We start from the raw sequence: 95,988 nt of genomic DNA on the forward strand, positions 1-95,988 counted from the left end.
GAAAACGCAAAGACGCAGCTCTAGTTCAACGTGCCTTCGCAACCATTAATCGGCCATTAGAGCATGTAAAACTATTTCATACAGATCGCGGATCTGAGTTCAAAAACGTAGCCATTGATGAACTATTAAGTGAATATGAGATTGAACGTTCATTGAGTCATAAAGGAAACCCTTATGATAATGCGGTGGCAGAAGCGACATTTAAGATTTTAAAAACAGAACTAATCAATGGAGAGCATTTCCACTCCCTTAACCACCTAGAACTTGAACTTTTCGATTATATCAATTGGTACAATAATATCCGTTCGCACAGTGCACTGGGGTATTTAAGTCCAGTAAGCTATCGAAACGTAGCCCTTAAAAAGATTGTTTGATTTAGTGTTGACATACCAACACACCCTTTTGAGGCCGTCAACACCACTCCCTCTCCCATTCACTACCGCAACCATCAAAAATGAGCCACACTCCGCACTCGCGATCATCACCATTATCACTACAAAAAAGAAAAGGCCGATAATCGGCCTTTTCTCATCTCTTAGCTCATCACTCTTTGGTTAATAGCTTGCATAGCTGTGATAAGTGAAAGTTTATAAACATCAGCAGCGTTACACCCGCGTGATAAGTCATTTACTGGTTTGTTTAGACCTTGCAAGATCGGTCCAATTGCGTCATATCCGCCAAGGCGTTGAGCGATTTTGTATCCAAGGTTTCCTGATTCTAAGCTTGGGAAAATGAACACATTCGCTTGACCTTGAAGCGGTGAATCTGGTGCTTTTTTCTGAGCAACAGCAGGAACAAACGCTGCGTCGAATTGGAATTCACCGTCAATGACTAAATCTGGTCTTGTTTTTTGAGCGAGTTTCGTTGCTTCTGAAACTTTTTTCGTCTCAATTGATGATGCCGATCCTTTTGTTGAGAAGCTTAGCATCGCTACTTTTGGATCTAAGCCGAATACTTTTGCCGTTTCAGCTGTTGCAATCGCAATTTCAGCTAGCTCTTCACTATTTGGTGCAATGTTAATTGCGCAGTCACCGAATACAAATTTTTGATTTTCTTTAACCATGACGAATACACCTGAAGTTCGCTTAATTCCTGGTTGAGTTTTAATGATTTGCAGTGCAGGACGTACCGTATCTCCTGTTGAGTGCGCCGCACCACTTACTAGTCCGTCCGCTTTTTCAAGGTAAACAAGCATTGTACCAAAGTAGTTCACATCAAGAAGAAGCTTTCGAGCAGATTCTTCTGTTTCTTTTCCTTTTCTACGCTCAACAAATGCTGAAACCATTTCATCCATTCCTGCATACGTATGAGGATCTAAAATCGTTACATTTCCTAATTCAATTTTATGCTCAGCCGCTTTTGCACGAACTTCCGCTTCGTTTCCAATTAAAATTGGTTGAACAACTTTATCTTTAGCCAAATTCGCCGCTGCTTCCAATACTCGCTCATCTGTACCCTCAGGTAGAACAATCGTTGGATTGTGCCTTTCGACTTGTGCTTTTATTTCCGAAAAAAGATTACTCAAAATAGATTCCCCCTAAGTCTTCTGCTACCTTTTATTATATGCTAAGGATACTCCTCTTGTATGCAAAAAGGAACCATATTTGTCAAGTTCACTAAAGTGTTAATTTTTCTAAAAATCACTATGTTTTCGCTTACATACTTATTACATTAGCATTTTTCGTCTTTTCTAACATTACTTATAGGATAGCCAAAGGATTCCTCTGTTATGTGTCGAACTGATATTACCAGTAAGTGAACGACCATTCATTTTTAGATAGGGGGAACGATTTTGACTAAACATATTGCCGTATTGTACAAAGTGGAAAATCAGATTGCTACTATTACCATGAATCGTCCTGAAGTAAAAAACGCCTTAAGCAAAGCTATGCTTAATGAACTTTATCAATCATTTGAAAACGCTCAAAATGATGATTTGGTAAAAGTCATTGTTCTTCAGGGGTCTCAAAATGCTTTTTCTGCCGGAGCTGATCTAAAAAGCATTCCGTTAGAGGAACTTGAAACATTTGATTATGGGACCTTTTTAGAGGAACAATACAACCGTCTCATTCGCCTCATTGTCTCTACGGAGAAACCCGTTCTTGCTTATATAAATGGCATCGCCGTTGGAGCAGGTTTAAGCCTTGCTTTAGCTTGCGATTATCGCATAGCGACAGAGGATGCCAAAATGGGGCTTGGGTTCCTGAAAATTGGCCTTGTTCCTGATGCGGGAGCCTCCTATTTCCTGCCTCGTCTTGTTGGGCTTTCAAATTCGATGGAACTTGCGCTAGGGACGATCATTTCTGCTGAGAAAGCCGAACGCATGAACTTGATCAATCAGATCGGTGATCCTGCCCCCTTCATTACGTCTTTAACCCATTTACCTCCAACTGCATTTTCACTTATGAAGCAAAACTTTCGTCAAAGTTTTGAACATAACTTAGATGATATGTTGCAAATGGAAGTAAACGCTCAACGACAAGCAGGAGAAACAAAAGAGCATAAGGCCGCTATTTTACAATTTTTAAAAAAGTAGTAACAAATTAGACACTTCTCATTCGTAAGAGGAGCTCCGTTCATGGCTTCAGCGTTTTAAATATGGTATAGTATCGTTGATTACATATTTGAAACGAGTTCTGAACAAAAAAGGAGTTGTTTTACATGAGTGAAGCTGCAATTACGTTAGATGGTTGGTATTGCCTACATGATTTCCGTACAATCAATTGGCCTGCTTGGAAAACCATCTCAACTGAAGAACGCGAGCAAATTTTAGCTGAATTCCACTCCATGATCGATAAGTGGGAGCAAACCGAAGCAAATGAGCAAGGAAGCCATGCTCTTTACTCGATTGTTGGTCAAAAAGCAGATTTTATGCTAATGATTTTGCGTCCAACGATGGAAGAATTAAATGAAATTGAAACCATTTTTAATAAAAGTCGTCTTGCTGAGTTTACGATTCCGACGTATTCTTACGTCTCTGTCGTTGAATTGAGCAATTATATGGCTGGGGAAAGCGACGAGGATCCTTATCAAAATCCACATGTGCGTTCACGTCTTTACCCTCAACTACCAAAAGCCAATCATGTTTGCTTTTACCCAATGGACAAGCGCCGTGATGGTGATGATAACTGGTACATGCTTCCAATGGAAGATCGTCGTTCCCTTATGCGCAGCCACGGCATGATCGGGCGTAGCTATGCTGGCAAAGTGAAGCAAGTTATTACCGGATCTGTTGGTTTTGACGATTGGGAATGGGGCGTTACATTGTTTACGGACGATGTTCTTCAATTTAAAAAGCTTGTTTATGAAATGCGCTTTGACGAAGTGTCGGCACGCTACGGTGAATTCGGATCGTTCTATGTCGGAAATATCCTCAACCCTAGTCACTTATCTAGATTTTTCCACATATAATTGTAAAATGACCACATCTATTTGTAGATGTGGTTTTTTCATTATTGACACCTTTCATGATGGCAGAGATATAAGGATACCAAACCGCAAGCGAACCCTTCACAAAAAAAACATATGCATACGCCCCTTTTATGAGTCATATAGTGAAGTAACTGCACCGCCTACGGCAAATCATCCTTTTTTACTTTGGATGCAGTTTTCAATTCATATCTCTTACTTACATCTAAGAAAGGTCAACTTTGATAGGAGGTGAAGAGATGGCTGTTATTAATGTCAACTCAAGTGATATCGATATGCTCGCTAGATTGATGCGAGCAGAGGCAGAAGGCGAAGGAGAACTTGGAATGCTGATGGCCGGAAATGTGATGGTGAATCGTACTAGAGTTCGTTGTATGGACTTTGGAAATGTTAATACGATTCCTCATATGGCTTTCCAATCTCCAGGTGGGTTTGAGGCTGTTCAAAAAAGTTATTTTTACCAACATGCACGGGAAAAAGATCGGCGTTTGGCACGCCGTGTTATTAATGGTGAGAGGTTTCATCCGGCTGAATTCTCTTTATGGTTTTTCCGGCCAGAAGGGTCATGTCCAGCACAATGGTGGGGGCAATGGAACACAGGTCGATATAAACTGCACTGCTTTTATCAGCCATTGCCAGCGGACTGTCAGGAAGTATTTGGTACGTTTTAATTAAAACTAAAAGGGGCGATCAATCGTGTATCAACAACCATGGTATCCACAACAGCAAGGAACAACAGGATTTGGTCAACAGCAAGGATTCCCTCAACATCAACATCAACAACAACAGCAACCACCAACTGCTCAACCAACAGGCCAACTGCCTTACCAATCAGCTCAACAATATCAATTTCAACACGTTCCCGGGATCACGCAGCAGCCACAGCCATTTCCTGGAATGACTCCACAGCAATTCTTTGCCCAACAAGAAGGTATGCTTCCACTTGAGCAATCGTTTATTGAGAACATTCTTCGCTTAAATCGTGGGAAAGCCGCTACATTTTACATGACATTTGAAAACAATCCAGAGTGGAATGCGAGAGTATTTAGAGGAATTGTAGAAGAAGCTGGTCGTGACCACATTGTTGTCGGTGACTTTGAAGACCAAACTCATTACTTACTGCTCATGGTGAACCTTGATTACGTAGAATTTGATGAACCAATTGAGTATGATTATCCATTTGGGCAAGTTGCACCTCCTCTTGCAACATATTCGCCACGTCCAAACGGCTCATAACATAACATAATAGAAAAAGGGCAACTCCTCGTGAGTTGCCCTTCAGTTCATTATAATCCTCTTAGGACAGCTAAACCTAACAACACCCATCCAACAATAAAAGCGAGCCCACCAATCGGGGTAATCGCGCCAAGCTTGGTGACTCCCGTTAAAGCCATCGCATATAAACTTCCGGAGAACAGCACAATTCCTATCAGAAAACTCCATCCAGCTCCATTTAACCCCGGAAGAGGAAACTTTAAGGCAATAACTCCAACAGCAAGAATAGCGAGTCCATGAATCATATGATATTGCACACCTGTTTGATAATTTTTCATCATGCGCTCAGTTAACCTTGGCTCTAGTCCATGTGCTCCAAACGCACCAATTGCAACGGAAAGGCCCATCACAACGCTACCTATTAAAAGAAACAATTTTGCCAATGTTCTTCGACTCCTTTTCTTAACGAACTCATGCAAATTTTACCACAAACATACCCGAAAACCGACTGAGACGTTTCTTTGTTACCTTTTCCATCGTCTTACGTGAAATCTCCTTTGTGTTTCTATACAATAAATAAAAAAGGAGGATGATCCTATGAGCAAAGTCAACGTTCGTCCATATAAAATGACTGATTTCGAATCGCTATTAGATGTTCAAAAAGAAGCATTTCCCCCTCCATTCCCTGAGGATTTATGGTGGAATCGTGAGCAAATTGAAGCCCATGTCACAACATTTCCAGAAGGTGCCCTGCTTGCCGAAATAGATGGTGTTGTTGTGGGCTCTGCCACTTCACTGCTTATCGCTTTTGACGGAAAACCTCATACATGGGAAGAAGTTGCCGATGATGGCTACATCCGCAAAAGCCATAATCCAAATGGCGATAGCTTGTACGGAATTGATTTGTGCGTTAGACCAAGTTACCGCGGCAAAGGGATTGCAGGTGCTCTGTATGAAGCCAGAAAAGATACGGTCCGCCAGTTAGGGTTGAAACGATTTATTGCAGGATGTCGCATCCCTAACTATCATGAACATGCCGACCGACTTGATGCAGAAAGTTATGTAAAGGCTGTTGAAAAAGGCGAGATCAAAGACTTGGTCCTAACTTTTATGTTAAAACAAGGCCTTCACCCCCTTCAAGTTATGCCAAACTATCTTGAAGATGACGAATCACTAGATTATGCTGTGTTAGTCGAATGGAGAAACGACCAGCTTTAGAAATCAAGAATGTTGCGGTCTTTCTCCTCTATTTCTCCTCCATTATGGACGAGAGGCTTTGCGTACGTTGCCGCTTGCGGTTGCGGTGTCGCATAATTTTGCTGGATGACGGGCTGTTGTGGTGCTTGCTTTTGAATCGGTGTCGGAGCAGTCCCTTTCAGTAACTGACAGTACGCTTCGATCACGGCTGTCGCTTCTCGCACAGCAGCCTGATCTCCTTCTGAAATGGCTCTTCGTAGTTTTGACGTTTGTCCTTCTATATGGTCGCAAATTTGATTTGCTGGAATATTCATCGTCTTCGCCTCACTTTAATTTTTTGTAGTTGAGTATATGCTTTACTCTCTCTAAGTGCAGACACGTTGTCCCCTGTTCTTCTTCCGCGCTGTGGGCCTTTGCGGACACCACAGCCGCTATTCTTCAAAAGATGTCCTTTTCACGGTGGTTCCGGACTCAGAAGACCTTATTGCGGGGGTTTCATGTGATTTCACCTATTTATTAGCTCAATAGCGAACCCTGCGTCCTTTTCTTTTACTCATCTGCTTATTTCGTAAAAATAGCGAATCTACAGTCCTTTTAAGTCTTTTAGTGGACTACAGGGACTCTATTTTCCTTTAAAAGTGTTCTTTTCACGGTAGTTCCGGACTCAGAAGACCTTATTGTAGGGGGCTTCATGTGTTATTACCTAAAAATTAACCGAATAGCGAACCCTGTGTCCTTTTCCTGCTCTCATTCGCTTATTTCATTCAAATAGCGAATCTACAGTCCACTTGTCCCAATGAAAAAACATCATCCTTCTTGTTCGCCTTTTTCACCTTATTACCTGCCAACATCCTGCACTGGCTCCACTCCCCGTGCGCCTTTTTGAGAAACCCACTCAAAAAGCCTTGAAACCTTTACGGGGGCTCCGCTCAGCGCTTCGAAGGAATGCAAAAGGAAGTTCGCCTTTTTCATTCCTTCTCATTCTAGCATAGTGCTTCCCCTAACAAAAAGAAGGAGCTGACCAAGTTCCTAGTCAGTTCCTTCTTTTTGTTCACGCGAAGCAAAAATTGCTTTGACGCCTGCGATATTTACTCCTTGCTGAATAAGGGATTTAATTTCTTGGAATTTCTCGATGTCATCTAATGAAAACATTCGTTGATTTCCTTCGTTTCTCGATGGTTTGATCAGCCCTTGTTCTTCATAATAACGAATTTGTCGGGCAGACAAGTTCGTCATCTCCATTACTACACGGATGGGAAAACATGCTTGCCGTCTTTGAATATCTGACTTCACTCGCTCCCCTCCTCCTTCGTTACCATTCTATGATTGTGTCATACGACCTTTTGCTAAATACGTGTAGACATCTCGTAATGTGTCAAAGCCTTTCTCTTTCGCAAGGCGAATGTTTTTTTGCCACAACTGTGCGGTAATCAGCGCATCTTCCAATGCGTGATGCCTTTTTTGTACTGGAATGTCGTAATAAGCACAGCACTCATCTAACGTTACTAAACTTTCTGGAACAACAATTTTGGTTAAAAAAGAAGTATCAATAATTCGATGCTGAAATGTGGTTCGTAGCGTTTGCCATGTAGCATGAGACATAAATTTTTTCTCATGTGATGCATGGTGTGCAACCAAGGTGGAATGTCCGATGAAAGAATAAAAGTCGGACAACACGTCAAGTAATGGCGGAGAATCATTCAACTCTTCTTCTGTTAGCCCTGTTAATTCCAAAATCTCTGAAGAGGGCACTTTGGAGCATTGAACAGTTGAATAAAACGTTTCTTCTTCGAGTATCTCTGACCCTTTCATTTTTACTGCTCCGATCGAAAGGATGCCGTCACCTTTATCAGGGTAAAACCCACTCGTCTCCAAATCGAAAATAATAAATGAAAGATCCGTAATGGGGCGATCAAGAACATCCTCTTGCTTTAATTGCCGCTGGATTTGACGCAAATGAGAAAGCCTAGCTGCATCAGATTGCTGTTGCAAGGATGTATAAACATTTGGACTTAACCGATTAGATAACTGCTTTACTAGCTGCACCATATTATTAATCATGTATATTCACCCTTTTAACAGCCTTTCTATAGTCTGATAAAGTCTATGCCCTTCTCTTACCCATTCTTTTATTTGCTTTCGCTCTTCCTTGCTTAAATTCTCAATGGAGAGGTGGTGAATGTTTTCGTAATGCTCAATCTCTTTTTGCCAAGTCACTCGCTTCTCTAATAATTGTTCAAACGACTTTTGTGATTGCTTAAGATGTTCGTTCGTTACCTGTTCAAACCTATGAACAGTTGAGCTTGATAGAATATGTTGTTGAACAGCAAGTAACCTTAACCCATTTACATACGGAAAAAGAACAATTTGTTTAAAATCAAATTTCCCCTTATGAACACCTTTTGTTTCAACAAGAAGTTGATTAAACAACCCTATTCCTTTTTTTAACCTACCTGTATTCTCTGTTAACCTTACTAACATTCTAGGATTGTTGCTCACAACTTGAAAAAACGTCTGTTTCAATTGGTCAACTAATTCCGTTTTTCCATAGACAGCTCTAGCATCAATAAAAGTTAATGAGTACCTAAGAGTTTCCCATTTATCTTCATGTAACCATTGTTTTAGTTGGTTCTTCCATTTTTCACTAGAGCAACACCACTTCGGATTCGATGCCATCACATTTCCTTCACAACGCTTATATCCTACTTTTTCTAAAGCATGAACGATCTCTTTACCAAGGTGAAGAAAATACAACTCATCCTCTTCATTGGTGCTCTCATACACGAGCCCATGATCTTGATCACTCCAAAAAGACTGTTCAAGTCTGCCTCCACTTCCCATCAAAAAGAAAGCAAAGTGAGCAGGCGGTTCGCCCCACTCACTTCCTGTCTTATTTAGAGCGAGACACACCGCTTTTTTTATGATCTGTTCATGCTGATCTTGAAGTGAGGCCGAGGTATGCTCCTGTTTATGAATGGTATTTATTCGTTCCTCATAGAGAGATCGAAGGCTCTTATCCCATTCGCTATCACTGAAGGCAGAATAACTCTTTGCCCCTGACATTCTTAAGCCCCTGTCTTTTCGTTTCCAGGCATGCTTTCAGGATAACCGTAGCTTCCATGTTCACTAAGATCAAGACCAACAATTTCTTCTTCCTCAGATACACGTAAGCCGCCACATACTGCTTTTGTTACTAATAATAAGATGTAAGAAGCGATAAATGCGAACGCACCACACGCTACAACACTTAATACTTGAACACCAAGTTGGCTAAGTCCGCCACCGTAGAACAAACCAGCTGTACCACCGTTCATAGCTGCAAGCTCAGGAGTTGCGAAGAAACCAGTTGAAACGGTTCCCCAAACACCGGCTACACCGTGAACAGATAATGCGAAGATTGGATCATCAATACGAGCTTTGTCAAAGAATTTCATGGAGAAGAATACGATTAGTCCACCAACAATCCCGATTACAACCGCTGCCCAAGGAGCAACGAATGCACAAGATGCCGTAATGGCAACTAACCCTGCTAATGCGCCGTTTAACATCGTTGGTACATCTGATTTTCCTGTCATAGCCCAAGCGATAAATAATGCTGCTACTGCACCAGCAGCTGCTGCTAATTGAGTATTAAGAGCCACATAGCCAAAGAATGCATCTGCAACTTCTAACGTACTACCTGCGTTAAATCCAAACCAACCTACCCATAGAATTAAAACACCTAATGCTGTATAAACTTGGTTGTGACCAGCTAAGTCATTCGCTGAACCATCTTTGTTGTATTTACCAAGACGAGGCTTTAATAAAATCGTAGCTGCTAGTGCTGCCATTGCCCCCGTTAAGTGAACTACTGTAGAACCTGCAAAGTCTTGCTTACCTAAGTCAGCTAACCATCCGTCACCCCAAATCCAGTGTGCAACGATTGGATAAACAAATGCTGAGAATAGTACTGCGAAAACGATGTATGCTGATAATTTTGCACGTTCTGCAAATCCACCAAAAGCGATTGTTAATGCGATTGCTGCGAACATTACTTGGAAGAAGAAATCAACCGATCCAACTAACCCTTCCTCAGCTGTTGAGAAATCTCCAAAGAAGAAATCAGACATTCCAATAAATGCATTTCCTTCTCCGTAAGCAAACCCCCAACCTACAGCCCAGTAAACGAGTGATGCGATCCCGACTGTGAAAATCGTTTTACCGGCAATGTGACCCGCGTTTTTCATACGCGTTGACCCTGCCTCCAAAAGTATAAATCCACCTTGCATGAAAAGAACTAAGACTGCGCAAATCATAACCCATAAATTATCCATAAGTGCTAATTCAGTCATTTCTTTTACCCCCTTCATAATGTGTACACGTTAGCGTTAGAGAAGCTAACATCTGTTGTTAGTTCTAATTATACGTACGAAATATTCTGAATCTACTCTCTTGTCAGATATCCTTACATTGTTTTAAATCAAGCCATTTCACGTGAAAGCCCTTACTATAGCAATGCTAATAGCGTTACAAGCCAATTTAAAAACACCAAATAACCTACACTCTTTTTTGTGTAGGTTAGCCGTTTTTATATACGTTGCATGTAAGATCTTACAAAATTACAAGTCCCAAACAATCTCATCATGACCATTTTCCTTTAATACAAGATTGATTTTTGAAAATGGTCTACTTCCGAAAAAGCCTTTACGCGCAGAAAAAGGGCTTGGATGGGCAGATTCAATGATGCTATGTGCAGGATTGGTGATCATGTCTTTTTTTGCTTGAGCATGTCTGCCCCATAAAACAAACACAACAGGCTCTTCTCTTTCGTTTAATGCTTGTATGACAGCATCGGTAAAAAGCTCCCACCCCTGTCCTTTATGAGAAGCCGCTTCGCCTTCCCGTACCGTTAAGACCGTATTTAGTAATAGCACCCCTTGTTTGGCCCAAGAGAGTAATGATCCATGTGAAGGAATATTACAACCAAGATCTGATTGCAACTCTTTATAAATATTTTTTAACGAAGGCGGTATTTTCTCTGCTGATGTAACCGAAAAGCTCAGTCCGTGTGCTTGGTTGGGACCGTGGTATGGATCTTGTCCTATAATGACGACTTTTGTTTTTGTATACGGGGTATATTCGAAGGCTCGAAACAAATCCTCCTGCGGTGGATAGACCGTATTCTGTTGATATTCCATATTTAAAAAGTGCTCAAGTTTTAGAAAATACTCTTTTTCTAACTCCGCACCGATTACTTCTTTCCAATCATTTGTCATTGCTCTCATATTCTAGTCCTCCTTGCCACTCTCTAGTGTAGCACATCCACCTAATACAGATGATCTTATCGAACTCATAAAAAAACTCACCTCCACACAAAGTGAAGGCGAGAATCCCTTTTATTTTTTCGTCGTATCTTCTTTCAAACCAAGGATCCATGTAGCGACAAATGCTCCAGCTGTCGCAATAAGCATTCCTACTAAATAGTTGATAATGTTCGCTGTCCCAAACGGAGCAGCAATCGCAATCATCGGAATACCCGTTAAACCATAAGCATTCACAAACACATTCATGAACACAACGTATGCTCCACCTAGTGCACCACCAATGGCGGCACCGATGAATGGACGCATGAAGCGCAAGTTCACCCCAAAGATAACAGGCTCTGTAATACCAAGGAAAGCAGAGAATGATGCTGGTAACGCAATTTCTTTCACTTTTTTATTCTTTGTAAGGAAGAATACCGCAAGACCGGCACCACCTTGAGCTACATTCGCCATCGCCCATATTGGTAGTAAGAAGTTAAAACCTAAGTCAGCAATCAGTGCTGCCTCAATCGCATGGAAACTATGATGCACCCCTGTAATAACAATCGTTGAATACAATCCACCGAAAATCAAACCAGCAAAAATACCAGCTGTATTATAGATGTAATCAAGACTCCACGTTAGTCCATTTCCTACCCATGTACCAAGTGGACCAACAAATAGCATCGCAATAAATCCTGTTAAAATGACAGTTACAAACGGAACAACAAGTAAGTCAATCGCATTTGGTACGACTTTACGTAAGCCTTTTTCAATTTTACTCATAATATAAACGACAAGTAAAATTGGAATAACCGTACCTTGGTATCCAAGTAACTCAACATTCATTCCAAAAAAGACAATCGACTCTGGTACCGCGTCGGTTAACGTCCAAGGATTTAACAATACAGGATGTGTCATAATTCCACCAAGAACGGCACCTAGGTATGGATTCGCGCCAAACTCTTTTGCTGCACTAAAACCAATTAAGATTGGCAGAATAATAAAGGCAGCACTTGAAAACATATCTAGAAACAAAATCCACGGACTATCTGGTGCTACCCATTCGAACGCCGTCATCATTCCGAGTAGTCCCATTAACAAACCACTTGCTACAATGGCTGGGATGATCGGGACGAAAATATTCGATAGCGTCCGCGCTAGTCGAGCGAGTGGATTCATTTTCTTTTTAGCTGCTGCACTGTGATCCACTTGCTTTTCTCCGCCGTCCGTATCCTTAGCACCAACCCCTGTTATATTGGCAAATTCCCCATATACTTTATTAACAAGACCCGTTCCAAAGATAACTTGAAACTGCCCTGATGCACTAAACACTCCTTTTACTCCATCGAGATCTTCAATCGCTGCCTTATTTGGTTTATCATCATCTTGTAAAACGATTCGCAAGCGAGTTGCACAATGAGTCGCGCTTACAACATTCTCTTTGCCGCCTAAAAGTTCAACTAGTTCACTAGCTACTTTTTTTGTATCCATGATGTATATGTCCCCCATTTCTAAGCTGTTTTTAATATGGTCCATGTTGGAAAGTTACAAAAAAACAATAAAAAAGACCTAAAATGGGCTCAAAGTACATACGTAACAACACATACGTATGGCGTTTGTCCATTTTAGGTCTTGCCTGCTTGATCAGTAACAATCCCACATATTCTATTGATTCCGCTTTCAGTTTACAACTTTCATAAAGGAACGTCAATTATTTTTTCTTTTTTTTAATTAGTAAAGATTCCCTTCACGATACGAACCAATAATCTTGGGGCATAGATGATGAGTTCAATACAGAAGCCAATTACATCCGGCAGCCATAAATGTTTATCATCTTGCTTTTTCTTTTTTTGGCTCATGATTCTTCCGACCTTTCTCGTTTGAAATCTAGCTCAAACTGCAAGTTCATTGGTTCGTCAGCGAGATCTTGTATTGGATTAGTCGATGTTACTGCTACTGTATCATCGACCTCTTCAAATGTGATATTATCGATCCACACTGTACCCGAGCCACAAAGAAGTAAACCAATACTAATAATTGATCCTTCCGTCGGTATATCAAGTACAATTTCATATTGGTTCCAATTCGTTGTTCCTTTGATTGCTCGTGATTCCATATTATCAAAGGCTAGTATCTCATCCGCTTCCCCATCTACTCGCATCCAAAGTCCTGCCCACTGCTCTACATGGTCTGATTTGACAAAAGCGGCAAATCGCATTCTTTTTTCACGGTATTTCTTCGCCTTAAACATTTGCATCATCGTACCAAATCCACTGATTTGATCTTTCTTTGAGCGAATCACTCCTGATGCTCTTCCACCATGAGCAACCTTCACATCGATGCCCATCTCATAATCAAAGGGGTTTGATCCACTTGGCAGCCACCCTTTTGGCATCACGTTTTCCATTGGAATAGCCTCCTTTTCGAAAATGAAATTTCTAGTAAAACGCCGATATTTAGCTGGACTAATTTGAAACAATTGCTTAAATGCTCTAGTGAACGATTCCTGTGATGAAAAATGGTATGTAATAGCGATAGTGATAATTTTTTCGTCCGTCATCACTAGGTCGCACGCAGCATGAGTGAGACGACGTCGTCTTATATATTCCGCTATCGAGATACCTGTTACAGATTGAAAGATGCGATGGAAATGGAAAGGAGAATAACCGACATAATCAGCAATTCCATCAGGTGAAATATCTTCTATCAAACGTTCTTCCATGTAAGAAATGGACTGTTGAACTACTTCTACATAGCGATCTCTCATTCCATCTGCTCCTTTCTTCTTTATGATAGCATAGAAAATTTATCCATTTTTGATATTATTTGCGGTACTACTTGAGAATTAATGCACAAAAAGGTTTACCCCAAAAGGTTGTAACCTTTTGAGATAAACCATAAAAGCACATGCTAACGTGTCCCTTTATCTATTAGATGATCTCTTCTCCCTTTATTTTATCTTCCAAGCTTGAAGCTTTACTCTCTCAGTCCCTTCTGCTCCTGCTGCAAAAGAGATTCCTTTTTCTTCTACGTTAGGATAAAAGCGTGCTGTAAACACTTCTTCTCCGTCATTAATAAATACTTCAATCGATGAGATATCTAAGAAAATGCGGATATTGTTTAGTTGAGAGATGTGACAGAATCGCTCTTCAACCGTTTGATGATCAACATAACTAATTCGATCAAGCTTAAACAACTTATCAGTAGGATTGTATACGAGATTCACATCATTCCGAATATGAACTGCAATCGGACTCGTTACGGTATCTAACGTCTCCAGATAGATTTCAAGTGCATCGCCTTCAATCCCTTGAAATGCTTGTGCCTTTTCGTTAAGCTCGACTACCTCATACGTTACTTCGTCTTTACGTAACTCTTTTAATTCTTCTACTGGTCGTTGATAGAGCTTGCCATTTACTAGTTTTAGTTCTCTAGGTAACGTCATCGCATGAATCCATTTATGTTCAATCGTTGGGTGATCCTCTTCTCGTTCTTCCGGCATACCGAGCCAGCCAATCATAATGCGGCGGCCTTTTTCATCGACCGTCGTCTGTGGTGCATAAAATTCAAAGCCACGATCCAGCTCTATAAAGTCACCATGATTATATTCAACTGAATCATAATCCAACGTACCTACAACATAGCCAGCTTGATAGAGATTTTGATAATAAATTCCACTTGGTTCTAACCCTTGAGGAGAAAAGACGAGCACATCTTGTCCATCTAATTCAAACAAATCTGGGCATTCCCACATATAACCGAATTCTCGGAAAGGACCGATATGCGCTCCTGCAAATGCTCCTAAATGCTCCCAGTTTGTTAAGTCCGTTGAACGAAACAGTACCGCTTTTCCCTTGAGGTCTTTACTCTGTGCTCCGATCACTAAATAAAAGTGGTCCTTGTGTTTCCATACTTTCGGATCACGAAAATGTGGTGTATACCCTTCTGGTAAGTTGATGACCACTCCTTCTTTCGTAAACTTATAGCCATCTTTAGAAGTTGCCATCACTTGGTATGTCTCACGGTTGTTATTTTCATCTTTTACATTACCTGTGTAAAATAAGTAAAGCGTTCCATCATGTTCAATGGCACTTCCTGAATAACAACCATTTTTATCAAACCAATCACTTGGAGCTAACGCAATATCATGGTGCTCCCATGTCACAAGATCCTTTGTTGTGTAATGACCCCAAAACTTCGCACCATGACCTGTGTTAAATGGATTCCATTGATAAAATAAATGGTATACCCCATCAACTTGAATAAATCCATTCGGATCGTTTAAAAGCCCTACAGGAGGCATTACATGATAACGTAAGCGATAGGGGTCGGCTTCAACCGTATGTTTATGTTTTTCTACCTCAGCGTAAGCTTGTTGTCGTAATGTTTGATCAAGATCTGCCATTTCTCCTAGCTCCTTTTTTCTTTTTTCGTTAAGCAATCGTACCGTACCTCTTATTGTTTGGCAAATAGTCTTACTTTTTCACTAACAGTACAAGGTCTTTTGTTGTTTCTGTAATGCTTCTTCTAGTGAACCTATGGTTAGATACTCGGTTGAAGAGAGGGTAAAATCAGCTCTTACTAAAGAAGGTTCCCTGCCTACACCTACTGAAAACATTTCCGTTTGTAAAATCGCCGATAGTCCCGCTTCTCCATCTTCTATCGCCACACACTCAGAAGGATCCACTCCTGCTATCTCCGCTGCTTTCAAAAAGATTTCTGGATCTGGTTTCCCTCTTTTTAATGTTGTAACATCAACGACTCCAGCAAAGTAAGAAAGAAGGTCAAGTTTTGATAATACGAGTGAGGCGTTTTGACTTGCTGAGGCCACAACCATCGTGACTCCCAGCTTTTTTACATTTTCAATAAAGGCTGAAATGCCAGGCTGCGCATCGTCTGGGGTCATGTTTTGAAGCAACTGTATGTAATGGGCATTTTTCTTATCACAAACCCGCTCAAATTCTTCCTCTGACAACACAACCTCAGCTTTATCAATGATGGCTTGAACCGTCACTCGTCTGCTTAATCCTTGCAATTGCTGATTCCATTGCCGGTTAAAAGGGACATCAAACTGATTAGCCACCTCTTTATTCACTTCATAGTGTAAAGGTACGGTATTGGATATCACACCATCCATGTCAAAAATCACTGCTTTCATTTGTTTCATTCTGATTCCCCTTTTTATTTAGTAAAACGAAAAGTTTTCATAGGCTTTTTCTGTTAATTTGTGTAAAATAAAGCTACATAAATGGAGAGGAAGTAGAGATATGCAGCAATCAGAGCATCAAATAGGTGTATTTGCGGCGGTTGGGGCTTATTTAATTTGGGGCGTACTTCCTTTGTATTGGAAGCTTTTAGAACCCGTTTCAGCTGGTGAAGTACTTGCTCACCGAATTGTTTGGTCATTAGTGATTATGATGCTTATTTTAACTGTAAAAAGACAATTGCATTCGAGTTGGAAAGAGCTTGTCCATATATTTACTCATTACCGAACAGCGTTAGGAATTATTTTAGCATCTTGTGTGATTACATTAAACTGGTTTGTTTTTATTTGGGCTGTCAATAGTGATCGAGTGATCGAAGCAAGTTTAGGTTATTATATTAATCCATTAATTAACGTCTTGTTAGCGGCCATTTTCTTAAAAGAACGTTTTACACGCTGGCAATCTCTTTCCGTTGGATTGGCTTTCGTCGGAGTGGCCACTATGACGTTTTTCTACGGAGTCGTTCCATGGGCGGCGCTATTTCTTGCATTCAGCTTTGCTATTTATGGCTTGATTAAAAAGATGGTCAATGCAGGCGCCATGGTCGGGTTAACGATTGAGACGTTATTGATGACACCTTTTGCCTTACTCTTTCTCGCTTGGTTGTACAATCAACCAACGTACAACCAGGCATTTGTTTCATGGCAAAACGAAACAACTTGGCTGTTAATAGGTGCAGGAGCTGTAACGGCGATCCCACTGCTTTTATTTGCCATTGGTGCACGTCGAATTTCATTTTCATTAATTGGGTTTCTTCAATATTTGGCTCCGACCATTATGCTGATGATTGGGATCTTTTTATACAATGAGCCATTCTCTCAGATTCAATTTCTAGCCTTTTCTTTTATTTGGCTTGGGTTGTTTATCTTCACCACATCAAAGACAGTGATCTTCCAAAAAATCACCAAGAGGCTTTTCAAAAAGAAAATGGAGCATGAACCAAAAGCATCGTAATGCAAAAAGCAGTTGAGAGTACTCTCAACTGCTTTTCTCTATGTGTAACCTATTAGAATTTGTTTTGGTAAGCCTTAACTTCCCAATCTGTTACCGCTAAACGGTAGTCATCACACTCAGCACGTTTTAATGCTACGTACTCATTAAATGCATGCTCACCGAAAGTTTGTTTCCCAATTTCACCAGACTCGAAACGCTCAAGAGCAGATTCTAAGCTAGTAGGTAGGTTTTCGATGCCACGAGCTTCTAACTCTTCTTTGCTCATATGGAAGATATCAGCATTTGTAGCAGGAGATACTGTTAAGTCACGATCTACTCCGTCTAACCCAGCAGCTGCAATAACTGCAAATGCAAAGTATGGGTTAGCTGATGGATCTGGACAACGGATTTCTACACGAGTACCTGCGCCACGAGTTGCAGGGATACGGATTAGTGCAGAGCGGTTAGATGCTGACCATGCAATGTAACAAGGAGCTTCATATCCAGGTACTAAACGCTTATAAGAGTTTACTAATGGATTTGTTACCGCAACGAAATCCTTCACATTATCCATTAAACCAGCGATGAACTGATATGCTTTTTCAGATAGTCCAAGTTCGTTAGACTCATCATAGAATGCATTTTCTTGTTTCTCATCATCGAATAATGAGATGTTCACGTGCATTCCACTTCCATTTTCACCAGCTAGTGGTTTTGGCATGAATGTCGCATGGTAACCAAATTGTTGAGCAACTGTCTTAACAACCCACTTGTACGTTGTCGCTGCATCTGCTGAACCTAGGGCATCTGCATATTTAAAGTTGATCTCGTGTTGACCAATCGCAACTTCGTGGTGAGAAGCTTCAATTGTGAAGTTCATCATTTTCAAAGCTTTATAGATTTCAAGACGTACTTTTTCACCTAAATCTTTTGGAGATGGCTCGAAGTATCCGCCTTTGTCTTGTGTATCTAATGTCGGTTGACCATCTTCGTCTGTTTTGAATAAGAAGAACTCAAGCTCTGGTCCAACACTAATTGAATATCCTTGATCTTTTGCACGCTTAACTGTTTTCTTTAAAACGTTACGCGGGTCGCCAGCAAAGTCAGATCCATCAGGCTTTTTTACGCTACAAATGAAGCGAGCTTCTGAGTAGCCTTCTTGCTCCGTCCAAGGTAGGACAGCAAATGTAGTTAAGTCAGGATCTAAGTAAAGATCAGATTCGTTAATTGGTGTAAATCCAGCAATAGATGAACCGTCAAACATCACTTTTCCATCGATTACTTGGTCTATTTGTTCAGCTGTAACTGTAACATGTTTAAGTGTTCCCTCAATGTCGACAAATTGTACGTGAAGAAGTTCAACATTCTTTTTCTCGATTGTTTCCTTAATAGTAGCAACTAAGCTTTCCCTTGTTGGTGTAGATACTGCCATCTTTAAACACTTCCTTTTCATGTAATGATATGTGACATCCACTTGTTATGTTTTACTTTATGATGTTACGGGCTTTTTCGCAATGGGTATGTCAGATAATCTCACATAGTTTATGAGAGTGCAAAATCTAGCAAATTCCTTAAAGGGTGCATAACAAAAGCAATGAAAAGGCTTACTTATATATTGAATTTTCTTATAATTTTTTATCTCTTTTTTCTATATTTTAAGACTTTTGACGCAAGACTAAAAAAAGAAGCAAGAGATTTCTCTCAAGCCGAATTAAAAGCTAAGGGGGTATACAATAATATATTGTGATGTAAGTCTTCTTTACTATAACAATGACATGAGTCTTGGACAATATTTCTAAAGAATACTTAATGAGAATCTAATCAATTTTACAATTCATTCACATTACTATCGTATTTATTCTTTAATCAAAACAACCTCAAAAAAAGCTGACTCTTGTTTAGAGTCAGCTTTTTAAAATTAAGCATTTTTCGCTTTTCTTTGTCCGCCACTGCGTCCACCTTGACGACGAGATCCGCGATCATCTTTGCCACGGAATTGTCCTCTACGGCGGTCATCACGTTCACGACGGCCTCCGCCTCCGCGATAAGGTTTTCCGCCACCACTTCCACCGCCATGACGTTTTTTCACACGTAATGGTGCTTCGCCTGTTAAACGAATTGGTGTTGTATCTGGCTCTTTTGTCAGAAGCTTCAAAGCAGCTGCAAGAGCAGATGTTGCATCTGATTCTTGTAGTAGATCTTTCGCAGCTTTGCGATAGCTATCTGCATCGCCACTAGCAATTAGAGAACGTAATTGTTCAACTGCCAAGTCTTGCTGCCCTTTAATTGCTTGCTCAAATGTAGGCTTTTGAACTTTGTTCATTTTCTTCTTCGTGATTTGCTCAATGGTGCGAACATGGTCCATCTCACGAGGAGTGGCAAATGTTACAGCTAATCCTGATTTCCCTGCACGACCTGTACGTCCAATACGGTGAACATAGCTTTCAGGATCTTGCGGAAGATCAAAGTTATAAACGTGAGTAACACCACTAATATCTAATCCACGTGCAGCGACATCAGTTGCTACTAAAACGTCGATTAACCCACCTTTAAACTTACGAAGAACACTATCACGTTTTGCTTGGTTTAAGTCACCGTGAATTCCTTCTGCACGGTATCCACGTTTGATTAATGCTTCTGATAGCTCATCAACACGACGTTTTGTACGACCGAATACGATAGCAAGTTCTGGAGATTGGATGTCCATGAAGCGACTTAGAACATCAAACTTCTCTTTTTCATGAACTTCTACATATTGTTGCTCGATGTTTTCCATCGTGACTTCTTTTGCCTTTACCGCAATTAATTGTGGGTTAGACATGAATTGCTGAGCTAGTTTTTCAATTCGTTTTGGCATAGTCGCTGAGAATAAAAGAGTTTGACGTTCTGTCGGTACTTCTTTTAAGATCGTCTCAATGTCTTCCACAAAGCCCATATTTAGCATTTCATCGGCTTCATCTAGGACAACCATGTTGACTTCGTTTAAACGAATCGTCTTTCTTCTCATATGGTCCATTAAGCGACCAGGTGTTGCTACTACAACGTGTGGCTTGCGTTTCAAATCAGTGATTTGTTTACGCATGTCCTGGCCACCATACACGACAACCGTACGAACGCCTTTATGCTTACCAAATGTAACGAGGGACTCTGCGACTTGATTCGCAAGCTCTCGTGTAGGGGCAAGGATAAGTGCTTGAACATGTGCTTCTTCAACATTAATACGGTTAATTAGCGGAATACCGAATGCACCTGTTTTTCCTGTGCCCGTTTGCGCTTGCCCAATAATGTCTTTTCCTTCTAATGCAGTAGGAATGGTTTCAGTTTGAATTGGTGTTGCTTCTTCAAATCCCATTTCTGTTACTGCTCGAACCACTTTCGGGTCCAAGTTAAAATCATAAAATGTTGTCAAATATATAATCCCCTTTTTCTGGTGAAACTCACCATGTTACTTAATTTTAAACATCCTTCAATATTAACATGCCCAGACCAACAATACAATATGTATTTTTTTCGGGGTCAGACCCCTCTGCAGTCCGGCACCGCGGTGAACATCTACAGAGGGGTCTGACCCCCCGCTAGTTCCCTCACTAGCTAGTTTATTCGATATACTCTTGCTTCATACGCGTTGAGCTTTGTTTTGGACCTGCCTTTTCCTCCACTTACTAGGAGAAGTTCTGCTTGATCAGCTTCTGTTAATAACGGGAGCTCAAATGTCGTTTTGCTGTCGAACATATTGACGATAATTAAGAATTGTTCATGATCAAGCGTGCGTGTATAGGCATAGACTTGGTCATGGTCATCTAAAACCAAATCATATGCTCCATATATAAGAGCTTCATGCGACTTTCTTAATTTGATCATCGATTTATAATGAGACAGAATTGATCCTTTTTCTTTTTGCTGCCTCTCGACATTAATTCTTTTGTAATTCGGATTCACACCTAACCATGTCTGTTCTGCAGATGAGAAACCAGCTTGTTTTTTTCGATTCCATTGCATAGGTGTTCTTGAATTATCACGCCCTTGCTGCCAGACAACATTCATCACGTCTTCATGACTGTTGCCCTGTTCCATCTGAATCCGATAATAATTTTTCATACTAACATCATCGTATTCATCAATAGTATCGAATCGAACGTTCGTCATGCCAATTTCTTGTCCTTGATAAATAAAGGGAGTACCTTGCATAAAGAAAAACATCGTCGCTAACGCCTTGGCACTTTCCTTCCAATAATCATGATCATCTCCCCATGTAGAAACACTTCGCGGTTGGTCGTGATTTTCTAGAAACATCGCATTCCATCCTCGTCCTTCTAACCCTTTTTGCCACTTTGTTAACGTCTCTTTTAAAGCAGGTAAATCAAGATGTCCTCCCGTTTCTTTGCCCCACAAACTAAGATGCTCAAATTGAAACACCATATTAAAAGCACCATTTTCTTCCCCAACCCATAAATCGGACTGATCGACACTCACACCGTTTGCTTCTCCGACGGTCATCACATCATATTGTTCCAGGGTTTCATGTTTCATCTCTTGAAGAAAATCATGGATTCCTTCACGATTCATATGCCCTTCAAACGAAGGAACAACATCTAGCCCATACGGATTGGGCAAATCAGGAAGGCCCTCTATTTTCTTTATATGGGAAATGGCATCAACTCTAAATCCATCGACCCCTTTGTCCATCCACCAGTTCATCATGTTATAAAGAGCATGACGAACGTCTTTGTTTTCCCAGTTCAAATCTGGTTGTTTCGTTGAAAAGAGATGCATATAATATTGCTCTGTCAACTCATCATATTCCCAGGCTGGTCCACTAAAAATGGATTCCCAATTATTAGGCTCACTTCCATCCGGCTTTGGGTCACGCCAAATATACCAGTCTCGTTTCGGGTTATCTCGTGAGGACCTTGACTCAACAAACCATGGATGTTCATCTGACGTATGATTAATAACTAAATCAATAATCAGTTTCATCCCTCGATGATGAACTTCTCTTAGCAATTGATCAAAGTCATCCATTGTCCCGAATTCATCCATAATATCTTGATAATCACTAATGTCATAGCCATTATCGTCATTAGGTGATCTGTACATCGGACAAATCCATATAACATCGATGCCTAAATCGCGAACATAATCCAGCTTCTGAATAACACCTTGAAGATCGCCAATCCCGTCTCCGTTGGAATCCATGAAACTCCTTGGATAAATTTGATACGCAACTGCTTCTTTCCACCATTTTCGGTTCATCCTGTCACCCCTCTGTGATTTTATTTGCTCATGTTCATGATTTCATTCGACTCATACACGTTAATGTCACGCTTTGAAGGAGTGAGTGCTGCATGAATCATTGCCTCAGCTACGGTCTCACCAGAAATAGCTCCATATTTGGCCCACTTTCCCCGTAAGATAGGCTTCGCTAGTTTCGCCCCCCATTCTCCCATCTTCTCTCCTACTCGTATTTCACTCCTTTGACCGAGTAATAAAGATGGACGAAAAATATGTATGTGGGAATAGGCTAGTTTCATGACTTCTTTTTCCATCTCTCCTTTTACTCGACTATAAAAAAAGGAGGAACGGCTGCTTGCCCCAATTGAAGAAATAACTAAAAATTGGGTAGCACCCTTGGCTAGCGCTTCCTTTGCAAATTGCAGCGGGAACTCATAATCCACTTGTTTGAATGCTTCTTTCGTTTTTGCCTTTTTCATCGTTGTCCCTATGCAACAAAATACATCGTCAACAACCGGGAAATCGTCTGAACTTACGTGCTCGAATAGGCGTACGTGTACGATGATCTTTTCATCGTGATACTCTACTTCTTTTCGAACAAACACATAAATTCGTTTGTATTCATTTCGTTCTATTAGCTTTGATACAAGAGAACGCCCAATTAACCCCGTTGCCCCAATAACTAGTGCTGTTTTTTGATTCATGTTCATACCTCCTAAAAACCCCCATACATGAAACTCCCTCAAATGGAGATAATATGAAAGGAAATTCCAATATCGGAGGGATACATATGTCAGATGAATATACTTTATCCGATTCTTCCATGCCTAATCAACCAGAACCTTACTGGCGCGACTCTGTTGATCTACCTTCCTTTCCTTCTCTTGAAAAAGATGAAGAAGTGGATGTTGCCATTGTAGGCGGAGGAATATCGGGGCTAACAACAGCTTATCTTCTTTCAAGAGAAGGAGTAAAAGTTGGATTACTAGAAGCGGATGTTTTATTAAACGGAACAACAGGTCACACCACAGCAAAAATAACAGCGCAACATGGTGCCATTTACAACGAATTTATTTCGCATTTAGGCGAAGAAAAAACTCGACTTTATTATGAAGCAGCAAAGGACGCCCTCCAATTTATTCAAAATCTCGTTAATGAAGAACAAATTGATTGTGATTTTTCAAATGAAGATGCTTATTTATATACAACCATGAATCGTGGCGTAAAAAAGTTAGAAAAGGAAAACGATGCATATCAAAAGCTTGGCATTGAAGGCGGGTTAGTTGACTCCATACCATTAAACCTCCCTGTTAAATCTGCTCTCGTCATGAAAAACCAAGCTCAGTTTCACCCATTAAAATATCTTTCTTTTCTCGTAAACAAGATTAAAGAAAATGGCGGAAAGATTTTTGAGAATACGGTAGCCGTCGATATTAAGCAACAACCGAAACCTGTCATCATGACCAGAAACGGTCCAAAGCTAAAGGCAAATAACGTAGTCGTTGCGTCTCACTTTCCTTTTTATGATGGCGGAGGACTTTACTTCTCACGTATGTATGTAGAACGTTCGTATGTATTAGCTGCAAAGGTGAAAGGTGAATGTCCTGATGGGATGTACTTAAGTGTAGATTCTCCTTCTCGTTCGCTACGTTACACGATGAGAGATGGGGAGAAACTTGCGATTATCGGTGGCGAAGAGCACAAAACGGGTCAAGGTGTGAATACGCAGTATCATTATGAAGCACTTGAGCAGTATGGGATGGAGCTATTTTCTGACATCGACATTCAGTATCGCTGGTCCGCACAAGATATGGTCACGTTAGATAAACTGCCCTACATCGGGAAGATCTCTAGAACTCATCCGAATATCTTCGTTGCAACCGGTTATCGCAAATGGGGCATGACTAACGGAACGATGGCAGGACTTCTATTAAGCGACTTAATTTTGAAGCGCAAAAACCGATACGAAGTGCTTTACAGACCTTCTCGTTTCATTGCCGATCCAAGTGTAAAGAAATTTATCACTCATAACGCCGATGTAGCCAAGCAACTACTTCAAGGAAAGTTTGACAAAAGCGAACTTCACCCTGATGATGTCAAGAACGATGAATCTGCCGTTGTAACCGTAAACGGCAAACGCGCAGGCGCCTATCGAGACAAAGAAGGACACTTACACGTAGTCGACACTACGTGTACGCACATGGGATGCGAAGTTCATTGGAACCACGGAGACCGCACATGGGATTGTCCATGCCACGGATCACGTTACTCCTATGAAGGAGACGTCATCGAAGGCCCTGCCAAAAAACCACTAACCAAAATCGAGGGGTCAGACCCCTCTTTATCACAGTAAAGCAAAAAGAACCAGCCCGTGCCTTGTGCACTTAGCTGGTTCTTCGTTTTGTCTTGTCTTATTTACTTTGGTTGTTCCACGTGTAACTCGATAATATGTCCATCAGGATCGCAACAGAAAATTTGAGCAAAGCCACTTTTGCTATGTGGTTTTTCAACAATTGTCACTTCATGTTTCCTCAACCATTCCACCGTCTTGTCATAATCGTCCACACGTAAGGCAAAATGAAGACCTCTTGAGCTAATTACTTGCTTAGCCTCAAGTGGCAACGTTTTATCGAGAATAAGGTGAAGCTGTCCCTCCCCTATTTGATACCACGCACCTTCAAAGTCAAAGGCAGGACGGTTGGTTTCTTTTAGTCCAAGAACCTCTCCATAAAACCATTTTGACCTCTTCAAATCAGCTACCGGTAAACTTACATGATGAAGAAACTCTGCTTTCATGTCGCATTCCCCCATTGAAAATATCTATATTCAACTACTTATCTAAGTTCAACTTCGCCAAAGCATCCGCTAACGCATTGTTCGAAAACTCTTCTTGTTTGTTTTGCTTTTTCATATAATTGTTCACTTCACGTTTTGATACTTTCTTGTTTTGATTATTTTTTCTACGTTCTTGGAACGTCGAAAGCTTTTCACGATGGCCACAAGCACATGCAAATGTTTGCCCTTCTCCTTCTCCCCAAAGCTCTAACTTCTTCTTACATTTCGGACAGCGGGCATTCGTCGTTTTTGAAATGTTTTTCTTATAGCCGCATGCCGGGTCCTGACAAACCCGTCTTTTTCCATGCTTAGATTTCACTTCAAGAAGCATTTTTCCGCAATCAGGACAAGGGCTCCCGGTTACATTATCATGTTTAAATTTCTTCTCACTTTGCTTAATCTCACGTACAATTTCGGTTGCATATTGCTTCATATCGGCAACAAATACAGACTTTTCAAGCTTGCCTTTTGCAATTTGTTCTAGTTTTTGCTCCCACTCAGCCGTCAATGCCGGTGATTGCAATTCAGCAGGTACGAGCTCAAGCAACTGCTTTCCTTTGCCAGTCACATGCAAATATTTATCGCGTTTTTCAACCAGGTGGGTATTTAATAGCTTTTCAATAATATCCGCACGCGTGGCTACCGTTCCAATTCCACCTGTCTTACCCAATGTTTGCGCTAATTCTTTGTTATGATTTTCTAAGTACGCAGTCGGCTTCTCCATCGCCGAAAGCAATGTGCCTTCGGTTAGTCTCTCTGGTGGTTTCGTTTGCCCTGAGAAGACATCGATATTTCGAATCGCCATCTGATTCCCTTTTTCAAGCTTCGGTAAGGTGTTGTCACCATCTTCCTCTTCAGAAAAAGAGGCATCTTCGTTATACACCACTTTCCATCCTGCACTAGTCATTCTCTTCCCTTTTGCTGTGAATTGTTCTGAACTAACAGTTGCGCTAACCGTTGTTTGTTCAAATTCATGTACGGGGAAAAAGGCAGCTAAAAAGCGACGAACAATTAAGCGGTATAATTTTGCCTCTTTGTCACTCAGTGCATTCGGTCCAGGAGATTGCTCTGTTGGAATAATCGCATGATGATCAGACACTTGTTGATCATTAATACACGCTAAACTTTTGTCTATCTTAACCCCTTTTAACTGAGAAACGAGCTTTCGAAACGGCTGAACATCACACGCCTTTATGCGATCGGCTAACGTGTCAACCATATCCGATGACAAGTAACTCGAATCGGTTCTCGGATACGTAATTACTTTGTGCTGCTCATACAACCTCTGAATCGTCGACAGAGTTTCCTTAGCTGAATACCCGTACCTTTTATTAGCTTCACGTTGTAATTCCGTTAAATCATAAAGCTTTGGAGCAGGTACTTTTTTGGTTGATGCTTGAATATCGGTTACCGTAACTTGTTTATTTTCAAGTGATTCCCGGATGGTCTCTGCTTGTTTTTCATCAAAAATTCGACGTTCTTTTGTTTTTGAATCAACCCAGTGCAATGTCATCTCGTTTTCTGTTTTAATCGATATTTGCTTAAAAGGAACAGGCTTAAACGTTTGAATATCTTTCTCCCTTTTCGCAATCATCGCAAGTGTTGGTGTTTGAACTCGTCCACATGATAGCTGAGCATTAAATTTCGTCGTTAATGCTCTCGTTCCATTCATCCCCACATACCAATCCGCTTCTGAACGAGCAACGGCTGAATGATAGAGGCCTTCAAATTCTTTCGCACTCTTTAACTTTCCGAATCCTTCTTTAATGGCCCGGTCCGTAACAGAGGAAATCCACAATCTCTTTAACGGCTTATCAACATGGGCTTTTTCAAGAATCCACCTTGCTACTAACTCTCCTTCTCGTCCAGCATCGGTTGCAATGATGACATCCTTGACATCTTTCCGTTGAAGCTGCGCTTTTACAGCGTGAAATTGTTTGCTTGTTTGCTTCATAACAACCAATTGCAAACGCTTTGGAAGCATCGGCAAATCTTCCAAATTCCACGTTTTGTATTTCTCACCATAACTCTCAGGCTCCGCTAATGTCACTAAATGACCCAATGCCCACGTGACAATATATTTATCTCCTTCTAAAAAACCATTTCCTTTTTTTCCACAGTTTAGAACTCTGGCTATATCACGAGCAACAGATGGCTTTTCTGCTAAGACAACTGACTTTTGCATCGAAACATCCTTTCCACTTTCTGATTCTTACATGATAGCATCGAAAAACAAAAAAAGATATGACACCTCCCTGTCATATCTCATTGCCCTACTAGCTTCGTCTTCCACCTTGAATGGACTCCAACTCCATCCCAAATTCGTTCACTTTTTGCTTCGCGTCTTTTCATATCTGGCTCTTCCAATAGCAAATAAAAATTCTTAGTAGGCAAAAAGCCGAGTTGGTGTTTTCTCGATAATCTATCTAAATGAATGCGCATACTATCCATTTTTTTCGATTCATTCTCACTTGATTCAGAAAAGTTATAAATGACACTTGCAACAGGTAAACGTTTCACGTGAAACATTTCTGTTACTCGCAAGTAAAAATCCCAATCCCAATAGTGCTTCATCTCTTTATCAAAATATCCTATTTTTTCATGAATTGCTTTACGGTAGAGGCAACCCGAAGGAACAAAAGTCGAGAAAACCTTCATATCGACTGCGTTATCATGATAAGCAAAAAGTCTCCGTCCAACCGGAACCCTTCTATTTTCTTCTATTATATAGTCAACAATTTCTACATCCGAATGAACAAGATCAACCTTTTCCACAGCATGAATCATTCTTTGTATATGCGTGGGTACAATCCAATCATCGTCATCGATTAGCATCACAAACTCCCCTCTTGCATGCTCAACACCTGTATTACGGGCATGAACATGTAGCTCATTTGTAGGCAAATCTATTACCTTACATGGAAGCTCAGGATAAAGCTGCACGACCTCATCAACCGATTGCCCAGCATCATTTACAATGATCACTTCAAAATCTTGAAATGTTTGCTGGCACAAAGACTCAAGCAGTTCTGCTAATTCTAGTAACCGATTATAGGTTGGGATAATAATAGAAACGATTGGACATGTATTCAACTGTTCACCACCTTATTTTGTTTTAGTAATGTTATAGCATAACTGTAAAATGTTGTATAGAACGTAATGAGTTTTTTCTATTTTTATACAAAAGAGGACATTCCCTGAAGGTATGATTTGACCTTGTAGGAATGTCCCTTTTGTTATTTTACTTTAACAAAGACTACCTTCAAATAATCCCCTTCTCGATAAGACTTTGATGTTCGAAAGTCATCAGGTAAAGAATACTCTTCTACAATTTCATAAGAAGACTTCTCCTTTTTGAAAGCATCCTTGATAAAACCATGAAACTTCTCCATTGAAAATGTACTGCAGTTCGTCGAAGCGACAATGACGCCATTCTTTCTCGTAATAGCGATCGCTTCTTGAAGCAACCCTGTATAGTCTTTTGCTGCACTAAATGTATGTTTTTTAGAACGCGCAAAACTTGGAGGATCTAAGATCACCACATCAAACGATTTTTCCTTCTTCTTAGCAAACTTAAAATATTGAAATACATCCATAACGATAATGTCCTGCGCTTCATAATCAATGCTGTTAACACTAAATTGTTCGATTGTCTTTGCTAGACTTCGTTTTGCTAAATCTACACTCGTCGTATGCTTTGCCCCCCCAAGTGCGGCTGCAACAGAAAATGCACCCGTATACGAAAACGTGTTAAGAACATTTTTCCCTTTTGCATATGTATCTCGTATTTTTTTACGTACATCACGTTGATCAAGGAACACCCCTACCATCGGGCCATCATTTAAATAAATAGCAACATTCATCCCGTTTTCTTTCACAAGCAACGGGAACTCACCACGCTCTCCCATAACAAAATCGTCATCTTCTACATATTGACCTTTCCCAGCAAAACGTTTTTTCTCATAGACACCTTTAAATGAAACAACTTCCTTTAACGCTTCATATATATCACGTCGAAAGTGATAGATTCCTTCGCTATACCATGTGCAAACATAATAACCATCATAATAATCAATTGTTAAGCCACCCACTCCATCGCCTTCTCCGTTAAAAACACGAAACGTAGTTGTTTCCGCGTCTTGGTAGAAAGACCTTCTTCGATTGATGGCCGCTTGTAGACGATTCACAAAAAAGAGTCGATCAATTGACTCCGATTGATTATTCGTCAATATCCACCCTATGCCTTTATTTTGTTTTCCATAATACCCTTTTCCAATAAAAACTCCTGCCTCATCTGTAACGGATAAAATGGACCCTTCTTCCATTTCTATATTCGTTAAAACGGCTGCTTTTTCAATTAATGGAAATCCTTTTTTCATTTTCTCAGCTGTTTGCTTTTTCACCTTAATCGTTGTTACATCTGCCACACTTATCATCCATTCTTCCTTGAATTTCAACCGTTACGTTGAACCTTTTTCCATCATGGTCACTTTTCATCAAATCATTTCACCTTATTTAGAAAACGTTACACTAAAAAACGAACCTAGGCAAACCCAAAACCACTGAGAAATTTCTCGAAAGCAACTCAGAAGCCGCAACGGTCTCACACTTTTCACACCTGCTAATTAGAACGCGCTCATTGCTAGAAGGACACTGAGCAAGTGAAAAATCAACCTTTTTCAGTACCCTCCAGAAACCCCTGGGTCAGTTTTCAGTTTTAAGTAAATTCCATTGTTCCTTTGCTTGCTTTGCTACTTTTCCCATCACTTCATTTGGTACCGGCTTTCCAAATAAGTACCCTTGTAGTTCATCACAAGATGCCCGTAACAACATTAGAGCCTGCTCCTTTGTTTCTACTCCTTCTGCTGTTACCTTTACTCCTAATTTTTTTGCTAAAGTTAAAATCGACGTAATAATGTGAAATTCTTTAGTGCCGCACTGTAAATTTTGAACGAACGCTTTATCTATTTTAATTTTATCCACTGGTAACAATCGTAAGTAATTAAACGAGGCATGTCTCATTCCAAAATCATCAATCGCCACTTTAAAGCCAGATCTCCTTAACGACCTTAGTTTTTCAATTAACACTTGCTCATCTTCTAACAACGTATGCTCTGTTAACTCTAATTCGATTAAACTCGGATCAATATGAAAATTCATGCACGTTGTTAACAGCATCTTTTCTAATTCTTTCGATTCAAATGTTTTTGTTGACAAATTAATAGAAACTCGGATTGCTTCTTCTTTTTGTTTAGACATGTGTTCACAAACCTTTTCAATGACCCACGCATCAATTTCCTGAATGAACCCACTTTCTTCAGCAGCAATAATAAAAGCATCTGGAGGTACAGGACCTAGTTTTGAACTAAACCAGCGAAGTAACGCCTCATAATGAATAGTTCCTGTACAAGTATTTATAATTGGTTGGAAATACACAACAAACTCGTTATTTTTAATCGCATTTTTCAATTCACGCTCTATACTAGGTTTTGCTTTCATCATTTCCGTTTGTCGGTTTAAATCAAACACTTTAATGGAATTTCCCTTTTCTTGTTTCGCTTGGAGCATAGCATGATAGGCTTCATTTATTACATGACCTTCAGAATGAACTCCTATTTCAGGCGTCGTCACCCCAATTGATGTCTCCATCGTTACTTCACAGTCATTTACATAAAAAGGGGTAGAAATGGTTTGTTGCACCTCTTTTAGCCAAGCAATTGTATCTTGTTGCACGGGGCATACCCAAATGAGTTCATCACCTATGACACGAGCTAATTCCACATCTTGTTCTGGTAGTGCATGTAAAATTCGTTTAGCCAGTTCGGAAATGACGATACTTTGGTCAAACTCTTTTGGATAAGGACCTTGATTGGAAGCTTGTCCAAGCTTGATATAACAGACAACGACCGGATTCTGTATCCTTTGTAACTTTTCTTTTAATTTATGAACAAACACCTGATAACTTGGTAAGCCGGTCACGATATCAACAATGGATTCTTGAGGAGATATGATCCTTTCTGTGTAACTAATAAAATAACGTAACTCCCCTTTTTCCTGGATAACAGGAATAATTACTAGCTTGGCAATCTCTTCAACTAATTTCATATTTAATTTATCTTGCACAACAACGGGATTTCTTGTTCGCCATGCTTGATCATATAAATTTCCTAAATGAGCAGATATGTAATCCGGATATACATCTTTCAATGTCTTTCCAACAAAGTTCTCATCAAGGGAGGCCAGCTCTTTCGCCTCAGAACTTATGTAACGATAAATAAATTGGCCATTTTCCCGTTCCATTAAAAAGACCACTCCGTACATATGTTCAAATGTTCGTACCATACTCATTATCGGAACGACACTTTTGTTAGTTACCAATACGAAACCCTCCCTTCTACTATTTGCTGCATTTTTTAAAAACTTGAAAGACTGTTCATTATTCCTATTTTATTTGAACTTTATGAAAAAAGAAAACCAGCGGTGGCTTCGCTCACCGCTTCGGCTAAGTCCCAAAAGGAAGGGCACCTTCTTCCCCTGTTACGTGCGAACATGGGCGGTGGCTCCGCTCGTCGTGCGCCTTTTTGAGAAGTTCGCTCAAAATGGCTTAAACCATTACGACGGCTTCGCTCACCGCTTCGGCTAGTTCCAAAAGGAAGGGCACCTTCTTCCCCTGTTACGTGCGAACACGGGCGGTGGCTCCGCTCGTCGTGCGCCTTTTTGAGAAGTTCACTCAAAATGGCTTAAACCATTACGACGGCTTCGCTCACCGCTTCGGCTAGTTCCCCAAAGGAAGGGCACCTTTGGGGAACTAGCCTCCTAAATACATTCCTCCGTTTACGTGGAGGATTTGGCCGGTTACGTAGGTGGAGTCGTTTGAGGCTAAATAGACGAAGCTTGGTGCGCATTCAAATGGTTGGCCTGCGCGTTTCATCGGTGTGTCGGTTCCAAATATTTTCACTTCTTCTTTTGGAAATGTTGCTGGGATAAGTGGTGTCCAGATCGGGCCAGGAGCGACAGCATTTACCCTTATTCCTTTATCGGCTAATGAAAGAGCTAACGACCGTGTAAACGTAGTAATGGCCCCTTTCGTTGCCGAATAATCAATTAAGGTTTCATGTCCTTTGAAAGAAGTAACAGATGTATTATTAATAATGGAATCCCCTGCTTGCAAATATGGAAGTACGGCTTTTGACATAAAGAAAAATGGATAGACATTCGTTTCAAAAGTCGTCATTAGTTGTTCTTTTGTTATGTCTAAAATGGACTTTTGAACAAATTGAACAGCATGATTATTAATCAAAATGTCAATTCTGTTAAACTTGTCAATCGTTTGCTTCACCACTTCCGTTGAAGCTGCTTCTTCTCGTAAATCAATTGCAATTGATAAGCAATCTCGACCAATCTCCTCTATACGCCGTTTTGTTGCCTCCGCATCTTTATGTTCATTTAAATAGATCATCACAATATCTGCGCCTTCTTTAGCAAAAGCAATGGCTGTCGCTCGACCAATCCCGCTGTCTCCCCCTGTAATAATAGCTACTTTATCTTGTAACTTTCCCGATCCTACATAGTGAGGATTTTCTGCGATAGGATTAGGAATCATTGGGTACTCCAACCCGGGTTGTTGTTCTTGCTCTTGAGGTGGAAAAGTAATCGGTTGCTCTTCGCATTTCGTTTCTTTATCATAATAAGGATATACTGGATACAAGTTAAAAAACCCCCTCATCCATTTTTGCCATAGCCATATAGCCTATTCAATCAGAAGTCTTAACGTGTTTGTTTTATCGTCAAGAAATCACAACCCATATGTAACTAAGACTTGCTATAATAAAAGTTATATGTGAAAGTACACAAGCCTTTTAACGGGAGATGATCTTCATGAGTTCTATACTTAAACTCTTTCGAACTGTTAGTTACATTGAAGGACTTTCTTTTATCCTTCTTCTCGGGATTGCTATGCCATTGAAGTATATGTTTGATATGCCTATGATGGTCACTGTTACTGGATGGATTCACGGTATTTTATTTATGCTATATTTTGTCGTATTAGCGATTGTTATGTTTACAGAAAGATGGACATTTAAAAAAGGGATTTTAGCCTCCATTGCTTCTGTTATTCCATTTGGCCCATTTATTTTTGACGCAAAGCTGATAAAAGAACAACCTATGACAAAAAGCTTCTAAACAAAGAGGAATCTCAGGAGGAATGACCCTTCTAGAGGCTCCTTTTTTTTACATATATATAAGAAAAGATAAAAAGATACATAATTCTCCCAAAACCCCTTTATTAAATGAGTCATTCGTATTATACTCAAGTTAGTTCTTTAAAAAGAACAAAACTGATTCGTTTGTACTTAATATAGTTCTAGTTACAGAAGGGGTTGAAGGATGTGAACAAGCAATCAGATCTATTAGACGAAGAATGGGTAAAATTGCTTCAAGAAGCGAAAGATCTCGGTTTTACATGTGACGAAGTGAAAGACTATTTGCAAACGCACATAGATCATACCAAATTAGAATAGCCCAAATTTTCATCTTCTTTCCAAACTAAATCTATTACTTTTTATGACTATTACGTAATAAAACCGGTACTTTTAGACTAGTCTTATTCTATTTGTGTACTGTAGATTTTAGGCATGTTTTGGCGAAATTCATCGTCCTCTGTAACGAATGGAATGGATCAAAAGCTGTATCCTTTGTACAACAAGCTTTCAGAATTTTTCAATAAATGAACTTACCTATTCATGGTTTATGACTTTCAACATGACTGAAGTAACTAATGAAAAACACTTTATCCATGTAATATAGAGAAAAGGTTCTTAGTATCGAACATGTCAATCTTCTACTTGCCTTAACGGAACTAATATGAGAGGGGTTTGAATGGATGAATTCGAAAGAGGTTATCATTCTTGATAAAGAATGGGTTCAGTTAGTAAAAGAGGCCCAAACGATCGGTTTATCATTAGAGGAAGTAAGAGCTTTTTTACACCAACAAGAGGGAAAACTAGTCAAAAAGTAGTTCTATTTACAGAACACACTCTGCGCTGTTATAATTATACTATTACATAGGCAGAGAGGAAAGATACGTATGATTGGTGAACGCGTCAAAAAGTATCGTCTTGAAAAGGGTTATTCGTTATCCGAATTAGCAGAAAAAGCTGGAGTAGCTAAATCTTACTTGAGCTCTATCGAGAGAAACATCCAATCAAACCCTTCTATTCAATTCTTAGAAAAAGTCTCCTTTGTACTAGGGGTTACAGTAGAACATCTATTAAATGAAGATCAAAAAAGCGACGACGTTTCATTAGACAGTGCTTGGGTCGAATTAGTAAGAGAAGCGATGGATTCTGGCATTACAAAAGAGCAATTTAAAGAATATTTAGAGTTCAATAAATGGAGAAATACACAAAAATAGAACAACATAGGTGACTTTATTTTAGCTTTCTCATGCTATTACGTGTTGTAGGCCTACATAAATAGAGTCACCTTAGGACTATTTTTTTGAAATTTCGTTTACAGACTCTATTAGCTCTAAAAATTCAATCCCCAGTGCAACTGATATTTTCTCCAATACAGCGATGCTAGGATTTTTTTGCATACCTCTTTCAATATAACTAATATACGATTTGGACACTCCTGATAAAGTAGCTAGTTGATTTAAGGTCATTCCTCTTTCTTCCCTTAATAACCTTATATTCTTTCCATTCATCCTCATATCTCCTTGTTTGCTTTATTTGCATTTTTGTTTCCTCCCCCCAACACGGTTTGAAGTTCAGAAAAGTACGTAATTGCGCTTGGCTCATTCTCCATAATGTAGTCAAATTGATAATGATGACTGTTACTATGTACATTGCTAACAGACTTCAAGATGAGTCCAAAAAGTTGAATTTCATTATCTGATATTTTTGTGTCTATTTGGTAAATGACAGACTCTGACAAGGGGAACTTTAACTGACTTACAAACACAATTGACTTTGTCTTAATTTCTAAAAGGACAATGGTAGACAGTTTGGAATTTACAATGTTTCCGTTTACTTGGTGAATAGAAATCTTTCCTAACAATGGCTGCTCATAAATAATAGAGTTTTTCATTGCTTCCTCCTACTCGTTGTTCTCCAATAAGAACATTATACTCTTATATATCGATAAGGTAAATAGTTTTGTTCTTTATAGAGAATATTAATTGTCTAAAATCCCCCTTTTAACACAAAAAAACTGACTTGGTTTTCTCCAACTCAGCTACAACGTAACGCTTCCTTTATGGCTGTAATTTACTTAAATAAATAATCGCTTTTGATCGATCTTTTACTCCTAATTTACTATAAATCTCACTTATATAATTTTTGACTGTACCTTCACTAATAAATAGCTTCTCTGCTATTTTTTTGTTTGCTAATCCTTTTGCTAGTAGATTCGCTACTTCTCGTTCTCTTTCTGAGAAACGGATTCCGTCTTTTTTTAATAGTTCGACAATGCGGTTCGTTTCATGTGACATATTGTATTCAGAAAGAAGGGCCGCAACCCTTTTTCCAATCACTTGAGGAAAAATCATTAAATCATGTAAAACGACTTCCCGTATTGACACAATTAATTGGTCATAGTTCATATCTTTCAGTAGAAATCCATCTGCTCCGTTTGCTAATGAATCAATCACATATTGATCTTCTGAAAATGTCGTTAAAATAAGGACCTTCACTTTAGGAAGTTTCTTCTTTAGCTCAGTTAAACTAGCTATCCCTCCTAATACTGGCATTTGTACATCCATTAATATCATATCTGGTTGAAACGTAACAGCCTTCTCTACAGCTTCCAACCCGTTTTCAGCTGTCGCAACGACATGCATATCTTCTTCTAAATCAATGATCGTTTTGATCCCTTCTCTCATCAACGTTTGGTCATCTACTATTAAAACCTTGATTTCATCCATAACAAGCCTCCCTATATATAGTAGAAGATACAAACTCAAACAACTGTATGTAAAGTTATTTCATAACAACTTTACTTCCTTGAAACAAAACGGTTACCAGATAACCAAAAACGCCATGGATACTCTCTCGCTTCTCCACTATTATCGATCCCTATTCTAGGTCCACTTTCAATCTGAGAAGGAGTGAATCCTTCAACAATATATAAAGGAGGTTCATAGCAAGGAAGTCCATAATCGAGGTTTGTAATCCCAAGAGCTTTTGTTAACTTTCCAGGACCATTACTTAATTCTACTTCTTTCTTATCTTTTCCTCTTCTAGAATACATTAAATTGATTCCTTCAACAGGCTCAATGGCACGAATTAATACCGCCTCTGGCTTTTCCAATTCTCCACTTACGATATTAACTAAGCAGTGCGTGTGCATCACATACGTATAAATATACCCAGGCGGTCCAAACATCACTTCCGTTCGCTTCGTCCTACGATTACCAAAACTATGAGCCGCGCGATCTTCAGGTCCTTTATATGCCTCTGTTTCCACAATCCATCCTGAAGCAATCCCCTCATCCGTCTCTTTTATGATCTTCTTCCCTATTAGAGCTTGTGCCAATTCAAGAGTTGGTTGTTGAAAAAACTCAGGCTTCAGTCGCTCATCACCCACTCGATTCACCTCACTACTAATTTTCTTTTTTACAAACCTAGGCTACAGAAAAAGCGTCCCACTTTTTCTGTAGCCTTTTATTGTTTAGCTGGCTTAAACGTATGATCGATCACTATCATGAAATTTTAAGCGGACAGACGGTTCGCTATTTTCCAATTTAACACCTTTTGAAGCTCTATCCGGACCCTACGTTCGCTATTTCGATAAAATCGTGTCAAAATACGTGCGATCTTACTAAATAGAGGATCGCCTGTCCACTTCAAAGACGGAATGATCATTTTTGTGACAGATAGCGTATTCTCTGTCCACTTCATTTCCTTATACGTATTTTAGCTACTCTTTATCTTTCCCTTTTGGAATGAATTTGAAAATTTCCTTCGTTTCAATGCTATCGATCAATCGGTTAATCCAATGATAATATTCTAGCGCATGCTCTAACTTCTCTTTATCAATGCGTGCTTCGGCTTTCAATTCTTCAGAAGTAGTTTGATCTTCAATTAGCTCATTAATTTCATCTAACGACTTTCGAAGAGAACTTATATTTAATGATACACCCATTCTCCATTTCACCGAAAACAAATCAGAGAACGTTTCGTACCAATCATCTATCGATTGATATAAGTCTTTGCGCACCCCTTTTTTCCATACCTTTTCCACCATTTTCAGCTCTTGTAATTGCCTGACAGATGTACTCATGCTTGTTTTGCTCATGCCAAGTTCATCCTTCATACAATCTAACGTCATCGGTGTTTCACTAAAATAAAGCAACCCATATAACCGACCTACAGATGGAGTAATTCCATAAAGGTTCATATTCTGCGCCATTGAATCAATAAAACGAGCCCTCGCCCGTTCTAGTTGTTCTTTCTCACCCATTCCATCACTTCCCCGTGACTGTTCTTTTTTTATATAGACTACCATATTGAATTCAAAAGTTGAAATTGGCAATTGCTAGGTAATTGGAGGATTAGAGAGCAATTGTAAGAATACGCTTCGGATAGTTCGTACAGTTTTAACTGTACGAACTTAACGTGGTGTTTTTGACCTATTATGCCCTTTGTGTAATGAGTTCATCCATTTATATAATTAAGAGGTGCTTAAGGAAGAGGTGGAAAAATGAATGAGAAAACAGTAAAAATAAACGTGGATAACGTAACGAAAATCTTCGGTAAAAATGTGAAACAGGCATTGAACCAACTCCAGACTGGAAAATCCAAAACGGAAATTCTGAAAAATACGGGTTGTACAGTTGGAGTCAACCAAGCAAGTTTCCAAGTTCATTCTGGTGAGATTTTTGTCATTATGGGACTTTCCGGAAGTGGTAAGTCAACACTTGTCCGTTTGTTAAACCGACTCATTGACCCGACAAGTGGAAAAGTAGAAATTGATGGCGAAGATGTTGTCAAAATGTCAAGTGAGCAACTTCGTGAAGTAAGACGAAAAAAAATCAGTATGGTTTTTCAAAAGTTTGCTTTGTTTCCTCACTACACGGTTCTTGAAAACACGGAATATGGATTAGAAATTCAAGGTGTACCAAAAGAAGAACGAAACAAGAAAGCACTCGAATCTCTTGAACTAGTTGGCTTAAAAGGCTATGAAGATCAATACCCAAGCCAATTAAGTGGAGGAATGCAACAACGTGTGGGTCTTGCTCGTGCCTTAGCGAACAATCCCGATATTCTTCTGATGGATGAAGCATTTAGTGCGCTAGATCCACTTATTCGAAAAGATATGCAAGATGAGCTACTTGATCTACAATCTTCCGTCGAAAAAACGATCGTGTTCATTACTCATGATCTAGATGAAGCTTTACGAATTGGTGACCGAATTGCGTTAATGAAAGATGGAAATATCGTTCAAATTGGAACACCTGAAGAAATTTTAATGAACCCATCGAATCAATATGTTGAAAAATTCGTAGAAGATGTAGATTTATCAAAAGTTCTTACTGCTGAACATGTGATGAAGCGAGCGGAAGCCATTCAAGTAGAGAAAGGCCCTCTCGTTGCCTTAAAGCTAATGAAGGAATTAGGGATCTCCTCTATCTATGTTGTTGACAAACAGAAGAAATTACTTGGTGCTATCTCAGCTAGTGAAGCAAAACAAGCAGCAGATGGCAACCAAACACTAGCAGACGCCATGACAACCGACGTTACAACGGTAAAACCGGAGACATTCTTAACTGATTTATTCGAAAAAGTTTCTCATGCAACGGTGCCTGTTGCCGTCACGGATGATAACAAGCGCCTGAAAGGCGTCCTTGTCAAAGGTGCTGTTATTGGCGCTCTTGCAGGAGACGAAGAATATATTAATAGCTTAACAATGAATTCTGCTAGGGAGGTGAAGTAACATGGAAGATTTTATCCCTAGATTACCGTTAGCTGATATTATTGATAGCTTTGTTTCGTGGCTTACTAGCAATTTAAGCGGATTATTTCAATTTATTAGTGTTATTTTACGAGGGGTAGTAGATGGAATTGAATGGGTATTACTATTACCTCCACCTATTCTATTAATCTTACTTGTTGCATTGCTAGCATGGAAGACTAGCAGATGGAGAATGGCTATATTCACAGTCGCGGGGCTTTTACTCATATGGAACCTTGGATACTGGGATCAGATGATTCAGACGGTTGCCCTCGTTCTCACGGCTGTCTTCGTTACAATAGTGATTGGAATTCCCATTGGGATTTGGGCATCTCAAAATATGGTTGTTAGGCAGATTGTTACACCGATTTTAGACCTTATGCAAACGATGCCTGCATTCGTTTATTTAATCCCAGCTATCTTTTTCTTTAATATTGGAGTTGTTCCTGGAGTCTTTGCATCTGTTATTTTTGCGATGCCACCGACAATCAGGTTAACGATCTTAGGTATTCAACAAGTACCTTCTGATCTGATAGAGGCAACAAACGCGTTTGGTTCGACTACGAAACAACGTTTACTAAAAGTTCAATTGCCTATTGCCATGCCAACCATCATGGCAGGCATTAACCAAAGCATCATGTTAGCTCTTTCTATGGTTGTTATTGCTGCCATGGTAGGTGCACCTGGGCTTGGAACCGAAGTGTATCGTGCTGTTACACAAATTCAAACTGGAGTTGGTTTTGAAGCTGGTTTGGCTATTGTAATCATTGCGATTATCCTAGATCGAATCACTCAAAATATAGGAAACAAAAAACAAGGGGGAACACAGTAATGTTAAAGAAATTGTTAGGTTTAACAACTGCATCTGTTTTAGCTTTAGGGCTGGCAGCATGTGGAGGAGAAGAGGCTTCAAACGAGGCACCTGTTGATGACGTAGAAGGAACAGAAGAAGCACCAGCAGAAGAAACCGCTACACATGTCGGAGAAGATGTAGACTTCACGATCGTAGGAATCGATCCTGGAGCTGGTCTTATGAACATTACGATTAACCGAGTTTTACCTGAATATGGTCTTGAAGATGACTGGACAGTAGTAGAAAGCTCTGGTGCAGCAATGGCTGCTTCATTAGCAAGTGCCTATGAAAACGAGGAGCCAATCATCGTAACTGGTTGGAGCCCACACTGGAAGTTTTCTGATTTCGATCTTAAATACTTAGAAGATCCACAAAACCTTTATGGTGGAGCGGAAGACGTTCACACTATTGCTCGTCTTGGTTTAGATGAAGACCATCCAACTGCGCACCAAGTATTGGATGCATTCAATTGGGAGCCTGAGCACATTGAATATGTGATGGCACTTATTAATGAAGGTGCAAACCCAGCGGACGCTGCAGAGCAATTTGTAGATGAGTACTCAGATTTAGTAGCAACATGGACAGAAGGCGTTAACTCTGTTGAAGGTGACGACCTTACATTGCTTTATGTTGCTTGGGATGATGTGATTGCAAGCACAAATGTAGCAGCTACCGTTTTAGAAACAGTTGGTTATGATGTAACGTTAACTCAAGTAGACGCAGGTCCAATGTGGGCTGGTGTTGCTTCAGGTAGTGGCGATGCTGCTGTAGGCGCTTGGTTACCAACTACACATGCTGATTACTATGAGCAGTATGAAGGTGACTTTGAAGATCTAGGTTCAAACCTTCACGGAACAGCACTTGGATTAGTAGTTCCAGCTTATATGGACATTGATTCCATTGAAGATCTAGCAGTAGAATAAAAATGAAGAAAAGGATGGTTCTATTTGAACCATCCTTTTTCCTATTAAGCTTCCGTTGATATTTGAAACGTCACACCAAATTTATCAATGACAATTCCGTATGCTGGACTCCAAAATGTTTCTTGAAGCGGCATTGTCACTTGCCCGCCTTCTTTCAACGCCTCATAAAACTCTTTTGCTTGTTCCTTTGTATCAGCCATTATACAAATGGTTACATGGTTGCCCTTTTCATGAGGTGTACCTGGAAATGTATCTGACAGCATCATGTCCGTTTCTCCAACTTTAATCATGGCGTGAGAAACACGATTTTTTGCCTCTTCTGGCAAAGGATAGTCTGGGTTGGCCGGCATTTCGCCAAAAGTCTGAACCCCAAATACACTTGCCTTTAATGCTTTTTCATAAAACTCGACAGCTTCTTTTGCATTGCCGTCCATTACTAAATACGGAAGTAAACGAGTCATTTGCTAGTCTCCTTTCTTTGTTCCAAGACAAAGACCTGTTTTATTATTTAATAATTAAGTCACCATCATACGAAGTGATAATTTTATATAGATCTGGACGGCGGTCGCGGAAGATCCCCCACTCAATACGTTGAATATCTAATGCATCCAGATCAAATTCAGCCACCAGCACCGCTTCTTCTGTTCGGCCAGCTTCAGCCACTTTGTTTCCTTGAGGCCCAGCAATAAAGGAAGAACCATAGAACGTAATTTTCGAGTCTTCATCTTCTTCAACCCCAATACGATTAGAAGCAACAACCGGAACTAAATTTGAAGCAGCATGTCCCAGCATACACGTTTGCCAGTGATCTTTTGAATCAATTCCCTCATCTTGAGGCTCTGAACCGATCGCCGTTGGATAAAATAAAATTTCCGCTCCCATTAAAGCCATACAGCGAGCTGCTTCTGGGTACCATTGATCCCAGCAAACTCCTACTCCAATCTTACCATAGCGTGTTTCCCACACTTTAAAACCTGTATCCCCTGGATTAAAGTAGAACTTTTCCTCATAACCAGGTCCATCAGGAATATGACTTTTGCGATAAACACCAAGCACTTCTCCGTCTGCATCAATAACAGCTAACGAATTGTAACGAGCATTGTTCTTTTTTTCATAAAAGCTAATAGGCAATACCACTTCAAGCTCTTTTGCGATTTCTTTAAAATGAGCAATTGCTTTGTTTTTCTCTACTTCTGTTGCATAAATATAATAGTCCGATTTTTCTTTTTGGCAAAAGTAAGGTGTTTCAAATAGTTCTTGAATTTGAATAATTTGAGCTCCTTGACTTGCTGCTTCTCGTACAAGCTTTTCAGCATTTTTAATGTTGTCCTCTACTCCACCAGAACAACCCATTTGCGTTGCTGCTACTTTTACTTTTCTCAATTGAATTCACCTCTTCTTCTAGTTTCCGACAGCCGGCATCTGCTGAGTCGTACAGTGAACATTGCCACCTTCTTTAATAATGGCCATTCCATCAATGGTTCGTATTTTCCGATCAGGGAACGTCTTTTGCAATACATCTATTGCTTTTTGGTCTGCTTCTTTAGCTGCACCGCCAAACACAGGCAAAATGATTCCACCATTTACAAAATAAAAATTTAAATAACTAAGCGTTAATCTGCTATCTTCAAAGTGAGAAGCTGGAGGCTGTTCAATCTCAATGATTTCGAGTTTTCTCCCCTTTGCATCCGTCGCTTGACGCAAAATGGCCAAGTTTTCTTGCGTAATTTCATAGTTGTCATCACTTGGATCATGACACACTTGAATGATCACCTTGCCTGGCTCAGCAAAGCATGCCACATTATCCACATGTCCATCTGTCTCATCGCCACTTAAGCCTTTATTTAACCAAATCACCGTTTCAATATTTAAATAGTCTTTTACATATTGTTCTACCTGCTCTTTTGATAAATCAGGATTTCGATTTGGGTTCAGTAGACATTCTTCTGTTGTGAGCAACGTTCCTTCTCCATCTACATGAAAGGAACCGCCTTCCATAACAATTTGTGCATCAAAACGCTTAACATTAAATTGTTCTAATAACTTTGGTGCGACGTCGTTATCTAACGTCCAAGGAGAATACTTTTCGCCCCACGCATTAAAGATCCAATTAATCCCGGCAATTTCTCCTTCTTCATTTTTCACAAACGTTGGACCATTGTCACGGAACCACGCATCATTATGCTCAATAGACAGAAATCCCACTCTCTCATCTACAAAAATCGCTTTTAACTTCTCTATATCATCCGGATTAGCCACAATGGATACCGGTTCAAATTCAGCAATTGCACGAACGAGCTCAACATAACCATCCCAAACTTGCTCATAATCATCAGGAAACACCATTGAATCTTGAACAGGCCAAGAAATGAATGTACGCTGATGGGTTGTCCACTCTGCAGGCATTTTATAATTTAGTTCTCTTGGATACATCGTTTCCATCACTCTTTTTATAGTTATTTTTTGAAACATCGTATTACAAATCATATAACAAAATGCTGATGTTCTCAAATTGTGAATACCTAAAAATAAAGCCAACTTTTACAAGTGCGTAAAAAAGCAAAAAAAGTCGCTATGAATGATGGAATTATAAAAAGTGTTTCTTAGAAAAATAAAAAGACATTCTTCAATAAAATGTCTTTTCATTCTTTAAAGCTCATTTTTTTATAATATGTTTCACATGAAACATATTTAGATCGGCCTTTCCATTATAGTCGATACAGCTTTAAACCCCAATTGATCATACAGTTTCTTTGCATGATTCCCTGCAAATACATTAAGCTGTACTTTTTTATAGTTCTTCTGTTTAAAATAGGAGATCGCATTTGTCATTAGTGTATGTCCACAACCTTTTTTTCGATAAGATGGCAAGACAAATAATTCTAAGATCATCCCAATCGGATCCGGCTCAACAGGTGAGTTCGTTTCACCCACCAAAATCCAACCACATATTCTATGATGATCAAAAAGTGCTAAATATTCAGCTTTATGGAAGTAAATCATTTCTTCGTTCATCACAAGGCTATTCCCATTCATATAACCTAACGTAGCTTCTTGCTGAACAATCGGTGCATAACTTTTGATAAATCGAAGTTCCTCCCCTGTAACCCTACGAACAATCACCCTTATCCCTCCCCCATCAAACCTCATACTGTATACTATATTCATGACTATTCAAATTGTTATTGATCCTGCTTACTAGGATGGTTCGTAATTGAAATATATGTATATCATGATATGCTTGAAATAGAAGAATAATAGAGGGTGGTGTTTATGAGAAACTGGGTGTCATCAGCAGAAAAAAGTAATTTTTTAAAATGGTTTATCGATCAGCACCAACTCAAACATAAAGATGCGAGAATGTTGCTTGAGTACATATGCAAAAATCATCATATCCTTGAAAACCTCACTTTTACTGAATCCGTTCCTTCAAAAGGAAGAACGTTTATCATCTCAAGTATGCATTCTGATAAACCGGGCTTTATTTATTATTACAATAAACGAAAAACAGAAGATGTTTCAAAAGCCCTTGGAGATCTTATGAGTAACCCTTCTGATAAAGTGTTTTTGAAGCTGCATTTTTACGGAAAACAATCCAATCACAGATATCTTCAACTCGTTGAATCACAAATCAATTCCTTTGTCCAACATAAGCAGTTTAAAGAATATGAAAAAGAAACAAACATCATTTTAGAAAAAGCGCTTCTCGACCAAGAGATAGAAAAAGTGAGAAACCAAATCGACGAAGCTTTGGACCAAGGTGACAAACCACTTTTCAACCAATTAGTGGAGAGATTACAAGAATTGAAGAGTATGCAGTAGTTTCTCTTGTCGACCATTGCAATGTTTCACGTGAAACTTATATTGCTTATAAAAGAAGAAAACATTCGCTTTATTAAGGATGTTTTCTTCTTTTATTTTTTTCGCAAATGGTTCTCACATAAATGAGGCATAATACAGGTGAATTTTCAAACTTAAATGAAAAGAGGCACAACAATGGAAACACATGATAATCAAGGTTTTTCACATGATGAATTTAAACTAAACAAAACTGGTTTTGACCCAATGATGCCAGGTCACCAATCTAATCATAGTGGTGATATGGTGTTACGACAAGAGCCAAGAACAGCAAGACAGGAAGGTTCCGGAATCTCTTTGCCCTATGAAACAAGGTTAGAAATGGGACTAATGCTTGATGAGCACTTATGTGCGTTAAATGTTGCTCTACATCAGTATACAAAGCATCATTGGTTAACTGAAGGGGCCGAATCGTTTGGAAGCCTTCATCATATTCTCGATGAACATATTGAAGTTACTCAAAAACATATTGACGATGTTGGAGAACGCGTTGCTCGATTAGGAGTCGTTCCTACCGCACACCCTGTCACTCAACATGAGATTTCCTATATTAAGCACGAGGTTGAAGGAAGATATACGATGCGCGACTACTTACGTAATGACCTTGAGCATGAAATTAAAATTCAAGGTATGTTAAGAAAAACGATCAATCGTGCTCATAGCTTGAATGATTTCGGAACGGTTCAAGTTCTTGAAGAAGTCTTATTAAAACGTGAAGATTTAGGCTACCACTTATGGAGCTTACTAGAGGATGATACACTCGTTCGAGGAATGACGCATCTGTTAGACGGCAATCAAGACATTGCTAGTAATAGGCCGTTAAACAACAACTTAAAACAATAATTGCTTCGTCCCTAAGGGGTAATTCAAACCTTAGGGACTCCTCTTTCTTACTTACATAACAAAAGAAAAAAAGAGACCTCCTTGAATGTTTTCTCAACTCTTCAAATGGGTAAAAAACATTCAAGGAGTGTTCCACATGTCTGCCTATATATTAGGAGTTCTATTTATTATCATTCACTTGTTTGCAAATGAATGTATTCCAGCGAACAAAATTAGGCGAAGAAAATGGCTTTCCTTTTCTGGTGGATTAGCTGTTTCGTACGTGTTTGTCTATGTTCTCCCCTCCCTTCATAGAGAGCAGCAATTAATTGAATTATATAGTGACAATCTTACGATGGAGTCTGAGCTTTATTTTATTGGCTTACTCGGCTTGCTTCTTTTTTATGGGATCCAAAAAACTTTTCACAACCAAAGCAAAAGTCACGTTCCACTTCTTTGGTTGCAAATCGTTTTTTTCACGATTTATAATTTATTAATTGTTTATATTGTTATGGCTTCAGATGTATCTGGAATTCAAGCTGTCTTTTATGGCATTGCCATCGGACTTCATTTCGTGGCTGTCGCCCATGACCTTTGGAGGGAAAATCCCGAACAATATAACCGAGTCGGAAGATATGTGATTGCATCAGGAATTATTTTAGGTTGGATTTTAGGTGTATATGTGACGTTGTCTTCTTTTGCACAAGCGTTAATTTTTGCTTTTGTATCCGGAGCTATGGTGTTAAATGTATTGAAAAATGAGCTCCCGCACGAAAGACAAGCCCACTTCCCCACCTTTGCTTTTGGCGTTGTTTTTTATACAACGATGACTATTGCTCTAAAATTCTTTTTTGAATGGTAAGAAACGCCCAAATACCTGCATGTTTTTGGCGTTTCTTATTTTGATTGAAAATCCTTAGGTGACAGAGTGTACTTTCGTTTGAATTGTTGAACAAATGCAGACATACTTTGATAGCCTACTTGCATCGCTACGTCTGTAATCGTCATCGATTGATTGCGCAGGAGGAGTGCTGCTTGTTCCATTCGAATCATCGTTAAACGTTCCATTGGAGACATTTGGACATATTTTTTATATAGTCGGTTCAAATGGGACTCACTCACGTTCGCGACATCTGTTATATTTTTTATGCGTATTGGTTTATGATAATGTTCTAATAAATAGCTTTCTACTTTTCGAATCGATTCAGGATAATAATACATATCTAATATGTACGAGATTTTTGAAAGCATATGTTCATTTGGGAAAACATCATACATGATTTCACATAGTGTTAAGTGAATGCGATAATCATCATTATTCAAATAATTGGAAAGTACGTTCTTAAGTTGTGCTTCAATCTCGTTTGTCCACTTTGCTTGCATAATGCAAACTCTCGTAGGCGTTTCGAGCTTCTCCGGTGAAAAGTTTCGGTATTGTCTAAGCAAATCAACAAAGTACTCAACAATTTTTTTCGTGAGTGGAAACACAAGGTGGGTACTCCCCTTTTTCATTTCTAGTTGAACCGTCACACCTTTGGGATAAAAAAGATACTCTCCATGCGGCAATGTACGAAATTCATCATCTCCAATTTGATAATCTAGTTCCCCACTTAACACAAACAAAATGCCCGGTTCGTCACTAAAAAAAGTATGCTCCTCTACTGATTCAGAAGAATGAAACTGAACTAAATGAGAGCTTTGTTTCATATAAGTCTTCTTCACTTTATCTATGATTTCTACAAGCTCATTTGACCTCATGTTCATCCCCACCTTTTTTAGTATAGTTTCCATGATATATAAGTTTATTTTTTTATTCAATAAAGATTGGGTCGTTAATCCATTAAAATTCGGCTTCATACGTAGACTAGACAACAAAAAGCACAGTAGATTAACAACCCACTGTGCTTTTTAACTATATTAAAGTGGCAGAAGCAATACTTCTTCACGCTGACCAAGGTCAGAAATCATGTTATGCCACGCTTCAGGTTTATTTGATAAAATAGCATAATACGTAGAAATAAACTCACTAATAAAACTAGCCTGTAATGAGTTCACATTTTTAAAAGGCAAGAAACAAAGATCTAACTCCTGCACCGCTTCCCCTTCATTCGTCCATGCTGGGTGAACATACGGAAAGTCTAAGCGTTTGTATCCAAGGTGTGATAACACTTCACGTCTTACGTATGGGTCCATTACTTTGATTCCGCCAAATGAATGATCCTTTGCTCGATATGGATCATAAATTTCAGCGAACATTCCGAGTAGATCAAGATTATGTTCAGCTGCTAATTGTTGTAAGTCCTCTTCTCGCTTTTTGGCAATAAAGGGTCCAATTCCAAGTCCTTCTCTAGCAATTATCGTAAAATCGGTCATTGCGACTTGAAGCTCTTTGTTATAGCGGTATTCTGTTACCCCGACAACTTCCCCTTCGTGAACAGCAGCAAACACACGAATCGTTGGATCTTGTAAAGGCTCTGCCCACAAATCAAATTCTAGTACTTCCTCTGCCGGAAATACTTCTTGCATCAACTTGTGTAACTTTGAAAAAAGTGGATCATGAGTACTTGTTATACGAACGTATTCCATAAACTTCCCCTTTTCTTTATGAAAATTAAACAACCGTTTTTGTAACGAGCTCCAATCGATTAACACCTAAGTCAGGATACAAATCAAAACGACGATCTCTCCATGTCGTAACCGATCCTTTTTCACGAACTTTATACAACAGCTCTAAATCAAGATCTGACGTAATGATCATATCGTTGTTAATATCGCCTTCTGTCATAATTCCATTTTGTGGGAAAGGAATGTCGTTAGGCGTAATGACGGCTGCTTGACCATAATTCGCTCTCATAAAATCAACCGTTGGCAAAGAGCCAATCGTACCCGTTGTCACGACATACACTTGATTTTCTATCGTTCTTGCATGACAGGTGTAGCGAACACGATGAAAACCGTGGCGATCATCCGTACAAGATGGACAAAAAATCACATCTGCTCCCATACCTCGAACAATTCGAACGACTTCTGGAAATTCAATATCATAACAAGTTAGTAAGGCAATCTTCCCTTTCGGTGTATCGAATACTTGTATCGATTCTCCTGGAGTTAACTGCCACTCCTCTACTTCTGTAGGAGTTAAATGTAATTTCGCTTGTTCCCCAATTCGACCATCAGGGTAAAACAGATGAGCGACATTATAAAGTTTTCCTTCTCTTCGAATAACATGTGTACCACCAATAATGTACATTCCTGTCTCGATCGCTAGAGACGTAAAAAGAGAATAATATTGCTCTGTATAATCTGGTAAATCGTTTATAGTTTGAACTCCTTTAAGAGTTGGAATCGATAATAATTGTGTTGTTAAAAATTCTGGAAAGAGAATGAATTCTGTTTCATACTCCGCCGCATTTTTTACATAATGAGTTACTTGTTCGGCAAACTCATCAAAACTAGAAATAGAATGAAGATGATATTGAACAGCTGATACGCGCAGTCTCATCTGTATACCCCCTTACGAAAATTGATGAATACGAGATGAATCGTACCACAAAATCCAGCTCAACCTATACGTAATTCACGCAAAAAAAGATGCAATTCAACCATTTTTATGTTTTATCTTTTTCTAAAAGTGGTACTCAACAAATAGAACACATTAAAGGAGGAATTCATTATCCTATACAAAACAACGTCGGTAGAATCTTGTATCGTTCAAGCAACTGATGGTGAGTTAGGAAAAGTGAAAGATATGTATGTTGATAGCGAAAATTGGGCCATTCGTTATTTAGAAATTGATACGTTAAAATGGCTGCCAGGAAAAAAAGTATTGGTATCCCCGATATCTTTTGATTCTGTGGATTTACTAGAAAAGAGAATCTCTATTTTTGCGACAAAAGAACAAATTAAAAATAGTCCTTCCGTTGATGAACCAATCACGAGAAAAGTGGAAGGTGAGTTGTTTAACTATTATGGGTGGTCACCGTATTGGATCGGAAGTGGTCTTTGGGGAGATTGGTTTAGTCCGAACCAAATTCCTTTAGAAAGTACCTCTATCGAAGGGATGGGCCCAAGTGATGATGAAGATCACTCTTATTTAAGAAGCATGAATGAAATGAAAGGGAAAATAAATGGCTATATGGTAACAGCCAAAGATGGGCAAATAGGAAAAGTAATCGACTTTATTTTAGATGATGAATCTTGGGCTATCGACTCCCTTGTGATTGATACAGGTGACTTGTTACCAGGAAAGAAAGTCGTTGTTTCTCCAGAAGCCATCGATTCGGTCAATCGACTTTCACAAGAGATTTATCTTAATGAAAAGAAAGAAGAAATTTTAACGAAATCAAAGCGGTCTTTAAGTGGCCGTATTGATGATATTGGAAAACGAAACACGGGTTAATGATAAAAGAAAAATATAGCGATTATGCATAACAAATAGCACCGCATTTGCGGTGCTATTTGTGTCCCTTAACATAAATGCTATTTTCGCATACTTTGTTGTTTTTATGGGGTACGTGTTCTCTCCTCATGTCCATTCCATTGCGCTCCAGGTTTCGAGACCACTGAAAAAGATCTTTTTAGCAAATTCGGGGAAGTGCAATGGCTTCACACGTTGCGCGCCTGCTATGAGAAACCCACTCATAGCAGGCTTAAAAGAAGGCAACGGCTCCGCTCATTGCTTAAGGCCACTAAAAAAGGCGAAAAACGTACCTTTTTCAGTGGCCTCCTTGCTTTCCGCGGGGAGGAAGCCAAGCCCCCACGACGTTCCGTCTGTGGTGTCTTGCCTTTCCCTCTTTTTCCCGCAGGAGTCAAGTACCTTCCGCTCCATTTCACTATAGCTGTACTTTAGGGGAAACATATTGGAAATCAATATAGGAACTTTACTGATTAATATCATAGACCATTGTTATCAACCTGTATTGACTAACCCAGCAGCTACGCCACTAATTGTTAGCAACACTTCTGTTAGTAACTCTTCAGAACGTTCTTCTGACTCGCGCATTTTTTGAATTAAATCTACTTGCAAGAAGTTAAGTGGGTCTACGTATGGATTACGTCTATGAACAGATTCTTGAATCGTTGGTGTTTGATCAAGCAGTTCTTTGTTTCCTGTAATCCGAAGAAGGATCTCCTTCGTATATTGATATTCTTCTGAAATATTACTAAAGATCCGTTCGCCAATCGCTTTATCTTCCACAAGGTTAAGGTATTCTTTTGCTGCAACTAAGTCCGCTTTCATTAACGCCATTTGTAAGTTGTTAATCGTCGCTTGGAAAAATGGCCATTTTTTATACATCTCTTGTAGCAATGCCAAGTTTTCTTCCTTTTTTGCGACGAACGATTGCAAACCAGAACCAGCTGCGTACCAAGCTGGAATCATTTGTCTTGATTGCGTCCAAGCAAAAACCCAAGGAATGGCACGTAAATCTTCAAAACGTTGACTCCCTTTTCGTTTCATTGGACGCGAACCAATGTTTAACGCACCAAGCTCATTTAACGGTGTAGCTTGTGTAAAGTATGTTAAGAAGTCTTTATCTTCAAATACAAGCGATTGATATTTCTTTAAGGAGACTTTTGAAATTTCCTCCATCGCCTCTTCCCATGTTTTATCACGAGAATGACCTTGAAGTGGGTTCTTCAACGCTCTTGTTGTCCCCTCAAGCAAAGCAGAAGTTGCCTGTTCAAGATTACGGTAAGCAATGTCTTCTAAAAGATAACGAGAAGATAGTACTTCTCCTTGCTCCGTAATTTTCACGCCATCACCTAATGTTTCAGATGGCTGCGAAAGAATGCTTCGGTTAAGCGGACCACCACCACGACCTAATGAGCCCCCGCGCCCATGGAAAAACTTCAAGCGGATATCAAAGTCTTTCGCCATATTATGAATTTCTTGTTGTGCTTTAAAAAGTTTCCAGTTGGCTGTTAACGTTCCTCCATCTTTACTTCCGTCTGAATATCCTAACATGATTTCTTGGTGGTTGCCGCGCTCTTTAATATGATTACGGTACACATCCATTTCAAACAATGTCTTCATGATTTTCGGACCTGCCACTAAGTCATCAATGGTCTCAAGAAGAGGAGCCACATGCATATGGCTTTCTACTTTCCCATCAACATGTAGACGATAAATGCCTGCTTCTTTTGCCAAAACAAGCACTTCAAGAAGATCACTTGGTGACTGGGTCATACTAACAAGATACACTTCAATGGAACGACGACCAAACTCTTTATGCGCTTGTTTAATCATCTTAAACACTTTGAATATTTCTTGTGTTTCTTGTGTATAGTCTTCTTCAAGAAGCAAAAGAGGTCTTGGTTCACTTAATACTTGTTTTAAGACTTCAATCTTTTCTTCTTCTGGCAAAGACGAATAATCGTCGGAAATTCCAACCACTTTTAAAATTTCAGCCACTGCTGCTTCATGTTCACCGCTATGATTACGAATATCAAGCGTTGCTAAGTGGAACCCGAATAGTTCTGCTTGGCGAATCAATTTGCGAATCGTTTTTAACTTGCGATTAGATGGCTGATGCTTTTCTGCACTTACCTTCACTAAGTTCAAATCTTGTAAAAACTGCTCTGCATTTTGATAACCTACTTCTGATTCACCGACTTGACGTAGACGCTTTAAAATAACAGCGAATTTACGACGGTAAATTTCAGATTTAATTGGCCACTCTTCTCCAGATTCCATATAATTTCGTTCATCTTCTTCTACTGACTGAATTAATGTGTCACTTAAATCCACACGGGTTGTCGTTTGACTAAAACGCTTCATTAATTCAATAATGGATTCCTCGTATTTTTTCAAAGCAACTTGACGTTGTAATTGTAACGTTTCCCATGTTACTTCAGGCGTAACATTTGGATTTCCATCACGATCTCCGCCAATCCAAGAGCCGAAGTGTAAGAAGTTTGGAACCTTCCACGTATGTTCAGGAAAATGTTGATCCAACTGGGCTTCTAATTCCTGATGAATGTCCGGCAATGTATCAAACAATGTTTCATTAAAATAATATAATCCATTCTTTACTTCATCTAGTACGGTTGGCTTCCGCTGACGTAGTTCATCAGTTTGCCACAATGCTGTTACTTCATTAAATAAACTATCTTCAAGTGTTCTTCTTTCTTTCTTTGTAAGCAAAGGATTATCAAATTCTTGTAAAATAGTAAAAATTCTTTTTTGGATTTCAAGTACAGTCCGTTTTGTTGCTTCAGTCGGATGTGCAGTAATGATTAATTCAATTGATAAATCATTTAACACTTTTTGAATGATATCATCAGAAAATTGACTATCTTTAATCGACAACACGGCACTTTCAAGAGATACAGGTTGTACTACCCCATCTTCTTGAAGTTGGTATTGACGTCTACGACGAATTCGGTGATTTTGCTCTGCAATATTAATTAAATGAAAGTAGATTGAGAAGGCACGAATGACCTGCTGACGTACAGGTGGTTGTAGTGTATTAATCTCGTCTTTCAGCTTCTTATAATCTTCTTCATTATAGTTTTTCCTTAAATTCTTGGTCATCTCTCGTATCGTTTCTACTTTGTTAAATAGCGAGATACCTCCATGATGAACAAGAATCTCTCCTAAAATGTTCCCAAGTTTCTTTACATCATTTCGTAAAAGAGAGTTATTGTCTGCTACATTAATCATTTCTTATCCCCCTATTTAAATCTAAGATGCACAACTAGAACCTATTATATCACAACAACTAGGGACCCCTTAAGTCCCACAAGGTCATTATATGTCCCCTTAAAGTGCATACTATCTATTTTAACAGAAAACGCTGATAATAACTATTTTTTTCTGATAATTTCGTATTTTGAGAGCCTCTTCATTATCATATCTAGTCCGATTTTTTAAGGTTTTTTACAAAATCTTCTTTTCCTTTACGTTTTGTTTACACGATGAAAAATGGAAAGATCATTGGTCTAGTTTTTTCGTCCTTCTTCCTTTTTTTCAAATGATGTCTCCTGACTGTTATCTATTACTTTCCAACTACTTTTTTATTTTTCCAGTTTGGAATGAAGAATATGAACCAAACTTTCCTACCAAAAATACCCTTCTTACAAAATACTTACAGTTCGTTTATATCTCCTACATACTTTCTTGTTACTTTTTTTATAGACCTTACTTCTAGACAACTTCTTCAAATAAAAAGTGGAGGTACGAACATGAATTCTAATAATGGTGGCATGAACAGACGAGAATTTTTAAAAGTAGGTGGAATGGGAACATTAGCGCTGACTCTTGGGACTACAGGTGTTTTCTCATTAGGCAACTCCCCTGCCAGCGCAGCTGTAGCTAATCCGACTAGTGGGTTTGGTGGCTATGGGCCTCTTGTTGCAGACCCAAATGGAATAGTTGATTTGCCAAAAGGGTTTCAATACAAAATCATTTCTAAAACAGGTGACAAAATGACAAATGGAGATTTAATTCCTGGCGTTTTGGATGGAATGGCTGCTTTTAAAGGTCCGAAAAATACAACCGTGTTAGTCCGTAATCATGAAATTAGTACAAACCATCAATATCCGGTAAATGGGAAAAACCCATGGAGCAAAGGTGCAGCCGGCGGAACGACAGCACTTGTTGTAAGTCCAAATCGTGAAGTCATTGACGAATATGTAACAAATTCAGGAAACATCCGTAATTGTGCCGGTGGCCCTTCAACTTGGGGCACATGGTTAACTTGTGAAGAAACACGTAATATGGGCCATGGTTTCGTCTTTGAGGTAGACCCACTTGATCCAGAAAATGATCGGTCAAAAACACCGATTAGAGACATGGGCTATTTTTCACATGAGGCATGTGCCGTCGATCCTGCAACAGGAATCTGGTATTTAACAGAAGATGATAACCCTAGTTTCCTATATCGTTTTACCCCACACGATCGTAGCCAAAAGCTCGGCTCCTTGCAAAAAGGAGGAATTCTTGAAGCTGCTGCATTTGATGAACTTCCCTCTAATCAAGCTAGTCAGTTCTCAAGTGGACAAAAAATGGGAGTCGTTTGGAAAGAAGTGAATCCTGAGCGAGCGAAGGAAGATGCTGCTGAACTAGGTTGTATTCGCTTTAGTCGATTAGAAGGTGCTTGGTTTTCAGAAGGTGCTTTCTGGTTTGACGATACAAACGCTGGAGAAACTCGTCATGGACGTGTCTACCGCTATTTCCCAGCTACAAATACATTGGAACTTTTCTATGAGTCATCAAGTTCAAATGATTTACGTGCTCCTGACAATATTACAATCACACCATGGGGAGATCTTTGGATTGCAGAAGATGGTTCAGGCCCTGACCGGATCATCGGACTTACTCCAGAAGGAGAAGTCTATCCATTTGCTTATAATCGCCTAAATGGAGAAGAGTTTGCAGGTCCTGTCTTCTCACCAGATGGCAATACGCTGTATGTTAACATCCAAAATCCCGGCCTCACATTAGCCATTTGGGGACCTTTTGCAAGAAGAAATGCAGCTCGCAAGCGTGCAATGAATCATGCAGCGCCTCCTGCAGGTTTTGCTCCAATAGTTTCGGACAAGCTCACTGCTTTTGCACAAGAGCAAGGGATTTCCACACTAGAAGCAGCTGCCCTTGATCGTCATGGTTTTACCATCTAATTTTACTGGAGGTGTTTTCTTTTGTTATCAGGCATTGGTATACCAGGTTTAATTCTTATTTTGGTTATTGCTCTTATTATTTTTGGTCCTTCCAAGCTCCCTGAAATTGGTCGGGCATTTGGTAGTACGTTAAAGGAGTTTAAAAAAGCGACTCATGAACTTGTGAATCATGAAGATGAGCAAAAAACGAGTCCAGAAGACCGACACAAGCTTCATACTGTTGAGCGAACCGAGAGCAAGACAGGAATGTAACAACGTGAAAGATGTAGGCTTCTAATTGCTTACATCTTTCCTCTTTCCTTCGAAAGGAGCTTAACCTATGCAAAAAACAGATACGCAATTTACCGAGCATTTAGGAGAACTTCGAAAAAGGTTGATCGCCACGATCTTATTTTTCCTACTTGCGTTCATCACATCATTTTTGTTTGTTACGGATATTTATCAATTTCTTGTACGTGATTTAGACGGGCAGCTTGCCTTACTAGGACCTGGAGATATTCTTTCTATCTATATGTTACTTGCTGGTGTTTGTGCGATTGCTCTATCCATTCCATTTGCCGCTTATCACATCTGGAAGTTTGTAAAACCAGCTCTAACAACGGATGAGCAAAAGTTAACGCTCGGGTTTATTCCTGGTCTCTTCTTCTTGTTTCTCGTTGGAATTGCATTTGGCTATTTTGTCTTATTTCCGATCGTTCTCACGTTTTTAACAAGCTTAGCTGGCGAAGAATTTCAAATGTTTTTCACTGCTCAAAAGTACTTCACGTTTCTGCTTCATTTAACCTTGCCTTTTGGCATTTTGTTTGAAATGCCTGCGGTTATTATGTTTTTAACGAAACTAGGGATTCTTCACCCCGATCAACTTATCAAAGGGAGAAAAGTGGCCTATTTTCTATTAGTGATAACGTCTGTCCTTATTACTCCACCTGATTTTATTTCAGATATATTGGTTATCTTTCCTTTGCTTCTTTTGTATGAAGCAAGCATTACATTAAGTAAATTAATGGCACGCAAATCATCGCTACATACTACCCTTTCCAATTAGGAGGAGGAAATCAAAATGGTTATTTCATGCCCAATAAACAAAACAAAGGAAAACGAGGCAACTGAAGAATCTCAAGTAAAACCACCTTGTAAAGCATGTCATACTTGTCAGTTCAAACAGTTGAGAAACAGCGTTCAAACTAACAAAGAGGCTACCTACTCTTAGATATTTTTCTTTAGAGAAAACTTTGCATATAAAAACATGCTGTATCGCACATTACTATACAGAAGGAGGCGATACAAATGAAAAATAACGTTTCTAGTTTACAAAGTCAAAATCAAATTTTCCAAGCCCAACAATCTGTTGAGCATGCACATCAAGCTATTAATGATGCTTTATCACATCCAGAAAAGCAAACAATTGAAAATGCCAAAAATTCAATTGAAAAAGCAGAACATGCCCTAACACAAGCAGCTGATTTTGAAAATCAAGATGCCGTACAACTTGTCCGTGAAGAATTTGAACAATACAAGAAATCTTTTCAGGACGTTAAAAACAATACTTACGAATAAAGTCAAAGGCTATCCAAGGAGTTTCTCTCTCCTCATTGGATAGCTTTTTTACGTTTTGACCCCTTTTTCTTCGGGTACATGAGAGTATGATTTGAAGAAGGAGTGAACGTAGTGTCTTATCAATACAAACAAGAAAAAGCTGGGGTTGTTTTTCCTATCTCTGCTTTTTTTGTCATTGCCTTTGTTCTTTGGGGCTTCTTTGCTCCTCAGCATATGGAAGACACAACGTCATCCATGCTTTCCTATATTACCGAATCAATCGGATGGTTTTACGTGTTCGTAACCACTGTTATTGTCGTCTTTTGTCTCTATATTGCGTTTGGGCGCTATCGGCATATGAAATTAGGGAAAAATCACGATGAGCCCGAGTTTAGCTATTTTGCTTGGATAGGCATGTTGTTCTCAGCAGGAATGGGAGTTGGTCTTGTTTTTTGGGGTGTGGCCGAACCCATTTCCCATTTTTCGAATCCACCTCATGGAATGGAATCAGAAAGTTCAGAAGCAGCTCAATATGGCTTATTGTATGGAATTTTCCACTGGGGAATGCACCCATGGGCCGTCTATGCCCTCGTTGGAATGGCGCTTGCTCTTGCCAAGTACCGAAAAGATTTGCCTGGACTCATTAGCTCAATTTTTCATCCTATTTTTGGTGATCGCATTTATGGTCCTCTAGGAAAAAGCATTGATATAACAGCTACAGTTGGAACATCCATTGGAATTGCAACTTCTTTTGGATTAAGTACGCTGCAACTAAGTGGAGGCTTAGAGCAGATCTTTGGTTTTTCTACTAATAACACGCTGTATATAACGATTATTGCTATCATTACGATCATTTATTTGATTTCAGTTTTGTCGGGACTTAATCGCGGGATGAAATATTTAAGTGAATTTAACTTGTCCTTAGCAGGCGTTCTGCTTCTTATTATGCTTATCGTTGGACCTACAATTTTCCTGTTTGAACATCTCATTTATACAACAGGAATGTATATAAGCCAGTTTGTATCGTTAAGTTTTGAAACAATGCCTTACAGTGACAATGAGTGGCTCGGTGAATGGACATTCTTTTATTGGGCTTGGGTAATCGTTTGGAGTCCATTTGTCGGTACATTTATCGCACGAATTTCACGCGGGCGTACTCTTGGACAATTTATTCTTGGTGTTCTATTTGTTCCAACAATTGGAACGATTGTTTGGTTCGTCGCCTTTGGAGGGTCTGCTCTTTATGGTGAGTTAGTTGAAGGAGCCGATCTAACAAGTTCCATCTATTCTGATCCTGAAGCTGGATTGTTTCTCTTTTTAGATACACTGCCATTAGGGACTGTATTAAGTTTGTTAGCTTTGTTGTTAACAACCATCTTTTTTATTACATCGGCTAATTCAGCAACCTTTGTTTTAGGAGTGTTAACATCAAAAGGCAGCCTAAATCCAAAAAATTCAATTATGACCGTTTGGGGTTTATTAATTGCTGCTGTATCAGGAGCATTGCTTATTAGTGGTGGGTTAGACGGCTTACAAAGTGCTGCGATTATTGCCGCACTTCCATTTACATTTCTTATGCTGTTAATGATTGTTGCTGTTTTTCTTCATGTAAGGAGTGAAGGACGCGACGGTACAGATTGATTTTGTCAGCTAATCGAGATTCGTCTCCCTATTGACATTCTTCGTTGTCGCAAAAGCTGAATGTCGATATAATAAAAAGAAACATTGAAAAAGGGAGAACCTTTCTATATGAAACGTCAGCCTCTATCCTATTTTATTACGATTATGATTTTGTCTTTTACTATCCTGAGCGCATGTGGCAATGATAATAGCAACCAGGAGTCACAAGATGAACTTCTCATTGCCGCCGCATCTGATTTAACGTTAGCATTCACAGAATTAGGTAGCTTATTTGAAGAAGAAACGGGAATTGCCGTCACATTTTCATTCGGGTCAACCGGACAGTTAGCAGACCAAATTGAAAACGGTGCTCCATTTGATGTTTTTGCAGCTGCAAATGTTTCCTTTGTAGATCGTCTACAAGAGGCTGGATTGCTCTTTGATGATACCCAAACAACCTATGCTTTTGGAAGAGTTGGAATGGCTACTTTGCCAAATAGCTCCGTTCAAATCGAATCATTGGAAGAGTTAACCGATCCTGCCGTGAAAAAGATTGCGATTGCCAATCCTGATCATGCCCCTTACGGATTAGCTGCGAAACAGGCGCTAGAAACTGCTGGGTTGTGGGAGGAAGTTCAAGAGAAGCTTGTTTATGGTCGGAATATTTCTGATACTCTTTCCTACATCGAAACAGGAAATGCCGAAGCTGGAATTATCGCTCTATCTTTGTATCAAGAAGGATCCGTCCACTTTTCTATTATTGATGCGAGTATGCACGAGCCACTTGAACAATCCATTGCCGTTATAAACCGGACAAGCCAAGAAGCGTTAGCTCGAGAATTTATTGACTTTATTTTAGGACCTATCGGCAAACCGATTATGGAACAATATGGATTCAGCGTACCTGAGGAAAATGAGTAATGGCTGATGTGAATTTATTTCCGCTTTTTCTATCGTTACGAGTTGCTGCTACAGCAACTCTTTTAGCGATTATAATCGGAATACCAATTGCCTACTTATTACATAAGTCAGGTGGCAAATTTGCTGATATTCTCGACTCTTTTCTAACGCTTCCGATTGTGTTGCCACCAACGGTTCTTGGCTATTATTTACTCGTCTTGTTAGGGAGACAAAGCACCATTGGTCAGTTTTTAGAAACTCGCTTTGACATGACAATTGTCTTTACCCCAACTGGTGCTGTCATTGCTGCATTAGTTGTGTCCATTCCATTTTTAATTAAATCATCTAGGTCCGCTTTTTCAAGCATTGACCCAACGTTAATGAAGGCAGCGAGAGTTTTAGGTCGCTCTGAACTTAGCATTTTTTTCACGATTATCGTTCCACTTGCTTGGAGAGGGATTGCTGCTGGCATTACGCTTGCATTTGCACGAGCATTAGGTGATTTTGGGGCTACCTTAATGGTGGCAGGAAGCATTCCTAATGAAACGATGACGATGCCCATTGCCATCTATGATGCCTTACTTGCAGGCAATCGTGAACTAGCGAACCTCCTTGTCTTAATCATGACCACTGTCTCCATCATCGTACTGTACATTCTAAATCGTCTTGAGAAAAAAGGAACGCCAGAAAGCAGGTAACACCATGCTCAAAGTATCGATTACAAAAAAACTTCATCATTTCAAGCTTACAAGTCAGTTTGAAGTCGGTAGTGGCATTACGGGTATAATCGGCCCCTCTGGCTGTGGGAAAAGCGTAACCTTACAATGCATTGCTGGGCTTCAAACCCCTGATACTGGTGAAATCGTACTTGGGAAAGACCCGCTCTTTCAAGCAGACCAACGAATCAATGTGAAAACAAAGAACCGAAAGATTGGTTACGTGTTTCAAAACTATGCGTTATTTCCTCATTTAACCGTGCAACAAAACATTGCTTACGGTTTGAAAATAAGGAACAAAGAGGAGAAGCAACGAAAAGTAGCTGATATGTTAAAGAAAGTCCAACTAACGGGCTATGAAAAACATTATCCGAACGAGCTATCAGGTGGGCAACAACAACGTGTCGCTCTTGCTAGAACGTTAGTAACAGAACCTGAAATCCTCTTGCTTGATGAACCTTTCTCGGCTCTTGATCATCATGTGAAACACTTGTTAGAAGAGGAGTTGCTTCACATTATTAAGAAGCACTTTACAGGTGTGGTGTTACTTGTGACACACAATATGGAAGAAGCATACCGACTTTGTGATCACTTGCTTTTATATCATAATGGAACGATTGTCCAAACCGGAACGAAGGATGAAGTATTTAAAAAACCTACTAATATAGCTGCTGCCACCATAATTGGATGCAAAAATATCCTTCCTGTTCATTCGTTCAAAAAGGTCAACAATAATCACATTCTTTGTGACCTTAATGGCATCAACCTTCACGTGAAAAATCAGCCATATCCCCCTCATGCAAATGCAATAGGCATTCACGCTGAAAATATTCAATTTGTTGAACAAACAAACGATACTCACAATACTTTCGATTACAAAGTCGTAGACATCGTGAGAGGAATTCACCACTCAGATGTAACCATACAAGTTAACAAACTTTCTTTAAAAGCAACCATTTCCAATCATCAAGTAGCTTCTGTTACAAATGGAACGATGAAAGTGAACATACCAGAGGATGATTTGTTTATTCTTGAATGAAAAAAGGCACAGTAGGTGAATGGATCACCTACTGTGCCTTTACCTTTTCTTAAGGTTTATTTCATCTGCTTGCTTCGTAATTGACCACACGCTGCATCAATATCTGTTCCATGTTCAATCCTAATTCCACAAGTAATGCCGTTTTTCTTTAATGTATCATAAAAAGCTAATACTGTTTTTTCTTCACTTCTTTGATACTGACTATGTTCATCAACTGGATTATACGGAATCAGGTTCACATACGCACGACGATCGCCAATTAGCTCAGCTAACTCCTCAGCATGTTCCTTTTGATCGTTCACATCTTTTAACAAGATATATTCGAGCGTAATGCGTCGGTTTGACTTTTCGATATAGTAATCAATCGCTGGCATGAGTTTTTCTAAAGGAATCGCACGGTTGATTTTCATAATTCGTGTTCGTAACTCATTATTTGGTGCATGCAACGAAATCGCTAAGTTGACTTGAAGCTTTAAATCAGCGAATTCATATATTTTTTGAGCAAGACCACTTGTTGAAACCGTGATATGACGCGGACCAATCTCTAATCCTTTTTGATCTTTAACAATTTCTAAGAAGTCGACCATGTTCTCAAAATTATCAAATGGTTCACCAATTCCCATTACAACAATATGACTGACACGCTCCCCTTTTCCTACTTCGTCAAGGTGAAGTTGGACGTTCATAATCTGCTCAACAATTTCACCGCTTGATAAGTCACGATCTTTTTTCAATAATCCACTCGCACAAAAACTACAGCCAATGTTACAACCTACTTGTGTGGTGACACAAACTGATAAGCCGTATTTATGTCGCATTAACACCGTCTCAATTAAATCACCATCTGCTAACGCAAATAAGAACTTTATCGTCCCATCAGCAGATTCTTGTTTTGTATGCTCAGTTAATGTTTGGATTGTGAAGTTCTCCGACAATACCTTTAGACAATCTAAATTCACATCAACCATATCAGTAAATGTTGTTACACGTTTTCTATATAGCCACTCCCATACTTGAGAAGCGCGACCTTTTTTATGCCCACGCTCTAGAAGCCAGGCAGACAATTGTTCAAATGTTAATCCATATATGGACGTTTTGCTCATTGGTTACCCTCTTTTCACAACATAAAATACTTACCTATTTTACTGAAACATTGCATTTCTAGCAAACGTTTCTGTTTTCTTTATCTTTCCCATTTTGAAGGAACTAAAGAAGTTCTACGAGATATTTTATCACGAATTAGCGTCATTCACGAATCTGTGTAAAAATTATAAAGTGTTAATTTTCACAATATTTCCAAATGAACTGCATAACTATGAGTACGAACCTTTTTATTTAGGAGGTAATCATGTCAAAATATCAAAAGCCTACGCTCACAACTCGTCGTTTGCAACCAGAAAATCTAGAAACACCCATTTCATTTTTGGAAACAAACACCATGCCCCCAGAGCTCTTCTATAAACGAAATCATTTTTCGTATCCATCACTTACCTACTCAAATTATTGGTTACCTATAAATGGCTCTGTCGTCACACCAAAAGTGTTTTCTCTCGAAGAAATAGCCAAACTGCCTGCCAAAACGTTAAAAGTCATTTTGGAATGTGCAGGAAACAAAAGAAGCTATTTTGAGCCAAAAACTTACGGTGAGCAGTGGGAAAAAGGGGGAATCAGCCAAGGGTATTGGACTGGAGTACCATTAAAAACATTCCTTGAATCAACAGGAATCACTCAAACAGCAAAAGAAGTTTTGGTTGAAGGATACGACAAAGGAAAACGAACGGATATGAAAAATGAGTATCCATATGCGAGAAGCCTACCATTAGACAAGGCACTTCATCCAGATACATTAATTGCCTATGAATATAATTACCACCCCATCCCTTTTGAACATGGCTATCCGTTACGATTAATCGTCCCAAGTTGGTATGGCATGGCCTCTGTAAAATGGATTAAACAAATAAGTGTGATTAGCTCTGAGTTTAAAGGCCCTTACCAATCCGTCGATTATGTCTATTATCCAAATAAAGAGAACGAAGATAACGCCTTTCCTGTAACAAAAATGAATGTGAATTCGACCATACAAACACCATTAAATATGGAAGAACTTAATACCGGCTCACATATCATTAAAGGCATCGCTTGGACTGGCGTCGGTAGCATTTTAAAAGTCGAAGTAAGTCTAGACGCCGGACAAACGTGGATAGAAACGGATTTACAATCCCCCTCCGACAACTACAGCTGGACTGAATGGTCTTATGAGTGGTCCACCTATGAAGCGGGTGAATACACCATCATGTCCAAAGCAACAGATTCTTTCGGAAGAACACAACCAACTGAAGCATTTTGGAATCAAAAAGGATATGGCTATCATGCGATTGATCAAATAAAGGTGAAAGTAGAATAAAAAAAAGTAGAGGAAGCCTCGAATTTTCGATGCTTCCTCCATGTTACTGCCTACTTATACTTTAAATCTCCCTATTAAGCCTTGCAATTTCTCAGCCATATCCGATAACGCTGTTGCAGATGCTGATACTTCTTCCATTGTTGCCATTTGTTCTTCTGTTGCTGCAGATACTTCTGTCATTCCTTTTGATGCATCCAAAGAAACTTGGTTTACGGTCTCCATCGTCTGTACCATTTGATCTGTACCATTTGCAACTTGCTTTACCGAAGATGAAACTTCTTGGATTTGGCTGTTTACTTCATTAATCTTAGTGTAAATATGCTCAAATGATTGCCCTGCCGATTCGACAAGGTCCAATCCTGAGACCACTTCTTGAGTGGTTTTTCCCATCGATGTTACAGCATGACTTGTATCCTTTTGAACATTTTCAATTAATTTTGAAATTTGTAATGCTGAGGTTGATGTTTGCTCAGCGAGTTTCCTAACCTCTCCTGCCACAACAGCAAATCCTTTTCCTGCGTCCCCTGCTCTTGCAGCTTCAATAGCTGCATTCAAGGCTAATAAGTTGGTTTGTTCCGAAATATCGGTAATCACTTTCACAATCTGAGTAATTTCCTTTGAATTATCGCCCATTCCTTTTACTACTTCATTTAAACCTGAAACAGAATGATTAATCACCGTCATTTGCTCTACTAACGTACCAATCACTTTCTTTCCTTCTGCTGACCTCTCAGACGTTTCCATTGAAGTAGCCGAGGCCTGTGTTGCGTTAGTTTCTATTTTCTTTACTAGCTGTGCCACACCTTCAACTGTCTGATAGGTGTGCTCAACTTTCTCTGCTTGATTATCAACACCTGCCGTAACTGTTTGAATCGTGCTAACAATATGTTCTGTTACTGTACTGGTCTCTTGTGCACTAGCAGTCAATTGCTCAGAGGAAGCAGCCACTTGATCTGCATTATGACCAACTTCTAAAATTAACTTACGAAGATTATCAACCATCAAGTTAAATGCTTGAGCCAAATCTCCAATCTCATCCTTATTTTTCAATTCAATTGGTTCAATTGTTAAGTCTCCACCTGAAATGATCTTAGCTGCATCTGCTACCTTTGAAACAGGTTTTACAATACTTTGCGAGAGATAGAGCCCAATAAACACTAATAAAAACAAAATAATGATACAAACAATACTTACAATCCACGTTACTTGAGTAAACATAGCTTCTGTGTTGATAATTTCCTCATCAACCGTTAATTGAGTATATGTCGAAAGTAGGTCAGATTCATTTACAATTGCTGTTGACATATCACTTGCAAGATCGGCATAAGAAGCAATCAATTTCACTTGCGCTTCACCATTTTGGTAAGGGATAGCTGTGTTCGCAGCCTCAAGGAATAAGACGTTCATGATTTCAATTTTACGAAGATGATCTAGTTCTATCTGACTTAGTGGAAACGTTCTAGATTGTTCAATAAGGTGATCAAGCCTGTTATTTGCCTCTTCCATTTCTGTAACTAATTGTGGGTCACCTGAAATGAGAAAAGATCGCAAACTGTTAATTTGGTTCATAGCTTCTAGTTGAATAGTACTCGCGTTTTGCAAGACCGTCATTCTCTCATCAATTAATTCAGAATGAGAATCATTCATATGGGTAAGTTGATAAAAGAAAACTCCCACTGTCGTAAAAAATAGTAGACCAATAAGCAGAAAACTAAAAAATACCTTTTGTTTGATTGTTATTCTTCTCTCTTTACTATTTAGCGTTTTCAACCAATCATTTTTCTTTACTCTCGACACATTACGCACACCTTTCCTGAAAGAACATGATACAAACACACAGAAATGAAAATGCAAAAATACTAATTTGCTATTTTCTTACTCCTTTTTGGGTACAATCTATCGCCATCTATCTTTGAACGTTTTTGCATTGTTTTTATTAACAATTTCGGCTGGAATATAGGTATTTTTCTCCACTTGCTTTCCTTTTGCAAGTTCAATTGCAGCCTCTAAACCCGTTTCTCCTTGTCCCTTTGCATCTTGAAACACGGTTATCGCTAGCTTGCCAGCTTCAATAAATTCTAACGCATCTGGAGTTCCATCAATTCCTGCAAACAAGATCTCATCTAATATCCCAGCCTCTTCTGCTGCCATAATTGCACCAATTGCCATTTCATCATTATTAGCGACAACAGCATCCATTTTGTGCCCCGATTCTATCCAACTAGTCATCAATTCTTTCCCTTGTTCCCGACTCCAAGCCGCCGTTCCTTCCATCACCACATTCATCTTTGGATACTTTTCCACAACATGCTTATTTCCAGCCGTGCGCTGTATTTGTGCTCGTTGCCCCATTTGACCATTCATAATAGCAATGCTTCCTTCCCCCCCTAATGATTTGGCTACTTCTTCCATTTGGACAACGCCAAAATCGAACAAGTCTGTAGAAATATAGGCATCTTCTCTTTCAACATTATCTCGATTTACAATGACAATAGGAATACCTGCAGCTTCTGCTCGATCAACGGCAAATTCCGCTGCAATTAGGTCAACAGGCAATGCTAAAATGGCATCGACACCTTCAGCAATAAATTGATCAACTTGTTTAATTTGGGTATTATGATCATTGCCTGTATCCATATAAATCACTTCTATATCCGTTTGTTTTTCACTATATTCTTTCATCCCATCTAATAAAAAACCAAGAAACATATCTACACTAGGATGTGTAACACCAATAACCAACTTCCCATCGTCAGCCTTAGTTGTTACTCCTTCTTCCGTTGTTACTTTTGAACTACAACCTATTAGCAATGCACTGAAAACGATTACACACAATACCAGCAATCTACTTTTGAAATTTCTCCCCATCTTACTAACCCCTCTTCTATAATCTATACCTTTAATATTATCTATTTTCTGAAAAAAGTAAACGATTTCATTAATATTTTAGTTATAAAGTTGCATGATTATTTTCACAACCTATATTCTTACAGTATGTAACTTATAACTTCAGAAAAACTACGTGTGATTTTCTTACATTCTTTACTTCTTTTATAACTCTACTATAAGAGCCTTTATTTCTACCTTCTCATATTTCTATATGTTTAATGTAACTAAAACCATGACAATGTTTTGTATAATCTAAACCTGCAACTACATATTTAATATGTGATAGTCTACTCCTAACATTAATGAATCCTTGATACGAACCTGTTATAGCAAGCGCATATAGAAAAGGTACTTACTCTATCGACATCAATGTACTCATAATTTTTAACATAGAATAGAAAGGACTGATTTTCATGAGCTTAGAAGCCTTACAAGAACGAGTAAAAACCGACCTCTCGTACCTAGCTTTCGGTGGCGAAGATTGGGTCCGCCCGCTTACTCACCCTAAAGGTCATGTGTACGATGTTGTCATTGTCGGTGGTGGCCAAAGTGGGTTAGCGACAGCTTTTGGGTTATTACGTGAACGGGTCTCTAACATTCTCGTAATCGATGAAAATCCAGAAGGTCTAGAAGGACCATGGGAAACGTATGCAAGAATGGTTACTCTACGAACACCCAAACATTTAACTTCAATCGACCTTGGAATTCCGTCTCTTACATTTCGTTCTTGGTGGGAAGCTCAATTTGGTGAAGAAGGATGGGAAAAAGTCGAGAAAATTCCACGCGGCGATTGGATGAATTATTTGCGTTGGTACAGACAAGTTCTTAATCTGCCTGTCGTCAATGAAGTAACTTTACAATTAGTCGAACCAATCGAAAAAGGCATTCACCGCCTGCATCTAGGTGGGGCAGGCGCTCCATCTGAAAAAATACTAGCTCGCAAAGTGGTATTAGCAACCGGCATTCAAGGAGGAGGAGAATGGCATGTTCCTTCCATGATTGCCGATAACATTCCAAGCCATTTATATGCACACACATCAAAGATGATTGATTTTGAATCGTTAAAAGGCAAAAAAGTTGCCATTCTAGGTGGCGGAGCCTCGGCATTTGATAATGCCAACTTTGCTTTAACCGAAGGAGTGGCAGAATCTCATGTTTTTATCCGTCGTAAAGAAATGCCGCGCATCAACCCGATTCGCCAAATGGAATTATCGGGCATGATCGAACGCTTTTCTGCTTTATCCGATGCGGATAAGTATGCAGCGATTGCCCATTTCTTTAAACATAATCAACCTCCAACGAATGACACATACGAACGAGCCGCATCATGGGATGGCTTTCACTTACACTTAGGTTCTCCTTGGCTCGATGTAAAAGCAGAAGGAGATCAAGCCGTCGTATCGACACCAAAAGGGACGTTCACCTTTGATTTTCTCATTATTAGTACAGGGTTAATAACCGATCCAGCGCTCCGTCCGGAATTAAAATTGGTGGAAGAGCATATCTCGCGCTGGAGTGACCACTATATGCCACCAAAAGAAATCGCCAATCCTATTCTCGATGCCCACCCTTATCTAAGCTCTGGCTTTGCATTCATCAGCCGCGATCAAAAGGGCATTCAAAATCTCCATGGCCTATTCGCGTTTAACTATTCAGCACTAATTAGTTGTGGCATCTCCGCTTCAGCTCTCTCTGGAATGAGATTCGGAGTTCCTAAGCTCGTATCAGCTATAGCTGACCAACTGTTCCTAGATGATCGCGATGAGATCTTAACCAATTTCTTTGAGTATGATGTCGTTGAATTTGTAGGAGGATTAGAAGAAGAAAGCAAGATGAAGGCGTAGATAGTTTTGAAGCTAGATTTAGTCAAGCTAAATCTAGTTTTTTCTTGTTAATAGAGAAGCAAAAGCCTATTATAAACGTAATATCATAGATTGGAGGCAAAACATGATCATAAAGCCACGCCAAGAATTAACTGAATTAAAGATCTTAAGATCATTACACGCACGCATGAAATTCGAAGCAAAGGAAGAAAGTTACTACCAAAACCTTGAAAGAGGTTTTGCAGGAGAGTTAAAGTTCGATGAATGGCTCGAACCGATTAGCGCGGACAGCATCATAATAACCGACTTATTATTAGAATGGAACAACACCGTCTTCCAAATTGATACACTTCTTCTCTCCTCAAACACCATCTACCTCTTTGAAGTAAAAAATTACGAAGGCGACTTTTATATCGACTCCGATCAATGGTACTCATTTTCAAAAACCGAAATTAAAAATCCTCTCTTACAAGTAAAAAGAAGCGAATCTCTACTTCGCAGGCTGCTACATTCCCTCGGCATTCATGATCCAATTGAACCCTACCTGATTTTTATTAACCCTGACTTCTACCTATATCAAACCCCAATAGACGCTCCTATTGTTTTCCCAACACAACTTAAACGCTTTATTAACAAACTAAAAAAGACCCCGTCACACATTAGTCAATCAAACGTAAAATTAGCCGAAAAGTTACTTTCTCTTCAGCTAGATGACACCTTGTTTATGCGCTTGCCTTCATACGATTATGAAGGGTTGAGGAAGGGGATTTTATGTCCGGGGTGTTTGGGGGTGTACGATGTTTTTTATAACCAAAAAACATTGCATTGTTCCAAATGTGGGTGCCATGAACATTATATTGGAGCGGTTTTGCGATCTATAACAGAATATAAACTTCTTTTCCCAAATAAAAGAATAACTACAAGATGCATTCATGATTGGTGTAACATTATTCAATCTAAAAGAACTATACAAAGCATTCTTCGAGATAATTTCAAATTAGTTGGCCGAAGCACCGCATCTCATTATATAAACGAAAAGTAGATATTCGTTATATTGATTACTGACTCTTTTTAATACCTTACCCGCATGTATTTAAAATGCTACTCCATTTTCATTTCCTCTTTTTTTATTCGGCGGCGTTACTTCCTCCTTCTGATGCTCCCATTTCTTCTTTTTCTTTTCTCGACGATGTTACTCCCTCCTTCTAACGCCGTCATTCCTTCTTCCTCTTCTTCTCGACGGCGTTACTCCCTCCTTCTAACGCCGCCATTCCTTCTTCCTCCTCTTCTCGACAGCGTTACTTCCTCCTTCTAACGCCGTCATTCCTTCTTCCTCCTCTTCTCGACAACGTTACTCCCTCCTTCTAACGCCGTCATTCCTTCTTCCTCTTCTTCTCGACGGCGTTACTTCCTCCTTCTAACGCCGTCATTCCTTCTTCCTCTTCTTCTCGACGGCGTTACTCCCTCCTTCTAACGCCATCATTCCTTCTTCCTCTTCTTCTCGGCGGCGTTACTCCCTCCTTCTAACGCCGCCATTCCTTCTTCCTCCTCTTCTCGACAGCGTTACTTCCTCCTTCTAACGCCGTCATTCCTTCTCCTCCTCTTCTCGACAGCGTTACTTCCTCCTTCTAACGCCGTCATTCCTTCTTCCTCCTCTTCTCGACAACGTTACTTCCTCCTTCTAACGCCGTCATTCCTTCTTCCTCTTCTTCTCGACGGCGTTACTCCCTCCTTCTAACGCCGTCATTCCTTCTTCCTCCTCTTCTCGACAGCGTTACTTCCTCCTTCTAACGCCGTCATTCCTTCTTCCTCCTCTTCTCGACAGCGTTACTTCCTCCTTCTAACGCCGTCATTCCTTCTTCCTCTTCTTCTCGACGGCGTTACTTACCCCTAAAATCCTCCTCTCCCTCAAAATCCCCCTTACTTTCTCCGATTTCCTGCCCCAAAAACAAAAAAGAAGAGGACCCGACTTCCGTCTCCTCTTCTCATTCCACATTTTCATCATAAATAGGCAACCTAATCGTAAAACACGTACCTACATGGCGGGTGCTAGTAACAGAAATCGTACCTGAATGCAATTCTATAATCTTCTTAGATAGAGACAACCCTAATCCCGTTCCCATATCCTTCAACGAGAAAAATGGATCAAAAATGTGTGCCAACGTCTGAGAGTTCATTCCTCTCCCCGTATCTTTAAATAAAAACACGACTTCACTCTGATCTCTCCTACATTCGAGCGTAATGACTAAATCTTTATCTTCTCTTGATTCAACAGCATTATTAAATAAGTTTACAAACACTTGGAGCAATTCATTATGGTTCACCATAATCAAGGTGTCAGCAAGATTTTCCGGTAAGGCAATGTTTAACTCTACCTTCTTTATTAATGATTCACTAAACAAAAGCTCCTCAAAATGAGTAACAAAACGCTTAACCGTCTCTGGTTCTTTTTTCATCGGTGACGCTTTAGACACCGTTAAAAAGTCCGTAATAATCTTATTCGCTCGGTCTAGTTCCGGTATTAACAGACTATTGAATAGATCTGGTACGTTCGGTATCATGTCTTGACCTATTAATTGAAGGTAGCCTCGAACGGTTGTCAATGGATTTCTAATTTCATGAGCAATGCTCGCTGAAATTTGCCCGATCATATTCATTTTTTCCGCTTCCTTCAGATGATTTAGAAAATGAAATATGCCAATCACCCGTAAGATGTTTCCTTTTTCATCGTAAAGAATTCTTGTATTAATAATTCCATAATTAGAATCTAAAATTTCTTGATCATACAATTGTTTCCCTGTATTTAAGGTTTCAAGCAATTTGATATCTTTTTTATCAATCTTTAATAAGTTTGATATAGGTTGACCAATTATGCGTTCCTTAGTTTCGTTTAAATCTTTTAACGCTTGCTTGTTACATAAAGTCACATTTCCCTCTCGATTAATAAAAACAATGTGATGAGGAATGACATCAAACAGTGGTTGTAGAAACGACTCTACTTCAGTGAGTTGACATTCTATATGAGGAAGAACCATATTTTTTTCATCATCCACACTACTATGTCGGTTTGCATCTGTTATCGTCAGCATTTTCTCGTCTTTCTTTTTCACTAGCCTCATATTGGACGTAGAATCAATATAATCAATGTCAAAAGGCATTTCCGCTACCGCCCTTTTGTAAAAAGCTAATTCTTCTTCTAAAGAAGGAAACGCATGAAGGTTTACATCATCTTTATCAACCAAAATATCACCTCACTCACCTTAAAAGCTATTTACCAAATCTCTTCCGATACCCACACTTCCTACAAAGCTCTTCTACGGCTACCCTTTGGGAAAATCCATCAACGAGCTTCTTCGCTCGGTCTCCTTCAATTATCTCAGAAAACGATGTGTCATTAACATTCCCAAGGTTAATCACTCCTTCGCCATCTAAGCAGCACGGGATCACGGTACCATTGGCTAAAATTCCTGCTTGCGTTCGAAGACCATAGCAAAAACCTTTCCCATCATCCTCTTCTTCATGAAGCGCAGGCCATTTAAATTCATAATCTTGATTAATGAAGATGCGTTCAGCAATTTTGACCCCTTTTCCTGGGGCAACTTTCTCTTCAATTTTATAATCTAAATCAAATTCTTCTTCTATTATTTCCAGGATATTTCGGTTGCGCTGTCTCTCGAGATTGGTCGCATTGTCTTGTGTGAGATTCCACAATCGTAAAGAAACAATCATATCAGATTGCGCCGTTGCTTCTTTAATAAAAGAAAGAACACTTTTTACATACCCTTCCTTATCAACAGACCCCTCATGGCCATCAAAGCTATGAAGAGAAAAATTCATTTGTCTTAAGGCAGGTTTATTCATTAATTTGTCTCTTTTTTTATTAATAAGTGTTCCGTTTGTTGTAATATTTACTTTAAAGCCTTTTTCATGACATAGATCCAACAGTCGATCTATTTTAGGATGAAGAAGAGGCTCCCCTTTTACATGTAAATAAATGAAATCCGTGTGCGGCTTTACTTGGTCTAACCTTTTAGAGAAATCTTCAACAGAAATGAACTGTTTCGCTCGTTCTGTTGGTGGACAAAAACTACAGGCAAGATTGCATACACTCGTTATTTCTATATAAAATTTCTTGAATTTCTTCAAATTGACTCCTCAATTCTTTTCCAACTTTAAAACAGTGTTTTCTCCTTATTAGAGCATAATCTTTTCTAAATGGAAACATCCTATTACAGGAAACGACCGTCACTGGTTTTTTTAGGAAGTTAAGAACTATAGCCTCACTTAAAAAAGAAGCCAAATTTTTCTTCTTTTTTAGAATTTTATTCTCTACAATGATTGTCTATTTGAGAATGGCTCTATCCTAGAGTTTATCGATATTACATGATTTTGTAGAATATTATTTCTACTGGGTATGCTTTTAATTGACTATAAACTGAAAAACAATACAGTTGTTTTCACTTGACAAAAAACAGCTCGCATATAATAATTGATATATATTTAGAATTATTATTGTTAATCCTGTATTAACGTATTCTAATCCATTACACTACATTCTAGGAGGAAGATTTATTATGTCTCTAATTGGTACTGAAGTAAAACCTTTCAACGCAAAAGCATTCAAAGATGGTGAGTTCATCGATGTTACAAACGAAAGCCTAAAAGGTCAATGGAGCGTATTCTGCTTCTATCCTGCAGATTTCACATTCGTTTGCCCAACTGAACTTGAAGATCTTCAAAATGAGTATGAAACACTTAAAGCACTTGGTGTAGAAGTATACTCTGTTTCAACAGATACTCACTTCACACACAAAGGTTGGCACGATAGCTCAGAAACAATCGGTAAAATTAAATACGCTATGATTGGTGACCCTTCACAAACAATCACTCGTAACTTCGAAGTTCTTGATGAAGAAGCAGGTCTTGCTGATCGTGGTACTTTCATCATCGATCCAGATGGCGTTATCCAAACAGTTGAAATTAATGCTGGCGGCATCGGTCGTGATGCAAGCATTCTTGTTAACAAAATCAAAGCTGCACAATATGTACGTAACAACCCAGGTGAAGTTTGTCCTGCTAAATGGCAAGAAGGCGGCGAAACACTTAAGCCTAGCCTTGACCTAGTAGGAAAGATCTAAGGAGACCGGTAAATGGTACTTGAAGCAGAAATTAAAGCACAATTAAATGAATACTTAAAACTTCTAGAAAGTGACATCCTTCTAAAAGTTAGTGCTAGTACCGACAGCGTTTCTAAGGACATGCTTGCTCTCGTTGAAGAGTTAGCAACGATGTCTCCAAAAATCACTGTTGAGAAAGCAGAATTAACGAGAACTCCAAGCTTCAGTGTTAATCGTATCGGTGAAGATACAGGCGTTGAATTTGCTGGTATTCCGTTAGGGCACGAATTTACTTCATTGGTATTAGCTCTTCTACAAGTAAGTGGACGAGCTCCAAAAGTAGATCAAAGTGTCATTGACCAAGTGAAAAACATTAAAGGTGAATTTCACTTTGAAACATACGTCAGCTTAAGTTGTCATAACTGCCCTGATGTTGTACAAGCTCTAAACATGATGAGTGTTCTAAATCCTAACATTACGCACACCATGATTGATGGTGCTGCATTTAAGGATGAAGTAGAATACAAAAATGTTATGTCTGTTCCATCCGTTTATTTAAATGCAGAGTTCTTTGGCGGCGGTCGTATGACAGTTGAAGAAATTCTTGCAAAAATGGGTAGCGGTCCAGATGCATCTGAGCTTTCTGATAAAGAACCATTCGATGTTCTTGTTGTCGGAGGCGGTCCTGCTGGAGCAAGTGCAGCAATCTATGCAGCACGTAAAGGAATTCGTACCGGTATCGTTGCGGAACGCTTTGGCGGACAAGTAATGGATACAATGGCTATTGAAAACTTCATTAGCGTGAAACAAACAGAAGGTCCTAAGCTTGCAGCAAGCCTTGAAGAGCATGTAAAAGAGTACGACATCGATATCATGAATCTACAGCGCGCTAAACGTATCGAAAAGAACGATCTTTTTGAACTAGAACTAGAAAATGGTGCTGTTCTAAAGAGTAAAACGGTTATTGTATCAACAGGTGCTCGTTGGCGTAATGTTGGCGTTCCTGGTGAACAAGAATTTAAAAATAAGGGTGTAGCATACTGCCCTCATTGTGACGGTCCATTATTTGAAGGAAAAGATGTAGCCGTAATTGGTGGTGGTAACTCTGGAATCGAGGCAGCAATCGATCTTGCTGGTATCGTGAAGCATGTAACCGTGCTTGAGTTTATGCCTGAGCTTAAAGCGGATGAAGTTTTACAAAAACGTCTATACAGTCTTCCGAATGTAACGGTCCTAAAGAACGTTCAAACAAAAGAAATTACAGGTACAGATAGTGTAAACGGAATTTCTTACATTGATCGTGATACAGAAGAAGTGAAACATGTCGAGTTACAAGGTGTGTTTGTTCAAATTGGTCTTGTTCCTAACACAGACTGGTTAGAAGGAACGGTTGAACGTAACCGCATGGGTGAAATCATTGTAGATAAGCACGGAAGTACCACACTTCCTGGATTATTTGCAGCTGGAGATTGTACAGACAGTGCTTATAATCAAATCATTATCTCAATGGGATCCGGGGCAACTGCTTCATTAGGAGCATTTGATTACCTAATCCGAAATTAATAAAGAAAGAAAGTCGCTATCTGATACGAGATAGCGACTTTCTTTTTACCAAAAAAAGGATAAATCCCTGATTGGAATTTATCCTTCGAGTAACATACGCGTGTTTCTGTTTAGATTTGCTTGTTCGATACAATCTAATCTAAGTGTTTCAGCGGTTGAAGCATGGACCTCTTGTAAAAGGTCTGGATTTTCCATTAATGACAGGCCGTAGGAAGGAATCATCTCTTTAATTTTCGGCTCCCACTCTTTCACCTGCTCAGGGAAGCATTTCGAGATCACTTCAAGCATAACATGAACAGCAGTAGATGCACCTGGAGATGCTCCTAATAACGCTGCTATTGAACCATCAGCAGCCGTGATAACTTCTGTACCAAACTGAAGAGTCCCTTTTCCGCCTGCTTCGGTATCTTTAATCACTTGCACACGTTGACCAGCTACGACTAAATCCCAATCTTCACTTTTCGCATTTGGAATAAACTCACGCAACTCGTCCATGCGCTTTTCTTTTGATAACATGACTTGTTGAATCAAGTATTTCGTCAATGACATATTTTTTGCGCCTGCTGCCAACATCGTAACAAGATTATCCGCTCTTACAGAAGTTAATAAGTCAAATACTGACCCGTATTTCAAAAACTTCGGTGAAAAGCCAGCAAACGGTCCAAAGAGCAATGACTTTTTATTATCTATATAACGTGTATCTAGATGCGGAACAGACATTGGTGGAGCCCCAACCTTAGCTTTTCCGTACACTTTTGCATGATGCTGTTCTACAATATCTGGATTATTGCAAACCATAAAAATTCCACTTACCGGGAATCCGCCAATATGTTTTCCTTCAGGAATACCAGATTTCTGGAGCAAGTGTATACTTCCCCCACCGCCTCCGATAAAGACGAATTTTGCAATATGATGTTCTACCGTACCACTATCGAGATTTCGTACCTTTAGCTCCCACTTACCGTCACTAGTACGATTAATATCGATGACAGCATGATTGTAATTCATTTGTACATGATTTCGTTCTAACTGATCAAATAGTTTTCGTGTTAAAGCACCAAAATTAACATCCGTTCCAGAGTCAATTTTTGTAGCTGCAATCGGTTCACTTGTTGTTCGTTCTTGCATAATAAGCGGAATCCATTCCGCTAATGTTCCCGGATCTTCAGAAAACTCCATTCCTTCAAAAAGCGGGTTCTCTGAAAGCGCTTTAAAGCGGTTTTTTAAAAACTGAACGTTTTGTTCACCTTGAACTAAACTCATATGAGGCAGTGGCATGATGAAATCTTCTGGATCATCTATCAGTTTGCTTTTAACAAGATGAGCCCAGAACTGCATGGACACCTGAAATTGTTCATTAATGGTTATAGCCTTACTAATATCTACCGAACCGTCTGGTCTCTCAGAGGTATAATTAAGCTCACACAAAGCGGCGTGCCCAGTTCCCGCATTATTCCACTCATTTGAGCTCTCCTCTCCTGCTTTTGAGAGCTTCTCAAATACTGAAATTTCCCAGTCTGGAGCTAATTCTTTAAGAAGTACCCCCAAAGTCGCACTCATGACACCGGCACCAATTAAGATAACATCTGTTTCATTAGATTTGTTGGTCATGTTTACCATCCTTATGTCCTAAGATTTACAGAAAGGATGTCGGCGCTTCTACTTAGGCGCCACAGCAAAGGGTTCGACCTAGTCACACATCTTTTCTGATCAGTATAACCTTTTCACATTGTAACATTTTTTTTAAAAAATTAAAATATTTATCTATTAGTATGCGTTCATTGAAGACTAGATATGGGCTAGTAGTCAAGTTCAAAAAGCCTAAAAGTAGCGGGATAATCCTGAAATCTCCACTCTTCACATTTTATTCTAATTATTTAAATTACTCTCCCTTTTCCTAATCTTATCGAAATCTTTAAGCTTTGCTTCCTCCCTTCTTATTGTTTGTCCACTTTTTTACACTATGAGTACAAGTTTAGATAAATAACTACTTTTAAAAGTAAGCAACCACTCGTAGTATGCTCACGTAAAACTAAATGAGGTTTTTGATTCACTATTGAAAATAAGGTATATTTGATACGCTACTATACAATTATCAACGTAAGGTCGTGATTTTTATGCGTATTAATAAATATATAAGTGAAGCAGGAAAAGCATCAAGGCGCGGTGCGGATAAACTCATTAGTGAAGGAAGAGTTACAATCAATGGCAAACGAGCAAACATAGGCGATCAAGTCCAACCTGGCGATGATGTCCTAGTAAACGGAGCACCGATTCGGGTTGCCAGAAATAATGTCTACCTTGCTTTAAATAAACCTGTAGGAATTACAAGTACAACAGAAAAGAAAGTAAAAGGAAATATAGTTGATTTAGTGAATCACCCGTTAAGAGTATTTAATATTGGAAGGCTTGATAAAGATTCAGAAGGCTTAATCCTCCTAACCAACGATGGTGATATTGTGAATGAGATTTTACGTGCTGAAAATCGGCACGAAAAAGAATATATCGTTTCAGTGGACAAGCCGATTACACCTGAATTTGTAAAGAATATGTCAGAAGGTGTGAAAATATTAGGTACAAAAACGCTTCCTTGTGAAGTAAGACCGTTATCGAAATATGATTTTCAAATTATTTTAACACAGGGGTTAAACCGCCAAATTCGCCGCATGTGTGAAGAGCTAGGATACAACGTCTACAGACTGCAAAGAACTCGGATCATGAATATTCATTTAGGAAATCTCCCTCCTGGTCAATGGAGAGATTTATCCAAGAAAGAGCGTACCCAATTATTTAGAGAGTTGAATTATGAACCGAAGGAATGGTAATTCAGAAAACTAAATAAAAGAAAGAAACACTCGTTGCCATCAGACATCGAGTGTTTTTTCTCGTCTACCATACTCTTAAGTAAGCATGCTTAAAGACAAAGTTGAAACTGCTTCCTACACTTATCGTCAAGTTTCATCTACTTTTTCCCCCACTATTTTTCATTTTATTAATAAATCCATTACATTATGGCAATTATGATAAAAAAAGAGAAAGGATTACCTAATGAAGCCATCTAAAAGTCTTTTTCATGAATTCAAAGAATCTTTAGCTTCTTTAGTATCAAACCAATCATCTTCTTTATCGCAATCAAGACCCATACAATTACCATTACCTACAAACCAAACGAGTACGGCTCATACTCGAGCGACCTTTATGGCTTTTGCAGATGCTGTCATTCCTTCCACCAATGGAGCACTAGACTTACGGCTAGATGATTACCTTATATGGGGGTTAGACCATTATATTTCCATTCAAGGTCAATGGGGAATGAATCATATTCAGCTATCTGCTGTAACTGCCGAAGTACTTGATGCTGGTGCTACGCAACTTAGTCTCTCACAAAAAGTTAAGGAAATGCCCAATCCATCTATATTCCCAGAAGGAGGACCATTCTCTTCTCTTTCAGTGAACGACCGCTTCGAAGCTATTTATTTATTAGAACAAGGAGAAGTTGATATGGAGAGTCTTCCCCCTCCTTTTCAAGGAAATTTAGGTTTAGTAGAAAATATTTTAGGCAACCTTCATCAAATGATTTTACTTGGTTACTATTCTGAATGGTTTTCTCTTGGTACAACTCGCTTATCCCCCCCAGAAAACAGGAGAATTGAAAGACCCTTTGTGACATGGGATTTAGTTCATTATCCAGGTCCTGCGTATGGTTATCGCGACCTGCGCGGATTTCTTGTAAAAAATTTTTCTGAATGAAGGTAAGGTGTACAAAATGACTGTTGATGTTGATGTACTTATCATTGGAGCTGGGGGTGGAGGAGCTGTCGCTGCCAAAGAGTTAGGAGAGCTCGGAGTAAATGTTTTAATTTTAGAAGCAGGTCCTTGGTATGGAAATAAAAAGTGGAGCCATCCTAATCAAAGTCGCGGATCTAAGAGTAGTTCTAGTCCTGATGACTTGGATATTAACCTCTTTCGACAACAATATACTAAGTTCGAACACTCTATGAATGATACGATTTCCGGTCGTCTCCGTTGGGGACCCGCTGACCGCAGGCGTGCTCCATGGCAGCGGATCATTCCTGCTGGCGGGAAACTCTGGCAATCAACAGGTGTCGGTGGAACGACTCAACATTATTGGGCTAATTCGCCACGAGCTTATTCAAAGGCAATTGATGATGTTTGGCCTATCTCATACCGTGAGTTACTTCCTTACTATGAAAAAGTCGAAGCTACATTACCTGTTCGCCCTGCACCAACGACTGCAAAAGAAGAAATGTTCTACTATGGAGCAAAAAAAGCCGGTTGGTCATTTATTAATACATTAAACCCATCAGAACCTGGCTATCGTCCACAACCAAATGCTATTTTACATCCAAATAAAAAGCTTATGGATAAAAACCATAGTTTAAAGGAATTATCTAAATTAGAGGGATGCACTTTATGCGGTCACTGTGTAAATGGCTGTCCGCATGGCCCATCAATGGATAAAGTAGCAAAACGCTCGACTAACGTCAGTTATATTCCTCTTGCACTTGAGACTAGAAAGGTAGAAATCCGACCTAATACATATACGACAAAAATACTAACCGAACAAGATCCAAGTGGAGAGTTACGAGCTGTGGGAGTAGAATACAGAGATACATGGACAGGTGAGAAAGGTGAATTATATGCCAAAGTTGTTGTCATGGCAGCTGGTTGTATTGAGACTCCAAGGTTATGGCTTAATTCACAACTTCCCTATAATTCATGGGTTGGACGTGGATTGACAAACCATTATTGGGATTGGATTACTGGCGTATTTGATGAAAAAGATATTCTCGGTATGTTAGGGCAGAAACATATTAATCCTTTCGTTGGTCCAACTTCTGGCGGCAGGTTAGACTACCCCGGCTTAGGGTGTATTCAGCCTTCTGGAGTTAGCCCTGGTTTGTTTTCGGCTTTGACTTTTGGTTTTAGTCAAAGTGGTTATTCTTTTAAACAAGATCTTTCATCTCAAGATCCATGGGGATTACAGGGACGGTTGGTTGGAGATGAGCTAAAAGAGTGGATGAGTAATTATCAGAACACGTTAAGTATTATGATTCTAACTGATGACCAACCTCATAAAAGAAATGGAGTATCACTTGATCCCGTATTAAAAGATGAACACGGTTATATTCCGGTTATTCGCTATTCACCAAGCAAAGAAGATAAGAAAAAGAGAGATCAACTGTCAAAAATTTCCGCTGAAATTTTACTTAAGGCTGGAGCAAAAAAGATTATTCGTACAAACTGGCCAGCTCATTTATTCGTCCATATTGAATCAACGATGCGCATGGGTCATGTGGTTGATGACTGTTGTGAAGCATACCAAGTAAAAAGATTGTTTATTGCCGATAACAGTGTTCACTATAATGGCATCGGTGGACCAAACCCTACTCTTACTACACAAGCTTTAGCAACAAGAACGGCAGAAAAAGTAGCAAGCAAATACTTTTAGTTGAAATTTTAAAATGTACAATCCAAACAATAATATTAGAGCCATTGAATTCTAACGATGATAAAGGAAGCGGTTATATGAAAGAGAGAAAACTACTACATATCATTACTTCAGTAGGCATGGCCGGTTGGGCCTTATTATTCCGTCGAAAAGGTGATTTTAAAGATTGGTTTCTCATCTATCTGTTTAAAACATTGGTTTCTACACTAATTGATGGACCAGTTACCAAAAGAAAATATGTACAATATCCAAATAGATATTTTCCGAAGCTTTTTGATTCCAACATTGTGTTTTTATATATTCTGTTTCCCCTATCCTGTGTTATGTACAACCAATTTACTTATAAGATGAAACCAATGAAGATTATTCTCAGCGTATTTCTATTTAGTATACCAATGGCCTTAATTGAAAGTGTACTTGAAAAAAAGACAAATCTCGTAGAATTTAGAAAAGGATGGAATGGGTTTTACACTGTTGCAGTCTTATCAGTTACATTTTGGATTGTTCGATTATTTATTGGAGGCGTTCGCTTCATAGAAAAAAAACGAAAGCCTATTAAAACAGAAACAAAAGAATTTAGTAACTATGAGTTCTATTAATTTTTCGAAAAAAGGAATATAGATCAAATAAGGAATCCTGCTGTTTTTCAAACAGGGTTCCTTATTTCATTATTTCTATAACAAGATAGCACTCTCTAATTAAATCAACATCCAATTTTACTCTTACGTCATTACCCCAGTATCCCTCGAACCAACTCACGATTTCGCTCCTTAAACACTTCATTATGAGAGGAAACCATCGCCACTTTTTTGGCACTAGGCTCTATGTATTGCTTCGCTTTGTTCACAGCATTGGCTGCATCATGAAACGCACCAGCAATTAAGTTGACTTTGCCTTCACACATTAAAATGTCGCCTGCTGCATACAAGCCCGGAATCGAAGATCCTCCAGAAGAATCGCCTTTAATAAAAAAATCATCAACTAATTTAATATCAAGCTTACTGTTTCCAAGTAACGTTGAGTCTCGTTCGAACCCATGGTTAATAATGACTTCATCTATTTCAAGAGTAGTCGTCTCGTTATTTTGTTGATTCGTTAACTCAACCGATTGAATTCTATCTTGTTCTGGTGCTGCTAGTAATTTCGTAATTTCTGTTTGAAACAAACAGTCAACTGAACTATTTAGCAATTGCGTTACTTGTGCTTCATGGCCTTTTAACGCTTCTTTCCGGTAAGAAAGGTACACTTTTTTCGCAACGCCTTTTAATTCATTAGCCCAGTCAATGGCCGAATTTCCCCCACCAGAAATGATGACGATCTTATCTTTAAATTGCTTTAATGATTTAACCGTGTAGTTTAAATTGGAAACCTCAAATCTTTCTGCTCCTTCAATTGGCAGCTTATAAGGATTTAGGATTCCACTCCCAACTGCAACAATAACGGTCTTTGATACGTGTTCTCTTCCGGATGAAGCTTTCAGGAGGAAATGTCCATTCTCCTGTCGGCTGATCGAATCTATTTTTTCATTTAAAACAACAGTCGGATCAAAGGTTAACCCTTGTTCGACAAGCTGCTCGATTAGTTTTGATCCTGGAGTCGGTATCAAGCCACCAACATCCCAAATCATTTTTTCAGGATAGACATGTACCTTGCCACCTAGTTTGGGTTGATACTCAATGATTTTCGTTTTCATCTCTCGAAGTCCACTATAAAAAGCTGAATACAATCCAGCTGGTCCACCTCCAATCACTGTTACATCATACAAATTGGTTTCCTGTGTCATATACCTCACTCCTTCATCAATAGTTGTAAATAATTATCATTCTCAATTAAATATACAGTAAGACTTTCATACTTACAATAAAAACCATCAATAAAAAAACGGATATGATTACACTGTTAAAGATCACAAAACGATAAAAACACTGAAAATGTGCATCATCTCACACTTATTTTTTTATTTATTGACAACCCGAGAAAGAGGGGCTATATTAACGATAATGATAATTATTCTCAAAATAAAAATGATAAGGTAGGTCACACAAATGAAGACAAAACGGAAAGTTTCATTACTTACAGCACTACTGGTTGCTATTCTTATGTTCGCACTGGTAGGTTGTTCCACCCAGCAATCAAATTCACAATCTGAACCAACTTCAACTGAAGACCCTAATACTGAGATAGCTGATACCGAAGTAACAACATCTGACTATCCGATCGTGATCAATCATGCATTGGGTGAAACGGTCATTGAGGAAAAACCTGAACGCGTTGTTACCATTTCATGGGCAAACCATGACGTTGTTCTTGCACTTGGTGTAGTGCCAGTTGGTTTCTCAGCTGCAAACTATGGAGTTCAAGATGATAGCGGCATGTTGCCTTGGACTGCTGAGAAATTAAAAAAGCTTAGTGCAGAACAACCAAATATTTTCCAAGATACGGACGGGTTAGATTTTGAAGCCATTTCAGATGCTAAACCAGATGTTATTCTTGCATCGTATTCTGGAATTACTCAAGAAGAATATGAAACGTTAAGTCAAATTGCCCCAGTTGTAGCATATGAAACTGGTCCTTGGGTCACTTCGTGGCGTGACCAAATTACACTAAACTCTATGGGAATGGGAATGGCAGAAGAAGGAAAACAACTTATCGCTGATACAGAGCAATTAATTGAAGATAAAGCAAATGAACATCCTGAAATTAAAGGAAAAAAAGCTGCATTTGCTATGATTAACGCAGCAGACTTATCTAAGTTTTACGTTTACACACCTGCAGATCCTCGTGGAGAGTTTCTTGGTGAGTTAGGAATGGAATACCCAGAAAGTATTATGAGTGAAATTGCTGACTCAAATAGTTTTTATATTGAATTAAGTGCTGAAAATGCAGATGCGCTAAATGATGTTGAAGTATTAATTTCATATGGAGATGAAAATTCGTTAACTGCCCTACAAGCTGACCCAATTCTTGGGAAAGTTCCAGCAATTGAAAGAGGATCTGTTGTTATTATTGGAGATAACACCCCACTTGCAGCAGCAGGAACTCCGAATCCACTTTCCATTCAATATTCAATTGATGAATACGTAACTCTAATCTCAGAAGCTGTTAGCAAGTTAGAGTAGATGATTCATCCATCCGTTTCCAAAAATAAGCAGTTACATCTTCCGAAAAACTTTATCAGAGTTTTTATACTCTCTCTAATTTTACTCGGTTTATGTGTATTGGCTTCTCTTGCCTTTGGCTCTCGTACCATTGGTTGGAACGAACTCATAATTGGTTTATTCCAACCAGATGTACAGACTCACGAAGCAAGTGTTGTTCGCCAAAGAATCGCTAGAACTGTATTTAGTTTTATGTGTGGTGCAGCATTAGGTGTTTCTGGGGCTCTAATGCAATCAGTCACACGCAATCCTATTGCAGATCCTAGCATATTGGGAGTTAACACAGGTGCCGCCCTATTCGTCGTTTGTGGCATTTCCTTTTTAAATATCAGTACTGCTAGTCAATATATTTGGCTTGCACTAGCGGGAGCCATCATAACTGCCATTTTTGTATTCGGAATTGGTTCAATGGGGAGTGGCGGTGCCACACCCCTTAAACTAGTTCTAGCAGGCGCTGCTACAAGTGCTGCATTATCCTCGCTTGTAATGGCCATTATGATTCCCCGCTCAAACGTTATGGATCAATTTAGATTTTGGCAGGTAGGTAGTGTTGGAGCAGGAAACTGGAGCTCGATCTCTATTTTTATTCCTTTTCTCATTGTAGGAATAGGAATCGCGATATTTACAGCTCCAGCACTAAATGCATTAGCATTAGGTGATGAAGCTGCTACAGGTTTAGGAGTACGTACTGGCACGCTTAGACTTATTGCTGCTTTTGGTGGCGTTCTATTGTGCGCTGTAACAACAGCACTAGCAGGTCCTATTGGTTTTATTGGCTTATTAGCAACCCACATGGTACGACTTTTGATTGGTCCTGATTTACGTTATATTATCCCGATGTCAGCTCTCTCAGGTGCCCTTATTTTAACAATCTCAGATATATGCGGCAGGCTTGTCGGTAGACCTGGTGAACTTGAAGTTGGTGTAGTAACAGCATTTATTGGGGCTCCCATTTTAATCTTACTAACTATGAAAGCGAAAATGCGATCGTTATGATAAAGGAAACCGTCAATCTAATTATAGTAGGTAGAACAAAAAGGCGTCGTCGCTATCTGTTTGTCACAACATTGCTAGCCATCATTGCTGTTGCACTATGCTGTGCGATACTTATGTTAGGAAATACAATGTACCCGGTTCAGGATGTCATACGTGTTTTGTTAGGTGAGGAAGTACAAGGGGCATCATTTGCAGTCGGCACCATTCGATTTCCGAGAATGGTGGCAGGTGTTTTTGCTGGATTCGCTTTCGGAGTTGCGGGAACCGTATTTCAGACTATGTTACGAAATCCTTTAGCAAACCCTAATGTCATCGGAATAACAGCTGGTTCAAGTGTAGCAGCTGTTTTTTGTATCATTGTTCTTCAGGCAAGTAATACGGTTGTTTCAATTGCTTCTGTTGTTGGTGGACTGGCTACAGTGTTTATTATTTTTCTCTTATCAAAAGGACACTCTTTCTCAATAGGGAGATTAATATTAATAGGAATTGGAATTCAAGCCATGCTGAACGCTGTCATTTCCTATCTATTAATGATTGGTCAGCAACATGATATTCCTACTGCCATGAGATGGCTAAGTGGTAGTCTAAATGGAGCGAAGATGGAGACTCTTTATCCGCTTATTGTGATTGTTCTTATTTGTACACCCATCATTATATTACTGGGCAAACGATTAGATATATTAGAGCTTGGAGAGCAAGCAGCAACTTCACTTGGAGTGGATACGAATAAGACAAGACTAATACTTATTATTAGTTCTGTCCTTATTATTGCATTAGCTACCGCAACAACAGGACCAATTGCATTTGTCGCATTTCTTTCTGGACCTATCGCCAAAAGACTAGTTGGTGTTGGGTTTTCAACTATTATTCCAGCGGGTCTTGTTGGGATCATTTTAGTTTTAGCATCCGATCTTATTGGCCAATTTGCATTCGTTACTAGATATCCTGTAGGCGTCATTACAGGTATTCTTGGTGCGCCTTACTTGATCTATTTGCTAATCCGAATGAATCGAAAGGGAGATTTATAATGAAACCGACACATATTTTTCAATCTGAAGGCATCACGGCAGGATACGATCATAAGACGATTCTTCATGATGTGAGTATTTCGATTCCAAGCAATCAAATAAGCATCATCATTGGAGCCAACGGTTGTGGAAAATCGACACTTCTAAAAACGATGGCTAGGCTTATTAAACCTACTTCTGGTCAAGTTACCCTAGACGGAAAATCGATCCATAAAATTCCACCAAAAAAATTGGCTCGTGTGTTAGGGCTTTTGCCACAATCGCCTATTGTCCCTGAAGGTATAACGGTTGCTGATTTAGTTGGAAGAGGAAGATTTCCACACCAAACGTTTTTAAAAGGTTGGACAAAAAAAGATTATGAGGCAGTTGCTGAGGCAATGGAAATGATGAAAATCACGGAATTTGCTGAGCAAAATATTGATGAACTTTCAGGTGGTCAAAGACAGCGTGTATGGATTGCAATGGCTCTGGCGCAGCAAACAGACATCTTATTTCTGGATGAACCAACAACCTATTTAGATATTACCTATCAAGTTGAAATTCTAGACCTGCTAACCGATCTTAATCGAAAACACGGAACAACCATCGTCATGGTTCTACATGACATCAACTTGTCCGCCCGTTACGCAGACCATATTTTTGCCCTTTATAAAGGAAAGCTTATTGCAGAAGGAGAACCATCGAAGGTCATTACAAGCAAACTAATTGAAGATATTTTTGGTCTTCATTGCACGGTCATCAAAGATCCCGTTTCTGGCTCTCCTTCTGTTGTACCGATTGGGCGATATCATAATACGTTGAGAATGTACTCTTAAAGTTTTAGACTCATACCCTTGCACAAGCCGTTGACAGTCCTCACAGGACAAATATTTCTCGCGGCTTATGCAAGGGTAGAGATAATTAACTCCGAACAATCACAACATGGTCAGTCTTTACACAACCATTAAGCCATCTCCTCACACTTCAATGCATCTTTCTTCTATCAACTTCTAAAGTGAAAGTTAATTAGGTCACAGCTTTTCATAACCAAAGTTGCTACTCTTTATAGAGATTACGAGAATTTGTTACTTAATAAATGTGATGAAATGGGGTATTTTATTGAGCTCTCCACAATTGAAAATAGGTCATATGTTGCCAAAGGTTCCGATCATTCAAGGTGGTATGGGAGTAGGAATTTCGTTAAGTAGGCTCGCATCTGCTGTTGCGAACGCTGGCGGAATTGGGATCATATCAGGAACTGGGATTACCGTCGATGAAATGCGATCCCATATTAGGAAAGCGAAGGAATCTATTAAGGATTCGGGCTATATTGGTGTAAACGTTCTTTTCGCTATGAATGACTTTACTGAAAAAATGAAAGCAGCAATTGAAGAAAAAGTTGACTTCATTATATCAGGCGCAGGAATTTCAAGAGATATGTATGCTTGGGGCAAAGAAGCTGGTATCCCCGTCATCTCCATTGTCTCTTCAGCGAAGCTTGCTAAGCTATCAGAACGTCTTGGTGCTTCTGCTGTTGTTGTTGAAGGCCATGAAGCCGGTGGACACCTTGGGACGGAAAGACCTTTATTCGATCTTTTGCCAGAAGTGGTGTCGGCGGTGGATATTCCCGTTATTGCTGCTGGCGGAATTATGACTGGGGAAGATCTCGCATATGTCTTAAGCATGGGAGCTTCCGGCGTACAGATGGGGACGAGGTTTGTTGCTAGTGAAGAATGTGATGCACCGTTATCATTTAAAGAAAAATATGTACATGCTCGGAAGGATGATACTCTCTTAATAAAAACAACTGTTGGTCTCCAGGGTCGTGCGATCAGTAATCATTTTACTGAACTTATTTCCGATAATAAAAAGGTAAAAATTAAGAAGTGCATGGATTGCTTAAAAAACTGTTCTTATCGTTTTTGTACATTAGATTCTTTGATTACTTCTATGAATGGAGATTGCGAGAATGGCCTCGTTTTTGCCGGAGCAAGAGTGCATGAAATTAAAGAGATTTTACCAGTTAAAACCATCATAAATAATATTATGAAAGAATATAAAGCTTGTATTTAACTTGATTGGTCGCGACCGATGAATCATAAAATAAGAGCTAGCACATTCAAATGCTAGCTCATAGCTTCTTTCTCTAAATACTTTATCACGCACTCTATAATCTGTTCATACATATCGTAGTCATCAAGATAAAGAGGAGACCAAAGTTGTTGGTATACATTGGCTTCAAAGACCCAAACCTTCCCACTTTCATCCAGCCCAAAATCGAAGCCAAAATCAATATACGGGCGTTCTATTGTATCTAATGCCCATGCAATGTCATTTCCAATTTTTATCATCTCTTTTTTCTTTTTTGCTATTTGCTTTGGGGTATAATCAAACTGCATTTTAAGCATCTCTTCAAGTGTTCGTCCATTCGTTTCAACTAACGTATGAATGGTAAACCCTCCAACCGCACCTAACCAACCTAAAATCCCCTTACATTCCCACTTTTCCTCTACAGTCTTTGTGAAAATTAAACGATAATCAATTTTTCGATTTTCATACATTTTTAAAGAGACAAATTGCTGAATAATATAATCTTCCTGATGTTTCTCCAGGAATTCAACCATTTCATCATTAGATATAGAGAAAGAGTCATATGTTAAGTTTTTTGTAATGTGATAGTGATCTTTTTCCTTTGTAATGAGGTAGATCCCATATCCCAATTTCTTTTTTGTATGCTTTAAAATTACCTTATCATACTTTCCTAGTAGATCATCTAACTTGCTTTTGGTAATCTCATTGGTTGTTTCAGGCAGGTGTTTTGCTATTTTATAATGGTCTTTTAGCATTTCCCAAAATTCATATTTAGTAAAACGATAGGAATTTACTATCTTTCCTTTCATTTTCTTTTCTAACTCCTCTGTTACGGATACCTTACGATAAATCACTCCCGGTAAAGGAAAAACCTTCTCCTCCCAAGTAGATGTAGATTCGTTATAGACAAACCCTTTTACTTCTTCTTTTTCGTAATCTATTTGATCGGTAGCAAACGCATAAATGACTCCGCCTATCTTTTGCATCATTTGTGCATAGGCTTCATACCGTTTTTTCTTTTCTTCATTAGAAAAACGTTTTTTTAAATATCGTGTTTTATGACTGTACAGTAGTCCTATTAACGGCCCAATGAGTACGTTACCATCTTTATATTGGCAGTTATAACGATAGCAAGGATCAATCATTAATTTCTCCATGCTACTTTGATCCAGCTCAATCACGTCCTTAGATACCTTTTTCGTTATAGACATGGTTGCTTCATATTGACGATTTCCATAACAAATGTCGATTTTCTTCCTTCTCTTATTTATCCCTATCTTCTCAGCTAAAACAGGATGGATTCTCAAAGATCGGCTCGATGACTTTATCGACTTTACAGTAATAAACGACATAATATCTTCCCCTATTGTTTGTCTTCAAAGTAAAGAGATTTTATGGAGTCAATCACTTCTTTCTTTTCTGCAGCAAGTTTCATTTTCTTTTTATACGAGGTGGGAATAAGAAAACCAAGTGGTTGTTCCACTTTGTCAACAAATTGATAAGCCTCTAAGAGCAATTGGTCCCATTCTTTGTAATTCTCGAGTAAGTCGTCCTTACATACGTAAGTTCTCTCCACTCCTTCTTCAGGTAGACAGGCAAATGGCTCCTCTAAATTCAAACAACCATACTCGTCCGTTAACTGCGTCCCTGGTTCAATATCTTTAATGGCAATTTCCGAATCATAAGGCGTACTTATACAATTCGCTTTGAAACTATGATTTACATATTGTCCTATATCCCAGCTCAGAATGTATCTTCCTTTATGATCTCGATACGAATATTTTTTCACCTGATTTTGTCTTTGATTATCAAGGCTCTCCACGAAGGAAGGATCGAGCACTTGGTCTAGATCATCTAGTGCCCAGACTATAGTTCCCTTTGGTATGAACTTTGTTGCAAACACTCCAAACCCTATTTCATCATTTACATAGCGAAGCTCAGTATCGGGATGAATCATGACGGACCTCTCCTTTGATTTTATTTCTGATCATTATATGTAGTCCTGTTTTTTCCGTTCAGCTAAATACTCATAAACCAATATATTTGCCTCTAGGTCAATAGTGGATTTATTTTAAAAAAATCAGGAGAAAAGCTGAGCTAAGAAATGTAATAGAAAATGAATAATAAACTTCTTCAACTAACAAATTGCGACAAAATTCATTCTTTCCATCTAGTAAAATTGGAGTAAAGGCTTTTAGTTTAAAGTCTAATTATGTTAGGTTTGGGGGAATATTGTATGAGTGATCCCGTAGAAAAACCAGTTGAAGAGTATAACCCTTCACAGAAAACTCAATGGTTTAAAAATTGGAAGTATATTATAGCAATAACGATCTTTCTGATTGGGCTTATTATTTTGACACTAAGCTTTTATCAGAGAACCCACTTTAATGCAAATGTCACCATTAACGGCATTGAAGTAGGTGGGCTGACAGCTGATCAAACTCTAGAAAAGTTGCAATCCTCTCTTTTAAACAACCATATCTATATCGAAGACCAACTAATTTTAGCAGGAACAGAAACTCCGATGAACTTTTCAGAAATGGACTTGTCAGAAATTAAAGAAATGGTAAAAGATCAATGGACACTTTTCCCTTCATCTGAAGCAAAAGCCTATTACTTACATCCAAGTAACATGGATTCATATCGCAGCGAAGATCTGAGAAATGAGCTAGAACTAGCACTCACTTCCTTAAATGAAAATTTAGAGGAACCAATAGATGCTAAGGCGCACATAGAAAATGGCGAAATTATGATTTCTGAAAGCATGAGTGGTGAACAATATGATGTTCACGGCATTTTGGAGGAATTTGACAAGCATGAGTATACTAGTGAAGTTTTCCTAAATTCACTGTTCCTACATCCCATCAAAGAAGACAGTCAAGTTGTACAAAGCCAAGTAGAAAAACTGCAAGAATTACTTTCACACACCGTTGAGTATCAGTTACAAGATCAAGTCTTTTCATTACAGGCTAAAGAACTTATTGTAAATGCCTCTTTGTCAGAAGAAATGGATGTATTGATTCATTCAGATACGATTCTTGAAAAAATTTCTGAGATTAATGACTCTCACTCAACCTTAGGCAAAGACTTCTCTTTTAAAACACACTCAGGTCAAGATATTTCGGTTAAAGGAGAAGGGTATGGTTGGGCACTTAATATTGAAAGAGAAACAACCGCGATCCAAGAAGCTTTTCAAACTGGAGAAGGATTTGTTTCTGCTTCTAATATTTATGGGAATGGCTGGGATGGAGAAGGCTACGGCTATGAAACAACTTCAAACTATGGCATCGGTACGACTTATGCTGAAGTATCCATTGCCGAACAACGGATGTGGATTTACAAAGAAGGACAATTAGTCTTAACTACCAATGTCGTTACTGGTAACCGAAGTACACAACAAGATACATTAAAAGGGGTATGGTACATTCTCTTTAAACGGACACCCTACACACTCACAGGTGATGATTACGCCATTGATGTAGATTATTGGGCACCCTTTACAAACAGCGGTCAAGGATTCCACGACGCAAGCTGGCGAAGCAACTGGTCAAGCAATGCGTACCACAATGCAGGATCAAATGGCTGCGTTAACGTTCCACCTGATGTAATGAAAAAGGTATATAACTATCTGAGTGCCTACGATCCAGTTGTTATTTATTAGATAGTAGAAAACAGGAAATCGTTGTGATTTCCTGTTTTTTTGTTTCGATCCCATTTTTTAACTTAATATACTTTCTATGTTGAAGGTGAATTACTTTCCATAGGCTTTATTTGCATATTATCAGAGACCTTCAATTTACTTATACTTTGTTTAAATGAGCTTTTCGGTTCTTTTTATCTACTACAAGGTCGAGACTTTATACTTAGCAATATCGAAAAATTTGTTGCTATTTGTCGATTGAAATAAATTCCTTTTTCTTTTCCCTGAACCTATAATAAATCTGTAGGTAATTATACACAGGTAATTAACGTGGCCACGAAACTTATCCATGTATAGGACTTTTTAGGTAAGCTATGATATATAATCTCTATTTGGACACTTTGATTATATGGAGCTAGTAGTGTAACCGGACCTCTATCTAGGGGTGCTATGAAAGATAGCCTTTATATGGACACTTGGGCTATTTGGAGCTAGTAGTGTAACCGACCCTCTTATTTAAACATTTTATTTAAGAGGAGAAATGAGAAATGAACAAACAAAAAATCGGAACAATAATTTTAACTAGTTCTTTAGTTTTAGGAATGAGCACTGGAGTAATGGCAAAAGGACCATCCAAAACACCAGCATCCGTCTCGAATCCTGTAGTCCAAGAAGACGGAAGAAATACAAATGGACTAGAAACAGCTCAAATTACCTTTTCTCCTATTACTGGATACTTTGGTACATCAAAAATAGTCTTTGGTGAAGTGATCATTGATGGGGCTCGCGATGATTTAGCTAATCTGTTTATCACAGTAGGTGGAAAAGAGATTACTAACGTATGGGCTATTCCGGGTCAAACCAATACTTATGGATTCTCAACTTCTGTTTCATTAGATAGCCATTCTTTGACAAATGTTGAAGTAAAAGCCGAAACTAAGTTTCATAATGGACAAAAGGCTGGACTAGTTCATAGTAACAACAGTTCAACAGTTGATGTTGATGTTTGGGCTACAATTACTAAATACTCCGTAGATTATGGTTCAGAAAGCCCTAACTTCGTTTGGGATGCAGAAACTGGAACGTATGAACTATCATTTGATATTGTAAAAGCGTTGAGTAATGGCGAGACAGAGAAGGAAGAAATTACTTTAACAGGCTTGATACCTAATAGTACATTGAATTACACTTCTGATGAACTAAGTGATGAAAACTTCTTTGGTGAGTCTGTTACATTAATTAACTCTATCTCCGTTCCTGCTGCACCATCTGCACCTGTAGCTGAAAATGTAGTTGTAACAAGTATAAGCGATCTCACTCTTGCTCTAGAGGCTCAAGGACAAAATCAATTTAAAGTGATTGCAACTTATACACTAAATTATTCTGATGGTACATCTAAGAAAGTTGTTTCTACAACTTTAGACGGTGGAAACATCGCAAACCCAACAACCCAAAACCAAAATTCATCTACTAGAGAATATACTATTGGTGGGATTGTATATGAAGTGACTGTCACTTACGATTCAGTTACTAAAACGAACATTGTTAATGGAATAAAAAAGTAATTTAATACAAAAAAGTTGATCTGTTCATCTAAATAACAGGTCAGCTTTTTTATTTTTTGTATACACTTTATGATTTTTGATTTCAACTGTTCTTTCATCTAAATACAAAAAGTCTCTAAGCTTAAACATGAGAACGCCCCCTAATGTCAATTCACTTTTACATATTATAACATTTCATGGAATTAAGGGATTACTTTGGTATAGGTTGACTCAATAAATAATAATGAAGGTGTACATCTTCTGAATTGTAAATACCTATTTACAAACCATGGGTTTTCTCTAGTTGCATTTCCTCAACTGGGATTGCTCGCTAATATTTATAGTATGTGATAAAATTTTTCATAGTTTTTTAAGAATGTACCTTTGAAGTGACATCTCCATGTCGAAAATATACTCAGTTGCTGTTGCTTTTGGATTACCTATATCGTGAAACATGGAAATAAATGTAACATTATAATAGCCGAAACTAACAATAAACCATTATAATTAATTTAAGCAATATCACTCCCTAAAATGGATGTAAAGGTAGGTTAGAAATATTTATGATACTTAGGATTCCTATAAGAGAAGCAGAGTTTGTTATGGCGCAAGGTGAACTAACATATCAAGAAGTTCTAGATGATTTTATTAATACCGACTATGTGTTCATTCTTACTTATAATATCTCTGCGAGAAAAACTAATTTAATCAATACTTTAGAAACATTACCTTCAACGACCACTGTAGATATTATTACAAATATACCTAATAGGTTTGAAACGTATTATGGTAACGCTAGAAATAGAGCTAGAGAAGTTATAAATGTATATCTGAATAAGCTGGATCCTGAAAATTTTGATTCTATATTCAGTACTCATTTCAATTTTAAAAATCATGCCAAGATTATTATGACTAATAATATAGTATTTATTGGTTCGTCTAACTTCTCGGATGAATCAGCAAATAACATTGAATGCGGAATTATTTCTCGTGATACCGACTTTATTTGTACCCTTAAAAATTCTATAGTTCCACGCTTAAAAGACAACTCTGAAGAATATTATTCTAACGACTCTATAAATAAACTAAGAATCGAGTACAAGTTTAATTACTATTTATTATCCAGTATAATTGAAGAGGTCCGAATGTCATGCCATAGTGTTTATGACGAACGAGGGATATACCATGAATTTCTGGATTTAATGAATAGTTATCACTTCGCTGAAAACCTTGATAAGCTAACATCAACAATGGATGACTTTGAAAGTATTTGTTATAGAATAATGCATCAACTTGAAGAATTAGGAATTGAAACTGAGGACATTAATCAAATTGTTGAGGATCTTAGAACGGAAGAAATCTGCTTAATGTATTCTACTGATACAAGTATTGATGAATTCTTATCGTTTAATAATCAGGAGTATGCGATGGAATATATTAATGAGAATGAACATTCTGCTGACTTCGATGATGTAGATGAATTCCGTGCTTCAGCTTCTCAAATAGCTCATGAAAAAGAAAGCGAACTGGCAGAATTAGCAGAGACTGATGTCAAAAAATTATTGGAAGAATTAGATGAACTAAAAGATAAAGCGGAAAACTTATTATCTTTATTCCTGCAAAACATAAATGAAAATATTGATAATACTTAATACATCTAGCACAACTTTCTCAGTTGTGTTTTTCTAATGTTATGCAAAAGTACATTACTTTTGATCTGCCAAAGCTTGAGCTTTTTTCGGGTCTTCCTTTGCCATAGTTAATTTTAAATATCCTAAAATAAGTGGAAACTGCTTCTCCAACAATCGCCAGATTTGAAATTAAATCAAATGAAGTAAAAAAAGCAGTTAAACAATTAGAATTTTTACTAAGTGAAAACAATAGGATATTTTTAGAATGTGATCCGGACAGTATACGTGCCAATGATGCATTATCACCTACAGCAAATATTTGGAGAGAAAAATGTAGGAATATATTAATCCATAAGTATAAACAAAAGGGCTATCTTTAATAAGAAAGCCCTCTATTGTAAAACCTCATCTACTCGTGGTACGGTTCGGTTCAGGGCAATTCTGTAGTAAAGAAGCGTCGATATTTGTTTGCAGTAAAATTAAAGGAGGGAGAGCTCACTGATATTCGTTAGGACACTCCCCCATTCTAGCGGCACTAATTACATGTAGGTAATCTTGTATCATGTCTCTGGTGATGTTCATTTCATAAGATATAAATCAGCCAGTGTCTTCTTAAGTTCTAGAAACGTTTCGCTGTCAACCACATCTGTTGGAACAGGCGTAAACTGGACCAAATAAACAGTTCTTGCAACATCATACAGAACATTTCCACGGCATACATTCATAAAATCTATAACAATTGGGTATCCGTTCGATAATAAGATATTGCCTGGATGAAAATCACCATGACAAAGTGTATCCCCATCTTCCAATCCATCCAAAATATCTAATATACCCTCTCCTATCATTATGTTAGCCGAGGGCGCTTTTAATAGATTGGATCTTAAAAATTCTTTATACTCTGGTACATTGTTAACTCTGTTCTGTACAACAGTCTTATGCAACCTTGCCATATAACCCGCACATCCTTGGAGATCACCTGTCCTCAGAACCCAATCCAAAAGAGATTCCCCCTCCACTCTTTCATAGATAATTCCTACTCTCTCTTCACAGTCAATTATTTCGTATGCTCTCGGCTTTGCGAAACTCATATTATTGATCGACTTCACATTGAGAAACTCCCGCTCTACTGCACTTTTTGGATAGCCCTTGACGAAGAGTTTGAGAACTTTGCCTTTTTCCCATTCGTATACAGTTGCCGTATTGCCTTCACCTAACACTTTCCCATATTTCATATGTACACCACCTTTTTACTCAATTTTTTTGTTTCAATATTGATGAAATACATTGATGTAACCGTCAAGTAGAATTAAACAATTTACCACAATTAATTTTAAACAGTTAATCACAATTAAGATTCAACAGGTGAGATATCAAACAACGCTTTTCTATATTTCATTCGAATACTGTCTGCTTCC

At 38.9% G+C, this 95,988-nt stretch carries 89 protein-coding genes, 1 pseudogene and 1 riboswitch; of the genes and pseudogenes, 44 read left to right on the top strand and 46 right to left on the bottom strand.

From position 1 onward, the window contains the following. On the top strand, positions 1–374 hold a 374-nt coding region (locus N0O92_RS16905), incomplete at its 5' end, for an IS3 family transposase (protein ID WP_315615839.1). A gap of 161 nt (positions 375–535) precedes the next feature. Here the strand turns inward: N0O92_RS16905 and pta are convergent. Next, positions 536–1,525, bottom strand: coding sequence for a phosphate acetyltransferase (gene pta, locus N0O92_RS16910; protein ID WP_315615840.1), 990 nt, complete (start codon positions 1,523–1,525; stop codon positions 536–538). Between the two features lie 267 nt (positions 1,526–1,792). On the opposite strand from pta, the gene N0O92_RS16915 reads away from it, so the two are divergent. The 4 genes from N0O92_RS16915 to gerQ all read left to right on the top strand — a co-directional run bounded on the left by N0O92_RS16915 (position 1,793) and on the right by gerQ (position 4,665). Next, the gene (locus N0O92_RS16915; RefSeq protein ID WP_315615841.1) at positions 1,793–2,536 is read left to right on the top strand and encodes an enoyl-CoA hydratase/isomerase family protein; all 744 of its coding nucleotides are present in this window, start codon (positions 1,793–1,795) and stop codon (positions 2,534–2,536) included. 125 nt (positions 2,537–2,661) lie between these two features. Beyond that, entirely contained in the window at positions 2,662–3,411 is a 750-nt protein-coding gene (gene hemQ / locus N0O92_RS16920; protein WP_315615842.1) for a hydrogen peroxide-dependent heme synthase, read from the top strand. A 257-nt stretch (positions 3,412–3,668) separates the two neighbouring features. Next, a complete protein-coding gene (locus tag N0O92_RS16925) occupies positions 3,669–4,100 on the top strand; it encodes a cell wall hydrolase (protein WP_315615843.1) in 432 nt (143 codons plus the stop codon). A 25-nt stretch (positions 4,101–4,125) separates the two neighbouring features. Next, complete coding sequence (gene gerQ / locus N0O92_RS16930) at positions 4,126–4,665, top strand: spore coat protein GerQ (protein WP_315615844.1); 540 nt, start codon at positions 4,126–4,128, stop codon at positions 4,663–4,665. 50 nt (positions 4,666–4,715) lie between these two features. On the opposite strand, the gene N0O92_RS16935 is transcribed toward gerQ, so the two are convergent. Then, the gene (locus N0O92_RS16935) at positions 4,716–5,087 is read right to left on the bottom strand and encodes a DUF423 domain-containing protein (protein WP_315615845.1); all 372 of its coding nucleotides are present in this window, start codon (positions 5,085–5,087) and stop codon (positions 4,716–4,718) included. A gap of 154 nt (positions 5,088–5,241) precedes the next feature. On the opposite strand from N0O92_RS16935, the gene N0O92_RS16940 reads away from it, so the two are divergent. After that, positions 5,242–5,862, top strand: coding sequence for a GNAT family N-acetyltransferase (locus N0O92_RS16940; protein WP_315615846.1), 621 nt, complete (start codon positions 5,242–5,244; stop codon positions 5,860–5,862). On the opposite strand, the gene N0O92_RS16945 is transcribed toward N0O92_RS16940, so the two are convergent. From N0O92_RS16945 to pgmB, 11 genes and pseudogenes are all read right to left on the bottom strand, one after another. After that, the gene (locus N0O92_RS16945; protein WP_315615847.1) at positions 5,859–6,155 is read right to left on the bottom strand and encodes a DUF5327 family protein; all 297 of its coding nucleotides are present in this window, start codon (positions 6,153–6,155) and stop codon (positions 5,859–5,861) included. The genes N0O92_RS16940 and N0O92_RS16945 overlap by 4 nt on opposite strands. A 730-nt stretch (positions 6,156–6,885) precedes the next feature. Further along, positions 6,886–7,134: pseudogene (locus N0O92_RS16950) on the bottom strand (MerR family transcriptional regulator); the annotation flags it as partial. A gap of 27 nt (positions 7,135–7,161) precedes the next feature. Further along, the gene (locus tag N0O92_RS16955) at positions 7,162–7,902 is read right to left on the bottom strand and encodes a 3'-5' exonuclease (protein ID WP_315615848.1); all 741 of its coding nucleotides are present in this window, start codon (positions 7,900–7,902) and stop codon (positions 7,162–7,164) included. Positions 7,903–7,908: 6 nt separating this feature from the next. After that, a complete protein-coding gene (locus N0O92_RS16960) occupies positions 7,909–8,904 on the bottom strand; it encodes a DUF294 nucleotidyltransferase-like domain-containing protein (RefSeq protein WP_315615849.1) in 996 nt (331 codons plus the stop codon). 2 nt (positions 8,905–8,906) lie between these two features. Next, positions 8,907–10,172: an ammonium transporter gene (locus N0O92_RS16965; protein ID WP_315615850.1), complete on the bottom strand. Its 1,266-nt coding sequence runs from the start codon at positions 10,170–10,172 to the stop codon at positions 8,907–8,909. Between the two features lie 267 nt (positions 10,173–10,439). Further along, positions 10,440–11,105: a uracil-DNA glycosylase gene (locus N0O92_RS16970; protein WP_315615851.1), complete on the bottom strand. Its 666-nt coding sequence runs from the start codon at positions 11,103–11,105 to the stop codon at positions 10,440–10,442. A gap of 111 nt (positions 11,106–11,216) precedes the next feature. Continuing rightward, complete coding sequence (locus N0O92_RS16975) at positions 11,217–12,617, bottom strand: sucrose-specific PTS transporter subunit IIBC (protein ID WP_315615852.1); 1,401 nt, start codon at positions 12,615–12,617, stop codon at positions 11,217–11,219. A 236-nt stretch (positions 12,618–12,853) separates the two neighbouring features. Further along, the gene (locus N0O92_RS16980; RefSeq protein WP_315615853.1) at positions 12,854–12,985 is read right to left on the bottom strand and encodes a hypothetical protein; all 132 of its coding nucleotides are present in this window, start codon (positions 12,983–12,985) and stop codon (positions 12,854–12,856) included. Further along, positions 12,982–13,893, bottom strand: coding sequence for a helix-turn-helix transcriptional regulator (locus N0O92_RS16985; RefSeq protein WP_315615854.1), 912 nt, complete (start codon positions 13,891–13,893; stop codon positions 12,982–12,984). The genes N0O92_RS16980 and N0O92_RS16985 overlap by 4 nt, the downstream gene beginning before the upstream one ends. 183 nt (positions 13,894–14,076) lie before the next feature. Then, a complete protein-coding gene (locus N0O92_RS16990) occupies positions 14,077–15,531 on the bottom strand; it encodes a glycoside hydrolase family 32 protein (RefSeq protein ID WP_315615855.1) in 1,455 nt (484 codons plus the stop codon). A gap of 81 nt (positions 15,532–15,612) precedes the next feature. Next, on the bottom strand, positions 15,613–16,293 hold the full coding sequence (gene pgmB / locus N0O92_RS16995; protein WP_315615856.1) for a beta-phosphoglucomutase: 681 nt from the start codon (positions 16,291–16,293) through the stop codon (positions 15,613–15,615). A 100-nt stretch (positions 16,294–16,393) separates the two neighbouring features. Between pgmB and rarD the strand changes: the two genes are divergently transcribed. Beyond that, the gene (gene rarD, locus N0O92_RS17000) at positions 16,394–17,344 is read left to right on the top strand and encodes an EamA family transporter RarD (RefSeq protein ID WP_315615857.1); all 951 of its coding nucleotides are present in this window, start codon (positions 16,394–16,396) and stop codon (positions 17,342–17,344) included. A gap of 52 nt (positions 17,345–17,396) precedes the next feature. Here rarD and glnA read toward each other — a convergent pair whose 3' ends face one another. The 4 genes from glnA to N0O92_RS17020 all read right to left on the bottom strand — a co-directional run bounded on the left by glnA (position 17,397) and on the right by N0O92_RS17020 (position 23,259). Beyond that, a complete protein-coding gene (gene glnA / locus N0O92_RS17005) occupies positions 17,397–18,755 on the bottom strand; it encodes a type I glutamate--ammonia ligase (protein ID WP_315615858.1) in 1,359 nt (452 codons plus the stop codon). 486 nt (positions 18,756–19,241) lie between these two features. Beyond that, positions 19,242–20,732, bottom strand: coding sequence for a degradosome RNA helicase CshA (gene cshA / locus N0O92_RS17010; RefSeq protein ID WP_315615859.1), 1,491 nt, complete (start codon positions 20,730–20,732; stop codon positions 19,242–19,244). Positions 20,733–20,914: 182 nt separating this feature from the next. After that, a complete protein-coding gene (locus N0O92_RS17015) occupies positions 20,915–22,576 on the bottom strand; it encodes a glycoside hydrolase family 13 protein (RefSeq protein WP_315615860.1) in 1,662 nt (553 codons plus the stop codon). 20 nt (positions 22,577–22,596) lie between these two features. After that, positions 22,597–23,259, bottom strand: a complete 663-nt coding sequence (locus N0O92_RS17020; protein ID WP_315615861.1) for an NAD-dependent epimerase/dehydratase family protein — start codon at positions 23,257–23,259, stop codon at positions 22,597–22,599. An 86-nt stretch (positions 23,260–23,345) separates the two neighbouring features. On the opposite strand from N0O92_RS17020, the gene N0O92_RS17025 reads away from it, so the two are divergent. Further along, positions 23,346–24,908 (top strand): FAD-dependent oxidoreductase, encoded by a 1,563-nt coding sequence (locus N0O92_RS17025; protein WP_315615862.1) that lies wholly within the window; start codon positions 23,346–23,348, stop codon positions 24,906–24,908. A gap of 62 nt (positions 24,909–24,970) precedes the next feature. Here the strand turns inward: N0O92_RS17025 and N0O92_RS17030 are convergent, their stop codons facing one another. From N0O92_RS17030 to N0O92_RS17055, 6 genes are all read right to left on the bottom strand, one after another. Then, positions 24,971–25,351, bottom strand: coding sequence for a VOC family protein (locus N0O92_RS17030; protein WP_315615863.1), 381 nt, complete (start codon positions 25,349–25,351; stop codon positions 24,971–24,973). A gap of 34 nt (positions 25,352–25,385) precedes the next feature. Continuing rightward, the gene (locus N0O92_RS17035) at positions 25,386–27,575 is read right to left on the bottom strand and encodes a DNA topoisomerase III (protein ID WP_315615864.1); all 2,190 of its coding nucleotides are present in this window, start codon (positions 27,573–27,575) and stop codon (positions 25,386–25,388) included. Positions 27,576–27,655: 80 nt separating this feature from the next. Next, positions 27,656–28,483, bottom strand: coding sequence for a glycosyltransferase family 2 protein (locus N0O92_RS17040; RefSeq protein WP_315615865.1), 828 nt, complete (start codon positions 28,481–28,483; stop codon positions 27,656–27,658). A 143-nt stretch (positions 28,484–28,626) separates the two neighbouring features. After that, entirely contained in the window at positions 28,627–29,817 is a 1,191-nt protein-coding gene (locus tag N0O92_RS17045; protein ID WP_396334541.1) for a class I SAM-dependent rRNA methyltransferase, read from the bottom strand. A gap of 277 nt (positions 29,818–30,094) precedes the next feature. Next, positions 30,095–31,768: a putative bifunctional diguanylate cyclase/phosphodiesterase gene (locus N0O92_RS17050; protein ID WP_315615867.1), complete on the bottom strand. Its 1,674-nt coding sequence runs from the start codon at positions 31,766–31,768 to the stop codon at positions 30,095–30,097. A gap of 430 nt (positions 31,769–32,198) precedes the next feature. Then, positions 32,199–33,098: an SDR family oxidoreductase gene (locus N0O92_RS17055; RefSeq protein WP_315615868.1), complete on the bottom strand. Its 900-nt coding sequence runs from the start codon at positions 33,096–33,098 to the stop codon at positions 32,199–32,201. A gap of 170 nt (positions 33,099–33,268) precedes the next feature. Between N0O92_RS17055 and N0O92_RS17060 the strand changes: the two genes are divergently transcribed. The 4 genes from N0O92_RS17060 to N0O92_RS17075 all read left to right on the top strand — a co-directional run bounded on the left by N0O92_RS17060 (position 33,269) and on the right by N0O92_RS17075 (position 34,805). Then, a complete protein-coding gene (locus N0O92_RS17060) occupies positions 33,269–33,574 on the top strand; it encodes a DUF3817 domain-containing protein (RefSeq protein WP_315615869.1) in 306 nt (101 codons plus the stop codon). A 206-nt stretch (positions 33,575–33,780) separates the two neighbouring features. Further along, on the top strand, positions 33,781–33,912 hold the full coding sequence (locus tag N0O92_RS17065) for an anti-repressor SinI family protein (RefSeq protein WP_315615870.1): 132 nt from the start codon (positions 33,781–33,783) through the stop codon (positions 33,910–33,912). Positions 33,913–34,274: 362 nt separating this feature from the next. Continuing rightward, positions 34,275–34,409, top strand: a complete 135-nt coding sequence (locus tag N0O92_RS17070; RefSeq protein ID WP_315615871.1) for an anti-repressor SinI family protein — start codon at positions 34,275–34,277, stop codon at positions 34,407–34,409. Positions 34,410–34,478: 69 nt separating this feature from the next. Beyond that, positions 34,479–34,805 carry a helix-turn-helix domain-containing protein gene (locus N0O92_RS17075; RefSeq protein ID WP_315615872.1) on the top strand — a complete coding sequence of 109 codons (327 nt, stop codon included), beginning with the start codon at positions 34,479–34,481 and terminating at the stop codon, positions 34,803–34,805. A 78-nt stretch (positions 34,806–34,883) separates the two neighbouring features. Here the strand turns inward: N0O92_RS17075 and N0O92_RS17080 are convergent, their stop codons facing one another. From N0O92_RS17080 to N0O92_RS17100, 5 genes are all read right to left on the bottom strand, one after another. Then, complete coding sequence (locus N0O92_RS17080) at positions 34,884–35,099, bottom strand: helix-turn-helix domain-containing protein (RefSeq protein ID WP_315615873.1); 216 nt, start codon at positions 35,097–35,099, stop codon at positions 34,884–34,886. 2 nt (positions 35,100–35,101) lie between these two features. Continuing rightward, positions 35,102–35,482, bottom strand: a complete 381-nt coding sequence (locus tag N0O92_RS17085) for a hypothetical protein (RefSeq protein WP_315615874.1) — start codon at positions 35,480–35,482, stop codon at positions 35,102–35,104. Between the two features lie 166 nt (positions 35,483–35,648). Next, on the bottom strand, positions 35,649–36,317 hold the full coding sequence (locus tag N0O92_RS17090; protein WP_315615875.1) for a response regulator: 669 nt from the start codon (positions 36,315–36,317) through the stop codon (positions 35,649–35,651). Between the two features lie 71 nt (positions 36,318–36,388). Next, the gene (locus N0O92_RS17095; protein WP_315615876.1) at positions 36,389–36,979 is read right to left on the bottom strand and encodes a DNA-3-methyladenine glycosylase; all 591 of its coding nucleotides are present in this window, start codon (positions 36,977–36,979) and stop codon (positions 36,389–36,391) included. A gap of 333 nt (positions 36,980–37,312) precedes the next feature. Further along, a complete protein-coding gene (locus N0O92_RS17100) occupies positions 37,313–37,855 on the bottom strand; it encodes a GbsR/MarR family transcriptional regulator (protein ID WP_315615877.1) in 543 nt (180 codons plus the stop codon). Between the two features lie 240 nt (positions 37,856–38,095). On the opposite strand from N0O92_RS17100, the gene proV reads away from it, so the two are divergent. The 3 genes from proV to N0O92_RS17115 are packed head-to-tail and all read left to right on the top strand — an operon-like array spanning position 38,096 to position 41,122. After that, positions 38,096–39,328: a glycine betaine/L-proline ABC transporter ATP-binding protein ProV gene (gene proV / locus N0O92_RS17105; RefSeq protein ID WP_315615878.1), complete on the top strand. Its 1,233-nt coding sequence runs from the start codon at positions 38,096–38,098 to the stop codon at positions 39,326–39,328. Position 39,329: 1 nt separating this feature from the next. Further along, positions 39,330–40,178: an ABC transporter permease gene (locus N0O92_RS17110; protein WP_315615880.1), complete on the top strand. Its 849-nt coding sequence runs from the start codon at positions 39,330–39,332 to the stop codon at positions 40,176–40,178. Beyond that, positions 40,178–41,122, top strand: coding sequence for a glycine betaine ABC transporter substrate-binding protein (locus N0O92_RS17115; RefSeq protein WP_315615881.1), 945 nt, complete (start codon positions 40,178–40,180; stop codon positions 41,120–41,122). Before N0O92_RS17110 ends, N0O92_RS17115 begins: the two co-directional genes overlap by 1 nt. A 44-nt stretch (positions 41,123–41,166) precedes the next feature. Here the strand turns inward: N0O92_RS17115 and N0O92_RS17120 are convergent, their stop codons facing one another. The 4 genes from N0O92_RS17120 to N0O92_RS17135 all read right to left on the bottom strand — a co-directional run bounded on the left by N0O92_RS17120 (position 41,167) and on the right by N0O92_RS17135 (position 44,245). Continuing rightward, positions 41,167–41,583, bottom strand: a complete 417-nt coding sequence (locus N0O92_RS17120; RefSeq protein WP_315615882.1) for a VOC family protein — start codon at positions 41,581–41,583, stop codon at positions 41,167–41,169. A gap of 43 nt (positions 41,584–41,626) precedes the next feature. Next, complete coding sequence (gene aguB / locus N0O92_RS17125) at positions 41,627–42,505, bottom strand: N-carbamoylputrescine amidase (RefSeq protein WP_315615883.1); 879 nt, start codon at positions 42,503–42,505, stop codon at positions 41,627–41,629. Between the two features lie 18 nt (positions 42,506–42,523). Next, positions 42,524–43,555 (bottom strand): agmatine deiminase family protein, encoded by a 1,032-nt coding sequence (locus tag N0O92_RS17130; protein WP_315615926.1) that lies wholly within the window; start codon positions 43,553–43,555, stop codon positions 42,524–42,526. Positions 43,556–43,813: 258 nt separating this feature from the next. Continuing rightward, positions 43,814–44,245, bottom strand: coding sequence for a GNAT family N-acetyltransferase (locus tag N0O92_RS17135; protein WP_315615884.1), 432 nt, complete (start codon positions 44,243–44,245; stop codon positions 43,814–43,816). Between the two features lie 150 nt (positions 44,246–44,395). Between N0O92_RS17135 and N0O92_RS17140 the strand changes: the two genes are divergently transcribed. The 3 genes from N0O92_RS17140 to N0O92_RS17150 all read left to right on the top strand — a co-directional run bounded on the left by N0O92_RS17140 (position 44,396) and on the right by N0O92_RS17150 (position 46,664). Further along, positions 44,396–44,944, top strand: coding sequence for a YpiB family protein (locus N0O92_RS17140; protein WP_315615885.1), 549 nt, complete (start codon positions 44,396–44,398; stop codon positions 44,942–44,944). A 174-nt stretch (positions 44,945–45,118) separates the two neighbouring features. Beyond that, on the top strand, positions 45,119–45,823 hold the full coding sequence (locus N0O92_RS17145; RefSeq protein WP_315615886.1) for a Dps family protein: 705 nt from the start codon (positions 45,119–45,121) through the stop codon (positions 45,821–45,823). Positions 45,824–45,959: 136 nt separating this feature from the next. Beyond that, positions 45,960–46,664 (top strand): hypothetical protein, encoded by a 705-nt coding sequence (locus N0O92_RS17150; RefSeq protein WP_315615887.1) that lies wholly within the window; start codon positions 45,960–45,962, stop codon positions 46,662–46,664. A 35-nt stretch (positions 46,665–46,699) separates the two neighbouring features. On the opposite strand, the gene N0O92_RS17155 is transcribed toward N0O92_RS17150, so the two are convergent. The 3 genes from N0O92_RS17155 to N0O92_RS17165 form a co-directional block, all read right to left on the bottom strand. Next, positions 46,700–47,560 carry an AraC family transcriptional regulator gene (locus N0O92_RS17155; protein ID WP_315615888.1) on the bottom strand — a complete coding sequence of 287 codons (861 nt, stop codon included), beginning with the start codon at positions 47,558–47,560 and terminating at the stop codon, positions 46,700–46,702. 159 nt (positions 47,561–47,719) lie between these two features. Further along, positions 47,720–48,388, bottom strand: a complete 669-nt coding sequence (locus N0O92_RS17160; protein WP_315615889.1) for a GNAT family N-acetyltransferase — start codon at positions 48,386–48,388, stop codon at positions 47,720–47,722. 25 nt (positions 48,389–48,413) lie between these two features. Beyond that, positions 48,414–49,304, bottom strand: a complete 891-nt coding sequence (locus tag N0O92_RS17165) for a carbon-nitrogen hydrolase family protein (RefSeq protein WP_315615890.1) — start codon at positions 49,302–49,304, stop codon at positions 48,414–48,416. A gap of 204 nt (positions 49,305–49,508) precedes the next feature. Here N0O92_RS17165 and N0O92_RS17170 point away from each other — a divergent pair, with 204 nt between their 5' ends. Then, complete coding sequence (locus N0O92_RS17170) at positions 49,509–50,201, top strand: PRC-barrel domain-containing protein (RefSeq protein WP_315615927.1); 693 nt, start codon at positions 49,509–49,511, stop codon at positions 50,199–50,201. 510 nt (positions 50,202–50,711) lie between these two features. On the opposite strand, the gene ppc is transcribed toward N0O92_RS17170, so the two are convergent. Next, positions 50,712–53,465, bottom strand: coding sequence for a phosphoenolpyruvate carboxylase (gene ppc / locus N0O92_RS17175; RefSeq protein ID WP_315615891.1), 2,754 nt, complete (start codon positions 53,463–53,465; stop codon positions 50,712–50,714). Between the two features lie 521 nt (positions 53,466–53,986). Between ppc and N0O92_RS17180 the strand changes: the two genes are divergently transcribed. The 8 genes from N0O92_RS17180 to N0O92_RS17215 all read left to right on the top strand — a co-directional run bounded on the left by N0O92_RS17180 (position 53,987) and on the right by N0O92_RS17215 (position 61,234). After that, a complete protein-coding gene (locus tag N0O92_RS17180; protein WP_315615892.1) occupies positions 53,987–55,423 on the top strand; it encodes an alkaline phosphatase PhoX in 1,437 nt (478 codons plus the stop codon). 21 nt (positions 55,424–55,444) lie between these two features. Then, the gene (locus N0O92_RS17185; RefSeq protein ID WP_315615893.1) at positions 55,445–55,675 is read left to right on the top strand and encodes a twin-arginine translocase TatA/TatE family subunit; all 231 of its coding nucleotides are present in this window, start codon (positions 55,445–55,447) and stop codon (positions 55,673–55,675) included. Positions 55,676–55,742: 67 nt separating this feature from the next. Continuing rightward, positions 55,743–56,468: a twin-arginine translocase subunit TatC gene (gene tatC, locus N0O92_RS17190; protein WP_315615894.1), complete on the top strand. Its 726-nt coding sequence runs from the start codon at positions 55,743–55,745 to the stop codon at positions 56,466–56,468. A 242-nt stretch (positions 56,469–56,710) separates the two neighbouring features. Continuing rightward, positions 56,711–56,980 carry a hypothetical protein gene (locus tag N0O92_RS17195; protein ID WP_315615895.1) on the top strand — a complete coding sequence of 90 codons (270 nt, stop codon included), beginning with the start codon at positions 56,711–56,713 and terminating at the stop codon, positions 56,978–56,980. 111 nt (positions 56,981–57,091) lie between these two features. Continuing rightward, complete coding sequence (locus N0O92_RS17200; RefSeq protein ID WP_315615896.1) at positions 57,092–58,600, top strand: BCCT family transporter; 1,509 nt, start codon at positions 57,092–57,094, stop codon at positions 58,598–58,600. A 108-nt stretch (positions 58,601–58,708) separates the two neighbouring features. Continuing rightward, positions 58,709–59,500, top strand: a complete 792-nt coding sequence (gene modA, locus N0O92_RS17205; protein ID WP_315615897.1) for a molybdate ABC transporter substrate-binding protein — start codon at positions 58,709–58,711, stop codon at positions 59,498–59,500. Further along, positions 59,500–60,177: a molybdate ABC transporter permease subunit gene (gene modB, locus N0O92_RS17210; RefSeq protein ID WP_315615898.1), complete on the top strand. Its 678-nt coding sequence runs from the start codon at positions 59,500–59,502 to the stop codon at positions 60,175–60,177. The genes modA and modB overlap by 1 nt, the downstream gene beginning before the upstream one ends. Positions 60,178–60,181: 4 nt before the next feature. Further along, on the top strand, positions 60,182–61,234 hold the full coding sequence (locus tag N0O92_RS17215; protein ID WP_315615899.1) for a sulfate/molybdate ABC transporter ATP-binding protein: 1,053 nt from the start codon (positions 60,182–60,184) through the stop codon (positions 61,232–61,234). Between the two features lie 56 nt (positions 61,235–61,290). Here N0O92_RS17215 and rlmN read toward each other — a convergent pair whose 3' ends face one another. Beyond that, positions 61,291–62,337: a dual-specificity RNA methyltransferase RlmN gene (gene rlmN / locus N0O92_RS17220; protein ID WP_315615900.1), complete on the bottom strand. Its 1,047-nt coding sequence runs from the start codon at positions 62,335–62,337 to the stop codon at positions 61,291–61,293. Between the two features lie 245 nt (positions 62,338–62,582). On the opposite strand from rlmN, the gene N0O92_RS17225 reads away from it, so the two are divergent. Continuing rightward, positions 62,583–63,638 carry a sulfite oxidase gene (locus tag N0O92_RS17225; protein WP_315615901.1) on the top strand — a complete coding sequence of 352 codons (1,056 nt, stop codon included), beginning with the start codon at positions 62,583–62,585 and terminating at the stop codon, positions 63,636–63,638. Positions 63,639–63,692: 54 nt separating this feature from the next. Here N0O92_RS17225 and N0O92_RS17230 read toward each other — a convergent pair whose 3' ends face one another. Together N0O92_RS17230 and N0O92_RS17235 are read right to left on the bottom strand one after the other, a co-directional pair. Beyond that, on the bottom strand, positions 63,693–65,435 hold the full coding sequence (locus N0O92_RS17230) for a methyl-accepting chemotaxis protein (protein ID WP_315615902.1): 1,743 nt from the start codon (positions 65,433–65,435) through the stop codon (positions 63,693–63,695). Between the two features lie 99 nt (positions 65,436–65,534). Continuing rightward, on the bottom strand, positions 65,535–66,506 hold the full coding sequence (locus tag N0O92_RS17235) for a substrate-binding domain-containing protein (protein WP_315615903.1): 972 nt from the start codon (positions 66,504–66,506) through the stop codon (positions 65,535–65,537). A 434-nt stretch (positions 66,507–66,940) separates the two neighbouring features. Between N0O92_RS17235 and N0O92_RS17240 the strand changes: the two genes are divergently transcribed. Then, positions 66,941–68,371, top strand: a complete 1,431-nt coding sequence (locus tag N0O92_RS17240) for an NAD(P)-binding domain-containing protein (protein WP_315615904.1) — start codon at positions 66,941–66,943, stop codon at positions 68,369–68,371. A gap of 103 nt (positions 68,372–68,474) precedes the next feature. Then, complete coding sequence (locus N0O92_RS17245) at positions 68,475–69,392, top strand: nuclease-related domain-containing protein (RefSeq protein ID WP_315615905.1); 918 nt, start codon at positions 68,475–68,477, stop codon at positions 69,390–69,392. A gap of 943 nt (positions 69,393–70,335) precedes the next feature. Here N0O92_RS17245 and N0O92_RS17250 read toward each other — a convergent pair. Continuing rightward, a complete protein-coding gene (locus tag N0O92_RS17250) occupies positions 70,336–71,592 on the bottom strand; it encodes a two-component system sensor histidine kinase NtrB (RefSeq protein ID WP_315615906.1) in 1,257 nt (418 codons plus the stop codon). 25 nt (positions 71,593–71,617) lie between these two features. Further along, complete coding sequence (locus N0O92_RS17255) at positions 71,618–72,496, bottom strand: radical SAM/SPASM domain-containing protein (RefSeq protein ID WP_315615907.1); 879 nt, start codon at positions 72,494–72,496, stop codon at positions 71,618–71,620. A gap of 428 nt (positions 72,497–72,924) precedes the next feature. On the opposite strand from N0O92_RS17255, the gene ahpC reads away from it, so the two are divergent. Both ahpC and ahpF read left to right on the top strand, forming a co-directional pair. Beyond that, on the top strand, positions 72,925–73,488 hold the full coding sequence (ahpC, locus tag N0O92_RS17260; RefSeq protein WP_315615908.1) for an alkyl hydroperoxide reductase subunit C: 564 nt from the start codon (positions 72,925–72,927) through the stop codon (positions 73,486–73,488). A gap of 12 nt (positions 73,489–73,500) precedes the next feature. Then, on the top strand, positions 73,501–75,030 hold the full coding sequence (gene ahpF / locus N0O92_RS17265; protein WP_315615909.1) for an alkyl hydroperoxide reductase subunit F: 1,530 nt from the start codon (positions 73,501–73,503) through the stop codon (positions 75,028–75,030). 78 nt (positions 75,031–75,108) lie between these two features. Here the strand turns inward: ahpF and N0O92_RS17270 are convergent, their stop codons facing one another. After that, positions 75,109–76,641, bottom strand: a complete 1,533-nt coding sequence (locus N0O92_RS17270; protein ID WP_315615910.1) for a malate:quinone oxidoreductase — start codon at positions 76,639–76,641, stop codon at positions 75,109–75,111. Positions 76,642–77,147: 506 nt separating this feature from the next. Here N0O92_RS17270 and rluF point away from each other — a divergent pair. The 4 genes from rluF to N0O92_RS17290 all read left to right on the top strand — a co-directional run bounded on the left by rluF (position 77,148) and on the right by N0O92_RS17290 (position 81,102). Next, on the top strand, positions 77,148–77,855 hold the full coding sequence (rluF, locus tag N0O92_RS17275) for a 23S rRNA pseudouridine(2604) synthase RluF (protein ID WP_396334540.1): 708 nt from the start codon (positions 77,148–77,150) through the stop codon (positions 77,853–77,855). A 223-nt stretch (positions 77,856–78,078) separates the two neighbouring features. Next, complete coding sequence (locus N0O92_RS17280; RefSeq protein WP_315615912.1) at positions 78,079–78,780, top strand: hypothetical protein; 702 nt, start codon at positions 78,079–78,081, stop codon at positions 78,778–78,780. A 16-nt stretch (positions 78,781–78,796) separates the two neighbouring features. Then, positions 78,797–80,503 carry a GMC family oxidoreductase N-terminal domain-containing protein gene (locus tag N0O92_RS17285; RefSeq protein WP_315615913.1) on the top strand — a complete coding sequence of 569 codons (1,707 nt, stop codon included), beginning with the start codon at positions 78,797–78,799 and terminating at the stop codon, positions 80,501–80,503. 77 nt (positions 80,504–80,580) lie between these two features. Beyond that, positions 80,581–81,102, top strand: a complete 522-nt coding sequence (locus N0O92_RS17290; RefSeq protein ID WP_315615914.1) for a CBO0543 family protein — start codon at positions 80,581–80,583, stop codon at positions 81,100–81,102. A gap of 131 nt (positions 81,103–81,233) precedes the next feature. Here the strand turns inward: N0O92_RS17290 and N0O92_RS17295 are convergent, their stop codons facing one another. After that, positions 81,234–82,286, bottom strand: coding sequence for an NAD(P)/FAD-dependent oxidoreductase (locus N0O92_RS17295; protein WP_315615915.1), 1,053 nt, complete (start codon positions 82,284–82,286; stop codon positions 81,234–81,236). A 262-nt stretch (positions 82,287–82,548) separates the two neighbouring features. On the opposite strand from N0O92_RS17295, the gene N0O92_RS17300 reads away from it, so the two are divergent. From N0O92_RS17300 to N0O92_RS17320, 5 genes are all read left to right on the top strand, one after another. Beyond that, positions 82,549–83,622, top strand: a complete 1,074-nt coding sequence (locus N0O92_RS17300; protein ID WP_315615916.1) for an iron-siderophore ABC transporter substrate-binding protein — start codon at positions 82,549–82,551, stop codon at positions 83,620–83,622. Next, positions 83,623–84,657 carry a FecCD family ABC transporter permease gene (locus N0O92_RS17305; protein ID WP_315615917.1) on the top strand — a complete coding sequence of 345 codons (1,035 nt, stop codon included), beginning with the start codon at positions 83,623–83,625 and terminating at the stop codon, positions 84,655–84,657. It begins immediately after the preceding gene. Further along, positions 84,654–85,685, top strand: a complete 1,032-nt coding sequence (locus N0O92_RS17310) for a FecCD family ABC transporter permease (protein WP_315615918.1) — start codon at positions 84,654–84,656, stop codon at positions 85,683–85,685. Before N0O92_RS17305 ends, N0O92_RS17310 begins: the two co-directional genes overlap by 4 nt. Continuing rightward, on the top strand, positions 85,685–86,500 hold the full coding sequence (locus N0O92_RS17315; protein WP_315615919.1) for an ABC transporter ATP-binding protein: 816 nt from the start codon (positions 85,685–85,687) through the stop codon (positions 86,498–86,500). Before N0O92_RS17310 ends, N0O92_RS17315 begins: the two co-directional genes overlap by 1 nt. Before the next feature lie 265 nt (positions 86,501–86,765). Then, positions 86,766–87,737: an NAD(P)H-dependent flavin oxidoreductase gene (locus N0O92_RS17320; RefSeq protein WP_315615928.1), complete on the top strand. Its 972-nt coding sequence runs from the start codon at positions 86,766–86,768 to the stop codon at positions 87,735–87,737. A 53-nt stretch (positions 87,738–87,790) separates the two neighbouring features. Here N0O92_RS17320 and N0O92_RS17325 read toward each other — a convergent pair whose 3' ends face one another. Next, the gene (locus N0O92_RS17325; protein WP_315615920.1) at positions 87,791–89,107 is read right to left on the bottom strand and encodes a YheC/YheD family protein; all 1,317 of its coding nucleotides are present in this window, start codon (positions 89,105–89,107) and stop codon (positions 87,791–87,793) included. An 11-nt stretch (positions 89,108–89,118) separates the two neighbouring features. Next, positions 89,119–89,712 carry an SET domain-containing protein gene (locus N0O92_RS17330; protein ID WP_315615921.1) on the bottom strand — a complete coding sequence of 198 codons (594 nt, stop codon included), beginning with the start codon at positions 89,710–89,712 and terminating at the stop codon, positions 89,119–89,121. 279 nt (positions 89,713–89,991) lie between these two features. Between N0O92_RS17330 and N0O92_RS17335 the strand changes: the two genes are divergently transcribed. The 3 genes from N0O92_RS17335 (at position 89,992) to N0O92_RS17345 (ending at position 94,591) form a co-directional block, all read left to right on the top strand. After that, positions 89,992–91,416: a L,D-transpeptidase family protein gene (locus N0O92_RS17335; protein ID WP_315615922.1), complete on the top strand. Its 1,425-nt coding sequence runs from the start codon at positions 89,992–89,994 to the stop codon at positions 91,414–91,416. A gap of 337 nt (positions 91,417–91,753) precedes the next feature. Further along, positions 91,754–91,837, top strand: a riboswitch (cyclic di-GMP riboswitch). A 106-nt stretch (positions 91,838–91,943) separates the two neighbouring features. After that, positions 91,944–92,960: a hypothetical protein gene (locus tag N0O92_RS17340; RefSeq protein ID WP_315615923.1), complete on the top strand. Its 1,017-nt coding sequence runs from the start codon at positions 91,944–91,946 to the stop codon at positions 92,958–92,960. Between the two features lie 581 nt (positions 92,961–93,541). Continuing rightward, complete coding sequence (locus N0O92_RS17345) at positions 93,542–94,591, top strand: phospholipase D-like domain-containing protein (RefSeq protein ID WP_315615924.1); 1,050 nt, start codon at positions 93,542–93,544, stop codon at positions 94,589–94,591. 557 nt (positions 94,592–95,148) lie between these two features. Here the strand turns inward: N0O92_RS17345 and N0O92_RS17350 are convergent. Continuing rightward, the gene (locus tag N0O92_RS17350) at positions 95,149–95,805 is read right to left on the bottom strand and encodes a phosphotransferase family protein (RefSeq protein ID WP_315615925.1); all 657 of its coding nucleotides are present in this window, start codon (positions 95,803–95,805) and stop codon (positions 95,149–95,151) included. Positions 95,806–95,988 lie beyond the last annotated feature (183 nt).

The organism is Alkalihalobacillus sp. MEB130 (genome assembly GCF_032335535.1).
Lineage (GTDB): Bacteria > Bacillota > Bacilli > Bacillales > Bacillaceae_D > Halalkalibacter.

Coding starts and splice junctions, on each gene's coding strand:
- rluF (WP_396334540.1), top strand. CDS start 77,148: ATGCGTATTAATAAATATATAAGTGAAGCAGGAAAAGCATCAAGGCGC.
- pgmB (WP_315615856.1), bottom strand. CDS start 16,293: ATGAAACAAATGAAAGCAGTGATTTTTGACATGGATGGTGTGATATCC.
- modA (WP_315615897.1), top strand. CDS start 58,709: ATGAAACGTCAGCCTCTATCCTATTTTATTACGATTATGATTTTGTCT.
- tatC (WP_315615894.1), top strand. CDS start 55,743: ATGCAAAAAACAGATACGCAATTTACCGAGCATTTAGGAGAACTTCGA.
- N0O92_RS17235 (WP_315615903.1), bottom strand. CDS start 66,506: ATGGGGAGAAATTTCAAAAGTAGATTGCTGGTATTGTGTGTAATCGTT.
- N0O92_RS16960 (WP_315615849.1), bottom strand. CDS start 8,904: ATGTCAGGGGCAAAGAGTTATTCTGCCTTCAGTGATAGCGAATGGGAT.
- glnA (WP_315615858.1), bottom strand. CDS start 18,755: ATGGCAGTATCTACACCAACAAGGGAAAGCTTAGTTGCTACTATTAAG.
- N0O92_RS17070 (WP_315615871.1), top strand. CDS start 34,275: ATGAATTCGAAAGAGGTTATCATTCTTGATAAAGAATGGGTTCAGTTA.
- hemQ (WP_315615842.1), top strand. CDS start 2,662: ATGAGTGAAGCTGCAATTACGTTAGATGGTTGGTATTGCCTACATGAT.
- N0O92_RS17350 (WP_315615925.1), bottom strand. CDS start 95,805: ATGAAATATGGGAAAGTGTTAGGTGAAGGCAATACGGCAACTGTATAC.
- N0O92_RS17295 (WP_315615915.1), bottom strand. CDS start 82,286: ATGACACAGGAAACCAATTTGTATGATGTAACAGTGATTGGAGGTGGA.
- N0O92_RS17090 (WP_315615875.1), bottom strand. CDS start 36,317: ATGGATGAAATCAAGGTTTTAATAGTAGATGACCAAACGTTGATGAGA.
- N0O92_RS17025 (WP_315615862.1), top strand. CDS start 23,346: ATGTCAGATGAATATACTTTATCCGATTCTTCCATGCCTAATCAACCA.
- N0O92_RS17020 (WP_315615861.1), bottom strand. CDS start 23,259: ATGAATCAAAAAACAGCACTAGTTATTGGGGCAACGGGGTTAATTGGG.
- N0O92_RS17160 (WP_315615889.1), bottom strand. CDS start 48,388: ATGGAATACGTTCGTATAACAAGTACTCATGATCCACTTTTTTCAAAG.
- N0O92_RS17245 (WP_315615905.1), top strand. CDS start 68,475: ATGATCATAAAGCCACGCCAAGAATTAACTGAATTAAAGATCTTAAGA.
- N0O92_RS17225 (WP_315615901.1), top strand. CDS start 62,583: ATGTCAAAATATCAAAAGCCTACGCTCACAACTCGTCGTTTGCAACCA.
- N0O92_RS17155 (WP_315615888.1), bottom strand. CDS start 47,560: ATGAGGTCAAATGAGCTTGTAGAAATCATAGATAAAGTGAAGAAGACT.
- ppc (WP_315615891.1), bottom strand. CDS start 53,465: ATGATTAATGTAGCAGACAATAACTCTCTTTTACGAAATGATGTAAAG.
- N0O92_RS17340 (WP_315615923.1), top strand. CDS start 91,944: ATGAACAAACAAAAAATCGGAACAATAATTTTAACTAGTTCTTTAGTT.
- N0O92_RS17325 (WP_315615920.1), bottom strand. CDS start 89,107: ATGTCGTTTATTACTGTAAAGTCGATAAAGTCATCGAGCCGATCTTTG.
- N0O92_RS17315 (WP_315615919.1), top strand. CDS start 85,685: ATGAAACCGACACATATTTTTCAATCTGAAGGCATCACGGCAGGATAC.
- N0O92_RS16980 (WP_315615853.1), bottom strand. CDS start 12,985: ATGAGCCAAAAAAAGAAAAAGCAAGATGATAAACATTTATGGCTGCCG.
- N0O92_RS17030 (WP_315615863.1), bottom strand. CDS start 25,351: ATGAAAGCAGAGTTTCTTCATCATGTAAGTTTACCGGTAGCTGATTTG.
- N0O92_RS17075 (WP_315615872.1), top strand. CDS start 34,479: ATGATTGGTGAACGCGTCAAAAAGTATCGTCTTGAAAAGGGTTATTCG.
- ahpF (WP_315615909.1), top strand. CDS start 73,501: ATGGTACTTGAAGCAGAAATTAAAGCACAATTAAATGAATACTTAAAA.
- N0O92_RS17145 (WP_315615886.1), top strand. CDS start 45,119: ATGGAAACACATGATAATCAAGGTTTTTCACATGATGAATTTAAACTA.
- N0O92_RS16940 (WP_315615846.1), top strand. CDS start 5,242: ATGAGCAAAGTCAACGTTCGTCCATATAAAATGACTGATTTCGAATCG.
- N0O92_RS17085 (WP_315615874.1), bottom strand. CDS start 35,482: ATGAAAAACTCTATTATTTATGAGCAGCCATTGTTAGGAAAGATTTCT.
- N0O92_RS17130 (WP_315615926.1), bottom strand. CDS start 43,555: ATGTATCCAAGAGAACTAAATTATAAAATGCCTGCAGAGTGGACAACC.
- N0O92_RS17280 (WP_315615912.1), top strand. CDS start 78,079: ATGAAGCCATCTAAAAGTCTTTTTCATGAATTCAAAGAATCTTTAGCT.
- N0O92_RS17140 (WP_315615885.1), top strand. CDS start 44,396: ATGAGAAACTGGGTGTCATCAGCAGAAAAAAGTAATTTTTTAAAATGG.
- N0O92_RS16985 (WP_315615854.1), bottom strand. CDS start 13,893: ATGAGAGATCGCTATGTAGAAGTAGTTCAACAGTCCATTTCTTACATG.
- N0O92_RS17270 (WP_315615910.1), bottom strand. CDS start 76,641: ATGACCAACAAATCTAATGAAACAGATGTTATCTTAATTGGTGCCGGT.
- N0O92_RS16975 (WP_315615852.1), bottom strand. CDS start 12,617: ATGGATACAAAAAAAGTAGCTAGTGAACTAGTTGAACTTTTAGGCGGC.
- N0O92_RS17080 (WP_315615873.1), bottom strand. CDS start 35,099: ATGAATGGAAAGAATATAAGGTTATTAAGGGAAGAAAGAGGAATGACC.
- rarD (WP_315615857.1), top strand. CDS start 16,394: ATGCAGCAATCAGAGCATCAAATAGGTGTATTTGCGGCGGTTGGGGCT.
- N0O92_RS17285 (WP_315615913.1), top strand. CDS start 78,797: ATGACTGTTGATGTTGATGTACTTATCATTGGAGCTGGGGGTGGAGGA.
- N0O92_RS17060 (WP_315615869.1), top strand. CDS start 33,269: ATGAGTTCTATACTTAAACTCTTTCGAACTGTTAGTTACATTGAAGGA.
- N0O92_RS17150 (WP_315615887.1), top strand. CDS start 45,960: ATGTCTGCCTATATATTAGGAGTTCTATTTATTATCATTCACTTGTTT.
- N0O92_RS17335 (WP_315615922.1), top strand. CDS start 89,992: ATGAGTGATCCCGTAGAAAAACCAGTTGAAGAGTATAACCCTTCACAG.
- N0O92_RS17330 (WP_315615921.1), bottom strand. CDS start 89,712: ATGATTCATCCCGATACTGAGCTTCGCTATGTAAATGATGAAATAGGG.
- N0O92_RS16970 (WP_315615851.1), bottom strand. CDS start 11,105: ATGAGAGCAATGACAAATGATTGGAAAGAAGTAATCGGTGCGGAGTTA.
- ahpC (WP_315615908.1), top strand. CDS start 72,925: ATGTCTCTAATTGGTACTGAAGTAAAACCTTTCAACGCAAAAGCATTC.
- N0O92_RS16955 (WP_315615848.1), bottom strand. CDS start 7,902: ATGATTAATAATATGGTGCAGCTAGTAAAGCAGTTATCTAATCGGTTA.
- N0O92_RS16965 (WP_315615850.1), bottom strand. CDS start 10,172: ATGACTGAATTAGCACTTATGGATAATTTATGGGTTATGATTTGCGCA.
- N0O92_RS17120 (WP_315615882.1), bottom strand. CDS start 41,583: ATGACTCGTTTACTTCCGTATTTAGTAATGGACGGCAATGCAAAAGAA.
- N0O92_RS17115 (WP_315615881.1), top strand. CDS start 40,178: ATGTTAAAGAAATTGTTAGGTTTAACAACTGCATCTGTTTTAGCTTTA.
- N0O92_RS17310 (WP_315615918.1), top strand. CDS start 84,654: ATGATAAAGGAAACCGTCAATCTAATTATAGTAGGTAGAACAAAAAGG.
- N0O92_RS16925 (WP_315615843.1), top strand. CDS start 3,669: ATGGCTGTTATTAATGTCAACTCAAGTGATATCGATATGCTCGCTAGA.
- N0O92_RS17180 (WP_315615892.1), top strand. CDS start 53,987: ATGAATTCTAATAATGGTGGCATGAACAGACGAGAATTTTTAAAAGTA.
- N0O92_RS17195 (WP_315615895.1), top strand. CDS start 56,711: ATGAAAAATAACGTTTCTAGTTTACAAAGTCAAAATCAAATTTTCCAA.
- N0O92_RS17015 (WP_315615860.1), bottom strand. CDS start 22,576: ATGAACCGAAAATGGTGGAAAGAAGCAGTTGCGTATCAAATTTATCCA.
- N0O92_RS17290 (WP_315615914.1), top strand. CDS start 80,581: ATGAAAGAGAGAAAACTACTACATATCATTACTTCAGTAGGCATGGCC.
- N0O92_RS17240 (WP_315615904.1), top strand. CDS start 66,941: ATGAGCTTAGAAGCCTTACAAGAACGAGTAAAAACCGACCTCTCGTAC.
- N0O92_RS17100 (WP_315615877.1), bottom strand. CDS start 37,855: ATGGGTGAGAAAGAACAACTAGAACGGGCGAGGGCTCGTTTTATTGAT.
- proV (WP_315615878.1), top strand. CDS start 38,096: ATGAATGAGAAAACAGTAAAAATAAACGTGGATAACGTAACGAAAATC.
- N0O92_RS17320 (WP_315615928.1), top strand. CDS start 86,766: ATGAAATGGGGTATTTTATTGAGCTCTCCACAATTGAAAATAGGTCAT.
- N0O92_RS17300 (WP_315615916.1), top strand. CDS start 82,549: ATGAAGACAAAACGGAAAGTTTCATTACTTACAGCACTACTGGTTGCT.
- rlmN (WP_315615900.1), bottom strand. CDS start 62,337: ATGAGCAAAACGTCCATATATGGATTAACATTTGAACAATTGTCTGCC.
- N0O92_RS17165 (WP_315615890.1), bottom strand. CDS start 49,304: ATGAGACTGCGCGTATCAGCTGTTCAATATCATCTTCATTCTATTTCT.
- N0O92_RS17215 (WP_315615899.1), top strand. CDS start 60,182: ATGCTCAAAGTATCGATTACAAAAAAACTTCATCATTTCAAGCTTACA.
- N0O92_RS16945 (WP_315615847.1), bottom strand. CDS start 6,155: ATGAATATTCCAGCAAATCAAATTTGCGACCATATAGAAGGACAAACG.
- N0O92_RS17345 (WP_315615924.1), top strand. CDS start 93,542: ATGGCGCAAGGTGAACTAACATATCAAGAAGTTCTAGATGATTTTATT.
- N0O92_RS17305 (WP_315615917.1), top strand. CDS start 83,623: ATGATTCATCCATCCGTTTCCAAAAATAAGCAGTTACATCTTCCGAAA.
- N0O92_RS17110 (WP_315615880.1), top strand. CDS start 39,330: ATGGAAGATTTTATCCCTAGATTACCGTTAGCTGATATTATTGATAGC.
- modB (WP_315615898.1), top strand. CDS start 59,500: ATGGCTGATGTGAATTTATTTCCGCTTTTTCTATCGTTACGAGTTGCT.
- N0O92_RS17035 (WP_315615864.1), bottom strand. CDS start 27,575: ATGCAAAAGTCAGTTGTCTTAGCAGAAAAGCCATCTGTTGCTCGTGAT.
- N0O92_RS16990 (WP_315615855.1), bottom strand. CDS start 15,531: ATGGCAGATCTTGATCAAACATTACGACAACAAGCTTACGCTGAGGTA.